Annotated in this window: 102 protein-coding genes, 1 tRNA gene and 1 pseudogene (1 of these 104 running past the window's edge); 43 read left to right on the plus strand and 61 right to left on the minus strand. The window is 67.2% G+C overall.

Annotation, left to right across the window (positions count from 1 at the left end):
* Positions 1 to 293: 293 nt before the first annotated feature.
* From EAH68_RS15110 to EAH68_RS02715, 3 genes are all read right to left on the minus strand, one after another.
* Positions 294 to 1,355: a helix-turn-helix domain-containing protein gene (locus EAH68_RS15110; RefSeq protein ID WP_126119794.1), complete on the minus strand. Its 1,062-nt coding sequence runs from the start codon at positions 1,353 to 1,355 to the stop codon at positions 294 to 296.
* Positions 1,327 to 1,950 (minus strand): hypothetical protein, encoded by a 624-nt coding sequence (locus tag EAH68_RS02710; RefSeq protein ID WP_126119795.1) that lies wholly within the window; start codon positions 1,948 to 1,950, stop codon positions 1,327 to 1,329. The genes EAH68_RS15110 and EAH68_RS02710 overlap by 29 nt, the downstream gene beginning before the upstream one ends.
* Positions 1,951 to 2,273: 323 nt before the next feature.
* Positions 2,274 to 2,346, minus strand: a tRNA-Thr gene (locus EAH68_RS02715).
* Between the two features lie 90 nt (positions 2,347 to 2,436).
* Here EAH68_RS02715 and thrE point away from each other — a divergent pair.
* The 6 genes and pseudogenes from thrE (at position 2,437) to EAH68_RS14880 (ending at position 7,739) form a co-directional block, all read left to right on the plus strand.
* Positions 2,437 to 3,942: a threonine/serine exporter ThrE gene (thrE, locus tag EAH68_RS02720; protein ID WP_126119895.1), complete on the plus strand. Its 1,506-nt coding sequence runs from the start codon at positions 2,437 to 2,439 to the stop codon at positions 3,940 to 3,942.
* Positions 3,943 to 3,994: 52 nt separating this feature from the next.
* Positions 3,995 to 4,333 carry a hypothetical protein gene (locus tag EAH68_RS02725; protein WP_126119796.1) on the plus strand — a complete coding sequence of 113 codons (339 nt, stop codon included), beginning with the start codon at positions 3,995 to 3,997 and terminating at the stop codon, positions 4,331 to 4,333.
* 10 nt (positions 4,334 to 4,343) lie between these two features.
* Positions 4,344 to 5,759 carry an alpha,alpha-trehalose-phosphate synthase (UDP-forming) gene (locus EAH68_RS02730; RefSeq protein WP_126119797.1) on the plus strand — a complete coding sequence of 472 codons (1,416 nt, stop codon included), beginning with the start codon at positions 4,344 to 4,346 and terminating at the stop codon, positions 5,757 to 5,759.
* Positions 5,756 to 6,223, plus strand: a complete 468-nt coding sequence (locus tag EAH68_RS02735) for an META domain-containing protein (protein ID WP_126119798.1) — start codon at positions 5,756 to 5,758, stop codon at positions 6,221 to 6,223. The genes EAH68_RS02730 and EAH68_RS02735 overlap by 4 nt, the downstream gene beginning before the upstream one ends.
* Positions 6,224 to 6,428: 205 nt before the next feature.
* Positions 6,429 to 7,166, plus strand: a pseudogene (gene otsB, locus EAH68_RS14875) (trehalose-phosphatase); the annotation flags it as partial.
* 78 nt (positions 7,167 to 7,244) lie between these two features.
* Positions 7,245 to 7,739 (plus strand): TIGR03086 family metal-binding protein, encoded by a 495-nt coding sequence (locus tag EAH68_RS14880; protein WP_241228269.1) that lies wholly within the window; start codon positions 7,245 to 7,247, stop codon positions 7,737 to 7,739.
* Here the strand turns inward: EAH68_RS14880 and EAH68_RS02745 are convergent.
* Both EAH68_RS02745 and EAH68_RS02750 read right to left on the minus strand, forming a co-directional pair.
* Positions 7,736 to 8,287: an HdeD family acid-resistance protein gene (locus tag EAH68_RS02745; protein ID WP_126119800.1), complete on the minus strand. Its 552-nt coding sequence runs from the start codon at positions 8,285 to 8,287 to the stop codon at positions 7,736 to 7,738. The two genes, EAH68_RS14880 and EAH68_RS02745, sit on opposite strands and share 4 nt — an antisense overlap.
* Positions 8,288 to 8,377: 90 nt before the next feature.
* On the minus strand, positions 8,378 to 9,478 hold the full coding sequence (locus EAH68_RS02750; RefSeq protein WP_126119801.1) for a LacI family DNA-binding transcriptional regulator: 1,101 nt from the start codon (positions 9,476 to 9,478) through the stop codon (positions 8,378 to 8,380).
* Positions 9,479 to 9,518: 40 nt separating this feature from the next.
* On the opposite strand from EAH68_RS02750, the gene EAH68_RS02755 reads away from it, so the two are divergent.
* Complete coding sequence (locus EAH68_RS02755) at positions 9,519 to 10,379, plus strand: CE1 family esterase (protein ID WP_241228259.1); 861 nt, start codon at positions 9,519 to 9,521, stop codon at positions 10,377 to 10,379.
* Between the two features lie 292 nt (positions 10,380 to 10,671).
* Here EAH68_RS02755 and rlmB read toward each other — a convergent pair whose 3' ends face one another.
* The 6 genes from rlmB to EAH68_RS02785 all read right to left on the minus strand — a co-directional run bounded on the left by rlmB (position 10,672) and on the right by EAH68_RS02785 (position 15,735).
* The gene (rlmB, locus tag EAH68_RS02760) at positions 10,672 to 11,628 is read right to left on the minus strand and encodes a 23S rRNA (guanosine(2251)-2'-O)-methyltransferase RlmB (protein WP_126119803.1); all 957 of its coding nucleotides are present in this window, start codon (positions 11,626 to 11,628) and stop codon (positions 10,672 to 10,674) included.
* Between the two features lie 10 nt (positions 11,629 to 11,638).
* Positions 11,639 to 13,030, minus strand: coding sequence for a cysteine--tRNA ligase (gene cysS, locus EAH68_RS02765; protein WP_126119804.1), 1,392 nt, complete (start codon positions 13,028 to 13,030; stop codon positions 11,639 to 11,641).
* A gap of 35 nt (positions 13,031 to 13,065) precedes the next feature.
* Positions 13,066 to 13,833, minus strand: a complete 768-nt coding sequence (gene nagB / locus EAH68_RS02770; protein WP_126119805.1) for a glucosamine-6-phosphate deaminase — start codon at positions 13,831 to 13,833, stop codon at positions 13,066 to 13,068.
* Between the two features lie 88 nt (positions 13,834 to 13,921).
* A complete protein-coding gene (gene ispF, locus EAH68_RS02775; RefSeq protein ID WP_126119806.1) occupies positions 13,922 to 14,410 on the minus strand; it encodes a 2-C-methyl-D-erythritol 2,4-cyclodiphosphate synthase in 489 nt (162 codons plus the stop codon).
* On the minus strand, positions 14,403 to 15,146 hold the full coding sequence (gene ispD, locus EAH68_RS02780) for a 2-C-methyl-D-erythritol 4-phosphate cytidylyltransferase (protein ID WP_126119807.1): 744 nt from the start codon (positions 15,144 to 15,146) through the stop codon (positions 14,403 to 14,405). Before ispD ends, ispF begins: the two co-directional genes overlap by 8 nt.
* Positions 15,147 to 15,156: 10 nt before the next feature.
* Complete coding sequence (locus EAH68_RS02785; RefSeq protein ID WP_126119808.1) at positions 15,157 to 15,735, minus strand: CarD family transcriptional regulator; 579 nt, start codon at positions 15,733 to 15,735, stop codon at positions 15,157 to 15,159.
* 191 nt (positions 15,736 to 15,926) lie between these two features.
* On the opposite strand from EAH68_RS02785, the gene EAH68_RS02790 reads away from it, so the two are divergent.
* From EAH68_RS02790 to disA, 3 genes are all read left to right on the plus strand, one after another.
* Positions 15,927 to 16,508, plus strand: coding sequence for a hypothetical protein (locus EAH68_RS02790; protein ID WP_126119809.1), 582 nt, complete (start codon positions 15,927 to 15,929; stop codon positions 16,506 to 16,508).
* Between the two features lie 69 nt (positions 16,509 to 16,577).
* On the plus strand, positions 16,578 to 17,996 hold the full coding sequence (gene radA, locus EAH68_RS02795; protein WP_126119810.1) for a DNA repair protein RadA: 1,419 nt from the start codon (positions 16,578 to 16,580) through the stop codon (positions 17,994 to 17,996).
* A gap of 82 nt (positions 17,997 to 18,078) precedes the next feature.
* Positions 18,079 to 19,146 (plus strand): DNA integrity scanning diadenylate cyclase DisA, encoded by a 1,068-nt coding sequence (gene disA, locus EAH68_RS02800; RefSeq protein ID WP_126119811.1) that lies wholly within the window; start codon positions 18,079 to 18,081, stop codon positions 19,144 to 19,146.
* Between the two features lie 10 nt (positions 19,147 to 19,156).
* Here disA and EAH68_RS02805 read toward each other — a convergent pair whose 3' ends face one another.
* Both EAH68_RS02805 and EAH68_RS02810 read right to left on the minus strand, forming a co-directional pair.
* Positions 19,157 to 19,846 (minus strand): hypothetical protein, encoded by a 690-nt coding sequence (locus EAH68_RS02805; protein ID WP_126119812.1) that lies wholly within the window; start codon positions 19,844 to 19,846, stop codon positions 19,157 to 19,159.
* Between the two features lie 65 nt (positions 19,847 to 19,911).
* On the minus strand, positions 19,912 to 20,535 hold the full coding sequence (locus EAH68_RS02810) for a carbonic anhydrase (RefSeq protein WP_126119813.1): 624 nt from the start codon (positions 20,533 to 20,535) through the stop codon (positions 19,912 to 19,914).
* A 64-nt stretch (positions 20,536 to 20,599) separates the two neighbouring features.
* Here EAH68_RS02810 and EAH68_RS02815 point away from each other — a divergent pair, with 64 nt between their 5' ends.
* The gene (locus EAH68_RS02815) at positions 20,600 to 21,466 is read left to right on the plus strand and encodes an iron-sulfur binding domain-containing protein (RefSeq protein ID WP_126119814.1); all 867 of its coding nucleotides are present in this window, start codon (positions 20,600 to 20,602) and stop codon (positions 21,464 to 21,466) included.
* On the opposite strand, the gene EAH68_RS02820 is transcribed toward EAH68_RS02815, so the two are convergent.
* The gene (locus tag EAH68_RS02820) at positions 21,445 to 21,615 is read right to left on the minus strand and encodes a DUF4236 domain-containing protein (RefSeq protein ID WP_126119815.1); all 171 of its coding nucleotides are present in this window, start codon (positions 21,613 to 21,615) and stop codon (positions 21,445 to 21,447) included. The genes EAH68_RS02815 and EAH68_RS02820 overlap by 22 nt on opposite strands.
* Before the next feature lie 150 nt (positions 21,616 to 21,765).
* Positions 21,766 to 24,480: an ATP-dependent Clp protease ATP-binding subunit gene (locus EAH68_RS02825; RefSeq protein WP_126119816.1), complete on the minus strand. Its 2,715-nt coding sequence runs from the start codon at positions 24,478 to 24,480 to the stop codon at positions 21,766 to 21,768.
* Positions 24,481 to 24,686: 206 nt separating this feature from the next.
* Here EAH68_RS02825 and EAH68_RS02830 point away from each other — a divergent pair, with 206 nt between their 5' ends.
* Positions 24,687 to 26,114 (plus strand): GuaB1 family IMP dehydrogenase-related protein, encoded by a 1,428-nt coding sequence (locus EAH68_RS02830; protein ID WP_126119817.1) that lies wholly within the window; start codon positions 24,687 to 24,689, stop codon positions 26,112 to 26,114.
* Between the two features lie 10 nt (positions 26,115 to 26,124).
* Here the strand turns inward: EAH68_RS02830 and EAH68_RS02835 are convergent, their stop codons facing one another.
* The 3 genes from EAH68_RS02835 to EAH68_RS02845 form a co-directional block, all read right to left on the minus strand.
* Positions 26,125 to 27,588 (minus strand): MDR family MFS transporter, encoded by a 1,464-nt coding sequence (locus EAH68_RS02835; RefSeq protein WP_439647603.1) that lies wholly within the window; start codon positions 27,586 to 27,588, stop codon positions 26,125 to 26,127.
* Positions 27,589 to 27,672: 84 nt separating this feature from the next.
* Positions 27,673 to 27,798 (minus strand): methionine/alanine import family NSS transporter small subunit, encoded by a 126-nt coding sequence (locus EAH68_RS02840; RefSeq protein WP_126119818.1) that lies wholly within the window; start codon positions 27,796 to 27,798, stop codon positions 27,673 to 27,675.
* A 3-nt stretch (positions 27,799 to 27,801) separates the two neighbouring features.
* Entirely contained in the window at positions 27,802 to 29,376 is a 1,575-nt protein-coding gene (locus EAH68_RS02845; protein ID WP_126119819.1) for a sodium-dependent transporter, read from the minus strand.
* 205 nt (positions 29,377 to 29,581) lie between these two features.
* Between EAH68_RS02845 and EAH68_RS02850 the strand changes: the two genes are divergently transcribed.
* Complete coding sequence (locus EAH68_RS02850; protein WP_126119820.1) at positions 29,582 to 31,582, plus strand: hypothetical protein; 2,001 nt, start codon at positions 29,582 to 29,584, stop codon at positions 31,580 to 31,582.
* 212 nt (positions 31,583 to 31,794) lie between these two features.
* Positions 31,795 to 33,711: an MFS transporter gene (locus EAH68_RS02855; RefSeq protein WP_241228260.1), complete on the plus strand. Its 1,917-nt coding sequence runs from the start codon at positions 31,795 to 31,797 to the stop codon at positions 33,709 to 33,711.
* An 81-nt stretch (positions 33,712 to 33,792) separates the two neighbouring features.
* Here EAH68_RS02855 and lysS read toward each other — a convergent pair whose 3' ends face one another.
* A complete protein-coding gene (lysS, locus tag EAH68_RS02860; RefSeq protein WP_126119821.1) occupies positions 33,793 to 35,385 on the minus strand; it encodes a lysine--tRNA ligase in 1,593 nt (530 codons plus the stop codon).
* A gap of 128 nt (positions 35,386 to 35,513) precedes the next feature.
* Here lysS and EAH68_RS02865 point away from each other — a divergent pair, with 128 nt between their 5' ends.
* Positions 35,514 to 36,287: an SPFH domain-containing protein gene (locus tag EAH68_RS02865; protein WP_126119822.1), complete on the plus strand. Its 774-nt coding sequence runs from the start codon at positions 35,514 to 35,516 to the stop codon at positions 36,285 to 36,287.
* Between the two features lie 587 nt (positions 36,288 to 36,874).
* Here EAH68_RS02865 and EAH68_RS02875 read toward each other — a convergent pair.
* The 14 genes from EAH68_RS02875 to dacB form a co-directional block, all read right to left on the minus strand.
* A complete protein-coding gene (locus tag EAH68_RS02875) occupies positions 36,875 to 38,056 on the minus strand; it encodes an NO-inducible flavohemoprotein (RefSeq protein WP_126119823.1) in 1,182 nt (393 codons plus the stop codon).
* Between the two features lie 189 nt (positions 38,057 to 38,245).
* Positions 38,246 to 38,617, minus strand: coding sequence for an ATP-binding cassette domain-containing protein (locus EAH68_RS02880; protein ID WP_241228261.1), 372 nt, complete (start codon positions 38,615 to 38,617; stop codon positions 38,246 to 38,248).
* A 269-nt stretch (positions 38,618 to 38,886) separates the two neighbouring features.
* Complete coding sequence (locus EAH68_RS02885; RefSeq protein WP_126119825.1) at positions 38,887 to 39,693, minus strand: pantoate--beta-alanine ligase; 807 nt, start codon at positions 39,691 to 39,693, stop codon at positions 38,887 to 38,889.
* Complete coding sequence (locus tag EAH68_RS02890) at positions 39,690 to 40,403, minus strand: 6PGD fold domain-containing protein (RefSeq protein WP_126119826.1); 714 nt, start codon at positions 40,401 to 40,403, stop codon at positions 39,690 to 39,692. Before EAH68_RS02890 ends, EAH68_RS02885 begins: the two co-directional genes overlap by 4 nt.
* Before the next feature lie 2 nt (positions 40,404 to 40,405).
* Complete coding sequence (locus EAH68_RS02895; RefSeq protein WP_126119827.1) at positions 40,406 to 41,344, minus strand: DUF6779 domain-containing protein; 939 nt, start codon at positions 41,342 to 41,344, stop codon at positions 40,406 to 40,408.
* Positions 41,345 to 41,354: 10 nt separating this feature from the next.
* Positions 41,355 to 41,822, minus strand: a complete 468-nt coding sequence (locus EAH68_RS02900) for a DUF3180 domain-containing protein (protein ID WP_126119828.1) — start codon at positions 41,820 to 41,822, stop codon at positions 41,355 to 41,357.
* 3 nt (positions 41,823 to 41,825) lie between these two features.
* Positions 41,826 to 42,311: a 2-amino-4-hydroxy-6-hydroxymethyldihydropteridine diphosphokinase gene (gene folK, locus EAH68_RS02905; RefSeq protein ID WP_126119829.1), complete on the minus strand. Its 486-nt coding sequence runs from the start codon at positions 42,309 to 42,311 to the stop codon at positions 41,826 to 41,828.
* Positions 42,311 to 42,700: a dihydroneopterin aldolase gene (gene folB / locus EAH68_RS02910; protein ID WP_126119830.1), complete on the minus strand. Its 390-nt coding sequence runs from the start codon at positions 42,698 to 42,700 to the stop codon at positions 42,311 to 42,313. Before folB ends, folK begins: the two co-directional genes overlap by 1 nt.
* Positions 42,693 to 43,544 (minus strand): dihydropteroate synthase, encoded by an 852-nt coding sequence (folP, locus tag EAH68_RS02915; protein ID WP_126119831.1) that lies wholly within the window; start codon positions 43,542 to 43,544, stop codon positions 42,693 to 42,695. The genes folB and folP overlap by 8 nt, the downstream gene beginning before the upstream one ends.
* Positions 43,545 to 43,554: 10 nt before the next feature.
* Positions 43,555 to 44,127 carry a GTP cyclohydrolase I FolE gene (gene folE / locus EAH68_RS02920; protein ID WP_206436340.1) on the minus strand — a complete coding sequence of 191 codons (573 nt, stop codon included), beginning with the start codon at positions 44,125 to 44,127 and terminating at the stop codon, positions 43,555 to 43,557.
* Position 44,128: 1 nt separating this feature from the next.
* Positions 44,129 to 46,591, minus strand: coding sequence for an ATP-dependent zinc metalloprotease FtsH (gene ftsH, locus EAH68_RS02925; RefSeq protein ID WP_206436341.1), 2,463 nt, complete (start codon positions 46,589 to 46,591; stop codon positions 44,129 to 44,131).
* 144 nt (positions 46,592 to 46,735) lie between these two features.
* Positions 46,736 to 47,332 carry a hypoxanthine phosphoribosyltransferase gene (gene hpt / locus EAH68_RS02930; protein WP_206436342.1) on the minus strand — a complete coding sequence of 199 codons (597 nt, stop codon included), beginning with the start codon at positions 47,330 to 47,332 and terminating at the stop codon, positions 46,736 to 46,738.
* A gap of 7 nt (positions 47,333 to 47,339) precedes the next feature.
* Positions 47,340 to 48,242 carry a tRNA lysidine(34) synthetase TilS gene (tilS, locus tag EAH68_RS02935; protein ID WP_241228262.1) on the minus strand — a complete coding sequence of 301 codons (903 nt, stop codon included), beginning with the start codon at positions 48,240 to 48,242 and terminating at the stop codon, positions 47,340 to 47,342.
* A gap of 4 nt (positions 48,243 to 48,246) precedes the next feature.
* On the minus strand, positions 48,247 to 49,524 hold the full coding sequence (dacB, locus tag EAH68_RS02940) for a D-alanyl-D-alanine carboxypeptidase/D-alanyl-D-alanine endopeptidase (protein ID WP_126119833.1): 1,278 nt from the start codon (positions 49,522 to 49,524) through the stop codon (positions 48,247 to 48,249).
* 70 nt (positions 49,525 to 49,594) lie between these two features.
* On the opposite strand from dacB, the gene EAH68_RS02945 reads away from it, so the two are divergent.
* From EAH68_RS02945 to EAH68_RS02955, 3 genes are all read left to right on the plus strand, one after another.
* Positions 49,595 to 50,149: an inorganic diphosphatase gene (locus EAH68_RS02945; protein ID WP_126119834.1), complete on the plus strand. Its 555-nt coding sequence runs from the start codon at positions 49,595 to 49,597 to the stop codon at positions 50,147 to 50,149.
* 136 nt (positions 50,150 to 50,285) lie between these two features.
* Positions 50,286 to 51,251, plus strand: a complete 966-nt coding sequence (locus EAH68_RS02950) for an AraC family transcriptional regulator (protein WP_241228263.1) — start codon at positions 50,286 to 50,288, stop codon at positions 51,249 to 51,251.
* Positions 51,252 to 51,381: 130 nt separating this feature from the next.
* Positions 51,382 to 53,235 carry an FAD-dependent oxidoreductase gene (locus tag EAH68_RS02955; RefSeq protein ID WP_126119835.1) on the plus strand — a complete coding sequence of 618 codons (1,854 nt, stop codon included), beginning with the start codon at positions 51,382 to 51,384 and terminating at the stop codon, positions 53,233 to 53,235.
* Positions 53,236 to 53,347: 112 nt separating this feature from the next.
* Here EAH68_RS02955 and EAH68_RS02960 read toward each other — a convergent pair whose 3' ends face one another.
* From EAH68_RS02960 to EAH68_RS02985, 6 genes are read right to left on the minus strand one after another with little or no spacing between them, the layout of a single operon-like run.
* A complete protein-coding gene (locus tag EAH68_RS02960) occupies positions 53,348 to 53,722 on the minus strand; it encodes a hypothetical protein (RefSeq protein WP_126119836.1) in 375 nt (124 codons plus the stop codon).
* Between the two features lie 53 nt (positions 53,723 to 53,775).
* A complete protein-coding gene (locus tag EAH68_RS02965) occupies positions 53,776 to 55,305 on the minus strand; it encodes a polyamine aminopropyltransferase (RefSeq protein ID WP_126119837.1) in 1,530 nt (509 codons plus the stop codon).
* Positions 55,302 to 55,727: a DUF350 domain-containing protein gene (locus EAH68_RS02970; RefSeq protein ID WP_126119838.1), complete on the minus strand. Its 426-nt coding sequence runs from the start codon at positions 55,725 to 55,727 to the stop codon at positions 55,302 to 55,304. The genes EAH68_RS02965 and EAH68_RS02970 overlap by 4 nt, the downstream gene beginning before the upstream one ends.
* A 52-nt stretch (positions 55,728 to 55,779) precedes the next feature.
* Complete coding sequence (locus EAH68_RS02975; protein ID WP_241228264.1) at positions 55,780 to 56,199, minus strand: DUF4247 domain-containing protein; 420 nt, start codon at positions 56,197 to 56,199, stop codon at positions 55,780 to 55,782.
* On the minus strand, positions 56,196 to 56,696 hold the full coding sequence (locus EAH68_RS02980; RefSeq protein ID WP_126119839.1) for a DUF2617 family protein: 501 nt from the start codon (positions 56,694 to 56,696) through the stop codon (positions 56,196 to 56,198). Before EAH68_RS02980 ends, EAH68_RS02975 begins: the two co-directional genes overlap by 4 nt.
* A complete protein-coding gene (locus EAH68_RS02985) occupies positions 56,693 to 57,313 on the minus strand; it encodes a DUF4178 domain-containing protein (protein WP_164546380.1) in 621 nt (206 codons plus the stop codon). The genes EAH68_RS02980 and EAH68_RS02985 overlap by 4 nt, the downstream gene beginning before the upstream one ends.
* Before the next feature lie 146 nt (positions 57,314 to 57,459).
* On the opposite strand from EAH68_RS02985, the gene EAH68_RS02990 reads away from it, so the two are divergent.
* Genes EAH68_RS02990 through EAH68_RS03000 form a run of 3 tightly spaced genes read left to right on the plus strand, consistent with a single transcriptional unit; the run spans position 57,460 to position 62,234 of the window.
* Positions 57,460 to 57,753: a rhodanese-like domain-containing protein gene (locus EAH68_RS02990; RefSeq protein WP_126119840.1), complete on the plus strand. Its 294-nt coding sequence runs from the start codon at positions 57,460 to 57,462 to the stop codon at positions 57,751 to 57,753.
* Positions 57,754 to 57,812: 59 nt separating this feature from the next.
* Positions 57,813 to 58,337 (plus strand): MarR family winged helix-turn-helix transcriptional regulator, encoded by a 525-nt coding sequence (locus EAH68_RS02995; protein ID WP_126119841.1) that lies wholly within the window; start codon positions 57,813 to 57,815, stop codon positions 58,335 to 58,337.
* A 3-nt stretch (positions 58,338 to 58,340) separates the two neighbouring features.
* Positions 58,341 to 62,234, plus strand: coding sequence for a Pls/PosA family non-ribosomal peptide synthetase (locus EAH68_RS03000; RefSeq protein WP_126119842.1), 3,894 nt, complete (start codon positions 58,341 to 58,343; stop codon positions 62,232 to 62,234).
* A 72-nt stretch (positions 62,235 to 62,306) separates the two neighbouring features.
* Here the strand turns inward: EAH68_RS03000 and ppk2 are convergent, their stop codons facing one another.
* The 13 genes from ppk2 to EAH68_RS03065 form a co-directional block, all read right to left on the minus strand.
* Positions 62,307 to 63,206: a polyphosphate kinase 2 gene (gene ppk2 / locus EAH68_RS03005; RefSeq protein WP_126119843.1), complete on the minus strand. Its 900-nt coding sequence runs from the start codon at positions 63,204 to 63,206 to the stop codon at positions 62,307 to 62,309.
* Positions 63,207 to 63,364: 158 nt separating this feature from the next.
* Entirely contained in the window at positions 63,365 to 63,529 is a 165-nt protein-coding gene (locus EAH68_RS03010) for a porin (RefSeq protein ID WP_126119844.1), read from the minus strand.
* A gap of 86 nt (positions 63,530 to 63,615) precedes the next feature.
* The gene (locus tag EAH68_RS03015; RefSeq protein ID WP_126119845.1) at positions 63,616 to 63,837 is read right to left on the minus strand and encodes a hypothetical protein; all 222 of its coding nucleotides are present in this window, start codon (positions 63,835 to 63,837) and stop codon (positions 63,616 to 63,618) included.
* Between the two features lie 846 nt (positions 63,838 to 64,683).
* A complete protein-coding gene (gene groL, locus EAH68_RS03020; RefSeq protein WP_126119846.1) occupies positions 64,684 to 66,327 on the minus strand; it encodes a chaperonin GroEL in 1,644 nt (547 codons plus the stop codon).
* 199 nt (positions 66,328 to 66,526) lie between these two features.
* Positions 66,527 to 66,838, minus strand: coding sequence for a hypothetical protein (locus EAH68_RS03025; protein WP_126119847.1), 312 nt, complete (start codon positions 66,836 to 66,838; stop codon positions 66,527 to 66,529).
* On the minus strand, positions 66,835 to 67,950 hold the full coding sequence (locus tag EAH68_RS03030; protein WP_126119848.1) for a TRAFAC clade GTPase domain-containing protein: 1,116 nt from the start codon (positions 67,948 to 67,950) through the stop codon (positions 66,835 to 66,837). The genes EAH68_RS03025 and EAH68_RS03030 overlap by 4 nt, the downstream gene beginning before the upstream one ends.
* Before the next feature lie 3 nt (positions 67,951 to 67,953).
* Positions 67,954 to 68,901, minus strand: a complete 948-nt coding sequence (locus EAH68_RS03035) for a hypothetical protein (RefSeq protein WP_126119849.1) — start codon at positions 68,899 to 68,901, stop codon at positions 67,954 to 67,956.
* Entirely contained in the window at positions 68,894 to 70,846 is a 1,953-nt protein-coding gene (locus EAH68_RS14815; RefSeq protein WP_206436343.1) for a GAP1-N2 domain-containing protein, read from the minus strand. The genes EAH68_RS03035 and EAH68_RS14815 overlap by 8 nt, the downstream gene beginning before the upstream one ends.
* Positions 70,843 to 72,996, minus strand: coding sequence for a SaeA-related protein (locus EAH68_RS03045; protein ID WP_126119850.1), 2,154 nt, complete (start codon positions 72,994 to 72,996; stop codon positions 70,843 to 70,845). Before EAH68_RS03045 ends, EAH68_RS14815 begins: the two co-directional genes overlap by 4 nt.
* Positions 72,997 to 75,783 carry a hypothetical protein gene (locus EAH68_RS03050; protein WP_126119851.1) on the minus strand — a complete coding sequence of 929 codons (2,787 nt, stop codon included), beginning with the start codon at positions 75,781 to 75,783 and terminating at the stop codon, positions 72,997 to 72,999.
* Complete coding sequence (locus EAH68_RS03055) at positions 75,783 to 79,391, minus strand: tubulin-like doman-containing protein (protein WP_126119852.1); 3,609 nt, start codon at positions 79,389 to 79,391, stop codon at positions 75,783 to 75,785. Before EAH68_RS03055 ends, EAH68_RS03050 begins: the two co-directional genes overlap by 1 nt.
* A 114-nt stretch (positions 79,392 to 79,505) precedes the next feature.
* Positions 79,506 to 82,214 carry a vWA domain-containing protein gene (locus tag EAH68_RS03060; protein WP_241228265.1) on the minus strand — a complete coding sequence of 903 codons (2,709 nt, stop codon included), beginning with the start codon at positions 82,212 to 82,214 and terminating at the stop codon, positions 79,506 to 79,508.
* 17 nt (positions 82,215 to 82,231) lie between these two features.
* Positions 82,232 to 82,678 carry a hypothetical protein gene (locus EAH68_RS03065; RefSeq protein WP_126119854.1) on the minus strand — a complete coding sequence of 149 codons (447 nt, stop codon included), beginning with the start codon at positions 82,676 to 82,678 and terminating at the stop codon, positions 82,232 to 82,234.
* A gap of 112 nt (positions 82,679 to 82,790) precedes the next feature.
* Here EAH68_RS03065 and EAH68_RS03070 point away from each other — a divergent pair, with 112 nt between their 5' ends.
* The 8 genes from EAH68_RS03070 (at position 82,791) to mnhG (ending at position 91,586) form a co-directional block, all read left to right on the plus strand.
* Positions 82,791 to 84,164: a dipeptidase gene (locus tag EAH68_RS03070; protein ID WP_126119855.1), complete on the plus strand. Its 1,374-nt coding sequence runs from the start codon at positions 82,791 to 82,793 to the stop codon at positions 84,162 to 84,164.
* 213 nt (positions 84,165 to 84,377) lie between these two features.
* Positions 84,378 to 84,896 (plus strand): acetyl-CoA acetyltransferase, encoded by a 519-nt coding sequence (locus tag EAH68_RS03075; RefSeq protein ID WP_241228266.1) that lies wholly within the window; start codon positions 84,378 to 84,380, stop codon positions 84,894 to 84,896.
* A 361-nt stretch (positions 84,897 to 85,257) separates the two neighbouring features.
* Positions 85,258 to 88,209, plus strand: a complete 2,952-nt coding sequence (locus EAH68_RS03080) for a Na+/H+ antiporter subunit A (protein ID WP_126119857.1) — start codon at positions 85,258 to 85,260, stop codon at positions 88,207 to 88,209.
* Positions 88,210 to 88,701: a Na(+)/H(+) antiporter subunit C gene (locus EAH68_RS03085; protein ID WP_126119858.1), complete on the plus strand. Its 492-nt coding sequence runs from the start codon at positions 88,210 to 88,212 to the stop codon at positions 88,699 to 88,701.
* 1 nt (position 88,702) lies between these two features.
* A complete protein-coding gene (locus tag EAH68_RS03090) occupies positions 88,703 to 90,421 on the plus strand; it encodes a Na+/H+ antiporter subunit D (RefSeq protein WP_439647604.1) in 1,719 nt (572 codons plus the stop codon).
* The gene (locus tag EAH68_RS03095) at positions 90,418 to 90,927 is read left to right on the plus strand and encodes a Na+/H+ antiporter subunit E (protein WP_126119859.1); all 510 of its coding nucleotides are present in this window, start codon (positions 90,418 to 90,420) and stop codon (positions 90,925 to 90,927) included. The genes EAH68_RS03090 and EAH68_RS03095 overlap by 4 nt, the downstream gene beginning before the upstream one ends.
* Before the next feature lies 1 nt (position 90,928).
* On the plus strand, positions 90,929 to 91,204 hold the full coding sequence (locus EAH68_RS03100; RefSeq protein WP_126119860.1) for a monovalent cation/H+ antiporter complex subunit F: 276 nt from the start codon (positions 90,929 to 90,931) through the stop codon (positions 91,202 to 91,204).
* 1 nt (position 91,205) lies between these two features.
* Entirely contained in the window at positions 91,206 to 91,586 is a 381-nt protein-coding gene (mnhG, locus tag EAH68_RS03105; protein WP_126119861.1) for a monovalent cation/H(+) antiporter subunit G, read from the plus strand.
* Here the strand turns inward: mnhG and EAH68_RS03110 are convergent.
* The 4 genes from EAH68_RS03110 to EAH68_RS03125 are packed head-to-tail and all read right to left on the minus strand — an operon-like array spanning position 91,583 to position 94,184.
* Positions 91,583 to 92,083, minus strand: coding sequence for an alpha/beta fold hydrolase (locus tag EAH68_RS03110; protein WP_126119862.1), 501 nt, complete (start codon positions 92,081 to 92,083; stop codon positions 91,583 to 91,585). The two genes, mnhG and EAH68_RS03110, sit on opposite strands and share 4 nt — an antisense overlap.
* Entirely contained in the window at positions 92,076 to 93,215 is a 1,140-nt protein-coding gene (locus EAH68_RS03115; RefSeq protein WP_126119863.1) for a glutamate--cysteine ligase, read from the minus strand. The genes EAH68_RS03110 and EAH68_RS03115 overlap by 8 nt, the downstream gene beginning before the upstream one ends.
* Entirely contained in the window at positions 93,215 to 93,901 is a 687-nt protein-coding gene (locus tag EAH68_RS03120) for a LytR C-terminal domain-containing protein (protein WP_241228267.1), read from the minus strand. Before EAH68_RS03120 ends, EAH68_RS03115 begins: the two co-directional genes overlap by 1 nt.
* A 10-nt stretch (positions 93,902 to 93,911) precedes the next feature.
* Positions 93,912 to 94,184, minus strand: a complete 273-nt coding sequence (locus EAH68_RS03125; protein WP_126119864.1) for a DUF3263 domain-containing protein — start codon at positions 94,182 to 94,184, stop codon at positions 93,912 to 93,914.
* Between EAH68_RS03125 and EAH68_RS03130 the strand changes: the two genes are divergently transcribed.
* From EAH68_RS03130 to EAH68_RS03155, 6 genes are all read left to right on the plus strand, one after another.
* Complete coding sequence (locus tag EAH68_RS03130; RefSeq protein WP_126119865.1) at positions 94,183 to 94,767, plus strand: peptide deformylase; 585 nt, start codon at positions 94,183 to 94,185, stop codon at positions 94,765 to 94,767. The two genes, EAH68_RS03125 and EAH68_RS03130, sit on opposite strands and share 2 nt — an antisense overlap.
* A complete protein-coding gene (locus EAH68_RS03135; protein ID WP_126119866.1) occupies positions 94,768 to 95,766 on the plus strand; it encodes an N-acetylglutamate synthase, CG3035 family in 999 nt (332 codons plus the stop codon).
* A 110-nt stretch (positions 95,767 to 95,876) separates the two neighbouring features.
* Positions 95,877 to 96,296: a VOC family protein gene (locus EAH68_RS03140; protein WP_126119867.1), complete on the plus strand. Its 420-nt coding sequence runs from the start codon at positions 95,877 to 95,879 to the stop codon at positions 96,294 to 96,296.
* A 52-nt stretch (positions 96,297 to 96,348) separates the two neighbouring features.
* Entirely contained in the window at positions 96,349 to 97,170 is an 822-nt protein-coding gene (locus EAH68_RS03145) for an exodeoxyribonuclease III (protein ID WP_126119868.1), read from the plus strand.
* Between the two features lie 5 nt (positions 97,171 to 97,175).
* Entirely contained in the window at positions 97,176 to 98,663 is a 1,488-nt protein-coding gene (gene cls, locus EAH68_RS03150) for a cardiolipin synthase (protein ID WP_126119869.1), read from the plus strand.
* An 87-nt stretch (positions 98,664 to 98,750) separates the two neighbouring features.
* Positions 98,751 to 99,974, plus strand: a complete 1,224-nt coding sequence (locus EAH68_RS03155) for a Na/Pi cotransporter family protein (protein WP_126119870.1) — start codon at positions 98,751 to 98,753, stop codon at positions 99,972 to 99,974.
* 25 nt (positions 99,975 to 99,999) lie between these two features.
* On the opposite strand, the gene EAH68_RS03160 is transcribed toward EAH68_RS03155, so the two are convergent.
* Genes EAH68_RS03160 through EAH68_RS03170 form a run of 3 tightly spaced genes read right to left on the minus strand, consistent with a single transcriptional unit; the run spans position 100,000 to position 102,214 of the window.
* Positions 100,000 to 100,761: a multidrug ABC transporter permease gene (locus EAH68_RS03160; protein WP_126119871.1), complete on the minus strand. Its 762-nt coding sequence runs from the start codon at positions 100,759 to 100,761 to the stop codon at positions 100,000 to 100,002.
* A gap of 3 nt (positions 100,762 to 100,764) precedes the next feature.
* Positions 100,765 to 101,685, minus strand: coding sequence for an ABC transporter ATP-binding protein (locus EAH68_RS03165; protein ID WP_126119872.1), 921 nt, complete (start codon positions 101,683 to 101,685; stop codon positions 100,765 to 100,767).
* A 22-nt stretch (positions 101,686 to 101,707) separates the two neighbouring features.
* Positions 101,708 to 102,214, minus strand: coding sequence for an NUDIX domain-containing protein (locus EAH68_RS03170; protein ID WP_126119873.1), 507 nt, complete (start codon positions 102,212 to 102,214; stop codon positions 101,708 to 101,710).
* A 100-nt stretch (positions 102,215 to 102,314) separates the two neighbouring features.
* On the opposite strand from EAH68_RS03170, the gene EAH68_RS03175 reads away from it, so the two are divergent.
* From EAH68_RS03175 to EAH68_RS03210, 8 genes are all read left to right on the plus strand, one after another.
* Positions 102,315 to 103,919: a GlnX family signal transduction membrane protein gene (locus tag EAH68_RS03175; protein WP_241228268.1), complete on the plus strand. Its 1,605-nt coding sequence runs from the start codon at positions 102,315 to 102,317 to the stop codon at positions 103,917 to 103,919.
* Complete coding sequence (locus EAH68_RS03180; protein ID WP_126119874.1) at positions 103,919 to 104,953, plus strand: transporter substrate-binding domain-containing protein; 1,035 nt, start codon at positions 103,919 to 103,921, stop codon at positions 104,951 to 104,953. Before EAH68_RS03175 ends, EAH68_RS03180 begins: the two co-directional genes overlap by 1 nt.
* Complete coding sequence (locus tag EAH68_RS03185; RefSeq protein ID WP_126119875.1) at positions 104,950 to 107,385, plus strand: serine/threonine protein kinase; 2,436 nt, start codon at positions 104,950 to 104,952, stop codon at positions 107,383 to 107,385. Before EAH68_RS03180 ends, EAH68_RS03185 begins: the two co-directional genes overlap by 4 nt.
* Before the next feature lie 178 nt (positions 107,386 to 107,563).
* The gene (locus tag EAH68_RS03190; protein ID WP_126119876.1) at positions 107,564 to 108,736 is read left to right on the plus strand and encodes an NAD(P)-dependent malic enzyme; all 1,173 of its coding nucleotides are present in this window, start codon (positions 107,564 to 107,566) and stop codon (positions 108,734 to 108,736) included.
* 207 nt (positions 108,737 to 108,943) lie between these two features.
* Positions 108,944 to 109,825, plus strand: coding sequence for an amidohydrolase family protein (locus EAH68_RS03195; protein WP_126119877.1), 882 nt, complete (start codon positions 108,944 to 108,946; stop codon positions 109,823 to 109,825).
* A gap of 21 nt (positions 109,826 to 109,846) precedes the next feature.
* Positions 109,847 to 110,647 (plus strand): IclR family transcriptional regulator, encoded by an 801-nt coding sequence (locus tag EAH68_RS03200; protein WP_126119878.1) that lies wholly within the window; start codon positions 109,847 to 109,849, stop codon positions 110,645 to 110,647.
* Between the two features lie 231 nt (positions 110,648 to 110,878).
* Positions 110,879 to 112,240 carry an MFS transporter gene (locus tag EAH68_RS03205; protein WP_126119879.1) on the plus strand — a complete coding sequence of 454 codons (1,362 nt, stop codon included), beginning with the start codon at positions 110,879 to 110,881 and terminating at the stop codon, positions 112,238 to 112,240.
* Positions 112,241 to 112,299: 59 nt separating this feature from the next.
* Positions 112,300 to 114,324: an acetoacetate--CoA ligase gene (locus EAH68_RS03210; protein ID WP_126119880.1), complete on the plus strand. Its 2,025-nt coding sequence runs from the start codon at positions 112,300 to 112,302 to the stop codon at positions 114,322 to 114,324.
* Between the two features lie 77 nt (positions 114,325 to 114,401).
* Here the strand turns inward: EAH68_RS03210 and EAH68_RS03215 are convergent, their stop codons facing one another.
* The gene (locus EAH68_RS03215) at positions 114,402 to 114,860 is read right to left on the minus strand and encodes a DUF4383 domain-containing protein (RefSeq protein WP_126119881.1); all 459 of its coding nucleotides are present in this window, start codon (positions 114,858 to 114,860) and stop codon (positions 114,402 to 114,404) included.
* A 196-nt stretch (positions 114,861 to 115,056) separates the two neighbouring features.
* On the minus strand, positions 115,057 to 115,343 hold the end of the coding sequence (locus tag EAH68_RS03220) for an acetate kinase (protein WP_126119882.1). 919 nt of this gene lie beyond the right edge of the window; 287 of the gene's 1,206 nt are visible here — the last part of the coding sequence; its start codon lies beyond the right edge, outside the window — the gene reads right to left on this strand; it ends in the stop codon at positions 115,057 to 115,059.

Below are 115,343 nucleotides of genomic sequence, written 5' to 3' on the forward strand. Positions count from 1 at the left end.
CATCTGAAGTTGCTAAAAAGCCGCCAAACGAAGCTGCGAGTCACAGAGGTGGAGATCACCCCTGGCCGTCATTTATCTCGTCACTCATTCTACGTATCGCAAACGCTCACAGAATCGTTACGTGACAAAAGTGAGGAGAGGATAAGTTCTACCGCCCGCGACCACCGCGGAATCCTAGACCAGTCGAAGAGCACAACGCCTGGCCAGCACACCCCAGCCCATCCTCGCTCTCCTCCATGGTTCTGCAACCGGAAGCCTCCCAGAAAGCTTCACCCTCAATAATCGAGCAGCGACTACTCGGCTCGACTGAATAGATCAATCACCTCAGACCCCAGGCCCTCCTCCCCTTTACGATCCGACGTCGGGATGGGCTGGTCCAGGCCCAGGTCAATAGACGGAACTAGTAGAATTTTCTCTACAGGCACCCGTACTGGCTCGTGACTCCTCCAACCCCGGGAACTTATTTGAATCATCAAACTTCGATACCGCTTCTGATCGATAATCCCAAGCTCTCGAGCCCGACGAACCAAAGCAGAGATTGACACCCCGTAACGAGCCTTGACTTGAGCATATCCGGCAGGCGTCAGCCCCGGACTGAGCTCACGAAAAGCATCCTCAGCCGGGAAAAGAAAAGCACCTGCGAACAAATTCGCTTCATCTTCCCTTATGCGCTCAACCCCTGGCCGAAGGTGCTGATGGAGGACAATGTGCCCCAACTCATGCGCCCGGGTAAACCGCACTCGATCTCCCGTCTCCTTCTCAGTAGTGGCGATAACTGGCCTGTCGCCCGAATAAGGAGATGACACGCCATCAACCGCGCTGAAATCTACAAGAGGGTTAGCAAGAGAGACCACTGGCACCCCCACCCTCTCTAAGGCGCGAGTCACGTTCGTAACGGGACCATTCTCTGCAATCCTCAACGTTCGCCTCGCCGTCCTGGCCGCGTCTTCAATCACCTCCCAGGGCAGGGGGTGTGCCCTATCTTCGAATCCGTCCAAGGACAGGTCAGCGAAAGGGGTCGGGCCGAGCAGATCCCTGACCGCTTGCTCCATCCACGAGAACGTAACTCGGACGGCCTCTTGCACCGCTACTGATGTCTTATTGGTCCGAAAATTCAGATCCCCCACCCTATAAGGCGAGGTTTCGGCCGCCAGAACTACGTCAGGGATGGAAAACTTGTACTTCAGTCGAGCCATCAGGAGGTCTGGGACAGGCTTTTTCTGACGCTCGATTTCAGAAAGGAAGGGTTGCGGAACACCCAACAGAGAAGCAAAATCTTTCTGCGTCATTCCACGGGAAAGACGTATCTCCCTAACCAGGGGCCCCTTATGCATTGTCCGCTTCATCCACTTCATATCGGTAGATAACGTCGTCAGCGTTCGGGTCGAACGCCTCCTCAGGAATAGCCAGGGTTGGGTCCGAGAGAGGGATTACAACATCCGCAAACCCATCCCTGAGCCTACGGCCAGCAGCTGCCCTGACTGCAGTAACCTCCAGCTCCTCGAGCGGGTATCCCTCGTCATCCAACTTCGGCCTCTCCCAGGAAAGGCCTACCACGCCGGGCAGCTGAGATTTTCGCTCCAGCCCAAATAGGGCACCGGAAGAATCAAGGAGAGAGTCCAGCTGAGGGATGCGGGGCGTCGACAAATCTCGAGCGATACTCCGAAGCTTAGTGAACCTCAACTCAAGACCCGACTTGTGCCTCAGAACCACCGACTGGTTCAGGCTATGGCACCCCTCATCCAGGACAAACCCCTCGATGTCATTCTCTCGCAAGTGGTCAAATATCCCACTGCGAACTACATGCGAGTAGAGGGCCCGCTTGTGAGGTTCCAGCAGGTGCGGCACCTTCGATCTGGCAGCAGAGGCGATACCTGCCCCGACAGCCTCGATAAGACGAGGTGACAGCGGAAGCAAAATGTCGGCAAGCTCTTCTGAGGTATGTCGCACTAGGGGACCCTACGCTTTCATTTCGGCCGATAATATAACCACACCAGCTATATTATAAGGACGATTGTAACACTGGAAGCAAATGCACTCGCACGGTCTGCGACATGCAGCCAAGCGGCCTCCTAGCCGCAAGACGGCGGGCAACTCCCGAAGTGAAATTAACCGCCACACACCCCGGCACAGCAGGGCCTCGCCACCTCAAAACGCCCAACCTCAAGCTCCAGAAACCTGACCGTCCGGATAGCAACGTCTATTACTTAGACACTTTTTAGACACTTGCCCCCGAAATAGAAAATCCCCAGGCCCATGACCTGGGGATAGAGAGCTGGAGACGAGACTCGAACTCGCAACCTACGCATTACAAGTGCGTTGCGCTACCAATTGCGCCACTCCAGCACAGGCAGGAACGGTGATCCCCACCTGTAGTGGATCGTACCCGAGGGGGCGTCCGTGTCAGAAACCACCCACCCCGCTATTGTGGCGGCAGTGTCCTCCCTGTTCGACCGACTGAAAACACGCCTGAGTGCGCCGGGGCGAATCGCCACGATTGACGCCGCGAAGGCAGCCCCGCCACCGTCCCCGCTCGCACCTGTTGACCTGACGAATCAGGCGCAGGTCGCGGCGGTGATGGACCTGGCTGCCCGGATCGGGGACATCCTGTTGTCCTCCGGTACGTCGAATTCGGATACCCGGACCCAGATCCACACGGTCACCTCCGCCTACGGCCTGCACTACTGCCATGTGGACATCACGATGAACACCATCACGATATTCACCACGATCGGCACGACCCACAAGACGCCGGTGAACGTGTTCCGGGTGGTGCGGCGGATGACCACGGACTTCTCCCGGCTCTCGGAGGTTGACCGGCTGATCCGGTCGATCCAGGCCGGTGCCACCCCGCCTGAGGTCGCGGAGAAGATCCTCGACGCCCTGGCAGCCAAGCCAGCGGCCTACGGCACCTGGACGGCAATCCTGGGCTGGGGTGTGCTGGGCGGTTCGGTCGCGGGCCTGCTGGGTGGTGGTCTCCTGGAGATCATCACGGCCTTCCTCACGGCCACGCTCATCATGAGCCTGAACACCTGGCTGGACCGGCACGGACTGCCCTACTTCTTCCAGAACATGTTCGGCGGGATCATCGCCACGCTGCCGGCCGCCGTCCTCTACACGGTGGCCGCCGATCTGGGTGTGCGGATCCCGCCGGGGCAGATCATCGCCTCAGGAATCATCGTCCTGCTGGCGGGCCTGACGCTGGTGCAGTCGCTGCAGGACGGGATCACGGGCGCCCCGGTGACGGCGTCGGCACGCTTCTTCGAGGCCCTGCTGTTCACCGGTGCGATCGTGGCGGGCGTGGGTGTCGGCATCCAGGTCTCCGTCCTGATCGGGATGCCGCTGCCACCCCTGGAGACCATGCCCACCACAGGTTTCGCATCCTCGACGGTGCGGGTGGTCTCCGGGGGGCTGGCGGCGGCGGGTTTCGCCGTGGCAAGCTACGCGGAGTGGTCCTCGGTGTTGATTTCCGGCCTGACCGCAGTGGCGGGTTCGGCCTTCTATTACCTCCTGCTCGGCCCCCTCGGGGTGGGACCGGTCATCGGCGCGTCGATGGCCGCGGTCGTCATCGGCCTGGCCGGCGGCCTGCTGGCCCGGCGTTTCCTCATCCCGCCGCTGATCACCGCGATCGCGGGCATCACACCGCTACTGCCTGGCCTGTCGGTCTACCGGGGCATGTACGCGATGATGCACGAGCAGACACTCATCGGTTTCACCAGCGTCGTCGTGGCCCTGTCCACCGCCGGCGGCCTGGCCGCGGGCGTAGTGTTGGGCGAGTGGGTGGCCCGTCGACTGCGTCGCCCGCCGCGGCTGAACCCGTACCGCTATTTCCGCACGGCCCGTTCCTTCACGTTCCAGCAGATGGCCCGGCAGAAGAATGCGGTCAGACGGCCCGATTCCGTGCGTCCCCGTGGGCGCTTACGCAAATACCCGGGGCAGTAGCGTAGAATGGACAACCTACTGTGCCCTGACCACCACTTTCACAGGAGGATACGTGCCGCCGAAGGTCACTGACACCCGCCCAACTCCCGAGGCTCTGCATGCTGTGGAGGAGGAGACCGCAGCCTCCGCCCGGCGCATCGTCGCCACATACTCGCAGGACTTCATGGACGGTGTGACCCTCATGTGCATGCTGGGTGTGGAGCCGAAGGGTCTGGTCTACAAGAAGGTCGCCGACGAGCTGGAGGAGGCTGCGCCCACCACGGCGAAGTCCACCCGCAAGGCCACGAAGAAGACGACCAAGAAGACCACGAAGAAGACGACGAAGAAAACCACCGCAAAGAAGGCCACGAAGAAGACCACCACCGCCAAGAAGACGACAAAGAAGGCCTAAGCGCCGGGTTATGAGCGGCGACAACAACTTCGTGGTCGTGGCCAACCGCCTGCCGGTTGATCTGGCCACCGCCCCCGACGGCACCCGCACATGGTCCCCCAGTCCCGGTGGGCTGGTCGCCGCGCTCTCCCCTGTCCTGGCCGGGCAGCAGGGCTGTTGGGTCGGGTGGCCCGGCATCGCCGATGAGACCCCCGAGTCTTTCCGGACGGATGCCGGGGTGCTTCTGCATCCCGTGCGTCTCACCGGGGCGGATTTCGAGGGTTTCTACGAGGGGTTCTCCAATGCATCGTTGTGGCCGCTCTACCATGACCTGATTGTCACGCCGGTCTACCACCGACAGTGGTGGGCCACCTACCGCGACGTCAACCTGCGTTTCGCCCAGGAGGTCGCCGAGGTCGCCGCCGAGGGGGCCACGGTCTGGGTGCAGGACTACCAGCTGCAGCTGGTGCCGGGCATTCTGCGGCAGTTGCGCCCCGACCTGCGAATCGGTTTCTTCCTGCACATCCCCTTCCCCGGGCCGGATCTGTTCCGCCAGCTGCCGTGGCGTGAGGAGATCATCCGCGGGTTGCTGGGTGCGGACCTCATCGGTTTCCACCTTGAGTCCAACGCCCGCAACTTCCTCGACCTGTGCGCCGTCACCGATGGCCTCACGGTGGAGGGTGCCGCGGCGACCAGGCGTATCGACGCCCACGTCACCGGCCACGACGGTCACCGCACCGCCGTGGGTGCCTTCCCCATCTCGATTGACATGGACTCGCTCGGCGAGGGGGCGGAAGGGGGCGTCGATAAGCTCCGTGCGGAGGTAGGGGACCCGGCGACGGTGATCCTCGGCGTCGACCGCCTGGACTACACCAAGGGCATCCTGCAGCGCCTGCTCGCCTTCGAGGAGCTGCTGGAATCAGCGGCGCTCGATCCGGCGACCACGGTGCTCATGCAGGTGGCCACCCCCTCACGGGAACGCATCGAGCAGTACCGGGTGGCGCGTTCCCAGGTGGAGGAGGCCGTGGGCCGGATCAACGGCCGTTTCGGCTCGATGGGCCGGCCGGTGGTCCACTACCTGCACCAGTCGTTGCCGAAGAACGAGCTGCGCACCTACTACGAAGCAGCCGACGTCATGCTGGTCACGCCTTTCAAGGACGGGATGAACCTGGTGGCCAAGGAGTACGTCGCCTGCCACGGCGACGGTTCAGGAGCGCTGGTGCTCTCTGAATTCGCCGGTGCGGCGGTGGAACTCCACGAGGCGAACCTGTGCAACCCCTTCGACCTGGAGTCCATCAAACGCGCGCTGCTCACCGCGGTGCAGGGACTGTCGACGAATCCGGACATGATGAAGGAGAAGATGCTGGCCATGCACCGTCAGGTGGCCGAATACGACGTCAACCGGTGGGCGGGAGCCTTCCTCAGCTCCCTGGAGGAGGTCCGGTGAAACGCCTGCTGATGACGACCACCGCGGCGGCCGTGCTGGCCCTGTCGGCGTGTGCCACGGAACCCACCGCCGAGGTCACGGGCACCTCCTGGCTGGTCACCGACATCTGGACGGTGCCTGGCGAACCCTCCACACTGCCTCCCGAGGCGGCCGGGCGGGCGCGGCTGGCTTTCGGTGAGCGCTCCATGACCGGACACACCGGCTGCGCCCCGATGCAGGGCACCGTCAGTCTCACCCGCGAGGGCGAGGACACCGATGTGGAGAGCGCCCGCACCTTCACCGTCGAACGCCTTGAGGTGGAGGAACCGGCGGAGGACTGCCCGTCTGCCGCGGTACATGAGCAGCTGACCGGGCTGATCCAACCCGGCGCGGTCTTCGACGTGCGTCATGAGGACCGCGCCCTGGTGCTGACGTTGCGCACGGATGCCGTCGACCGGCCGGCGATCGGGCTCGCTGCGATCTGAGGCCGAGGGGGATTCAGGACGGGTTTTTGCTGATGTGTCATGTTGGATCGGGCGGGTGTACGTCATGACGCGCACCGGTCTCTTCCCTCATCAGCCCTGAGCTGCACCTATAGAAATACAGACATGCGTCCGATGTGACATCAGACGCTGCTGTGTATTTTTCGACATCACCCGGCACCCGGTTTCCGTCATCTACAGTAGGCCCATGAACCTGGACCCCACCATCGCCCGCCTGGCTGAGGCCGAGAGCCTGCTCGTCGTCTCTGATTTCGACGGCACCCTGGCCGGTTTCTCCACCGACATCTACGCGGTGCCCGTCAACCGGGATTCGCTGGCCGCGCTCACCCGGCTCGCAGGGATGCCGGCGACCCACGTCGCGCTGCTGACCGGCCGGCACCTGGCCGGCCTGGCGCAGGTGTGTGCCCTGCAGCCCCCGGTGGTGCTGGCCGGTTCGCACGGTTCCGAGTCCGCGGAGCACGCCGTGGCCCTGACCGATGAGATGCGGGGGCAGCTGCGGGAGGTCGAGGAGGCGCTGGCCGGTTTCGCCGCGCAGCCGGGTGCCGTCATCGAGGCCAAGCCCTTTCAGCGGGTGGCGCACGTCGCGGAGCTGGCGGCCACGGATCAGGCGGCGGCGGAGCGGTTGCTCGACGAGGTGGCCGCCATCGAGGTTCCGGGGGTGCGGGTGACCCGCGGGCACAACATCGTGGAATTCTCCGTCAGTACCGCAACGAAGGGCACGTGGCTGGCCGCGGAGATCGAGCGTGTCCAACCGGCCGTGACCGTGTTCATCGGTGACGACACCACCGACGAGGACGGCTTCCGGGTGCTGCGCCCGAATGATGTCGGCATCAAGGTCGGCGCCGGGGACACCGCCGCCACCGAACGGTTAGCCGACATCCCCGCGGTGGCGGAGTGGCTCACCTCGCTTGCCGACGCCCGCGCCACCCGCCTCGGACTCCCCCGCCCTGTCGCCGAGCGTTTCGAGGCCGTCGCCGCAGGGTTCTCCGCGGAGGTCCACCGCGTGCATGACTGGTCCGCCGCCACCCCGTGTGCAGGATGGTCGGCCCGGGACATCGTCAACCACCTGGTCACCTGGTATCCGGCGAATCTGCGCAACGCCGGTATCGACCTGAGCTTCACCCACGACCTGCAGGCCGACCCCGCCGGCACCTGGTTCGCCTTCGTCGAGGCGGTCCGCGGGCTGCTGGCTGATCCGGAGCGTGCCGACGCCGTCTTCACCGCCGGCCCCGACGAAGGCGGCACCGTGGCGCGGGCCACCGCTGGTTTCCTGCTGCCGGACATCTTCATGCACACCTGGGACCTGGCCCGCTCACAGGGCAACGACGTGCGCCTCGATGAGGACTACGCCGCCCGCAATCTCGCCGGGTTGGAATCCCTCGGGGACGCGCTCCGCGAGACGGGACAGTTCGGTCCACCGGTGTCAGTGTCTCCTGCGGAACCAGCCGGGGTACGTCTGATGTCCTATGTGGGCCGGGACCCCGGTTTCGGACTTTAGGCGGTCGCCTCCTCCCGTTCCCTGGCCATCCAGCGCCGGGCCACGCCCGCGCCGAGGATGAACACGCCCCACAGGACCGCCAGGATCCCCAGCCACCTGCTCAGGGCGAGGGCCGCCCCGCCGGGGTTGTTGATGAAGATGATGCCCGCCAGGATGAAGCAGACACCGCCGAGCACGAGCAGCCAGCGGGAGGTCTGCCCCTTCTGGGAGAAGGCAGAGACAAACTCGGAGATACCGCGGGCGAGCAGCCAGATCCCCAGGATCCAGGCCAGAGCCACGCCGCTGTCCAGAGGCCGGAAGACGGCCATGAGGCCGGCCACCACCCCGATCACGCCGATGATCCCGAGGAAGATCCGCGAGCTGCGGTTCTCCGGGCGGAAGGCCGCGGCGAGGGAGAGGATGCCATCGACCAGCGCGTACCACCCCCAGATGAGCACGAGGGTGAGCACCGTCAGGCCGGGCCAGGCAACAGCGATGATGCCCACGATGACGGCGAGTACACCGGAGACGATGAGGATGAGGGAGGAACGCCGGGCGAAATCGAGCATGATCTCTGTCCTTGCTGGTCACGGGGGAGGGTGATGGAGCTACGGCATATGATTCTCATGCTACTCCGGCCTCCCCTGCCCACCCGGGAATCAGCCCCGCGGCGGTGCGACGGTCCGGCCGGCGTGGAAGGTGGTGGGCAGGATCTGCCTGGGGGGCGGGTCGGGGGCCGGTTGATCGGCCAGGTGAGCGTCAATGAGCGAGAGCAGCATCCGTCCTGCGGCGGTGCCCTTCTCCTTGTTCGGCTGGATGACGGTGGTCAGGTCGAGGATCAGCGCGTTGCGGATGCCGTCAAAACCGGTCACCGAGAGCTCCTTCGGTACCGATATACCGTGGTCGCGGGCGTATTCCAGCACGCCGAGCGCCATGGAGTCGGTGGTGCACAGCACGGCAGTGAGGTCCGGGTGCGCCGTCAGCAGCTCGCGGGCGGCGGAGAGGCAGTTGGCGTGGTCGTTGATATGGCGGGTGATCACCGGGACCTGGTCCGGGTCGATACCGGCGGCGGCGAATTCATCCAGGGCACCCAGCACCCGGTCGCGCTGCACGTGCAGGGCGGCCTGCGGGAGGGAGGCGTGGTCGACGGGGCCGTCGTGGTGTTCCCGCTGCAGCCGGATCGCCAGGATTCCGACACGCCGGTGACCGGCCTCGACCAGTGCGCGGGCTGCGGGGCGGATGGCCGCGCGGTCGTCGATACCCACGAAGGGGAGGGTGTCGATGCCGGTCGGCTGGTCACAGACCACCAGCGGCAGGTGCCGCGCGCAGGCGGCCGAGAGGTGCGGGTCCCCCTCCGCCACCGAGTACACCACCACCCCGTCGACCACGGCGCGGCCCACCAGGGCGGAGGCGTCGGTCTCCGAGGGGCCCGCGGGGATGAGCGTCAGGGAGGAATCCGAGCCGTGGGTCGCCGCCGCCATGCCGGCCAGGAAATCCACGGAGGCGGCATCCTCGAAGGCGTACGTCAGGTCCTCGGTGAGCAGCACCCCGATCGAACCGACCCGGCGTGTACGCAGAGACCTGGCCATGGGATCGGGTCCGGGGTAACCGCGGGCGTGGGCTGCAGCCAGGATCCGCTGGCGCAGCTCCACGGAGAGCTGGTCCGGATTGTTGTAGGCGTTCGACACCGTCGTCCGCGAAACCCCCAGTTCAGCGGCGAGCGAGGCGAGAGTCCCGCGGCTGCGGGCACGTTTGACCATGCCCCCAACCTAGCAGGGGTGTGCGACTAGACTGTGCGTCGTGAGGATCCAGGAGCCGTACACCACCGAACGCGTCATCATCCGGCACCAGGGACGTGACCGGCGTTTCGTCGTGGTCACGCCTGATGCGCTGCCCGTCGATCCACCGGTGCTGCTCTATTTCCACGGTTCCCTGCAGAACGGCAATGTCGCCCGCAACTTCACCGGCCGCATCTTCGACGACATGGCGGCCCGGGTCGGGGCGGTGCTGGTCTACCCCGACGGTGTCGACCGACATTTCAACGACACCCGCCTGCGCCTGCGGGAGACCACCCGCGAGCTGAACATCGACGATGTCGGTTTCACCCGCGCGATCGTGGACTGGTTGGTGGAGCACCGGGGTGTGGACAGGCAGCAGGTCCACGCCTGCGGTTACTCCAACGGCGGACAGATGGTCATGCGCCTGCTCCACGACGCCCCCGGTCTCCTCGCCGGCGCCGCCACCTTCGCCGCCACCATGCCCGCCGCCGACAACCGGGTACCCGGTCTCCACGAGATCAGCGTGCCCACGCCCTACCTGGCGATGCACGGGACCGCCGACCGCATCGTGCACTACGACGGCGGGATCGCCGGACTCGATCCGGCCCACTCCCGCGGTGTGCTCATCTCCGCCCGGGAATCAGCGGAGTACTTCGCCACCGCCAACGGCCTGGGTCCGGCGGACCATGAGACGGTCACCGGCCCGGCGGGTGTGACCATCGACAGGTGGGCACGCGAGGGTGCACCCACGGTTGAGCTGTGGAGCATCGAGGGCATGGGCCATGTCGTGCCCACCCCGAAGCAGCTGCCTGAGAGCATCGGGCAAGGCACCGACGCGGTCGTCGCCTCCGAGGTGCTGGCCCGCTTCTTCGGCTGGGCCTGAGGGACAGGTCCGGCAGGGGCGGTGCGCAACGTCGCGCAGTGCCGGAACCCGCGAACCTTGCGCGCCGGGGAACCACAGGGCGGTCAGATGTTGTGCAGCGGCATGGCTGCGCCTGAGATTTTCAGGTCAGATATTCAGGCACCTGAAAATCCCGCATCACGCCTTTCTCCGAGCAGGGGTGTTCAGGTGCCGGTCAGATATTCAGGCGGGGTTTTCAGGCCGGCCCCGTGACACGACAACGCCCGGCCCCATCACTGTGGATGAGTCAGGGCGCATGTCCCGAAAACAGGACCTATTTGGTCGTGGCTCCTCCGGTCGCCCGGCGCTGGCGGGCGAACTCAGAGAGCACCACACCGGCGGCCACGGAGGCGTTGAGCGACTCAACCCAGTCGGTCATGGGCACGGACATGATGACATCGCAGTTCTCCCGCACCAGGCGCGAGATGCCCTTGCCCTCGGAGCCGACGACGATGACCACCGGATCGGTGCCGCCGTCGTAGGTGTCGAGGGTGTGTTCACCGCCGGCGTCGAGGCCGACGACCTGGTAGCCGTTGCGCTGGAATTCCTGCAGCGTGCGGGTGAGGTTGGTTTCACGTGCAACAGGCAGGCGCGCGGCGGTGCCGGCGGAGGTCCGCCACGTCACGCCGGTCACGGAGGCGGAACGCCGCTCGGGGATGACCACGCCGTGGCCACCGAAGGCGGCGACGGAGCGGATGACGGCGCCGAGGTTACGGGTGTCGGTGATGTTGTCCAGCACGACGAACATGCCCGGCTCCCCGGTGTCGGCGACATTCGAGATCAGGGTGTGCACGTCGGTGTACTTGAACGGCGGGATCTGCAGGCCGATGCCCTGGTGCAGGCCGTTGCCGGTCATCTTGTCCAGCTCGAAGCGCGGGACCTCGGTGATGGAGATACCCCGGCTGGTGGCCATCTGGACGGCCTCGGAGAGGCGGTCATCGGCGCCCGTGCCCTCGGCGACGTAGAGGGTGGTGGCGGGCACCTTGGCGTGGAGGCACTCGATGACGGGGTTGCGGCCCACGACCAGCTCGAAGGTGTTCTCCTTCACGTGCCGGCCGGAGGCACGGCGCTCTGCGGTCCGCTTGCGCTTGTAGGCGGCGTGGTATTCACGGTCCTCCGCCCTGGGGGTGGGGCCCTTGCCCTTCAGTCCGCGGCGGACCTGCCCGCCGGAGCCCTTCTGGGCACCCTTCTTGTTGGTGCGTCGTGCCCCGGGTCGTCCCTGGTTGGCCATATGTTTCCTTCTAGTTCTTCAGCGACCACGAGGGGCCGTCGGGGGTGTCGGTGACGTCGATGCCGGCGGCGATCAGTCGATCGCGGACGGCGTCGGCGGTGGCCCAGTCCTTCTCGGTCCGGGCGGTGGTGCGTCTTTCGAGTTCGGCGGCGACGAGCACGTCGAGAGCCTGCAGGGGGGCGTCGCTGGTCTGCGTTCCCCCGGCCCAGCGCTCATCCTGCGGATCGACGCCGAGCACTGCAGTCATGGCACGGACCCCGGCGGCGATGCCGGCGGCGTCGTCCGTGCGGCCCTCCGCGAGGGCGGTGTTGCCCGCACGGACAGCGTTGTGGATCTCGGCGAGGGCGCGGGGTACGGAGATGTCATCGTCCATGGCCTCGGCGAAAGCTTCGGTCCAGGTGCCCACCTCGACAGGGCCGACGCGGTCGAGGAAGTCCTCGATGCGCCGGTAGGCGGTGGCCGACTCCTGCAGGGCAGCCTCAGAGTACTCCAGCACGCTGCGGTAGTGCGCGGAGCCCAGGTAGTAGCGCAGTTCGACGGGACGGACGAGTTCGAGCAGGTTCGGGACGGAGAGGACGTTGCCCAACGATTTGGACATCTTCTCACCCGCCATGGTGACCCAGTGGTTGTGCATCCAGTAGTTGGCGAAGTCGTCACCCGCGGCATGCGCCTGGGCGATCTCATTCTCGTGGTGCGGGAACTGCAGGTCCAGACCGCCGCCGTGGATGTCGAAGGTGTCGCCGAGGTACCAGGTCGCCATGGCGGAGCACTCCAGGTGCCAGCCGGGGCGGCCCTCGCCCCAGGGGGTGGGCCAGGAGGGCTCGCCAGGCTTGGCGGCCTTCCACAGGGCGAAGTCCTGCGGGGAACGCTTGCCCTGGTTGTCGGTCTCCCCCTGCTCCATCTCCTCCACGCGGTTGCCCGAGAGCGAACCGTAGTCGGAGCCTTCGGCGGCCACCCAGGCGGCGACGTCGAAGTAGACGGAGCCGGCGGCCTCGTAGGCGAAGCCACGGTCCATGAGGCGCTGCATGTAGGTGATCATCTGGGTGACGTGCCCGGTGGCGCGGGGTTCCACGGAGGGCGGCAGCACATTCAGCTGGTCATAGGCCCAGGTGAAGGCCCGCTCGTGCGTGGACACCCACTCCCACCAGGGACGGCCGTGCTCGGCGGCCTTGGTGAGGATCTTGTCGTCGATGTCGGTGACATTACGGACGAATGCGACGTCCAGCCCCTTCACCACCAGCCACCGGCGCAGGATGTCGAAGGCCACGCCGGAACGGACGTGACCGATGTGTGGCTGGGACTGCGGGGTGGCACCACACAGGTAGATCGAGGCATGTCCTTCCCTGACGGGGACGAAGTCACGCAGCGACCGGGTGGCGGTGTCGAAGATACGGAGAGTCACACCTACATATCCTAGACGAGCCCCTCTGGAGCGCATCAGACCTTCAGGGGGTTAGCCTCAGCGAAGCGGTAGTACTCCAGGTTCTTCAGCCCGCTGGCGGCGGCCTCGTCGACGATGACGGTGACGTTGTTGTGCAGCTGCAGCACCGAGGCGGGGCACATCGTGGTCAGCGGGCCCTCGGCCAGGCAGGCCACGGCAGCGGCCTTGTGCTGGCCGGTGGCCAACAGCACCAGGTGGCCGGCACGGCGGATGGTGCCCAGGCCCTGGGTGAGGACGTGGACCGGCACGTCTTCGGCGGTGTCGAAGAAGCGGGCGTTGTCGGCGATGGTCTGCGGATGCAGGGTGGTCACGTGGGTGGGCATTGTCAGGGCGGTACCCGGCTCGTTGAAACCTATGTGGCCGTTGGTGCCCACGCCGAGAAGCTGGACACCGATGCCGCCGGCATTCACGATCGCATGCTCATAGGTGTCGGCCGCGGCGTGAGGGTCAGCAGCCATGCCGTCGGGGCTGGCGACCAGGGCATCATCGATGTCGATGTGAGCGGTGAACTCATGGCGGATGGTGTGGTGGTAGCTCTGCTCGTGCTCCGGGGCCAGACCGATGTACTCGTCGAGGAGAAACGCCCGGCAGTCAGCGAAGCTGACCTCACCGGCATCATGGCGACGGATGAGTTCCTGGTACGTGGCCACGGGGGTGGAGCCGGTGGCCAGACCCAGCGTGGCGCCTCGACGGATATGAGGCACAACGATGTCTGCCGCGGCTACCGCGACCTCGTCTGCGGTGGGACGGATGATGATGTGCATGTGGCGGGGGATCCTTCAGGTGCCGAAAATCTCTGATCCTGCTAGATAATACGGCGCGGAACCTGATCCGCCCGATAGCCCACCCGCCCTAACCCCGCCTGTGCCACACGAGGGCGGTGGCGACGGCGGCCCGCCCCTCCCCCCGACCGGTGAAACCCATGTGGTCGGTGGTCGTGGCAGAGACGGACACCGGGGCGCCGAGGATCCCGGAGAGGACCCCCTCGGCCTCCCTCCGGCGCGGGCCCAGCTTCGGGCTCTGCCCCACCAGTTGGGCGGCGGCGTTGCCGATGACGAAACCGGCAGCCTCAACGGCCTCCCGGGCCTCCCGCAGCAGCTGGGCGCCGGAGACACCGTCGTACTCCTTCCGGCCCACCCCGACGAGAGCACCCAGGTCACCGAGGCCCGCCGCGGAGAGCAGGGCGTCGACGATCGCGTGGGCGACGACGTCACCGTCGGAGTGTCCCTCGCAGCCGTCGGTGTCCTCGAAGAGCAGGCCGGCGATCCAGCAGGGTTTGCCCGCCTCGATCTGGTGGGCGTCGGTGGCCACCCCGACGCGGGGGATGATCATGTCAGTCACTGGGTACCTCGAAAATCGTGGGCTCGGCCTCATCGGTGATGGTGCGCGCGAGGGTCATGTCGATGGGGGTGGTCACCTTGAAGGCCATGGGGTCGCCCTGGACGGTGACCACTGGCACGCTGTGCCACTCCATGAGGGAGGCGTCGTCGGTGGCCACGAAACCGGGGTCGGCGGAGGCGAAATAGGCTTCGTTGGCGGCCCGCAGGTTGCTGAGCAGGAAACCCTGCGGGGTCTGCACCGCGCGTAGTCCCGCACGGTCCGGGGTGCCCACCACCACGCCGGCACCGTCGACCTGCTTGATGGTGTCGGTCACCGGCAGGACGGGCACCACGGCGGGTGCGCCCTCGAGCACACGGCGGGCGACGCGGGCGATCATGCCGGGCGGGGTCAGGGCACGGGCGGCATCATGGATGAGCACCACGGCCTCCCCGGCGCTGATGGTCCGCAGGCCCGCCCAGACGCTGTCGGCACGTTCCCCACCGCCGTGGGTGAGGTGGACGGGGACGCCGGTGGCGGCGGCGTCGAGAAGCCCCGCCTGGTCGAGCAGCTCCTCGGCGTAATCCTCCATGTCGGGGCTGACCAGCACGATGATCTCATCGACCACCGCGGAGTTGATCATCGCCGCCACCGAGCGTTCCACCAGGGAACGACCACGCAGACGCACGAAGGCCTTGGGGATGGCCGCTCCCAGCCGGGTCCCCCGACCGGCGGCGGCGACGAGCGCGATGACCCTCACGGACGGGTTCCTACTTGTCGTCGTCTTCGTCGTCGAAGGTCAGGTCGTCCAGGTCGACGTCGATGTCGCCGTCCCCGGCATCCGCGGCGTCCTCCGGATCCACCTCGACGTGGGCCTCGACCCTGGTGAGGAACTCGTCGGCCTTCTTCTCGTCGACGGTGTCCGCCAGGGCCAGCTCACCGACGAGGATCTGGCGGGCCTTGGCCAGCATGCGCTTCTCGCCGGCGGACAGCCCACGGTCCTGGTCGCGGCGCCACAGATCGCGCACGACCTCGGCGACCTTGTTCACATCGCCGGAGGCCAGACGCTCCTGGTTTGCCTTGTAGCGGCGGGACCAGTTGCCGGCCTCCTCCACGTCCGTCTCGCGCAGCACGCCGAAGACCTTCTGCAGGCCCTCCTCGCCGACGACATCACGGACGCCGACGAGCTCTGCGTTCTTGGTCGGCACACGGACGATCAGGTCAGACTGGTTGATCTGCAGAACCAGATACTCCAGCTCCTCCCCTCCCATCACACGCTTCTCGATGTCAGCAATCACGGCTGCGCCGTGGTGCGGATAGACAACGACATCCCCGACCTTGAAATCCATTCCCACTCCTCTGGTGCGGTAGACGGCACACTAGACCACGCATTCTACCACGCTCTCCACCAGCACTTATCGACACCCCGCCCCCACCCCCGACTCCCCCCGCCACCACGAACGTGTTCGACGGGAACTGTGTGCCGGGGGTCCGGAGAGACTAAGGTAGGCTGCTGAAACAGCATCACGAACTTGAACTGATGGAGGACACCCCCGTGAAGTCCCTGAAGTCGGCCGCCCGTCGCGGCGGCATCATCTCCGCCGCCGCCCTGTCCGCGCTGGCACTGGCCTCCTGCTCTGCAGGCCAGGTAACCCAGACCGCCTCGCAGGTCGCTGCAGTCAACGGCGCGGAGGGCAACTCCGAGGACGGCACCGTGGTTGTCCGAGACGTCACCATCATGGTGGATCATGAGGGCGAGGCCGCCCTGAAGTTCACCGCCGTGAACCAGGACACGACCATGACCGAGCACACCCTCGAGTCCGTCGAGGTCGACGGCACCCCCGTCGACATTGAGTCCACCACCCTCGCCCGCGACTGCGTCCTCGTGGCGGATTCCGCCGCCGGCCTGGAGGCCACTCCGCAGGCTGAGGGCATCGGCTGCATCGAGTACGTCGAGACCTCCCTGCCGAACGACAACTTCGCCTACGCCGGCAATGTCCCCGTCGTCTTCACCTTCGACTCCGGTGAGATCGCCGTGGATGCCACCGTGTCCGCCCCGCAGCTGCCGGCCGGCAGCTTCGACCGCGAGCCGGGTGCAGAGTCCGACTACAGCCTGAACTAGTCGCCATGATCACCAACGCCCGGACTCCCGACAGGGAGTCCGGGCGTTGTGCGCTCTAAGGTGGTGTCCATGGCGCGTAAACCCCGGTCCGTCCACACCTGCTCCGAATGCGGCTACTCCTCCCCCAAATGGCTGGGGCGGTGCCCGGAGTGCGGATCCTGGGGCACCCTCGTGGAATCCGCAGTGGCACCGAAGAGCGGTTCCGCCGGTGCCGCCGCCGTGGCCGCGGTCTCCGGCGCTGTTCCGCAGGGTCTGACCCCCACCACCCCGGCCACCCCCATCACCCGGATCAGCGGCACCGCCGCGAGTTCCGTGACCTCCGGTATCGGTGAGCTCGACCGTGTCCTCGGTTCCGGTGTGGTGCCCGGTTCCGTGGTGCTCATGGCCGGCGAACCCGGCGTCGGCAAGTCCACCCTCCTGCTGGAGGTGGCCAGCCGCTGGGCCTCCCAGCCCGCCGCCGACGGGCAGGGCACCCGCAAGGCGCTGTACGTCACCGCGGAGGAATCCGCCGGTCAGGTCCGGGTGCGCGCGGAACGCACCAACGCGCTCAAGGACACCCTGTACCTGGCGGCCGAATCCAACCTGGACATCGTCTTCGGGCACGTGGAACAGCTCAAACCCTCCCTCCTTATCGTCGACTCGGTGCAGACCATGCACGCCTCCGGGGTGGAGGGGGTCGCTGGCGGAGTGGCCCAGTCCCGCGCCGTCACCGCTGCGCTGACCACCCTCGCCAAAACCTCCGGGATTCCCATCCTGCTGGTGGGGCATGTGACCAAGGACGGCAACGTCGCCGGACCGCGGGTGCTCGAGCACCTGGTGGACGTGGTCCTGAACTTCGAGGGCGACCGGCAGTCCTCCCTGCGCATGCTGCGCGGCATCAAGAACCGTTTCGGCGCCACCGACGAGGTCGGCTGCTTCGAGCAGACCGCTGACGGCATCCGGGAGGTCCCCGACCCCTCCGGGCTCTTCCTCTCCCACCGCGGCCACACCCCCGACGGTTCTGCGGTGACCGTGGCCATGGACGGGGTGCGCCCGCTGCTGGCCGAGGTGCAGGCCCTGACTGTGGACCCCGTGGCCAAGAATCCCCGCCGGGTGGTCACCGGTCTGGACACCAACCGCGTGCCCATGGTGCTGGCCGTGCTGCAGGCCCGGGCAGGCGAGCGCACCAACGAGAAGGACGCCTACGTGGCCACCGTCGGCGGGGTGCGGATCACCGAGACCGCCACCGACCTCGCCGTCGCCCTGGCCACCTGGTCCTCGCTGCATGAGCAGCCGCTGCCGGAGAAGACCGTCGTCATCGGTGAGGTGGGTCTGGCCGGGGAGCTGCGGCGGGTGCCCAACCTGGGCCGCCGTCTCGCGGAGGCCGCCCGCCTGGGATACGAGTACGCCGTCGTGCCTGCCGGGGAGGAACTCAGCGTCAAGGGCCTGCGCATCGCGGAAGCCACCACTCTGCGGGAGGCGATCAACCTGGTCTCCCCACGCAGGTGAGCGGCCGTCGCCCAGGCCGCCGTGAGCTCACCCCGGCAGGCTGATCCGGGACCGGTGCAGCGCAGCGCTAGAATTATCCCCCATGACGCCTGCCTCCAGCACCCCCGCGCCCGCCACCCTGCGGGAGACCCTCCAGCACCTGGCCCCCGGAACCGGGCTGCGTGACGGACTCGACCGGATCGTACGCGGCCGCACCGGTGCCCTCATCGTCATCGGCGACGGACCCGAGGTCATAGACCTGTGTGACGGCGGCATCGAATTCGACGTGCCCTTCGCCCCGACGCTGCTGCGCGAACTGTCGAAGATGGACGGCGCGGTGATCCTCTCCGATGACGGTTCCCGGATCCGGCGGGCCAATGTGCAGGTCGTGCCCTCCCCGAGTTTCCCTACCTCGGAGAGCGGCACCCGCCACCGTTCCGCCGAGCGCACCGCGCTGCAGTCGGGACGTCCGGTCATCGCGGTGAGCCAGTCGATGAACGTGATCACCCTCTACGTCGAGGGGGCGCGTTATGTCCTGGACAGCCCGGAGACGATCCTCACCCGCGCCAATCAGGCGATCGGCACGCTCGAGCGTTACCGCACCCGGCTGGACCATGCGAACCAGCGTCTGTTCGTCTCCGAGATCAACAACTACGCCACAGTGTCCGATGTCGTGTCGGTGATGCAGCGGGAGCTGCTGGTCAAACGCGTCGGCATCGAGCTGGACCAGAACGTCCTCGAACTGGGCACCGACGGTCGACAGCTCAACCTCCAGCTGACGGAGCTGCGCGGCGACAATGACCGGCAGATAGACCTGCTCATCCGTGACTACCTGGTGGCGGAGGGCCCGCCGTCGGACGAGGCCGTGGGTGAGGCGACCCGGGCACTGGATGAGCTGGGCGACGCCGACCTGCTCAAGCCCACCAACGTGGCCCGGATCCTGGGTCTGCCGGCCACGGAGGAGTCACTGACGCAGTGGATCGTGCCGCGCGGCTACCGGGTGCTCAGCCGGGTGCCGCGGGTGCAGATGTTCCTCAAGCACAAGATCATCACCGTGCTCGGTGACGTCAAGGCGCTGCTGGCCGCTTCCGAGGAGGAGCTCGCCGGGATCGACAACGTGGGTACCCTGTGGGCCCGTCACGTGCATGAGGGCCTCAACCGCCTGGTCTGAGCCGGCGGACCTAGCCCAGGTTGAAGGTGTGGGCATCGGAGGGGTTGTCCCCGATGACGGCGTGCAGGAAGAAGGCGCCGGTGCCCACGTTCTGCCGGTTGCTGCACTGTCCGGGCTGGGAACCCAGCCGTGACCACACGGCCTGGAAGCGGCGTTCGTCGCCGGCGGGGAAGGTCTCCTCACCGGTGAGGATGGAGGGGAAGCAGTCGGTGTCGGCCCACACGCGCGCGTTGGACTCGAGGTCGTAGACCTCGAAGCGCAGCTCATCGTCGTCGAGGTTGATCTCGCAGTCGGCGTCGGTGGGGTTGGTCACCGTCATGTAGAAGGTGGGCTGGACGTCCTGCCCGTAGGAGGGCCGGTCGGAGGAGGCCGCGATCCGCAGGTCGGGCAGCTCGCAGGTGTCCTTGCCCTCGGCGCTGGGCTCCTCGCTTGCCGACGCCCGCGTGCTCTCGCTCTCCTCCGCCCCCTCTTCTTCCGAGGTGGTCTCCGAGGTCTCCGAGACCTCGGTCGTGTCGGTGGCGGCGGCCGCTGCAGCGGTCGTCTCCGTCGGGGAGGCCGGGGCGGGGTCGTCGGAGCCGCGGTTGGCGAAGGACACCAGGCCCCAGACCAGCAGCGCGACGAGGACCAGGATGATCGCGGCCGCGGCGACGCGACGGCGGACGTAGATCTCTTCGGGGAGTCGGGGGCTGCTGTTGCTCACGCCCACCACTCTAATTCCCGGGGTCCGCGGAAGGGGTACCGACGTCCCCCGCGTGTCCTGCCCGCCTACTGCACGCCGTCGGCGATGACGAGTTCGGTGGAGCCGTCGGAGAGCAGGTAACGCAGGCCGACGATGCCCGCCCGGCCGTCGGCGATCCGCTTCTGCAGCGGCGCGAGCCGGTGTTTGATCTGCATGACCACCTCGATGACGTGCTGGCGTTCGAAACCCGGCAGGGTGTTCATGCCGCGGGCCCGGGCCTCAAGGATGGAGGGGGCGACCTTCTCGATGAGGATGCGCTCCAGCCCGTTGGGGATGTTCCCGCCGGACAGGGCCTCAGCGGTGGCGGCAACCGCACCGCAGGATTCGTGCCCCATGACCACGACGAGTTCCACGCCGAGACTCTTGATGGCGTACTCGATCGAGGCGAGCACGGCGGGGTCGAGGATCTCCCCGGCGGTGCGGACCACGAACAGGTCGCCGAGGCCGACGTCGAAGATCAACTCGACGGGGACACGCGAATCGGAACAGGAGAGGACCACGGCGCGGGGGTTCTGGCCGCGGCGCAGCTCCGTCCGGCGGAGAATATCCTGGTTGGGACGTTCCTGCTGCTGGAGGACGAAGCGCTGGTTTCCGGCCTGCAGCGCTTCCCAGACGGCCTGGGGGTTGTTGGCGACATCTTTCATTGGCATGAGCGCAATTGTTCCAGACTCCGCCGCCCGGGTGCACGCATGACCTGTCCTAGACTGGTCGATCATGTCTGTTTCTTCTGTGCTCGCCTGGTTTGACCGCAATGAACGCCCCCTCGCGTGGCGGGAACCGGACACCGGCGCATGGGGGATCCTGCTCAGCGAGGTGATGAGCCAGCAGACCCCCGTCGCCCGGGTGGAGCCGGTGTGGCGGGAGTGGATGGCCCGGTGGCCGGATCCGGCGGCCTTCGCGCAGGCCTCCCCCGCGGAGGTGCTGCGTGCCTGGGGCAAGCTGGGCTACCCGCGCCGGGTGCTGCGCCTGCTGGAGTGCGCGCAGCAGATCGTGGAGCTTCACGACGGCCACGTCCCCGACGACGTCGATCAGCTCCTCGCCCTGCCGGGCATCGGTGACTACACCGCCCGCGCCGTGGCGTGCTTCGCCTACGGGCAGAACGTACCGGTCGTGGACACCAACGTGCGCCGGGTGCACCGCAGGGCGGTGGAGGGGTGCTATCTGGCGGGGGCGGCGTCGAAAAGCGAGCTGGCGGCGGTCGCTGCCTGGCTGCCGCAGGATGGGCGGGGACCGCGCTTTTCTGCGGCGCTGATGGAGCTCGGTGCGCTGGTGTGCACCGCCGGTAATCCGGAGTGTGGGGTGTGCCCGCTGCGCAGCCGCTGCGCGTGGGTCGCGGCCGGCAGTCCGCCGCCCAGCGCGGAGGAACTGGCGAAGAAGAAGGTGCAGAAGTTCATCGGCACCGACCGGCAGGTCCGCGGGAAGATCATGGACGTGCTGCGCGGGGCGGACACGGCGGTGCCGCAGTCCGCGATCGACGTCGTCTGGCCCGATGCGGCGCAACGCTCACGCGCCCTGTACTCCCTGCTTGAGGACGGCCTGGCGGAACAGGACGAGCGCGGCTACTTCCACCTGCCGCGGTAGTTCAGCCCACCGGGCAGCCTCACCCAGATCCCGCCGCGGCTGTTGACGGTCACCGGCCCGATCCGGGTGGAGGCGGAGGCGCCGGAGCCCGAGAGATTCAGCCAGCTGTTCTTCCCCAGCTTCTTTTTCCTGCGGAAGGTGATGCCCACGATGTCCACGCTCCTCGACTGTTCACGGCCCGGTACCTTGCCCTCGATTAGAGGATATCTCTGCACGCAGAAAAGAGCCCGCCCTCCCTTGCTCCCGGGGTCGCGGGGAAAGGGAGGGCGGGCTCTACGGTGCCCTGTCGGCGGGTGAACCTATGACTGGGTCTGTGCGCCACCTGCGCCGGCCGGGCCCTCATCGGTGCCGGCGGTGGACAGGTCGTCGGTGATCTCCGGGACGTCCGGGATCACGGTGTCCTCCTCGACATCGCGGATCGCCTCCGCGGCCTCCGGGGACATCTCCGAGAAGGTGCCCTCCGGCAGCGGCTTCGGGCGCGGTGTGAAGGTGAACTTCGCGGCGTCGGTGTTCTTGTCCTCGCCGTCCCAGCCGTCGACGTCGACGGTGACGATCTCGCCGGCACCGAGCTCGCCGAAGAGGATCTTCTCACTCATCACGTCCTCGATCTCACGCTGGATGGTGCGGCGCAGCGGACGGGCGCCGAGGACCGGGTCGAAGCCACGTCGGGCCAGGAGTGCCTTGGCCTTGTCGGTGAGCTCGATGCCCATGTCCTTGGCGGCCAGGGCCTTCGCGACGCGGCCGATGAGCAGCTCCACCATCTGGACGATCTGCTCACGGGTGAGCTGGTGGAAGACCACGATCTCGTCGATACGGTTGAGGAACTCGGGGCGGAAGTGCTTCTTCAGCTCATCGTTGACCTTGTTCTTCATGCGCTCGTACTGGGCGTCGGAGTCCGTCTCCGAGGAGCCGGTGAAGCCCATGCCCACGGCCTTCGAGATGTCCTGGGTGCCCAGGTTCGAGGTGAAGATGAGCACCGTGTTCTTGAAGTCAACGACACGTCCCTGGCCGTCGGTGAGACGACCGTCCTCGAGGACCTGCAGGAGGGTGTTGTAGATCTCCTTGTGGGCCTTCTCGATCTCATCGAAGAGCACGACGGAGAAGGGCTTGCGGCGGACCTTCTCGGTGAGCTGGCCGCCCTCCTCGTAGCCGACGTACCCGGGGGGAGCACCGAACAGTCGCGAGGCGGTGAAGCGGTCGTGGAACTCACCCATGTCGATCTGGATGAGGGAGTCGTCGTCGCCGAAGAGGAATGCGGCGAGCGCCTTGGACAGCTCCGTCTTACCCACACCGGAGGGGCCGGCGAAGATGAAGGAACCGGAGGGACGCTTCGGGTCCTTCAGACCGGCACGGGTACGGCGGATCGCACGGGAGACAGCCTGGACGGCCTCGTCCTGGCCGATGATGCGCTTGTGCAGCTCATCCTCCATGCGCAGCAGGCGGGAGGACTCCTCCTCGGTCAGCTTGAACACCGGGATACCGGTCCAGGCACCGAGAACCTCGGCGATCTGCTCCTCGCCGACCTCGGCGATCTCCTCGAGATCACCCGAACGCCACTGCTTCTCCTTCTCGGAGCGCTCCTCACCCAGTTTGCGTTCCTTATCGCGCAGACCGGCGGCCTTCTCGAAGTCCTGGGCGTCGATCGCCGCCTCCTTCTCGCGGCGGACATCGGCGATGCGCTCGTCGATCTCGCGCAGGCCCTCCGGGGCGGTCATGCGCTTGATGCGCATGCGGGCGCCGGCCTCATCGATGAGGTCGACGGCCTTGTCCGGCAGGAAACGGTCGTTGATGTAGCGGTCCGAGAGGTTCGCCGCGGCGACCAGGGCGCCGTCGGTGATGGAGACACGGTGGTGTGCCTCGTAGCGGTCGCGCAGACCCTTGAGGATCTCGATGGTCAGCTCGACGGAGGGCTCCGGGACCTGGACCGGCTGGAAACGACGCTCCAGGGCGGCGTCCTTCTCGATGTGCTTGCGGTACTCGTCGAGCGTGGTGGCGCCGATGGTCTGCAGCTCACCGCGGGCCAGCTTCGGCTTGAGCAGGGAAGCTGCGTCGATCGCACCCTCGGCGGCACCCGCACCCACCAGGGTGTGGATCTCATCGATGAACAGGATGATGTCGCCGCGCTGGTTGATCTCCTTGAGCACCTTCTTCAGGCGCTCCTCGAAGTCACCGCGGTAACGGGAACCGGCGACCAGGGAACCCAGGTCCAGGGAGTAGACCTGCTTGTCCTTGAGGGTCTCCGGCACCTTGCCGTTGACGATGTCCAGGGCCAGGCCCTCGACCACCGCGGTCTTACCCACACCGGGCTCGCCGATGAGGACCGGGTTGTTCTTCGTACGGCGGGAGAGCACCTGCATAATGCGCTCGATCTCCTTGCCGCGGCCGACCACCGGATCCAGCTTGCCCTCCCGGGCGGCCTGGGTGAGGTTGCGGCCGAACTGGTCGAGCACGAGGGAGCTGGAACGCTCACCCGGCCCGCCCTGGCCCTGCTGCCCGCCACGGGCGGCGCCGGTGCCGGCGCCGACCGGGCCGGAGCCCGCCTCGGGGGTGGCCTCCGGGTTCGCACCCTGGCCGCCTTCGTAACCGGAGAGCAGCTGGATGACCTGCTGCCGCACGCGCGGCAGGTCGGCGCCCAGCTTCACCAGCACCTGGGCTGCCACGCCCTCGCCCTCACGGATGAGGCCGAGCAGCAGGAACTCGGTACCGATGTACTTGTGCCCCATCTGCAGCCCCTCGCGGAGGGAGAGCTCCAGGACCTTCTTGGCGCGGGGAGTGAAGGGGATGTGGCCGGTGTGCGGCTGGGTGCCGTGGCCGATGATCTCCTCGACCTCCTGACGCACGGCATCCAGCGAGATGCCCATGGATTCCAGGGCCTTCGCCGCCACCCCCTCGCCCTCATGGATGAGGCCGAGCAGGATGTGCTCGGTGCCGATGTAATTGTGGTTGAGCAGCCGCGCTTCTTCCTGCGCCAGAACAATGACGCGCCGCGCCCGGTCGGTGAACCGTTCAAACATGTCGTTACCCCTAACCTTTGTGCCTAACTTGTCATCCACTCTAACGCGCGGGCGGGCCAAACTATTTGCACTCGAATTCCTCAAGTGCCAACTTATGCATATACCCGCTGGTCAAAGGCGTGTACGCCTTTAGCGAACAGGCCGGAAACCACCCAGGCTGACAGCTCCGGGCGACGAAAATCAGCCGGACTTGTAACCTCGGCCACATGCGCTTCCTCAACGACTCCACCCCACACCAGGAGCTGACCTACGCGGACATGTTCATGGTTCCCTCCCGCTCCGAGGTCCGCTCCCGCCTTTCGGTCGACCTCTCCACCGATGACGGTTCCGGGACGACAATCCCGGTCGTCGTCGCCAACATGACGGCCGTCTCCGGTCGGCGGATGGCGGAGACCATCGCCCGCCGCGGTGGCCTGGCGGTCCTCCCGCAGGACGTGCCCGCCGAAATCGCCGCGGAGACGATCAGGCGGGTCAAACAGTCGCATCTGGTCTATGACACCCCGATCACCGTGAAACCGCATCACACCGTCGGCTACGCCCGGAACCTGCTGCACAAACGCGCCCACGGGGCCGCGGTGGTGGTGGATGAGGAACGCCCGGTCGGGTTGATCACCGAGCGGGACCTGCTCGACTCCGACAACTTCACCCAGGTGCGGACGCTGATGTCCACCACCCTGCTCACCCTGCCTGAGGGCATCTCCCCGCAGGACGGTTTCAACGCGCTGGTGACCGCCAGCCGGAAACTCGCCCCGGTGGTCGACGCCGGAGGCCGCCTGGTGGGGATCTTCACCCGGTCCGGGGCCCTGCGGTCCGCGGTCTACCACCCCGCCGCCGACGACGCGGGCCGACTGCGGGTGGGTGCGGCGATCGGAATCAACTCGGACATCGAGGACGACGTCGCCACGCTTGTCGACGCCGGCGTCGACGTCCTCGTCGTCGACACCGCGCACGGCCACCAGGAGTCCATGATGGAGGCACTGCGGCGGGTGCGCACGTGCGACATCGGTGTGCCGGTGGTGGCCGGCAACGTGGTCACCGCCCAGGGAGTGCGGGATCTCGTGGAGGCCGGGGCGGACATCATCAAGGTGGGTGTCGGCCCGGGCGCGATGTGCACCACCCGGATGCAAACCGGGGTCGGCCGACCGCAGTTCTCGGCGGTGCTGGAGTGTGCCGCGGCGGCCCGGGAGACTGGTGCACACGTGTGGGCCGACGGCGGGGTGCGTGATCCCCGGGACGTGGCCCTGGCGCTGGCGGCCGGCGCCTCGAACGTGATGATCGGCTCCTGGTTCGCAGGCACCTTCGAGTCCCCCGGTGACCTGCACACCGACAGCCGGGGCCGGATGTACAAGGAGTCCTTCGGCATGGCCTCCCGGCGTGCGGTGGAGCGCCGCAACGTGGATGCCAGGGCCTTCGAGCTGGCGAAGCGGGCGATGTTCGAGGAGGGGATCTCCAGCGGGCAGATCCACCTCGACCCGCGCGACGGCGGCGTCGAGCACCTCATCGACCGCATCACCTCGGGGGTGCGTTCGGCCTTCGCCTACGCCGGGGCGGCGGACCTGGAGTCCTTCCGGGCCCGTGCGGTCGTCGGGGTGCAGTCGGCCGCGGGCTTCGCGGAGGGCATGCCGCGGGGCTGATCAGGCCGGATCAGGCGGCCTGGCCCTCCTCCTGCTGCTCCTCGGCGACCTTGGTCACGAAGGGGCTGGCCACCAGGACCAGGACGGCGAAGATGCCGGCGAGGAGGAAGGAGGTGTGGGCACCGTCGGCGGTGGCCTGCGACACGCCCGCACCGCGGTCCAGGGAGGCCTGCGTACCGGCGGTCAGCGCGGCGATGAGCACCGCGGTGCCCGCCGCACCCGCCAGCTGCTGCAGGGTGTTGAGGATCGCCGAGCCATGGCCGTAGAGCCGGGAGGGCAGGGAGCCCAGAGCAGTGGTCATCAGCGGGGTCATCATCAGCGCCAGCGCCGCGGAGAAGACCAGGTGCATGGAGATGACCAGGGTGATGGAGGAGGACTCGTCGAGAAGCGTCATCCACCACGTGGCGGCGGTGAGCAGGACCGCGCCCGGGATGAGCAGCGGACGGGGGCCGACCGAATCGTAGAGCCGGCCGATGAAGGGGGCGACCAGGCCGGAGAGGAGTCCACCGGGCATGACCAGCAGGCCGGTGACCAGCGGTGAGACGCCCAGGGAGTTCTGCAGGTAGATCGGCAGGACCATGACCACGCCCAGGAGGGTGCCCATCACCAGCAGCGCGGTGACCACGGAGACGGTGTAGTTGCGGATGGTGAAGGGGCGCAGGTCCAGCAGCGGGGCCTCAAGGCGCAGCTGGCGCCACACGAACAACGCCAGCGCGAACACGCCGACCACGGCGAGGATGACCGCCGTGCGGGGCTGGGACGCCAGGGAGCTCAGGGCGTAGACGAGGCCGCCGAAGGCGAGGGTGGCCAGGACAACGGAGAGCGGGTCGAAGGGCGCGCGGGAGGTCTCGCCGATGTTGCGTATGAACACCGCACCCACGATCAGCGCGATGACCACCAGCGGCACGACGAGCCAGAACAGCCAGTGCCAGGTGAGGCGGTTGAGGATGAAACCGGAGACCGTCGGGCCCAGCGCCGGGGCGACGGACATGACGATGGAGATCACGCCCATCACCGAACCGCGGCGGTTGGCGGGCACCACGGTCAGCGCCACCGTCATCAGCAGCGGCATGATCAGCGCGGTACCGGTGGCCTGGATGATGCGGCCGGTCAGCAGCACGGCGAAGGTCGGGGCCGCGGCAGCCACGATGGTGCCGATGAGGAAGCTGACGATCGCGGCCAGGAAGACCTGGCGGGTGGTGAAGCGCTGCATCACCCAGCCGGTGGCCGGGATGACCACGGCCATGGTGAGCATGTAGCCGGTGGTCAGCCACTGCGCGGTGGTGGCCGGGACGTCGAAGTCCGTCATGATCGCCGGCAGGGCGACCGACAGGATCGTCTCGTTGAGGAACATCACCAGCGCTGAGCCGACCAGCACGGTGAGGATGATCTTCACCTCGGCGGGCAGGCCCGGCGCGGGGTGCTGCGCCGGGTTCTCCGAGGTGCTCGGCGCAGGGTTGTGGGTGGTACTCACTGGGGGAAGCCTTCCGGAACGTCCTTGAGGAAAGACGTTCACTGTAGCCCTCAGAAGCGTCTCAGGCCACCCGGCCCCCGGGGATCACTCGTCGATGGGGGAATCCTGCAGGTTGTCGGGGTATTTGCGCAGGCGGATGATGCTCCAGGCCAGCCCTCCCCAGAGGACGCCGGCGGAAAGGACGAACACGGTGATGGCGATGGGGGTCATGGTCTAGTCTCCCTTGGCGTGGTGGTAGCTCGTGTCGGTGAGGTCGAACTGGGTCTCCGGGTCGTAGTCCTCGGCGAAGGGACGGCGGTAGCGGGAGAAGCTCAGCAGCAGCGAGGCCGCCGCGACCACCCCCAGCATGGCCCAGCCGGCGACCATGATGAACCAGGTCGGGTAACCGCCGTAGCCGTCGACGATGTAGCTCCAGGTACCGGTGACGAAGATGACAATGAGGATGGCCGGGGTGACCACCTTGATCATCAGGCTCCACAGGCGGCCGACGTGCAGGGAGCTGACCGCGTTGAGGTGGGCGGCCAGCGTCGGCAGGATCTTCGTACCCCAGCCGAGGGCGAGGATCATCGCGATGGCGGAGGCCACCACGCCGACATTGTTGATGAATGCGTCGACGACGTCGAGGATGCTCAGGCCCGCGGAGGTGGAGTAGAGCACCAGGGACAGCGCGCCGGTGATCAGGCCGGAGAAGATGGCGCTGCGGGCGGTGGACCAGCCGGTTTTGTCGGCCACGGAACCGATGACCACCTGCATCAACGAGAGCAGGGAGGTGAAGCCGGCGAAGACCAGGCTGAGGAAGAACAGCACACCGACGATCTGGCCGCCCGGCATCTCCGAGAGCAGCGTCGGGAAAGTGATGAAGGCCAGGCCCACGCCGGTGATGCCCTCCAGCTCCGCGACGGTGGTTGCCTGGCGGTTGGCCAAAAAGCCCAGGGCGGCGAAGACGCCGACGCCGGCGAGCAGCTCGAAGCTGGTGTTGGAGAAGGCCACCACCACGCCGGAACCGGTCAGGTCACTGCGCTTCTTCAGGTAGGAGGAGTAGGTGAGCATGATGCCGAAGGCGATGGAGAAGGAGAAGAAGATGTGGCCGTAGGCCGCGATCCACACCGTCGGATCCGCCAGCGCCTCCCAGCTCGGGGTGAAGAAGGTGTTCAGGCCGTCCGCCGCGCCCGGCAGGGTCACGCCGTAGATCACGATGAGGAGGAAGAGGACCACCAGGGCGGGCAGGGTGATCCGGTTCGCCAGCTGCAGGCCCTTGCGCAGGCCGAGGGCCGCGAAGATGATGATGCCCGCCCAGATGACCGCCAGGCAGATGAAGATGGCAGGCACGACGGTGGGGGTCACGCCCGGGTCGGTCGCCTTGAGGAAGTCCACCGCAAAGAAGGTGGCGGCATCATCGCCCCAGGACTGGCGCAGCGAGAACCAGACGTAGCACAGCGCCCAGGCCAGGATCGCGGCGTAGTAGGAGGAGATGATGAAGCAGATGATCGCCTGCCACCAGCCCAGCGGCTCCAGCTTCTTAGTGATGCGTCGCAACGCCAGCGGCGGTGCCGCACGGAAGCGGTGGCCGACCGCGAAGTCGAGGAACAGGATCGGCAGTCCGGCGGTGAACAGGGCGATGAGGTAGGGGATGAGGAAGGCCCCGCCGCCGTTCTCGTAGGCCACACCGGGGAAACGCCAGATGTTACCCAGGCCGATCGCGGAACTGATGGCCGCGATGATGAACGCCGGTCGGCTGCTCCAGCTCTCCCGGGTCTTCGGCCGGGCGGATTGGGTCTGACTTGTCATTGCCCGTGGGTCTCCTCACGCCGGTGAACGGCTGTCTACTGGCTGCCGACGCTCCGGTTCGTGGCGCCCGCTCGGTTGCGGGACGCTTCAGCCATGGAGGTAGCTTAAATCACCTTGTCCTCAGCTTGTCAGTCCGGTGGTGCCTGTCCGGCGGTCTGAACAGTGTTCGGGGGCGGGATGCAGGCCACTGACCTACCCTGAGCCAATGGAGTCCGTACCCGAACTACTGTCCCTCATCCGCCAGGGCGCCGGGACGCCCGTGTCCCTGACGCTGTCGGTGCCCCACGCAGAGGAACTCACCGGCCGCTACGGCTGGGTGATGGAACCGAAGCTCTTCGCGCTTATCGACGCCGCCGGCCTCACCGTCCACCGCTCCCCTGCAGGTGTGCACGTGCTGCGGGGTGGGGCGGATGTCCTCCGTGGGGTGGGACAGGACCGGTGGCTCTTCGAGGGCCGGGAGGTCCCCGCCCACGCGCAGGTAGGCGACCTGGCGGTGTTCAGTCCGACCGGTTGTTTCCTCGACCAGGAGCGGCTCATCCGGGAGATGAACCTCATTGATGCGCAACCCGACCGGATCACTTCCGGTGAGATCGCGGGACGGGAGACCTGGGTCGTGCCCAGTGCAGCCCACAGCCGCTTCGTCGAGGAGGATCACCCCCGGTTGATCGAGCTCGACCGGGAGTACGGGACGCTGTTGGCGGTGGAGACCGCCCGGGAACGGGTGGAGGTCACCACCGTCTCCTTTCCCACCGGATTTTCCGGTTCCCGGTGGGACGGGCCGATCACCGACTGGCGGGCAGAGTGGGAGGGGCAGCGCTCCGCCCTGGAGGAACCGGTCCAGTTCCCGCCCGCGGAGGAGGTCCCGGGGCTGCTGGCGCAGTTGCCCGCCCACCCCACTGACCCGCGCAGGCTCCGGATATACATCGGCGACGGATCCCTCGAGGGCGCCTACCCGCGGTACCGGGTGGGTCGGTCCGAACGCCTGCCCCTGGCTTTCCGGCTCAGCTCCCCTCCCCTGCCGGAGTTGCGGAGCACCCGCCGGGGCTGGGTACGACACGTCGGGGAACCAACGTCCGACCCACAGTGGCCCGTGATCTTCAGCGGTGACGGCTGGTCGAGCTACGCGAACCTGTCTGTGCCGGTCCAGCAGGAAGCGGAGCTGGAGGGGTGGTTCGACTATTCCGCCTGGGATCCGGAATCGGTCTGGAATGACGTCAAGGTGGAACGCATCTACGTATCCCTGGGCACATATTCCGATCCACAGCGGGTGTGGCAGGAAGTCGAGGACACCGCCGATGCCTACGGCAGTGACGACATCGGGGTGCGGGATGTGATTCTCGACGTCACCCTCGACGGGGCGGTGCCCCCACCACTGACGCCCGAACTGTTCCGTCCCGGCGCGAAGCATGTCGAGGGGTCCCACCTGTGGATCAGGGACTGGGCCGGCCCGGTGCTGCGCTGCTGGGACCTGCGCACCGGCCGCTACCTCGGACAGAGCCTGGTGCCGGTCTCACTCCGGGACGCCCATTTCCTGCAGTTCGGGGAGGGGGTCATTCAGGGTGCGCAGCGTGCCTGGCGCCTGTCCCCCGGTTCCACCGTGACGGCCGAGGTCGCGGACTGGATTCCCCCGGACGAGGAGGCGGAGGTGGCGGCCGCCCCGCTCGTCCCCGAGCCGTGGGAGATCGACCATCATTTGTCGGAGGGTCTGTATTCGCTGGTCATGCTGACAGAGGAGGGTTCCCGTACCGCGCTGGGCCGGCGGGGTGGGGGCGGGGAGATGGAGATCTGCCCCATCGACACCGGCGGTTTCACCATCAGCCGGGCCACCCGCGTCGGGGAGCGGTATTTCGTCGACTGCTGGCAGCTCCACCTGGTCATCGGCCCCGATTTCCGGGTCGAGTCCGTGGAGCACAGCACGATGGATCACATCCCCTGGCGGTGGTCCGCCGAACAGGGGATCGCCGTGCAGAGCGCGGGGCCGGAGCTGAGTTTCATAGGCCAGGACACCGGCCGGGAGATCACCCGGTGGGCTGTGCCTGAAGGGCATTTTGTGGACGTCCGGATCGACTCCCCCACCCGTTTCGTGGTGCTCATCCACCCGGAGGGGGCCGAACGCTGGGAGCGGCCGGCACCCACCGGGGTGGCCGAATTCGACGGGGAGAGCTGGGCAACTGTCGAGCTGGAGGAGGCCCCGCGGGAGATCTGATCACCATCCCGGAAAACCGCCCGGCCCTGGTTCCACGTGGAACCAGGGCCGGGCGCAGTATTTGACACCTCAACAAGTCAGGTGCCATTATGTTGAGCTCCGTGGCCCGAATGGGCCGCGAATCGATGACACGACACGTAGGGGCTCTCTCCAGGACCTTCTGACACGGCACGATCGATCACTTCCCGCCAGCCGAAATGTCAGAAGGACCCATGACGCATACCCAGACACCCCCTGCGCAGTCACCGAAACGTATTCCCTGGATGATTGCGGTCGCGGCAGCAGCCGCCTTCCTCGCCACCTTCAACGAGACCTTCCTCAACGTGGCCTTCACCCCGATCATGCAGGACTTCCGGGTCGACGTGAACACCGTCCAGTGGTTGACCACCGGTTACCTGCTGGTCGCCGCGGTATTCGTGCCGGTCGCCAACGTCCTCTACCACCGTTTCCCCACCCGCCAGCTGTTCGTGGCGGTCGTGGCGATCATGGTTCTCGGTTCAGTGATCGGCGCACTCGCCCCGTCATTCGAGGTGCTGCTCATCGCCCGACTGCTGCAGGCTGTCGGTACAGGTCTGCTCACCCCGATAGGCATGAACATCACCCTGGCGGTCCCCCCGCGTGAGAAGCTGGGCCAGAACATGGGCATCATGGCCGCGATGACCACCCTGGGTCCGTCCCTGGCCATCGTCCTGTCCGGCGTCCTGCTGACCGTCTCACCGTGGCAGACCCTGATGTGGGTCTTCGGTGGACTGACCCTCCTCGTCCTGATCGCCGGTGCCGTCATCCTGCGCAACGTCGCGGCACTCGGCCGACCTGTCCTGGACGTCCTGTCCTTCCTCCTCGTCGCAGTGGGCCTGGTCGGCATCCTCTACGGCGTATCCTCCGCATTCGGCGGCTCCGCCATGTATGCGGGAATCTCGATCATCCTCGGACTCGTCGCCCTGTGGCTGTTCGTCCTCCGCCAGCGCCGTATCGAGAACCCGTTGATCGATCTGCGCCCTTTCTCCAGCGCCCCCTTCGTCATCGGTGTCCTCATGACCATGCTGGGCCTGGCCTTCGTCTTCGCCATGAACGTCACCATTCCGCTGTTCCTGCAGGGGGCACGGGACATGGACCCGCTCGGCGCCGCCCTGACCCTGGCACCGGGCATCCTGCTCACCGTCGTCCTGGGACCGATCGCGGGCAAGCTGTTCGACCGCCACGGCGGCCGCTGGTCCATCCCGCTGGGCTTTACCGTCATGGCTGTCTTCGTCACCCTCGTCGGTGTCGCCGCAGGTCAGGATTCCGTCCTGCTGTTCGGTGTCCTCTACATCCCTGCCGTCCTGTCCACCGCCTTCGTCATCGGCCCCTCCCAGACCTTCGCCCTGTCCAGTCTGGACCGTGAGACCAGCCCGCACGGTGTCACCGTCGTCTCCACCAGTTTCCAGGTCGCAGGTAGTGTCGGCACCTCCCTGGCCACCGGTATCTACGGTGCCGTCGCGGCCTCCCGGGCACCCGGGGGCCACGTGGAATCCCTGCTCTCCGGTTTCCGCGGTTCCGTCGTGCTGGTCGTGGTCACCTCTGCCATCGGTATCGCGCTGGCAGTCCTGGCCTACCGCAGGAAGGCCACGGCCCGGAGTGTCGATTCCACCGCGCCGCGCATGAACGCCATCGAGGCCATCATGAAGAATGATGTCTACGCTCTGTCGTCCGACCAGACCGTGCTCAGCGCACTGCAGACCTTCGCGGAGCGGGGCATCTCCGGCGCGCCGATCATGCACCGGGACGGCTCCCTGGCGGGCTTCATCTCCGACGGCGACGTCATGCGGTACCTCTCCGCCACCCACCCGTCGTCGACCTCGATCTACTCCTTCGCCATCGGCGCAGAAGATGATCTCGAGCAGGCAATGACCGACCTGGGCAGCCTCAACGTGTTGAAACTGGCCACCCGCGATGTCCTGACCATCGACGCCGACGCCTCCATCGCCGACGCCGTGGCTGCGCTTTCCGACGCCCACATCAAGAAGGTTCCCGTCCTGCGCGGCAACGAGGTCGTCGGCATCGTCAGCCGTTCCGCCATCAACCGCATGGCCATCGCCAGCTACCTGAATTCCCGTGGGGAGAACCTGCAGACAGCAACCGCCGGCTGATCCCCCCGAAATCGAAGAAACCCTGTGAGCATCAGCTCACAGGGTTTCTTTTCGCGGTCCAGGGCCCCGGTTCCCCGGAACCTACTTCTGCTCGGGCTTGACCAGCGGGAACAGCACGGTCTCCCGGATGCCCAGGCCGGTCAGGGCCATGAGCAGGCGGTCCAGCCCCATGCCGCAGCCGGCGGTGGGCGGCATGCCCTGCTCCATGGCGGCGAGGAACTCCTCGTCGAGCACCATGGCCTCCTCGTCGCCGCCGGCGGCCAGACGAGCCTGGTCCTCGAAACGCTCGCGCTGGATGATCGGGTCCACCAGCTCGGAGTATCCGGTGGCCAGCTCAAAGCCACGGACGTAGAGGTCCCACTTCTCGGTCACGCCCGGCTTGGAGCGGTGCTGACGGGTCAGCGGGGAGGTCTCCACCGGGAAATCCTTGACGAAGATCGGGCCCTGCAGCTGGTCCTCGCAGAGGACCTCCCAGATCTCCTCGACGAGCTTGCCGTGGCCCCAGCCACCGGCCTTGGGCACATCGAGGCCGACGACGTCGGCAAGCTTCTTGAGCTCCTCGACGGTGCTGTCGATGGTGACCTCGGGCTGGCCCGGGTGCTGGCGCTGCAGCGCCTCGTTGAGGGAGGGATACATCTCGATGACCGGCCACTCGCCACCCAGATCGAATTCCGTGCCGTCGACCCAGGTCACCGTGGTGGAGCCGAAGACCTCGAGGGCGACCGACTGGACCAGTCCCTGGATCATGCGGGCGCCGTCGGTGTAGTCACCCCAGGCCTGGTAGGTCTCCAGCATGGCGAACTCGGGGCTGTGGGTGGAGTCGATGCCCTCGTTGCGGAAGTTGCGGTTGACTTCGAAGACGCGCTCGAGACCACCGACGACGGCCCGCTTGAGGAAGAGCTCCGGGGCGATACGCAGGTAGAGGTCGATGTCCAGGGCATTGGAGTGGGTGACGAAGGGGCGGGCCGCGGCACCACCGTGCAGGGTCTGGAGCATCGGGGTCTCGATCTCGTGGAAACCCTCGGACTCGAGGTGGTGGCGCAGGGCACGCATCACCTTGATGCGGGTCATCGCGTTCGTGCGTGCCTGCTCCCGCATGATCAGGTCGGTGTAGCGGTGGCGGACGCGCGTGTCCTCGCTCATGTCGGCGAAGGCGACGGGCAGCGGGCGCAGTGCCTTCGCCGCCATCTGCCAGGAGGAGGCCATGACGGAAAGCTCACCGCGGCGGGAGGCGATGACCCGGCCCCGCACGGAGATGAAGTCACCCAGGTCGACGTCGGACTTCCAGGAATCGAGGGACTCCTGGCCGACCTCGGCGAGGGAGAGCATGGCCTGGACCTGGGTGCCGTCACCGGCCTGCAGGGTGGCGAAGCAGAGCTTGCCGGTGTTGCGCATGAAGATCAGACGACCGACGACCGCGACCTCGGTGTCGGTCTCCTCGCCTGGGGCGAGGTAGGTGACCCCCTCGCTGCCCTCAGCGGTCTCCCCCTCCGGCACGACCACGAACTTCTCCCGCAGATCATGCAGGGAGATGGTGCGGTCGACGGTCACGGGATAGGGCTCGACGCCGGACTCGAGCAGACGGGCACGCTTTTCTCGGCGGATGCGCAGCTGCTCGGGAAGATCGGTGCCGGAATCGGCTTTGATTGCCTGGGAATTCTTCTGCTCGCTCACGCTCACCAAGGTTAGTCCATGGGGTCACCTGCTGCGGAAACGGGCACCCGGTGCGCGCAGGTGTGGAAATCCGATTCCGGCCGACTTAATCTGAAACGAGATTTTCCCGCCCCCGAGAGGTTTCCGCCATGCCCACCACCACAACCACCACCGAGGCTGCCGGAACCCACGGGAGCGAGGCAGCTTTCGCGGAACGCCCCGCCCGGACGGCAGGCCCCCGACGGGCGGGCATCGTTCTCGTGCTCACTGCTCTCGTCCTGCTCGGCAGCATCGGGCGGATCGTCTGGGGACTCCAGCTCGGGGACACCATCCGCATTGTCTACGGCCTGTTCGGACTCCTCCTCACAGCGGTGCTGGCGGCCACGGTGCGCGTCACCTCCCCCGGTGACGCCCAGGTGGTCCGGTTCTTCGGCCACTACCTGGGGACCAGTCGACGCACCGGGATGTCACTGCTCCCGCCGCTGACCTGGTCCACGAAGGTCAGTGTGCGCGAACGGGAGCTGACGACCGGCCAGGTCGAGATCAATGACATCGACGGCGATGTGGTGCGGGCCCGGGCGGACATCACCTGGCGGGTCGCCGACACCGCCCGGGCCACCTTCGTGGTCGATGATGCCGAGGGTTTCCTCCGTTCCCGGGCGGAGACCGCACTGCGTCAGGTCGTCGCCGGACTCCCCCGCGAGGAGCTCTCCCGCGGGCTTGCTGACGCGCTCTCCGCCCGCGTCGCCACTGCCGGCCTGGAGGTTCTCAGCGCCGAGGTCTCCTTACTCTCCCCCGTTCCGGGGACCGCCCGGGTCGTGGCGGCCACGCTGGACCGGCTGGCGGCGGAGCAGCTGCTGGAGCTGGCGCCGGGGCGTCGCGAAGCACTGGTCGCCGAAGTTGTGGCGGAGCTGCGCCAGTGATCCAGTAGTGCAGGTCCACGGTCGCTAATGGCGATCTGGACACTTACCCTGAAGCAGGCGGTGAGTCCTCCGCCAGCCGGCCCCCGGCCCAGCAGGAGTACATGGTGTGCTGCGTCCCCTACGGTTGCAGGGTCAGATCAAGCTCCACTGGACAGACGAACGTAGCTCTCGGCGCCGGAAAATCGTCGAGACGTTCTCCGCCATCGACTCCATGCAGGCGATCATCACGCACCGCAGCGAGGCCAGCAGGAAGACAGAGCGATACCGCAGAAAATGCCTGGAGCAGCTGTACTTCAAGCTCTCACAGATGCAGGTGCACCATTCTCTTCAGGGATAAGCGAAGACCCTGGGTCCAACCGTCCGGCTGGGGTCCCAGGGTCTTCTTCCGATCCTGTCGTAACAGGTGGCGATGTCTTGAGGCTAGCACTGTTTCGTGCTATTTCGAGGTGTTCACCACCCGGGGGTCAGGTCCATCCTTCAAGCCTGCAACCCCGACCGCCGTATGGTCAACCACTTTCCTTCCTGCCCGAACATGAACAAGCCCCGTGGGTCTTCAACCCACGGGGCAAAAGTTCACAGCCGTGGTGCTAGCCCAGCAGCCAGTCGTTCGGGGAGAAGAGCTCGAAGCGGACGGACTTCGGTGCCTTGTCGTCGGGCAGCTTCGCCAGGTCATCGCGGACGGCCTGGAGGAAGGCGTTACCGCCGCAGAGGTAGACATCGGCGCCGGAGAGGTCGTGCTGCGCGACGTCGACAAGCACGCCTTCGGTGCGGTAGCAGGCCTCGGCCTTCACGTTCGGCAGGCGCTCCAGCAGGGTGGAGGTGTGCGAACGTTGGGCGTGCAGCTCCTCGGAGTCGTCGGCGTGCAGGTACAGGGTCGGGCGGTCGGAACCGGTGCGGGCCAGGTAGCTGAGCATGCCGACCATCGGGGTGGAGCCGATGCCGGAGGAGACCAGGACCAGCGGATCCGGGCCCTCGCCGCTGTCGAGCACGAGGTCGCCGGCGGCCAGGGTGGCCTGGATGGTGTCGCCGACCTGGACCTTCTCACGCAGGTGGGTCGAGACCTCACCCTCGGTCTCCACGGCGATGGTGTAGCTGCCCGGACGCTGGGCGATGATGGAGTACTGGCGCAGCTGGCGGGCACCATCCGGCAGGACGACACCGATGGAGGTGTACTGGCCCGGCAGCGGCTTGGTCAGGTCGCCCTCAATGACGTAGACGGTGACCTTGTCGGAGATCTCGTCCTTCTCCACGACCTTGACCTCACGGAATACATCACCCGGCTTGACGCCATCGGAGGCGTAGAGCTCCTTCTCGTAGGTGATCAGGACGTCCGCCATGATCCAGTAGACCTCGCTCCAGGCGGCAGCGACGTCCTCGGTCACGACATCCGCGCCGAGCACCTCGACGATCGCAGCGAAGAGGTTCTCGTAGACGACCTGGTACTGGTCCTCGGTGATGCCGAGCGAGACGTGCTTGTGGCCGATGCGCTTGAGCAGGTCGAGCGGGTCCGGGGCATCCGGGTTGACCAGCATGGAGGCGAAGGTCGCGACAGAGGCGGCCAGGGCCTTCTGCTGCTCGCCGGACTTCTGGTTGCCGCGGTTGAAGGTGTTGGCCAGCAGCTCCGGGTGATTGCCGAACATGGTCCGGTAGAAGGTCTTCGCGATGGTCCCGATGTTCTCGCCGACAGCCGGCAGGGTGGCCTTGATGATCGCCTCGTTCTCAGGCTTCAGCTTGCGGTCGCGGGAGGTGGGCTCAGTGGTGACGAACAAGGGTGTCTCACTCCTATGTGGGTGGTCAGCAATCAACTGGATCCGATTTTAAACAGGTTTTCCCGTGTTTAATAGTCAGATCAGTGAGATTTACCTCACATCCGCGGCCAGAAGGTGGGCCACGTTCCACATTCATGCAGCTCAGCGTATGTACTGAGCCCTGCTTATCGACGCCCTCCTTTCCCCGGATCAGACGTCGATCGGGATGACGATGGGCCGCTCATTGACCGGATCTGTCAGCAGCTGGCACGGCAGGTCATAGACCTCCCCGATCAGTTCCGTGGTGACCACCTCCGATACCGGCCCCTGTGCGACGATCGCCCCCTCCCGGTGCAGCTGCCGGGCCAGGTTGAGCACCTCGACCTGGTGGGTGATGTCGAGGTAGGTGGTGGGTTCATCCAGAAGCAGGATCGGGGTCTCCTGCGCCAGGACCATCGCCAGCCACACCCGCTGACGCTGTCCCCCGGACAGATCCGTGATCCGTCGGCCGACCGTCAGGTCCCGGCCCACGAGGCGGGGCGGTTGCAGGTTGATTTCCATTGCCTCACGGATGGTCATCATCGAGCTCTCCATTCACGGGCGAGGAGCCCGATAACCCCCACGTAACGCCAACCCACATATTGGTGAGAGCTGCCAATATTCAGTAAATTGTGCAGGCAAGGCCGCCCAAACGTGATAACACTCACTTGGAGTGCTTTTACCCCCACCCATCACCAATGAAGCATGCGATTTCGTCCTTGTGTCCGCTTCCCGAACCCCGGCGTCCTACCCCTCGGGAGAAGAAAAAAGGGGCACCCGACGGGGCCCCTCCCCACAGTCCGCAACCGCGGTCAGCCCTCGATGTTGCGGAAGCCGATCCCCAACGGCAGGCCGACGTTATCCGTCAGGCGCACGCCCCCGATCAGGGCCGACACCAGGAGGCGGGCATCGCCGGTCTCGGGTGCATCACCCAGGTCCAGACCGCGGACCTCCAGGTAGTCCACCGCCACCCCGGCGGTGTCCAGCACCCCGCGGGCCACCTCCAGGACGGTTTCGGCACCGTGTTCGGCGGTGTGGGCACCGGCAGTCAGGGCAGCCGATAAAGCGAGTGCCTGCTCCCGTGCGGATTCCGCCACCGCAGAATTGCGCAGGGAGACGGCGAGCCCGTCCGGCATGCGGACGGTGGGGACCCCGTGGAGTTTCACCGGCAGGTGCAGGTCGGTGATCGCCGCCTGCAGAGCCCGCATCTGTTCGTAGTCCTTCTCGCCGACCACCACGTCAGAGGGGCCGACAACGTTGATCAGGCTCAACTCAAGCGTCAGCTGTCGTGCCACCTCTTCCACGGGCTCAAGATCAAGGTCAACGGGCTGGACGAGGGTGCGCAGACCACGCGGCCACAGGGCGTCCTGGGTATAGCGGAAGACGGCGTCGACGCCTTCTTCCGCGAAAGTCGACGGCACCTCCTCACCGGACCAGGCAACGAGGACCACGGCGCGCGGCAACCGACGGGCGGCACGCACCAGCGCAATATGGCCGGCGTGCAGGCCGGCACCCAAGGGGATGAGCACCACCGGGCGGCCGCTCCTGCGCATGGCGCGCGCCAACACGGAAATCTGCTCAAGCCCGAATTCGGTGGCCTGACCTGGTGTGAAGCTCACAGTTTCTCCTCCTGAATCGCCCATAATTCGGCGTCCTGGTTGTGCTGGGTCTCCGCGACACGGCGGGCTGACTGCCGGAAGGCGCGAGCCTGGCCGGGGTTGTCCACCGACTCCCACCGCGCACGCAGACCAACGGGTCCGGCCACCTCGGGAAGCCTACGCAGAGGCCCCAGAGCATCGGCGATGTCCTGGGCCTCCTGGGCGTCGCCGAGGACATCGGCGAGCAGCCGCACCGCGTCCCCGCGGAGGGTGTGCACCACCTCAACATAGGTGACGGCGGCCCCCAGCCGGAGCCGATCGACGTCGTTGAAATGGAAGGCGCTGGCGCCGAGCTCCCCGATGAGGAGATCAGCGATGGTCTCGCCGATCTCGTCGACGGCAGTCACGGCCCACCGGTCCGGACTGAGCTGCCCCAGCGCGATGACCACTGACCCGGTGACCTCCAGCGGGTCCATGATCTGCACGCCATGGGCCAGTGCGGTGTGCACGAAGATCTGGCCACGGCGGGAACGTTCAGCAAGCTTCTCCACGGCCGCCTCCAGCAGTGGTTCACGCACCTCCAGAATGACCATGTCGAGTTCCTCAACGGGCGGCGGTTCGGGGTCGTAGTCGAGGAAGCTGACGTCGTGGCCGACACGGGCCAGCTGGTCGGGCAGGGTGGAGATCCGGCTGTCGCCGTAGACCCCCACCCGCATGCGCGGTGCCTGCACCCCTACTCCTGGTTCTCCCGGGAACGGGCCAGCAGCTCAGCGACGGAGACTCCCCTGGTGTTCTCGTCGCGACGCCGCCGACCACGGCGATCCTCCTCCGACTCCGCTGCCGCGGTGTCCTGCTCCACGACGGGCCCCTGGGTGGGTTCTGCGGTGTGCTTCTTCGTGCTGCCCTGCTCCCAGTCGACGGTCTGGAAGGAACCGGTGTCGAAGATCCGGGTCTCCTCGATGTCCGCCCGGTCCTCCGACTGGGCGTCAGTCTTCTGCTGCTGCTTCTCTTCCTCCCGGCGCTGGTTCTCCGCTATCAGCTCGGCCAGGGGATTGACCTCCGGTCGGCTCGGCTGCTGGCCGATCCGGCCGGCGACGGCGTCCAGGGAGGGCGCACCGCTGATCCGGCCTTCAACCTCCGGGGAGCTCATCGGCTCGGGGACCTCGGATTCCTCCGCCTCGTCCTCCTCCCTGAGGTCACCGAGGGTGACCCGTTCCAGCTCCATGATGCGGCGGGCCTCAGCACGCAGGGCGGCGGGCTCGTAGCCGAATTCCCGTCCCGCGAGGGCCTCGAGCTGTGCGCGGATGCCGGCGAGCTCGCGTTTGATGTCCTCGAGAACCTCGGATTCCCGGTCATGCTGCTCCTGCCGCAACTCCAGGGCACGGCTCTCCACCTCGGCGGTCTGCTCCGCGACGGCCCGGGCCACTTCGACGTCATGGAGCTCGGCGTTGTGGAAGAGCTCGCGGCGCGCGGCCTCCGCGTCGCGGCGGTAGCGGAACACCAGGAAGAAGCCGATGACCGCAGCCCACAGCGCGGCCAGCAGGGCGATCTTCAGGGCCCCGTCGCTGTCGGTGAAGAGCATGACGATGCTCGCGATGAAGGCAAGGACGACCAGCACGACCAGCATCACCTGGCCGCGGTCCACCCCACCTGACGTCTTCGCCTCATTCATAGCATCCACCTTAACCAACCGGCTCCCCATCAGCGGGCGGCGGTGTCTCGCAGTGTCGTTCGAGATACACCCCGGCCGCGGCGAGGGCGATCCCGCCGACTGCGCTCGCCGCCACACCCGGCAGGTCATCCGAGGCCGCGGCCAGCTCCCCGAGCCGGGGAACGATGAAGCTGCCGACACCCACGTACGCCCCGCCCATGATCGCACCTGTCCACGCCGAGGCCTTGCCGATGACCAGGAACAGTGCCGCCGTCAGCGGGTTGAGCTGGCTGCGGTCCTGGCCGATGCGGCCGCCGGCCACCCGGTCACGGACCTTCCAGGCCAGGTACACGCACACCGCCGCCATCGCCCACAGAAAAACGGACACGGTGACGGGCACGGTCATCATCGAGCCGTAGAACCGCCAGGTGAGGATCGCGGCGACGGCCGCGGTGAAACCTCCGGCGGCGATCAGCCCGGTGATCGGTGTGCGCTGCATGCCCTACAGTCTCCCAGCCTCGACGATTCCCGCCACCTCAGCCGGATCGAGCCCGGCGAGCAGCTCGGCGACGGGTGTTCCGCCCAGCGTGGCGTGCGGGTCGGCAGCCAGCCAGGGCACCAGCACGAAGGCCCGTTCGTGGGCGTGGGGGTGCGGGAGGGTGAGCACCGGGTCCGGGGAACTCAGCTCCCCCGGGTCGAGGACGGTGACCACATCGACGTCGAGGGTGCGTGGCCCCCAGTGCCGCTCGCGGACGCGGTCGGCGGCCTCCTCCAGGCGCTGGCCGCGGCGCAGCAGTTCCAGCGGGGTGGAGTCCACGTCGACGATGAGCACGGCGTTGAGGAACTCACCCTGGTCCGTCACACCCCAGGGCGGGGTGGCGTAGACGGGTGAGGCGGCGACGGTCTCCGTGCGAAACTCCGCCGCCACCCCGCGCAGCAGGGCCCACCGGTCGGCGAGGTTGGAACCGATGGACAGGACCGCCCGCATCAGGCCTTCCTGAACTGGGCCTGGGTGCGGCGCGAGCGGCGCGCCACCACCGCCACGTCCGCGAAGGTGTGCGGGATGGGGGCCTCCGGCTTGTGGATGGTCACCTCGACGGCGTGCAGCATCCCGAAGGTGGCCATGGCGCGGTCGGCGATCTCGACGGCGACGGTCTCGATGAGGTCGCGGGCCTCGCCCTGCACGATCTCCACGGCCAGCTCAGCGAGCTCCCCGTAGTTGACGGTCCGGTTCAGATCGTCGGTGGCCGCCGCCTCGGCGACGTCGAGCCAGCAGGTGATGTCGACGATGAAACTCTGGCCGTCACGCTTCTCCTCCGGGTAGACCCCGTGGTGGCCGAAGCACTCCAGGCCGCGCAGCTCAATCCGGTCAGCCACGGGAACCTCCCGCATTCCAGGCCGCGGCGACGTCGACGGCGTCTCGGGAGACGGGCACATTGTGCACGCGGACCCCCCAGGCACCCATCTGCGCGGAGATGGCGGTGACGGCGGCGGTGGCCGGATCCGCGTCGGCGGGCACAACCTCGAGGCCGCGGTCCGCCCGCACGGAGGACAGGAAACGCTTGCGTGACGCACCGACGAGGACCGGGAAATCACCGCTCAGGAAGGTGGGCAGCGCGTTGAGCAGCGCCCAGTTGTCCACCCGTGTCTTGGCGAAGCCCAGCCCCGGGTCGAGCACGATGTTCTCCCGCACCACACCGGCAGCCAGGGCATTGTCCACCAGCCGGGCGAGGGTCTCGTGGACGTCGCGGACGACGTCCCCGCCGTGATCGGAGGCCCCGGCAGCGTCCCCGAACTGGACGGTGCGCCAGTGCATGAGGCACACGGGCAGGTCAGCGTCGGCCATGACACGGTACATATCGGGATCGGCCAGACCACCGGAGACGTCGTTGATCATCGCCACACCCGCCTCAGCGGCGGCGGCCGCCACGGAGGCCCGCATGGTGTCCACCGAGGTCGGGATCCCCTCCTGTGCCAGGGCGGTGATGACGGGGGCGACGCGGGCGGCCTCCACGGCGGCGTCGACACGCGTGGCACCGGGCCGGGTGGATTCGCCACCGACGTCGATCATGTCGGCGCCCTGAGCCACCAGCTCACGGCCGTGGGCTATGGCGGCATCGATGTCCAGCCACCGCCCCCCGTCGGAGAAGGAGTCCTCCGTGACATTCACGATGCCCATCACCAGGCACCTGCCCGGCACCGTCAGATCTCTCACCCGCATGACCACTCCCCTATCCCCGGATCAGGCTGAGGACCTCGGCACGCGAGGCGGCACTGGTCTTGAAGCCGCCGCGCACCGCGGACGTGGTCGTGGTTGCGCCGGGCTTACGGATACCGCGCATCGCCATGCACAGGTGCTCGCACTCGATGACCACGATCACGGCCTGGGCACCGAGCCGGTCCACCAGGGCATCGGCGATCTGTGAGGTCAGCCGTTCCTGTACCTGCGGGCGCCTGGCGTACATGTCGGCCAGGCGAGCCAGCTTGGACAGACCCGTGACGTGCCCCTCCTTGCCGGGGATGTAACCGATGTGGGCCGTGCCGTAGAAGGGCACCAGGTGGTGTTCGCAGGTGGAGTAGATCGGGATGTCGCGCACCAGCACCAGTTCCTGGTGGTCCTCCGCGAAGGTGCGTTCCAGCACGTCGGTCGGGTCACAGTGCAGGCCCGCGAAGACCTCCTCGTAGGCCCGGGCCACACGAGCCGGGGTGTCCTGCAGCCCCTCACGGTCCGGGTCCTCGCCCACCGCAATGAGCAGCTCACGTACGGCAGCCTCGGCACGTTCCCGGTCAAACGATCTGGTCAATTTACTGTTCCTTCTTCGGCAGCTGGGTGGTGTCGGTGTCGCTTGGCGGGACCACGTCGGGTGCACCGGTCTCCGGCCGCCCGCTCTGCTCCTCTGCCTCCGGCTCAGCCGCGCGGTCCGTGTTCTCCGGCTGCTCATGGTCCGGCAGGCGGAAACCGATGATCTCGGTGGGCGGGTCCTGCCTGGCCGGGGCCTCGGGGGTCTCGGCCGGGGCCGGGCCGGCCGGGTCACCGTAGTTCTTCATGCCGGGGTGTTCGCCCTGCGGGGTACCCCCGGCGTAGGGGTTGTCCTTCGGCGACCAGCCGGGTACCGCCCAGTCCGCCGGTGGCGGGGTACCGCCGTAGCGCGGGGTGGTACCGGCGGCCGGGGCCGTGCCCGCCGTCCCGGCGGCTCCGCCGGATGCCGGCACAGCAGCCGGGGTGTCGGCGGCGGACTGGTCCAGGGAGACGCCGGCCGCGGCGAGTTCCGTCTGCCGCTTCTCACGGGCCCTACGGGTCGCCTCGAGCAGGGAGAAGCGCTTCGGCGGCTCCTCACCGCGCTCGATGGCCAGCTCGACGGGGGTCTTCACCGGTTCGCGGCCGGCCTGGCGCGGGAAACGGTCGTCCTGGCCCGGGAAGATCTCGGGCGCCTCACGCGGCTCGATGTCCTCGAAGAGGACCTCCAGGTCGGGGCGGCGCAGGGTCTCCTTCTCCAGGAGCTTCTCTGCCAGGCGGTCGAGGTGGTCGCGGTGCTCGGCGAGGATGTCGTAGGCGTGGCGGTGCGCGGCGTCGAGAAGCATGTGCAGCTCCTCGTCGATCTTCGCGGCGACCGCCGGGGAGTAATCGAGGGTGCCGCCACCCGGCCGACCGGAGAAGGGGTCGCCCTGTTCCTCCCCGTATTTGACCATGCCCAGGCTCGGCGACATGCCGTACTCGGTGAGCATCGCGCGGGCGATTTTGGTGGCCTGCTCGATGTCGGCGGAGGCGCCGGTGGTCTGCTCACCGAAGACGAGTTCCTCGGCGGCACGGCCACCCATGGCGAAGACCAGGCGGGCGAAGAGCTCGTCACGGTTGTACATACCGCGGTCGTCCTCCTGCGCAGTCATCGCGTGGCCGCCGGTGCGGCCGCGGGCGAGGATGGTCACCTTGTACACGCGCTCGATGTCCTTGAGCGCCCAGGCCGCCAGGGTGTGGCCGCCCTCGTGGTAGGCGGTGACCTTCTTCTCCTTCTCGGAGATGATCTTGCCCTCGCGGCGCGGGCCGCCGATGACCCGGTCGGTGGCCTCCTCCAGGGCGTCTGCGGTGATGGCGTTGCCGCCGATGCGGGCGGTGAGCAGCGCCGCCTCGTTGAGGACGTTGGCCAGGTCCGCACCCGACATGCCGGCGGTGCGCTTGGCCAGGGACTTCAGGTCAGCGTCAGGGGCGAACGGCTTGCCCTTCCCGTGGACCTCGAGGATCATCTCGCGGCCCTTGAGGTCCGGGTTGGTCACCGGGATCTGACGGTCGAAACGGCCCGGGCGCAGCAACGCCGGGTCCAGGATGTCAGGGCGGTTGGTGGCGGCCATGAGGATGACACCCTCGCGGTCGCCGAAGCCGTCCATCTCCACCAGCAGCTGGTTCAGGGTCTGCTCGCGCTCGTCATGGCCGCCGCCCATACCGGAACCGCGCTGGCGCCCGACGGCGTCGATCTCGTCGACGAAGATGATGCAGGGACTGTTCTCCTTGGCCTGCTTGAACAGGTCACGCACACGCGAGGCGCCGACACCGACGAACATCTCCACGAAATCGGAACCGGAGATGGAGTAGAAGGGCACGCCGGCCTCGCCGGCCACGGCGCGCGCCAGCAGGGTCTTGCCGGTGCCCGGCGGGCCGTAGAGCAGCACGCCGCGCGGGATCTTCGCGCCGAGGGCATGGTAGCGGCTCGGGTCCTGGAGGAAGTCCTTGATCTCCTCCAGTTCGCTGACGGCCTCGTCCGCGCCGGCGACATCCGCGAAGGTGTTCGTCGGCATGTCCTTGGTCAGTTCCTTGGCCTTGGAGCCACCGAAACCGAACATTCCGCCGCCGCCCTGCATGCGGGTGAGGAAGAAGAAGAGGAGGCCGAAGAGCAGCAGCATGGGCAGCAGAAAGCTGAACATGCCCATCAGGAAGCTATCCTGGGTCACCTTCGTGTTGTACTCATCGGCACCGGAGGCCCGGACGGCGTCGAAGACCTGGGGAGCGGTGCGGGCGGGGTACTGGGCGATGATCTCCTCGACGCCCTCACGCTCCTCGTAGGTGATCGGCTCGCGCAGCTCGACGCGGATCCGCTGCTCGCGGTCGTCGATCTGCACCTCCCTGGCGTTCTGCTCGTCGAGCTGCTGCATGACGACGGAGGTGTCCACGTCCTGGTAGCCGCGGGTGTCATCGGTGAGCAGGGTGAACGCGAACAGGGACACCAGTGCCACCGTGGCGATGAGGCCGATCTGGAGGATTCTCTTGTTGCTCATGAGTGCGGACGCCGAAGGGGTCGGCTCGTCAGCCTACCTTCGCGACCAGTGCCTTTCGTGTTCGTTTTCAACCGCCGGGGTGGTATCACGTACTTGGGTAAACGCGCCGGACGCGGAATTCGTTCCCGCGCCCGGGCGCGGCCATCAGTTGGAGCTGTAGACGCGCGGGTGCAGGGTGCCCACGTAGGGCAGGTCGCGGTAGCGCTCCGAGTAGTCCAGGCCGTAGCCGATGACGAACTCGTTGGGGATGTCGAAACCGACGTCGAAGAGCTCCACGTCGGCCTTGACCACCTCGGGCTTGCGCAGGAGGGTGATCACCTCGAGCGACTTCGGGTTCCGGGCCCGCAGGTTGCGCATCAGCCAGGACAGGGTCAGACCCGAGTCGATGATGTCCTCGACGATGAGGACGTCGCGGCCCTCGATCTCGCGGTCGAGATCCTTGAGGATGCGCACCACTCCGGAGGAGGTGGTGGAGTTGCCGTAGGAGGAGACGGCCATGAACTCCATCTCCGAGGGAATCGACAGCGCGCGGGTGAAATCCGTGAGGAAGTACACGGCGCCCTTGAGGACGCACACCAGGATCAGATCATCCTCAGCGTCGCGGTAGGTCTCCGAGACCCTGTCCGCGAGTTCCTGGATGCGCGCTGCCAGGACTTCCTCGCTGATCAGCACCGCCTCAACATCGTCGCCGTAGCGGTTTTCGGGAACGTTGAGGTCTTTGTCATCGTGCACGGTTGTCATGCCTTTCCTAGCCGGCCGGGAATAAGGTCAGTCTGCCATCTACACGGCGGACTTCCAACCTCCCGGTACCGGTCCGGCCGACCGCGACCCCGCCCTGTCCCCGCCACCGGGTGCACAGGGCCTCGACCGCGCTTATCGACGCCCCCGTCACCCCCAGCCCCCGCTCCCGCAGCCACGCCGCGATGCGGCGGCGCCGCAGGGGCCCCGGTTGGGCGGCCAGCTCCGCGCAGTCATCCGTCGGCGGGCCTGCCAGCTCCGCGAGCAGGGCGTTGTCCGCGGCGATCCGGTCGGCCGCCTGGGCCAGGGGTTCCACGGCGTCCCCGCCGATGAGTTCACCCAGCCCGGGGATGTGAGTCTGCCGCAGGGCGACGCGCCGGAAGACCGGGTCCTCGTTGTGCGGGTCCTGCCAGGGTTCCAGCCCCAGTTCGGTGCAGGCCCCGGCGGTGTCCGCCCGACGCACGGTCAGCAGCGGCCGGATCAGCCTTCCCGATCGTGGCACCATGCCGGCGGGGTTGCCGCGCAGGGCACCCAGCAGCAGCGTCTCTGCCTGGTCGTCCCGGGTGTGGCCGACCCACACCTCTCGGCCCTCGGAGAACAGTGCCCCGTAGCGGGCCTCCCGTGCCCTGGCCTCGAGGTTGCCCGGCGCGACGGTGACGGCACGTACCTGCGCACTCGCACCCAGTTCCTCCGCCTGGCGGCGGGCTGTGTCCGCCACCTGTGCGGACCCCACCTGCAGCTGGTGGTCGACGATCACAGCGTGCACGTCCTGGCCTTCCGCGAGGGCGGCGGCGAGCAGGGCCAGGGAATCCGCCCCACCCGAGAGTCCGACGGTGACCGGTTCGGACGTGAGGAAGGGGCGCACCGCCACCCGGCAGGCCAGGAAATGCGGGCTGGAACGCGGGTACCGCACCGGCTCAGGAATCCCGGATGGCGGAGGCGAAGCGGTCCAGGGCGGCGCGGGCGGAGAGGATGTCCGAGCCGTTGGACAGCAGCGCAAACGAGTAGACGCGCCCGGATTCGGCGGTGACCACGCCCGCCAGGGCTGAGGTGTCGGTCAGGGTGCCGGTCTTGGCGCGCACCCAGCCACGCCCCGAGAGGTCTCCGTAGCGGTCGGTGAGGGTGCCGGAGCCGCCGGCTACGGGCAGCGTGGCCAGCAGGTGGCGCAGGCGGGTGTCGGCGGCGGCGTCGAGAAGCAGGTCGCCGAGCAGGCGCGGCGGGATGAGGTTGTCGATGGACAGTCCCGAGTTGTCCGCCAGGGTGACACCCGTGGTGTCGAAACCGTGCTCGCGCAGCACCTCGAGGGTGGTGCGGGTGGCGGCAGCCGCGGAACCCGGCTGACCGCGGTGGACCGCGATCTCGTGCCCGATGGCCTCGGCCATGACGTTGTCGGACCAGACCATCATCTCGTCGATACGCTCGATCAACGGCGGGGAATCGGTACTGGCCAGCACCTGCGCGTCGGCGGGAGCGGTGCCGGTACCCGTGTCCGTGGCCCCGACCCGCTCCGCCAGGGCGCGGGCGACGTCGAGGGCCGGGGTGTGCGAACGCGGGACATCGCCCTCGGTCTCCCCTATCCGGGCACCGTAGAGCATGGCCGGTTCCAGGGGCGCGATGTAGCCGGCGTCGACGTCCACCGGGTCCCAGCCCGGCATGAAGGGATCACCGTCCCAGACGGAGAGGTCAATGAGCACCTGCTCCGCCTGGCCGACCTGCTCCGCGAGCTCATCCATCTGCTCCGTGGTCAGCCACACATCACCCGCGGCGCGGATGACCACGGTGCCCGGCTGATCCCCGGCCACCACCTCAGTGGTGAGCACATCGTCCGGACCCAGCTCCAGGATCGCGGCGGCTGCAGTGAGGACCTTGGTGGAACTGGCCGGCTGCAGTGGGCTGCCGGAGTTGAGGTCCCAGACCGTCTCCCCCGTGACGGTGTCGGTGACCCGGCCGTGGACCGTACCCAGGGCGGGGTCGGCGCCGAGTTCTGTCAGCCGGGCGGCCAGCGCGGCGTTGTCCACCCCGGCCTCGGCCTCGGCCGGCACGAGCAACGGGACAGGGGCCTCCACGGCATAGGCCGGACCGTGGGTGAGATCGCCGTAATACTGCTGCACGAGTACGCCGAAACCCGCCACCCCGGCCACGGCCACGCCGACCACGCCGGCAGTCACCGACCACCACAGCTTCTTTCCACTCATCGCGTACAGCCTAACCGCTGCCGCTAGGATGACAGGCGATCCCCCCAAACTGCTACAAGGAGTCTGACGCATGGGCGTTGAAGTCATCATCGAGATCCCGAAGGGTTCGCGCAACAAGTACGAGGTCGACCACGAGACCGGCCGGGTATTCCTCGACCGTTACCTGTTCACCCCGATGGCGTACCCCGCGGACTACGGCTTCATCGAGCACACCCTCGGTGAGGACGGCGACCCGATGGACGCCCTGGTCATCCTCCCGGAGCCGGTTTTCCCGGGCGTGGTCGTCATGGCACGTGTCATCGGTGTGTTCAAGATGACCGACGAGGCCGGCGGCGACGACAAGCTGCTCTGCGTCCTCGATGACCCGCGCTTCGACAACTTCAAGGAGATCGAGGACATCTCCCAGTTCACCCTGGACGAGATCGAGCACTTCTTCGTCCACTACAAGGACCTCGAGCCCGGCAAGCACGTCGAGGGCTCCGGCTGGGGCCACCGCGAGGAGGCCGAGCGCATCCTCCAGGAGTCCATCGACCGCTACAAGGAGGTCGGCGACAACACCCGCGAGGGTCTGGAGGCTGAGAAGGACAAGGAGAACATCGTCGAGCAGCAGCTGGACGAGGCCTAAAACTCCCGCCGCACCCCACTGGTCCTCCGAGGCCGGTGGGGTTCGTCGATTCCGGGATGTTGCGCGCCGGGGACTTCCCCGGGTTCCCCCTGGGGCCTACTGTTCGGGTGACTGGAATCACTAAGGTGGATCCATCATGTCCACCATGCCCACTGCACCCCGGAACCCGGCTCAGCTGCTCCGCTTCACCACGGAGGGGATCACACCTGAAGCCCGGGTCCAGCTGTGGGAAGGGCACAACGCACGGGCACTGATTCCGCTGGACATCCGCACCATTGACGCCCAGCCGATGCGTTCGCGCCAGACGAACCTGCACCTGCCGGCAATCCGGGTGGCGGACGTCTCGGGGACATCGCAGATCGTGGAACGCTCGGAATCCTTCATCAGCGAACACCCCACCGGCATGATCGCGGTCTTCTTCGCCATCGAGGGCGAGGCCTTCTTCTTCCACCGCGGCGGGCAACTGTCGCTGCGCCCCGGCCAGGCCGTGGTCTATGACGCCGACCGCCCCTTCGTCCGGGGTTTCGCCCGCGGCCTGCGCGAGGTCGTCGTGACAATCCCCCGCACCCGCTTCCTGGAGCTGGGCAACGTCCGCCAGACGCCCCTGCCACTGGTCTTCGACTTCGGACCCGGCGCCGGCACCCACGAACAGGCACTGGCGCGGCTGCTGCGGCAGACACTCACGCAGGTCGAGGGGCCCAGCCCTGCGTTGGATCCCGCCCTCACGGAGCAGAACGCCCTGTCCCTGCTGGGCCTGATAATCGGCGGGCAGGACAGCGCCCGGGGCATCCTCGCCTCGGCGAAGGACTACATCACCCGGCACCTGACGGACCCGGACCTCGGTCCGGGTCGCATCGCCGCGGCGGTGGGGCTCAGTGAGCGGCAGCTGGGCAGGTACTTCGGGGGGGAGGGGACGTCGACAAGCAGATACGTCCTGGCACAGCGGGTGGAGCTTGCCCAACAGCTGCTGCGCGACCCCGGTCAGGGCGGGTTGAGCATCAGGGAGATCGCCGCACGCTGCGGTTTCGCCTCACAGAGTCACTTCGGCAGGATTTTCCGCGAACGCGTAGGCATGACCCCGCTGCAGTGGCGGAAGCAGTGATTTAGTCCACACCCGACATCTTTTATTCCGTCCCGGACGTGATCCGTGACACATCTTCCGGTGGTGGGCGCGCCGCCATAGATTGACTCCCAACAGTTCAGACCAGCTCAGAGACAAGGGAGAAGATCCAATGCCTGTTTTCCATGACGGTATCGCCGACACCGAAATCCCGGAGGACGTCGTCACCACCGATGTGCTCATCGTCGGTTCCGGCCCCGCCGGCAGCTCCGCCGCCCTGTTCCTGTCCACCCACGGCATCGACAACATCATGATCACCAAATACCGCTGGACCGCGAACACCCCGCGGGCCCACATCACCAACCAGCGCACCATGGAGATCCTCCGCGACGTCGGACTGGAGGCCGAGGTCCTGGAGAAGGCCGTCCCCCACGAGCAGATGGGTGACACCGTCTACGCCGAGTCCGTCGCAGGCGAGGAGATCGGCCGCCGTCCCACCTGGGGCTGGCGCCCGGACCGCCGCGCCGACTACGAGCTCGCCTCCCCCGCCATGCCGTGTGACATCCCGCAGACCATGCTCGAGCCGATCCTGCTGGAGAACGCCACCAAACGCGGCACCCAGACCCAGTTCTCCACCGAATACCTCTCTCACACCCAGGACGATGAGGGCGTGAGCGTCCTGGTGCGCAACCGCCTGACCGGGCACGAGTACACCATCCGCGCGAAGTACCTCATCGGCGCGGACGGTGCCCGCTCCCAGATCGCGGAGGACATCGACATCCCCTTCGAGGGCGCGATGGACATCGGCGGCTCCATGAACCTGCAGTTCAAGGCGGACCTGAGCAAGTGGGTCGCCCACCGGCCCTCCATCCTCTACTGGGTCTTCCCGCCCGGTTCCAACATCGGCGGCCTCGGCGCCGGCCTGGTCCGCTGCGTGCGGCCGTGGAACGAGTGGCTGGCGGTGTGGGGCTATGACATAACCAAGGAGCCGCCGAAGCTGGACGAGGAGGAGGCCAAGCGCATCGTCCGCACGCTCGTCGGCATCCCCGACCTCGAGCTGGAGATCACCGGATACTCCCTGTGGGGCAACAACGAGCAGTGGGCCACCCACATGCAGACCGGTCGCGTGTTCATCGCCGGCGACGCCGCCCACCGCCACCCGCCGAGCCACGGCCTTGGCTCCAACACCTCCATCCAGGACTCCTACAACCTGGCCTGGAAGCTGGCAGCCGTACTCAAGGGCCAGGCGGAACCGGAGCTGCTGGAAACCTACTCGGTGGAGCGCGCCCCGGTGGCCAAGCAGATCGTCACCCGCGCCAACAACTCCTCCCGCGAATACCAGCCCATCTTCGACGCCCTCGGCGTCGCGGACGCGAAGACGGACGAGGAGTTCACCGAGAAGCTGAAGCTGCGCAAGGAGGCCAGCCCGGAGGGTGCGGCACGCCGCAAGGCACTGCGTGCGGCACTGGACAACAAGGACTACGAGTTCAACGCACAGGGCACCGAGATCGGCCAGTTCTACCGGTCCACCGCCGTGGTCTGTGACGGACTGGGCCGCCCCGAGGTGACCGAGGACCCGCTGCTGCACCACCAGAAGTCCACCTACCCGGGACTGCGCCTGCCGCACGCGTGGATCGGTGACACGCTGAACAAGCACTCCACCCACGACATCGCCACCGGCACCGGCTTCACCCTCTTCACCGGCATCAACGGCCAGGCCTGGGCAGACGCCTCCGTCGCGGTGGCCGAGGCCCTGGGCCTCGAGCTCAAGGCCGTGGTCATCGGAGAGGGCCGCGAACACCAGGACCTCTACGGTGACTGGCTGCGCCAGCGTGAAGTCGAGGAAGACGGCGTCATCCTGGTCCGCCCCGACAAGCACATCGCCTGGCGCTCCCACCACATGGTCGAGGACCCGCAGCATGCCCTGCATGCGGTACTCTCCTCCATCCTCTCCCGGCGCACGGACGAGGCTGCGACGGAGATCTCCCGCCTCATGGCCGAGGCCCGGGTGGCACTGCAGAAATAACTGCCGGCCGTCCGGCAGGGACGTTACGCAAGGCCCCTGGTGGGCCGCGCGACGTCCCACTTCGTTTTCCGGGCCGGACAGGAATAATGTGCGCCGGGTCTGCCCCGACCGGTCAGCTGCTGCGCATCCGGCCGAACACCGCCTGAGCGATCAGTCCCACGACCAGCAGCCACACCCCCACGGCCAGCACGAGAATGGCCGGTACCTCCCCCGGCGAGATCAGCAACCACACCAGACCCGCCGCGGAACCCACCCCGCCGAGCCAGGTCAGCCACCGGGGCACGGCGGCAGCCGGTCGGCGGAGGAACCAGGCGCATGTGGTCACGGCGGCCACCGGCACCAGCAGGACGCCCATGGTCACCAATGCCAGGCCGAGGCGGACCCCGAGCAGTACCAGCCCTCCGCCGAGTGCGCCGGTGACCAGCGCCGCCGCCCACAGGCGGAGGGTGATCATGCCTGTCAGCCGTACCAGCAGATCACGTTCCACAGATCCTCCTCCCTCCCGCATATCCATCCCAATCTAATGTGACCCGGGTCGGGCTACTCCCCCGCCCGGCGGTACCCACGGCGCAGGTCCTCGACGATATAGGGCCGGTCGAGGGTGGAGGGTTCCAGATCACGGGGCTGGTTGTCCCGGCCGAAGACGGCCGCCGCCGCGAGCACCTCCTCGTCGAGGAAACGCAGCTCCGGTACCGCCGCCGGAAGGGACAGTTCCGTTCCCGCGGGCGCGCAGAGGTGAAAACCCCAGTCGCCGAAGGTGGGGACATGGACGTGATAGGGCAGTATCTGTCCGCAACCGGCCGCCCGCAGTGTGGCCCCCACCCGCCAGAAGACATCCGGGGTGGTGAAGGCCGAGGAGGACTGGACGACCATGCGCCCGCCGGGAGCGAGGGCACGGTGGGCCAGGGTGTAGAACTCCGCGGAGTACAGCCTGGCCATCGTCTCGTTGTCCGGGTCCGGCAGATCAATGATGACGGTGTCGTAGGCGGTGCCGTCACCGCCCGCCCGCAGCCAGGTGAAGGCATCCTCCACGATGATGTTCACCCGCGGGTCCGTCAGCGAACCGTGATTGTCCTCGACCAACACGGTGTTGGCCACCTCAATGACGGCCGGGTCGAGTTCAACCTGGGTGACCGACAGATCCATGCGCAGCAGCTCCCGGGCCACCAGTCCGTCACCGCCGCCGATGACGAGGACATGGCGGGCGCTGTCTGACAGCGCCGGGTAGACCAGCGACTCGGTGTAGCGGTACTCATCGCGGGTGGAGTACTGGAGTCCGCCGTTGAGGTAGAGGCGGCGGTCGTCGCCGCGCTGGGTGACCACAATGTCCTGGTAGTCGGACTGGTGGGCGTGGATGACCGGGTCGCTGTAGAGCGACTGGCGGGCGGTGGTGACGATGCCCTCCGACCGGATGAAAAATACGGTCAGCACAGCGAGGGCCGCCACCAGCGCGAGCATGGAGGCCACGAACTGCCGGAACGGGATCCAGCGGCGCAGCAGCACAGCCGCGAGGAACAGCGCCGCCACGAGGTTGACCAGGCCGGCGGCCAGGGTGCCGCGCATGAGTCCCAGTCCGGGGAGCAGGAGGAAGGGCCAGGCCAGTCCACCGATCAGGGCGCCGGCGTAGTCGGCGAAGTTGAGGGTGGCCAGCAGGGAGCCCACGGTGCGGGCATCCGACAGTCGGCCGCGCTGCACCAGCGTCATCAGCAGCGGCACCTCGGCGCCGACGAGCATGCCGATGAGCGCGGTGGCGATGACGAGCACGGCAGTGGACTGGCCGATGGTGGCGAAGGTGACGTAGAGGATGATCGCCGAGGTGCCGCCGATCAGGCCGAGCAGGGTCTCAACCGCCAGGAAGGTCTGGGCCGGCCAGCGCAGGAAAGGCTTGGCGCACAGCGCGCCGACGCCCAGCGCCGCGACATAACCCGCCACGATGAGCGAGGTCTCGACGATCCCGCCCCCGTTGAGGGAGGTCGACAGGGAGAGCAGCGCCAGCTCGTACACGAGTCCGGAGGCCGCGCACACCGCTACCGCGACGAGCAGCAGCCAACGCCACAGTCTGCCACTCACGACATGCTGGCTGCGTTGATCGCGGCGATGACCACCAGGGTCACGGACACGACGACCGTCCCCGAACGCAGCCGGGGATCGGCCACCAGGTCGCGGAAACGGCCCGGGACCAGCAACTCCACGACGACCAGGGCCACGCACTGCAGCACCAGCGCGATCACGGCATAGAAGGCGGTCTCCGCCAACCCGGTCAGCAGATCATCCGAGGAGTGCAGGATGGCGCTGACGATGATGATGCCGAGCGCGACCTGCTGCGCGGCGGCGAGCATCCCGGCGTTGGGTTTGTGGTCGACGAAGACCAGTTCATGCAGTCTGCCGGGTGTGAGCAGGTCGAGGATGATGAAGCCCACGAGGAGGATGACCGCTGAGAGCGTGAAGTAGGCGATCGTGCCCAGCGAATCAGTCAGCAGGGTGTCGAACATGGGGGTGAGGCTCCTTGGTGCCGAGGGGATGGTGGGGAGATGAGGGAGCGGACTATTTCACACCCGAGCCGGAGCCTGAGGAGCCGCCGCTCGAGCCGCTGGGTGAACCTGGAGAGAAACCGGTGCCCAGGTAGACGAAGGTTCCGTTGTTGACCCGCCCCAGGTCCTCGACCCGGATGGAGCAGGAACCGTTGGCGTCCTGTGTCACGGAGATGAGGTTGCGGCGGTAGCGCAGGTACTCGCTGCCGTCAGCCGGGTCGGTGGCCCGCGACTGCGCCCGGCCCACCTCCTCCTCGATCCGGTCGGCGGTCTCCGCCGGGGTGCCCGCGCACTGGTAGGTGGTGGCGCTGGTGGCCGCGAAGCTCTGGCCCATGCGGTCGTCCAGGTCGCCGGAACCGACCGCGATCAGCGCGGCCAGCACGGCAATGCCCGCAGCGACAGCGGCGGCCACGAAATATCTGGTGGAGGTCACGGTCGGTAGGTGCTCCTCGTACTCACGATGGTGGATTCCTCCGGGTAGAGATGGCGGGTGTCCCAGCTCCAGCCACCGTCCGTGGCTGTGCCGCGCAGTGCGGTGAGGTGGTGGCGGCCGGGCCCGGGGAAACGGACGATGAACCAGCCCGCAGTATCGAGCAGGGCGTCCGCCTGCTCCCGGAAGTCGTCCCCGTTCAACCGCCGAGTGCGGGTGTCCAGCCGGTAACCGTGGTGCTCTGTCAGCGCGGGCAGGGGGTGCACCGCCTCCTGCGCGGTGCAGGAGATCTCCTCCCGGAAGACGACTGAGCCGTCAGCGTGGTGGACGGTGACGACGTGGGAGCCCCCGATGACCGCCAGGTGGAGGTGTCCCCCACCAGCCGGTGCCGGGATCACGGTGTCCGCCAGGATCTGCGGGAGGGGTCCGTTCCAGCTCACGCCGAGGGCGGCTGCACTGACATCGGCCGGGGTGCAGCGCAGTTCGACGGCGGCCGTCACGGCTTCGGTGCCGGGTAGACGGACAACTCTCCGGGCAGCACGGTGTGTCCGAGGGAGGCCTCCCACCTACCACCGCCGAAGCTCTCCAGACCGAGGAGGCCTCCGCCGCGCCCGATGGCGGCCATGTCGTGGTACCGCACTTCACCCTGGGGTGGAAGGCCGGCCTCCCCCTCCGTGCGGAATTCGGCGCGGCCGCGCTCCACCAGGTGATAGTCCGTACCCTCGACGCTGAGCTGCTGGACGGGCTCCAGATGCAGGTCGGGACGGGAGATCCACCAGGAGAGCTTGAGCTGGCCCTCGTCGACCTCCACAGAGAGCCACTCCGAACCCCGCCCGCCCTCCAGCATGTGCTCGTACCAGGTGTAGTAGCCCTCGGTGACGGTCACGCTGCCGCGGACGACGTAGTCGATGCCGCCGTAGGTGATGATCGCCCCTGGGGCGAGAACATCGGGGCCGAAATCCCGCGCGCCGGTGACGTCCGCGAAGGGATCCTTCCGGCTCCGGTGCTCCGTCCCACCGTCCCCGGCCCGACGGGCCCGCATTCCCAGCAACAGGAAAATCACTGCCGCGGCTGCTGCAAGGAGGGCCACCAGCCACCAGATCGTCCCTGCGTCCATTCGGTTCTCCCGGATTCATCGTGGGTTTCAGCTGGCCGGTACCGGGGTCTTCCCCAGCCCCGCGAGCATAAGTACCTTGGTGAGGATAGCGGACAGTTTCCATCCATGTCCGTTGCCCTATAGGTCCCCAAGAAAGGTGCTCCTCCATGAAGACCGTGACCGTCAACCAGGTTCCCTTCGACGCCCAGCTCATCGACGTCCGCGAGGCCGACGAGTACGCGGAGGGCCACGCCGCCAACGCCGTGCACATCCCGCTCTCTGAGTTTGTCTCCCGCGTGGATGAGATCGACACCAGCCGTGACATCTACATGATCTGCCTGGCGGGCGGCCGTTCCGCCCAGGCCTGTGAGTACCTGCAGCAGGCCCACGACGTCGAGGCGATCAACGTGGAGGGTGGCACCAGGGCCTGGCGCGAGGCAGAACTCCCGATGGAGAAGTAATTAGTGGGGAACTTCCCATGATTTAACCAAACCACGGTGGGGCATCTACTATTGCAGGTATGCCACATAAAAAGGATTCACCCATCGTGGAGACCGCCGAGCAGACCGGCCTGCCGCTGCCCCTGCTTGAATCGCCCAGCTTCCAGCTGGAACGCCTACGCCGCCGCACCCGCGACGGCGTCGAGGCAGCCCTGTCCACCCACGACACCACCATGCGCGAATACTGGGTGCTCACCTGCCTCATCGAGGGCGACGCCGCCTCCCAGTCCGCGCTCTCCGAGGCCCTGGCCATCGACGCCTCAGACATGGTCCGCCTCATTGACGCCCTGGAGACGAAGGGCTGGGCCCGCCGCGAGCGGGACCCGAAGGACCGCCGCCGGCAGATCGTCACATCGACGAAGGCCGGGGCGAAGGCCCAGGCCGAACTCGCCGTACTCGTCGCGCAGGCCGAGAAGGCCGCGCTGGACGATTCCACCGGAAAACAGCGTAAACACCTGCGGAAGCTGACCCAGGTGGTGCTGACCACGGAATCAGCCGAGGCCCACCCCGAGGGGCCTGACGATCCCGTGGCGAAGGGGGCCTGACGTATGTCGATCCACCAGGTTCCGCGCCAGTTCCTGCGTGCCGGCGCAGCCCCGGCCAAGCGCACGCTCTATGACATCCTGGCCACCACCGCCGCCGAGAATCCTGAGGCCGCAGCCATCGATGACGGTGAGATTCTCACCTACGCCGAACTCATGGACGAGGTCCACACCCTGGCTGCCGAGCTGCACGCCAACGGCATCCGTCGCGGCGACCGCATCGGCATCCGGATGACCTCCGGCAGCCGCGACCTCTACATCGCCATCCTGGCCACCATCGCGGCCGGCGCCGCCTATGTGCCGGTGGATGCCGATGATCCCGAGGAACGCGCGGAGATGGTCTTCTCCGAGGGGAAGATCAACGGTGTGTTCACCGACGAAGGCTTCCGCATGCTCTCCCCGCGTGCGGGCGGCGACAGACACCGGCCGCAGCTGGGTGACACCGCCTGGATCATCTTTACCTCCGGCTCCACCGGCAAACCGAAGGGCGTGGCAGTCTCCCACCGCAGCGCCGCCGCCTTCGTCGACGCCGAGGCCGAGCTCTTCCTGGTCAACTCCCCCGGCGGTCCCCTGGGTCCGGAGGACCGCGTCCTGGCCGGCCTGTCCGTGGCCTTCGACGCCTCGTGTGAGGAGATGTGGCTGGCCTGGCGCCACGGCGCCTGCCTGGTGCCCGCCCCGCGTTCCCTGGTGCGTTCCGGCATGGATCTGGGCCCCTGGCTGATCCGCCGCGACATCACGGTGGTCTCCACCGTGCCCACCCTGGCCGGACTGTGGCCGGCCGAGGCGCTGGACAACATCCGCCTGCTCATCGTCGGTGGCGAGGCCTGCTCCCAGGAACTGGTGGAGCGTCTGGCAACCGAGGACCGCGAGATGTGGAACACCTACGGCCCCACCGAGGCCACCGTCGTGGCCTCCGCAACCCAGCTGCATCCGGGCCACCCGGTGGGTATCGGACTGCCCCTGGCCGGCTGGGACCTGCTCGTCGTCGACGAGCAGGAGCAGCCGGTCAGCGTCGGCGAAGTCGGTGAACTGGTCATCGGCGGTGTGGGCCTGGCCCGCTACCTCGATCCGGAGAAGGACGCCGAGAAATACGCCCCCATGCCCTCGGTCGGCTGGCCGCGGGCCTACCGCTCCGGCGACCATGTCCGCCTGGAGGAGGACGGCCTGTACTTCATCGGCCGGGTCGACGACCAGGTCAAGATCGGCGGCCGGCGCATCGAGCTCGGCGAGGTGGAGGCCAACGTCGCCGCCCTGCCGAACGTCTACAACTCCGCCGTGGCCGTGCAGAAGACCGGCGCCAACCAGTCCGTGCTGGTCGGTTATGTCTCCCTCGATGATCCCGAGGCCGGTTTCGACCACGAGGCCGCGCACGAACGTCTCGCGGAGACCATGCCGGCCGCCCTCGTCCCGCGCATCTGCGTCATGGAGGAGCTGCCGATCCGCACCTCCGGCAAGGTGGACAAGAAGGCCCTGCCCTGGCCGCTGCCGGGCGTGGGTGTGGAGGCCACCGACCTCAACCCGACGGAGGCCTGGCTCGCGGAACTGTGGGTCGACGTCCTGGGTACCTCCGTCGCCGATGCGGACGCCGATTTCTTCTCCCTCGGCGGCACCTCCCTGGCCGCCGCGACGCTGGTGGGGCGTATCCGCGATCAGGTCCCCACCGTGGCCGTCCGTGACCTCTACGACCACCCACGCCTGGGTTCGCTGGCCGAGGCTGTGGAGGCCATCGCCGAGAAGTCCGGTGTCTCGCTTATCGACGCCGCGCCCGTCACCCCCCGTGACGTCACCCCGGTGGGCCTGGGCACGCGCCTGGCACAGCTGCTCATCCAGGTTCCCATGATGACGCTGCAGGCGACCACCTGGCTGGGCTGGATCCTGCTGGGCGGCAACCTCGCCCATCTCGCGGGCGTGGACTGGGCCGTGCACAGCTCCTGGTGGCTGGTGGCCGTCCTGCTCATCGTCTTCGGTTCCCCGCTCGGCCGACTGCCGCTGGGCGGGTTGGGTGCCCGCCTGATCACCCGGGGCATCACACCGGGCGAGTACCGCCGCGGTGGACCGACCCACCTGCGGATCTGGGCCGCCGAACGCTGGGTGGACGCCTCCGGCGCCCACTCGATCTCAGGCGCGACGTGGGTGATCTACTTCGCCCGCTCCCTCGGCGTGAAGATCGGCCGGGGCGTGGATCTGCACTCCCTGCCGCCGGTCACCGGCCTACTCACTCTCGGCGACCACTGCGCCATCGAGCCGGAGGTGGACCTGTCCGGCTACTGGGTCGACGGCGACATCCTGCGCGTCGGCACCATCGAGGTCGGCCCCGAGGCCCGCGTCGGCGCCCGCTCCACCCTGCTGCCCGGCGCCGTCATCGGTGCCGACGCACACGTGGAGGCCGGTTCCACCGTCACCGGTGACCGTCCCATCAAACCCGGCGCCCGCTGGTCGGGTTCCCCGGCGGAGAAGGTCGGCCGTTCCAAGCACCGCTTCCCCGACGAGTACCCGCCGCGGCGTTCCCGCTGGGTGCCCGTCTACGGCCTGACCTCCGTGATGCTCAGCCTGCAGCCGCTCGTGGCCATCGCGCTCGGCGCCCTCGTGGTCATCGCCCTGGTGCAGACCACCAACGGCAACCCGCTGCTCGGCGGGGTGCTCTTCGCCCCACTGGGGGCTCTGGTCGCCTTCGTCTTCTACATGGTCGCCACCTGGCTGGGCGTGCGTGCGCTCTCCCTCGGACTTAAGCCCGGTGTCACCCCGGTGCGTTCCTTCCGTGGCTGGCAGCTGTGGACCATCGAACGCCTCATGGACGATGCCCGCACCTACCTCTTCCCCCTCTACGCCGGCCAGCTCACCCCGATGTGGCTGCGCAGTCTGGGTGCGAAGATCGGCCAGGACGTGGAGATCTCCACCGCGGTGATGGTGCCCGCACTCACCGAGATCCGCGACGGTGCCTTCCTTGCCGACGACACCCTCATCGGCGGCTACGAGCTCGGCGGCGGCTGGATGCTCACCGGTGAGACCCGCGTGGGCAAACGCAGCTTCGTCGGCAACTCCGGCATCACCGGACCGGGCCGCAAGCTCCCGAAGAACTCCCTGGTGGCCGTGCTCTCCTCGACCCCGAAGAAGGCCAAGGCCAACACCAACTGGTGGGGTTCCCCGCCGGAACGCATGCGCCGTGTCCAGGTCGGCGCCGACGGCGGTGAGGCCCTGACCTACAACCCCGGTCTGAAGGTGAAGATCTTCCGCGGTTTCATCGAGACGATGCGGTTGCTCGCGCCCACGGTCTCGGCGATGCTGCTGGCCGCGGTCGTCGGCACGCTCTACTGGCTGACCGTCACCGTCGGTGTATGGGCCGCGTGGTTGGCCGGTGGTGTCACGCTCATGGCCGCCGGACTGCTGGCCATCATCATCACGGTGCTGGTGAAGTGGTTCTGCGTCGGTAAACACCGACCCGGCGACCACCCGCTGTGGAGCGAATTCGTCTGGCTCAATGAGCTGCAGGACGCCTTCGTCGAGTCCGTCGCCGCCCCATGGTTCCTCGTACCCGGCCTCGGCACCGCGGAACTCAACCTGGCCCTGCGGGCCCTGGGTGCGCGCATCGGCCGCGGCGCGTGGATCGAGTCCTACTGGTTCCCCGAGACTGACCTCTGTGTCGTCGGCAGGGGCGCCACGGTCGGGCCGGGAACAGTCGTGCAGACGCACCTGTTCCAGGACCGCGTCATGAGCCTCGATCAGGTAACCATCGCCGACGGCGCCACCCTGGCCGCCCACTCGGTGATGCTGCCGGCCGCCACCCTCGGCGCAGGAGCCACCGTCGGACCCGGTTCCCTGGTCATGCGCGGCGACCAGGTGCCCGCCAACACCGTCTGGCAGGGCAACCCGATCGAACCGTGGGGGAGCCTGTCCTCCTGAGAGCAACGCAAAGGCCCGCCCTCCCCGTTTGCACCGGGATGAGCGGGCCTTCGTGCTGACATGGCTGGGTGGCTAATCGCCGATCTGGTCGCGACCACGTTTGACGATGAGCGGGTCCGGATGCCCGACGACCTCGTGGTCCTTGTTGGTGTACTCGAACTTCGACAGGATGTAGCGCATGGCGTTGATGCGGGCGCGTTTCTTGTCATTCGACTTGATGGTCACCCACGGGGACTCGTCCGTGTCGGTGTAGCGGAACTGCTCCTCCTTGGCGCGGGTGTAGTCGTCCCACTTGTCCAGGGAGGCGAGGTCCATCGGGGAGAGCTTCCACTGGCGCACCGGATCGACCTGGCGGATGGCGAAGCGGGTGCGCTGTTCCTTCTGGGTCACGGAGAACCAGAACTTGGTCAGGGAGATCCCGGAGCCGAGGAGCATGTTCTCCAGCATGGGCACCTCGCGGAGGAATTCCGCGTGCTGCGACTCGGTGCAGAAGCCCATGACCCGCTCGACACCTGAACGGTTGTACCAGGAGCGGTCGAAGAATACGATGTCCCCGGCTGCAGGGAAATGCGCGATATAGCGCTGGAAATACCACGAGGTGGACTCCTTGGGGGAGGGCTTCTCCAGGGCGATGGTACGGGCACCACGGGGGTTGAGGTGTTCGTTGAAGCGCTTGATCGTGCCACCCTTACCGGCGGCGTCACGGCCCTCGAAGATGATGATATGGCGCTGGCCGGTCTCCTTGGTCCAGTTCTGCCACTTCAGCAGCTCAATCTGGAGGGCGCGCTTGATCTTCTCGTATTCGTCGCGTGACATGCGCTCGTCGTAGGGATAATTCTCCCGCCACGTCTCGATGGGGGTGCCGTCCGGGCGCAGCAGCACCGGATCATCTTCATCGGAATCGTCGACGATGTACCCGTCAGTCTTCGCCAGGTCAATGACGGGGAGTTCGTCGTCCTTGTGGTCAGCCATGCGCCACAGTCTAGTCATGGAACACCCTAGCGTCGCGGCGAACCTGGCCGTGAGCCGGAAGTTCAGGGAACCGTCAACTTATGTTGGGAGAGGAAGAGCAGCAGGCCCCAGCCGTACGGCTGGGGCCTGCTGCTTAGTCCGGTATTCCGACGTTGAATCTAGTCGTCGCCGGCCATCTTGGAGGACAGACCATCCAGCTTGTTGAGCGCATCGAGCCAGTCTGCCGTCTCCTTGAGGATCCGGAAGAGCTCGCCGAAGACGCCAGTCGAAGACAGGTTGGCCCATGCCTCAGAGGAGGCGATAACGTTGGAAGAGAAATCCATGGTAAATCTCCTTGAAGAATCTAGAAAGTAGACAGAGAATTTGACACCCTCAGAATGCTCTGGCACATCCCTGAGGAATAACTGCCTTAACCGAAGAGAGAGGAAGTAGTAGCCACGACGCTGTCCCATGCCTGAGCGGTCTCTGCAGCCAGGCCCGGGTAGTTCGAAGAGAATCCGACAGTGTTCGTGACGAAGTTCGGGAAACCGGTGATGGCGGCCCCGATGTTCTTGCCGAAGGTGACAAAGTCACCAATCTCCCAGATCGGGCTTGTCTCAGTTCCCCAAGGGCCCCAGAAAGGATTGCGCATGCGATTTCTCCTCAACCAATACCAGCCCGTGGGCTGGTCAAAATTCCAGTGGAGTGACACATTGAGGCGTCACAGGTGGATATTTTGTCACAATTTTCAGCTCTAGCAACCCCTAAGAAGAAGTTTCCTTAAAGAGCTTTCGCTCCCCCTCTCTCTCTGGGCCAATTTGCTGTCATGGACTCAAGACCCCCGCACCGTCCCGACCTGCAGAAAGGTCGATATTGCATAATGCACCCCAGCAAAGCGGGGACTGATGTCCGGTTTAAAATTTCCCGAGCGAATTTGTACTCACGATAAGAATTCAGGCAAGGCTTCCCTCAGTTGGGGGTGCTTTCTGCGGACACCTTCTCCCCCTCGACCCTGGAATTCCTCAGACAGGGAAAGCGTGAACGGGTGAAAACTCAGCGCCTAACATTCATTATCGGCGGAAGGCAGAGAACACCCCTCAGGCGGGTGATCAGCAGAACCAAGCAGCTTCCCACTGCCGCACCCCGCACTGGTACCGGTGACGAATCAGAGCGCACCCGCATTCTGTCCAACAGAGTTCAACTGCACCGCAACCCTCAGACACCAGAGACATGCGCTGTAGACAGGGCACCGCAGGTGGCGGAATAGTGCCACCCCTGGGGTCGCCATGACTTAACGGCGCTACAGGTGGGCACCGCACGTCGTGACAGAAGCATCAGAGATTACCTGCCTGACGAACCCGACCATCCCCACCCCGCCGACCCATCGGGCGAACCAGTCGCCTTTCCCCACCCTGGAAAGAAAACTATCCGGGAATCTGCCTGAGATTCCCGGATAGCGTCAGAGTCGGCATGGAGGACCAATGCCGGCAGCTTGAGACTAGAAGCCCATGCCACCCATGCCGTCAACATCCGGGGCGGCACCTGCACCGGCCGGGGCCGGCTTGTCGGCGACGACAGCCTCGGTGGTGAGGAACAGTGCGGCGATGGACGCAGCATTCTGCAGGGCGGAGCGGGTGACCTTGACCGGGTCATTGATGCCCTCGGCCATGAGGTCGACGTACTCGCCGGTGGCGGCGTTGAGGCCCTGGCCAGCCGGGAGGCCGGAGACCTTATCGGCCACGACACCAGCCTCCAGGCCGGCGTTGAGGGCGATCTGCTTCAGCGGGGCGGACAGCGCCTGGCGGACGATCTTGACGCCGGTCGCCTCGTCGCCGGTCAGGCCCAGCTCGTCAACGAGCACCTCAGCAGCCTGCAGCAGGGCGACGCCACCGCCGGCGACGATACCCTCGTCCACAGCAGCCTTCGCGTTGCGGACGGCATCCTCGATGCGGTGCTTGCGCTCCTTGAGCTCAACCTCGGTGGCGGCACCGACCTTGAGCACTGCGACACCGCCGGCCAGCTTGGCCAGGCGCTCCTGCAGCTTCTCGCGGTCGTAGTCGGAGTCGGAGTTGTCGATCTCGGCGCGGATCTGCTTGACGCGACCCTCGATCTGCTCCGGGGAACCTGCACCCTGGACGATGGTGGTGTCATCCTTGGTGATGACGACCTTGCGGGCGGTGCCCAGCAGCGGCAGGTCGGCGGTCTCCAGGGAGAGGCCGACCTCCTCGGCGATGACCTGGCCACCGGTGAGGATGGCGATATCCTGCAGCTGGGCCTTGCGGCGGTCGCCGAAGCCCGGGGCCTTGACGGCGACGGACTTGAAGGTGCCGCGGATCTTGTTCACCACGAGGGTGGACAGGGCCTCGCCCTCGATGTCCTCGGCGATGATCAGCAGCGGCTTACCGGACTGCATGACCTTCTCCAGCAGCGGCAGCAGGTCCTTGATGTTGGAGATCTTGGAGGAGACCAGGAGGATGTACGGATCCTCCAGGACAGCCTCGCCACGCTCCAGGTCGGTGGCCATGTAGCCGGAGATGTAGCCCTTGTCGAAGCGCATGCCCTCGGTGACCTCGAGCTCGACACCGAAGGTGTTGGACTCCTCAACGGTGATGACGGAGTCCTTGTTCACCTGGCCGTTGCCCACGGCGTACATGGCCTTGGCGATCTGGGCGCCGATGGCCGGGTCAGCGGCGGAGATACCGGCGGTGGCAGCGATCTCCTCCTCGGTCTCGACCTCCTTGGCGGATGCCAGCAGAGCCTCGGTGACCTTCTGGGTGGCGGCCTCGATGCCTCGCTTGATGCCCATCGGGTTGGAACCGGCGGCTACGTTGCGCAGCCCCTCGCGGACGAGTGCCTGGGCCAGGACGGTGGCGGTGGTGGTGCCGTCGCCGGCGACATCGTCGGTCTTCTTGGCGACCTCCTTGACGAGCTCCGCGCCGATCTTCTCGTACGGATCCTCCAGCTCGATCTCCTTGGCGATGGACACACCGTCGTTGGTGATGACCGGGGCGCCCCAGCCGCGCTCGAGAACGACGTTGCGACCCTTGGGGCCGAGGGTGACCTTGACGGCGTCGGCCAGGGTGTTCAGGCCACGCTCAAGACCACGGCGTGCTTCCTCGTCAAAGGCGATGATCTTTGCCATGTGTTTGTGCTCCTCAATTAGTTATCAGGACGACACTCGGCGTCTGCGCTCCAGCGGGCGCCCGCGACGGCACGGTCGGTGAGTGTGAACCAACCTCACCCGCTGAAGTCATCGTTTCTGGCACTCGAATGAATCAAGTGCTAAGTCCCTTTTCTAGCACTCACCGGCCTGGAGTGCAATGTCAGGGTCCGGGTCCGTGTCAGATACCGGTGGCACCGAGGGAATAGGGGTCGGCGATCCAGAACCACAGCACGAGGGCGACGATCAGCGCCATGGCTGCAACTGCGGTGGCCGCGGCGATGAGGAACCTGTAGCGGCGACGCCGGTTGCCCTCCAGGTGCTCCCCGTGGAGGGTCTGCTCCCGGCGGACGATCTCCTCCCGGGTCCCGTCCATCGAGGCGATGTGCGCCTCCACGCGGGGGCCCTCACCGCTGATCCCCGGGCCGGCGGTGAATTCGGGGCGGGCAAAGCCCCCCGGCATGCCCGGGTGCGGGTTGTTGAGGTTGCTCACTGAAACTCTCCTGTCCTGGCGGAGCCGTCGAAAAGCCCATGTGCGGAGAAGACCTGCCGCAGCGGGTCCATGCATCGGAAGGGGGCGATGCCGGCGCGGCTGACGCGGTCCCCCTCCGGGGAGGCACCCAACGCGGAGACCGCGAAGCACTGGTACCGGTAGGCCTCGGTGCCGAACAGTGGGGTCTGCAGCTGGTTGATCATCTGGGTCGCGTCCAGGCACTGCAGCAGGCTGCTCACCTCCAGGTGGAGGAGATAGCTGTTGTCCCCGTCGAAGGGCTCATCCAGTGCGGCACTCTCCCGGCGGAAGGAGGCGCCGTAGTTACCCATGACCCGCTGCCAGTTCACCGCGTTCGGCCCGTCGGCGAAGTGGTGGGCCTGGTTGACCTCGGCCAGCCGCTGCATGACGTCGAATTTGGACAGGCACAGCGCGATGTCGGTGCGGTGCTCGGAGCCCAGCACGCGGAGGACGTTCTGCAGCACGACCGTCGGGTCATCTGCCCCGACCTCGTGAATGGGGACGGATCCCTCGAGCAGCTGGCGGATACGCGGCACCGCCATCGGGTCGAAGAGGAAGAGAATCCGGTCCGCGAAACGGAAGAAACTCAGATCCTCCTGCCTCTCATCGAAGTTCTCCTCCTTGAGGTCCTCACCCGCGACGTCGCGGATGACCACGAAGATCTTCTGCAGTTCACCGTCCCGGCGATGCATGCCGACGTCGAAGATCAGCGGTCGGTCCTGGTGTGCATCCGCGGAAGCCGCCGGCGGGGTCGGCGGCAGCAGCCCCATCTTCTCGAAGAGCGGCTTCTCGTAGCGCTCCGTGTAGGTGCGGCGGGTGTGTTCATCCGCATAGCGGAAGGTGCCGTGGTTGGTGATGACCAGCCGTTCCAGCAGCTTGACCACCACCGCGATGTACAGGCTCTTGCCGGAGGTGCGTGCACCGGCCATGGCGAAGGTGAGCGTCCCCGAACCCTGCCACCCTTCCGGGAGCAGGTAATCCTCCCGCTGGGAGGGCGTGAGGAAGGGGGATGCCGGCGCCATGGGATCCGGCATCTCCTGGAAGGTGTAGGGGCAGCGGGTGGGAAGCTTGCCCGGGTAGGTATCTGTCGCCATCTTCTATTTCTCCCCCTGGGTGAGGGTGTCGAACATCGTTCGGGTCGGCACCGCCAGTTCCATGGAGTTCTGCTCCAGCACGGCGGTGATCAGGGATTCATCAAAAACAGTGGAGGTGTGTCCCGCGGAGGCGGCGGGTCGGCGTGGGGTGAGCAGATGCACCACACCGCCACGGGCCGTGACCTCCGCCGGCAGATCGTCCGAGATGACCACGAGGGCGAACTCGGGGTCGAGGCTGCCCAGGTCCCGACTCCAGCCGACCTCCTTGAAGAGGAAGTCCCGGGCGGCCAGCTGGCGGACGGCCTCCGGTCCAGGGAGTACCTCCAGGGGGTCCGCGGCGCTGCTGGTGGCCAGGTGCAGGACCCGGTCACCGCTGTTGGTGGACAGGACTCCTGCCGCGAAGGTGCACATCGCCTCGAAGGTCCGCCTGTCCATGCTCAGGGGCATGGAGGAGGAGACGTCGACGATCACGACCACGTCCCGCCGTTTCCCCTCCGGGAGACTGTCCCGCTCGATGGAGCGGCGCAACGCAGAACGCACACCTGCAGAATATTCATCGAGGGTGGTGTCGCTCGTGGTCTCCGCCACGATAAGCCGGACCTGGTCCTCCGTGGGCAGGATCACCGCGACGGGGAAGGAGCGCAGTCCCCCGACCTCGAAGGTGGGGAACTCGATACGGGTCCCCTCCCCCTGCTCCGGCGTGACATGCAGGGTCACGAACAGTTTCGTGCCGGTGGGGAAATAGGAGTGCCCGTAACCCGGGCTGACCGTGACCTCAGTGGTTTCCCGCGGATTGCGGATCGCCACCTTCGAGCCCCGGCGCTTGGATTCCATGTGCGGGACATCCACCTCGAAATCGAGTCCGCCGCTCAGCTCAACCTGGAGCTGGCCGGTGAAGGTGGGCCCCTCCAGGTCGTGGGCCTGTCCCGCGCTCAGACGGATACTATGCATCGGTTCCTGCTCTTTCAGTTCTGTCCATCTCGTTGACTATTCCCCTGGCCACAGTGGCGAGGATCTGGCGTACGGCCGGGTCCACGTTGCGCATCTCCTGCGGGTCCAGGTGTCTGCGGACCTCATTCATCACCACCATGAGCGTCCCGGAGCTGAATTCTGCGCTGAGGATATCCTGCTGTGCGATACGCCTGCCGTGCTTCTCCAGGCCGGGGTGGTCGATACTGCCCTGCGTGACATACTTATCCACTGCCTCCAGGGTCAGATCGGCGAGGTGTCCCCGGAGGGCACGGTCCCGGTCCCGGTCCCCGGTGATAACCGGTCGGGCGCTGATGAACATGTTCACCGTGTAGTACACACGGAGCAGATCGAGGGTGTAGTTCCGGCTGCTGTCGGAGACGAACCTGTCCTCGACCAGACCCTGCAGAATCCCCGGCACCTGCGGTTTTGCCAGCCAGTCCATCATGTCCCTGATGTTCTGCGAGGACCCCAGCTGCAGGAAGGCACGTTCACCGCGCCGTTGAATGGCGTAGAGCTTCTCCTTCCGGTCCTGTCCGGCAAGATCCAGCAGAGTCTGCAGTTCCGCATGCGCGTTGAAAGGTAGGGATGCCTTGTGCCCGCCCCGGAAGGAATCGGTCATGTTGAACAGGTCCCGGAACCCGCGGTCCCGGACGGTCTCAGGTTCCACTAGGCCGGTGGCCAACAGGAAGTTCAGGTAACCGATCAGGACCTCGGTCGGCTGTGTGCCCAGTTCCCGGATGCCCGCCTGGGCTGCATCCGCCAGGCGGTAATAATCGTGTTCGGCAAGGTCAGCCCGCCCCAGCACCGGCCAGGCGTGGTTCTCCAGTACAAGCTGCGGTCGCTTGATCACCTGCTGGACCAGCTCCACATCCAGATTCCGCGCAGCCCCGGCAGCGGCGTCACCTGAGTCCAGGTGCTGCTTTGCGACGTCCGCCAGTCCCTCCGCGAACAGCCCCGGTCGACGCTTCACCAGCCCTGCCAGCCCATCGCCGAATCTGGGCTCGGCAGGGTTGCCTGCAGCGGGCTCCCCGGCGAGAAACTCCACCACCTGCAACGGCGAGAGGCCGACGGTGAACACCCCCCTGGTCAGTTCCGACCAGAGGGATCCGGGTTGCGCCTCCCGGGTCCGGGGATCGGCCGGATCAATGACGGTGATGCCTTCCAGACGTTTCAGCGCATCCTTGTCGGTGGCGGGCACCACAACCACCGGATGTTCCTGTCCCGGCAGCGGGGCAGGCAGCGCCGCGGCGCGTTCGAAGGTGGTGAAGCGGAGGAGCCGACGGGCCTCATCCGGGGACAGCGTCGACGACAGCGCCTGCAGCCAGTAGACGGCCTCGTTGGCGTTCTTGACCATCAGCACCGGTGTCGTCGTGCCCCCGCTGAGGACATCCTGGAGGCGGTAGAGCGCCCCGGTCCGGTCACCGAGCATGGTGGTGACCATCATCCACGCCACCGCGAGGTCCGTCAGCGGACCCGGCCGGGGCTCCTGCAGGTCCCGGGGCAGGGTGACCGCGTTGACTGACGCGATGCGAAAAGGGGTGAGCAGGTCCTCGGAACGGTACAGGTTGATGGGGTAGGTGGCCGCGAGCGGGCGGCTCAGATCGTGGTCGATGAACGCGTGGGTGAAGACATTGCCCGGTCGACCGGTCGCGTCCTTGCCGGCCGGGACCGACTGCATGCACAGCCCCCTGTCCCCCAGCGGGAGATATTCGAAGCGGCGGGGCAGCTCCGCGATCTCAGCTGCCCCGATGAAATCATCGAAGGACTGCGTCGGGACCATGCTGGTCGGGGCGTGCTCGGCCACCACCTGTTCATCGGGCAGGTCGGCGTTGATCGAGGGACCGGTGGTCCAGCCGCCGCCACCTGCCTGATTGCGGAAGGAGGCGTAGGTGACGTGCGACCAGCGTCGCCGTGGAGCTGTCACTGCGCTCCACCACTCAGGTAGCGGTGCCACTCGTCAACGAACAGGGTCGCCGGGTTAGGGTCCAGCAGAGCGCTGACGGGGGTACCCGCCCGATGGTCCTCGCGGACGAACAGGCGGAAGTATGCCCCCGGCGGGTTCTGCAGGTCAGCCGGATTCAGCTCCCAGAACTCCTCGTAGCGGTCCGGGTAGAGGGCGGATGAGTTGATGCCGGGCAGGAAATCACTTCCATCCTGCATGTTTCCGACGATCCGGCGCGCCTTGACCTCCAGTCCGTCGTTCGGCTCCAGCGGCAGTCGGCCCTGCTGGAGCCGCAGGGTGAACTGGCGGTGGGTGTGGTCCTCCCGGTCGCTGTGGATGATCAGGAACAACCGTCCGTCCTGGGCCGTGAACTCGTAACCGAACTGGCGCAGGCCGTCATAGTGCAGCACCTCGGGGTCGCCCCAGATCTGCCGCCCCTCGTAGACCCGGGAGGGGAAGAGCGCGACGTCACCGGCTGCGGGCAGGTGCAGGCGCATGCCGCCGTCCTGTTCGTAGGCCTGCCGATGGATCGACGCGATATTGGAACCCGGGTCCTCGGGCCGCGGGGAGATCTGGTGTCCGGTCCCGGGTTCCCCGTAGACGGCGGTCACCTCATGCGCCTCCTCCGGCCACCCGAAGGTGAGGAACTGGTTGTTCACACGTTCATGCAGGGTCGGATTGCCCACCTCACCGACGCGTACCCGGGAGTGGGAACGGCCCACCTTCGCCTGGTTGCCCACCACGCTCACAGGCGTGATGAAGACCGAGTACCAGTCCTCCGGCCAGTCGACGGAGCAGCTGCTCATGCCACGTTCCAGGTCGTTGGCCCAGTCGCGCTGCGCCAGCCCGAAGGACTCCAGCTGGTCGACCTCGACGACCCGGTCCTGGAGGCCGTCCACCGGGGCCTCCTGTGTGCGGTAGATCCACACCTCACCGGAATCCGGGTTCTCCCAGTTGACGTTGAACCTGGTCTCGAAGCCGTCGGAGGATTCCGCCACCTGGATCGGCACGTCCACGACCTCTGCGTTGACGTAGATGGTGAATTCCTCGGACGGGGCGGAGGAGAGTTGCGCGCCGTGGATGCGGACGTAGCGCTGGGCGACGAATTTGTATTCCTCACCCTTGTACTGGGGTGTGTACCGGAAGCCCTGCAGGTTCTGGGTGTCCACGGCGATCTCGTTGCGACGGCTGGTGGTGCGACGTTCCGAGGCCTTCGCCGCGAAGACCGCCACGCGGTGGGTGTGGTCCTCCGGGGCCCACTGCCCCTTGACCACGGAGCCGGCGACAGACAGTTCAATGTTGTCGATGGGCCGGATGTAGGCCTGCTCCCCCACCAGGGTGGGCTCACCGCGCAGGGCGGAGGTCTCCGAGGTGCCCTCGTACATCCACACCTGGTAGAGACGGTAGGCGGTGGTCAGAGGCTCATGGTCGACCCACCGCTGCGCCACCGTCACAGCCCGGAGTTCACCGGCATCGGGGTCCTTGTCGAACTCCTCCTCGTCACTGACGATGCGGAAGAGGCGGCTCTCGAAGCTGGCGGTGTTCTGGGCCCAGCCGGGCAGGGACCATTCCAGTTCCAGGGCGCCGTCACCGGTGGGCAGGACCCGCAGATCTGCACCGGGCATCTCCTCGATGTCCCGGAAACCGTCGAGCATCCGGAACTCGTGGGCCTCATAGGGGCGGAGATCCGGGTCGACGGGGACAGGCTGGGGCTCCGGGATCGGCTCCGGCTCCGGTTCGAACTCCGGCTCCGGTCCGCGGGCGGCGTGCCGCCCGGGTGCGGAGTCGACGATGTCCTCAGGAGTGATGTCCTCGAACTCCGCGTACTCGTACTCCGGTTCTGTTTCCACCGGGGTGACGGGCTCCACCTCCTCGGTGAGGGTGGGCCGGTAGAGCTCCTCGATGTCCGGGATGACCTCAGTGTTCTCTGTCAGGGCCAGGGCACGGACATGCTTCAGGGCCTCCGCCCACACCTGCAGCGCCGGGTAGCTGCCACCGGCGTCGAGTTCCGTGTGGTCACGGGCCGCGGCCACGAGTTCCTCACCGGTCGGCAGCGCCTCATCGGGATAGATCTCGCGGGCGATGCCACGCCACGTCTCGAAGGCACCGAGAATTTGCAGTTCGATCGACATCTAGAATTCTCCTGTTCCTGGCAGGTGATGCTTCGGCTGGGGCATCGTCATCACCCGTGGCTCCCTCACCTGGAAATCCTCACTGTCCGGCATGGCGCCGACCAGACCAGGGTCGAGTGGCTGGTGGTCGGGGCGTCGGAAAGCGACATCCCCCTCGTGCGCCGGTTGCCCGATCTGGACCAGCACCTCGCTGACCCCGATGGCGTCGAAGGTGTTGATGTTGCGGTCATGGGTGCAGTATCGGGGATCCACTTCGAGGATCCCGTCCACCCGGCCGCGTTCCGTGGCGATCTCGCCGTTGAAGGAGCCCAGGGCGACGGCCTCGTCGAGCGGCAGACGCGAGGGTGCCGTCTCCCGTCGGCCGTCACGGTAGACCTGCTGCGGGGAGAGGATGCCGGTGTCATCCCGCTCGGTGTCCTGCCGGAGGTCGGCGGTGACGCGGCGCCACACGTCCTTCGACCGGTCCCGGGTGCGGAACCCGGTGGCCGTGACCGCACCGGCGAGGCGGGCCAGCTGCCCTCCGGTCCCCTCACCGGAGGTGGAGAAGACATCGTTGACCGCGAATTTGCCGTTGGTGCGTTCCTCGAAGTTCCGGGCGGCCTCGGCCAGTCCGCCCATGACGTAGTCCCCGAGCCAGCCTTCGCGGTAGATCTCGCGACGGAAGGTGTTGGCCAGGCGCTCCACCTCCCCGGAAGCGGGGTCGGCCTCGGCGAAGACCACCGATTCCGGCATGGTGTTCACCGGGATGGTCGATTCGACGCGGGGGTGCCGGATGTATCCGAAAGGCTCGTTGATGAGGGCGCCGATCATCCGGGATGTCGAGAGGAACTGGCGGTAACCGACGTCGATGCGCACCAGGGCCTTCCGCGTCACCTCCAGGTTCGCCCGGGCGGCATCCAGTTTGTTCACGATGTCGCGTCGACGGTTCAGGAAACGCATCTCATCACGCGTCTCCACGGCCACCTGCAGGATCCAGAACAGCAGCCACAGGCCCACCCAGATGCTGAACATCCACACCTTGATGTCCGTGGGGGCGGCGTTGAGGGTGTCCACCCAGCCCGCGCGCGGTGCGTCGAGAAGGGTGGGGCGGAGGTGGCCGAAACCCCAGATCAGGGCGAAGATCATCACTGATCCCATGAAAACCCAGCCCAGCCAGCGGAGAACCCCCGCCAGTGCACCGGTGCCCGCCGCCCTGGCCTGACGGTCCTCTAGGTCGGCGATCTGCCCGGTCAGCTGTTCCTTCCGTTGGTGGAGCTGCCCCCGCCGCTCCACCAGTCCACGGCCGACGTGGCAGGCGAAACTACCGGAGTTCTCCTCCTGCCACTGCTTGAAGTCACCGATCACCCGGCCGACCCCGCGCTGCCGACCGTGCCGCTGGGAGGCGAGACTGCGTTCGTATGCGGCGATCCCGGCGATGTCATAGGGGGCGATGTCCCCGCCACCGATCGTCGACTTCACCTCCACCGGCAGGTCATGGCCGAAGTTGGCGTCGGGCCCCGGGATGACGTCTGCGGCACTGCGGGCCACCCATACGGGACGCTCCGGGTGTTCCTGCATCACGCGGGGATAGGAGGACTGCCCGGCGTTCTCCGTGATGAACCGCGGCGAGGCGTCGAGCATGGTCAGAGCGGTGTTGGCGTAGGAACTCCACAGCGGGCCCAGTTCCCGGGTGGCCTCCACCTGCAGATTCTCGCGGCGGGCCTGCCGGGTTCCGCTGTCGTCGGCAGGGTCAGGTTCCGCGTCACCTCCACCGCCGACGCGGATGCGGGAATCCTCCCCGTAGAGCCCCACCTGCACGGTGTCATCGACGAATGTCCGGGCCTCACCCCGCAGGTCCCGGAAGAACCTGGCAGGGGTGGTGACCATTCGTTTCCCCCAGATACGGAGGAACTCCCCCAGCGCGCGGCCGGAGGTGGTGCGGCGGGTCTGCTGCGCCAGGGCGTGGGTGGGCTTGCCTTCGATCCGCTGGTTGAACTCGCTGAGGAGATCCTCCGCGGCGGTCTCGGCGAAAGCCCGCGGGTTCTCGGTGTACTGGGCCGAGACCTCCTGGCCCGGCCGGTTGAGGCGGGGCAGGGGGTTGAGTTCGGTGTCGAAGATGCGGGCCTTCAACCGGGCCTGCACGTCCTGGCCGTCGATGCGACGGTAATAGGCCCGCACCAGACGGAAGCTCACGCCGCTGGCCGGATCGAGTCGGGCGACAGGGGCGTGGGTGCTGCCCTCCCACAGGCCGAACAGGCTCGCGATCCCCGCCACGCAGTGCAGGGTGAAGCGGTTGTCCAGGTGGTCGAAGTGGAAGGGTACGGTGGCCGACTCCGGCCCCGGGGAATCCTCAGGGGCGAGGAACAGGTTGGTGAATCCCTTGAGCACCGGCAGGTCGGTTTCCAGGGGCGCACCCACCGCGGAGATGATCAGGTTGGTGCGCTGGATGCTCCGGCCGGTGAGGATGCTGTCAATGGCATCGGTGAGCGCCATCAGTTCGGCGCTGCGGATCTCTCCGCCACCGAATCCGACGACGTTGATCACCCCGAGATGCAGTCGGGTGATGCGGGAACGGGCGACCAGTGCGTTGAAGGGCTCCCGGGTGATCTCCGGGCTCCCCTCCTCGCTCAGCCGCAGGTAGGTCACCTCCGAGGAGGAGGACCTGAAGGAGTCGGCATCCACCCACGCCAGGTCCCGGACGAGACCCGTGGCGGTGAAGTCCTCCAGGGTCTGCCGGATGCCGTGTGAGAGTCCTCCCCGACCCAGGAATACCGTCAGGGTCGAGTCACTGTTCAGTGCGGACTCCATCAGAATTCACCCTGGCCGGGCAGGGTCGGGCGGGCCGTCGACGGCGTGCCGCCGGCGAAGGGGGTCGTGGGCATCCGCACGTCGGTGGCCTGCGGCGGGCCCTGACGTAGGCAGTCCTCGAGGATCGCGGCGATCCGGGCGGTGGCCTCCGCGATGTCCGGAGCCAGATCCGCGAAGACCGGCACCTGGGAGGCCAGCTCTCGGTCCGTGATGTCGGCGTAGGGACGGTCGGTCCGGGTGAACAGCTGCCCGGCACCGAGGCGGGAGCTGGGGATGTAGGCCTGCGCGATGGCGTTCTGATTCTCCAGCCACGCCTTCGCCGCCTCGAGCCGGGCCTGCGGGGCAACACCGGGGGCAGTGCCGTCGATCATGTGGATCTCACCGGACTGTCGCTCGCCGTCGTAGAGCCACTGGTGCAGCAGCCGCTGGCCGCGGATGGTGCGGCCAGGCAGGGAGGGGGTGGGTTCCGCGTCCCACAGCTCCCGGAGGAGGATGTAGGGCTTCACCGATTCGAACAGGGGCTGCTCGCCCACCCGCGACCAGGCCAGGGCCGCGAATTCCAGCAGGTTCGGCAGCCAGTCCAGGGTGGCCCGGAAACGGGAGACCGGTGTGAGCATCGGGGTGTCGAAGTTGATCCAGTGCCCGACCTTCTCGTCGTAGATCTGCACGGGGGTCATGTCGCTGGTGTCCAGGGTGCCCGGGAAGTAGACCTGGCCGGCCAGGCGGCCGACGTACCAGCCGTTGACCAGGGCCTTGCGCTCGGCATCGGTCATCGGCAGGGCGGCGGGCAGGGAACGTGCGCGGCGGCCGTGCCAGAATTCGGCGCGGGTGCCGGTGGTCTGCCGCCACTGCTTCTCAATCGGGGGCAGCAGCGAGTCGAAGACGATCGGCGCGTAGTTCGGGTAGGAACCGAAGATGTCGATGGAGCGTTCCTCACCCTGGTTGACCAGGGCCTTGCCCAGCGGGCGGGTCATGTCGGAGGGGCGGTGGTTCGGGTAGTCGCGGACCGCCTGCTCCAGCATCTTGCCCACCTCATCACCGCCGAAGGGGATGCGGGAGAAGTTGAAGTTGTAGGCGACCTCGTTGCCGTAGATCGACTGGACCAGCTGGGTGTTGATCTGGGCCAGCGGCAGCGCGTAGGTCATGGCCTCACTGAACTTGCCCAGCACCGTCTGGCGGCGTTCGCGCCGCTCGTGCTCGGTGAGATTCGGGGCAGTGACGAACTCCCGCAGCGAGCTGGAGATGAACTGCTGGAAGGAGAAACCGGGCCTGCGGATGTACTGGCGGGAACGGTCGAGGATGGCGCTGGTGCTGATGTTGAACTCGAAGCGGGCGGGACGCGGGTCCCGCGTGGTACCCGGGTTGGCCGGGTCGCGGCTGAGTTCGCGGGAGACCCACACGTCGAGCAGGCGCAGCAGGTCACCCGGTGCCTTCTCTGAGCCCGAGAGCGACTCCCAGTCGCCGCTGACCACACGTTCGGCGGAGATCTCCAGGGCCCGCGCGTAGTCGTGGTCCTGGCTCTCCTCGGTCTTCGCGGACTGGATGATGTCCGCGATGAACTGGTCAATGAAGGAATCAACCTCGGTGAGGAAGACCTCGTTGGCGGCCTGGCTGAAACGCTTGGACACCTCCTGCTGGGATTCATCGGGCCACAGTGCCGGGACGTCGGTCTTCAGCTGGGCGACACCGAGGTTGACGTCGCTGGTCAGCTCATTGTGCTTCTCCAGGTCGGCGTGGGCGTCGTTGATCTGCTTCTGCAGCGGCTCGATGAAGTTCCGCACGAAATCCGCCAGCGCGGACTCCAGACGGTGCGCGATGTAGCCGACTGCGCGGTTCCGGATCTGGCCGGCGGTGTTGTTGACGATCTCCTGGGAGATCGCCGAGGAGTCGTCGATACGCCCGCGGGAGTTCTCCAGGTCGATGCGCTGCTGGTCGTTCATCACCACCGCCTGCGCCGGCAGCCCATCAAAGAGGGCGTGCAGTTCCTGCAGGTTGGTGTTGGTGATGGAACTGCGGATCCGCTGCAGCAGCGCGGATCCGTAGGGCACACCGTACTTCGCGATCTCCGCCTTGAGCAGGTTGAGCAGGAACAGCTGGATCCCGTCCTTGCCCGCCCAGGCGTTGACCCCGGCGTAGAGGTCCTTCTTCGGGTCGTTGTCGATCTGCTGGCTGCAGGACTGCAGGGTCCGGATGACCTCCGGGACCCACTCGCTGCCCCGCTTGTTCTGCCCCAGCGGCATCTGGCTGTTGACCAGCTGCATCATGTCGCGGGTCCAGTTCTCGATGACGCCGCCGAAGTTCTCGTAGATCCAGTTCCCGGCGTCGCCCTGACGGGGCAGGAAGGCATTGAGCTTGTCGACGAGCGCGCCCTGGTTGTTGTCCAGTCGCTTCTGGATCTGGATGTCCGCCGGCGAATCATCGGTCGGATCGTAGTGACCGTGCAGCAGGCGTTCGACTGCCTGACGTGCCAGACGCTGCGCGGCGTATTCCGCGTACCGGTCGCGTCCCATGGACAGCTGCGCATAACCGAAGGTGCCCCACGGCACGTTCTTCGACTCGGCCGCACCCCAGGCATAACGGCTCTGGTCGGCGCCGACACCGCCCTTGTTGCCCAGGGTGAACTGCTTGTAGTTGTCCATCGAGCCCTCATCGGACATCAGGGCTGCCAGGCCACGGCCCAGCGCCCGGTAGACGGTGTCCGGCTTGCCGTCGCCGAGCAGCGCACCGTTCTCACCGGAGCGGATGCCGACCGGGAAGATGCGCCCCACCGGGATGTCGTCGTCACCGACGGGCACGCCGAGGGCGTTGAACAGGCGTTTGTCGTCATCGGTGGCAGAACCCAGCTGTGCTGCGACCAGCTCCGAGAACATCGCCAGGGCGTTGGGGTTGGCACCGGCCACCGCATCGGCGGAGAGCTGGGAGAAGATGTCGGGGGTCACCATGAACAAGGAGTTCAGGGAGACGGCGTTGCCCTCCAGTCCGGTGAGCAGACGGCAGATGTCGATGGCCATGGAGGCACCGGCGCCACCGGCCATGGAGGACACCACGAAGACCAGCGGCTGTTCCTTGGAGCTCTCCCCGCTGTAGACCGTGCGGCCGTAGAGCGCGGCACGGAGCTCCGCAAGCTCGCGGTCGGTCTCACCGCCGTAGAGCACGTCCCACGACTTCTTCAGTTCCTGCTGGATCTCCTGCAGCCGGCTCAGGATGAGCATGCGGCCGATCGAGCGGTACTGGCCCGCACCCGCGGAGATCGGGGTGGTCTCCGAGCCCGGGTTCGTCAACGCCCAGCTGGAGATCGTGCCCAGCTCGCGGCGACCGGCCAGCTGGTTGGATACCGCGGTGTCCACCGTGGCATAGCGGTCGGAGGAACCGCAGGAGATGTAGCGGCCACCCGCCTCGGGGACGTTGGGCAGGTTCGGGCCGGGACGTTCCGGGACGGTGGGCACATCGACGGAGACGAACTGCCAGGCACGGGGCAGCTCGACATCCTTGGGGCTGTCGTAACGGTCGGGCAGACGCTCAGCCAGCGTGGTCTTGAGCTGGTCCATCATGTAGGCGAGGGTCTTTGCTCCGGAACCGCCACAGCCGACGACGAGGACTTTATGCATGATGCTCTTTCCTTAGGTGATATCCGCAGACAGTGAATGTCAGGTTAAACGCGCTAATTCATTGAGGGGTAGTTGAGGGCAACCGGACCACACACCCGGCTGCCCCTGATTGTGTCAGCTGCCGAAGCCACCGGAACCGGGTTGTCCGCCGGAACCGAAACCTCCGGAGCCACCCGAGCCGAAGCCGCCGCTCCCGCCGGTGTTACCCGGCCCTCCGGAACCGAAGCCGCCGGAACCGAAGCCACCGCTCCCGCCGGCGCTACCGGGACCGGCCTGACCGCTACCGCCGAAGCCACCGAACCCGCCGCTGCCGGAAGCAGAACCGGTGTTCCCGGTCCTGGTTCCGAAGGAGCCGCCGGCCGGAGTGGTGGGCGGCTCCGGTTCCGCCAGCTGCTCGGCGAGGACGCCGGCCTGGGTCGGGGCATTCTGAATGATGTCGTTGGCCAGTCCGGCGCTGTCCTCGACGGGGGTCCGGGCGAGCACCACCAGGTCCATCCGGCCGGGATCATCGGGACGGGCTGCGAGGAACCAGTTGTTCTGGACCGCGACCGGGAGGCGGGCGTGGCCCTTCTCCTGCTTGCCCTCGCCACTGATGGAGGGAGTCTGGGAAACCAGTGCCACTGGCGCCGCGAAGGGGTTGAGCTGGAAGCTCTTGACCTTCACGGTGTAACTGTCGGCGTTGAACTGCCGGCCGTTGTTGACGATCTGGCTCTGGCCGGCGGTGACCGGGTCGATCTCCGGGCGGGTCCGGCCTTGGTAGGTGAGTACCCCGTTCTCGTACTCCACGGGGATCCGGATGGCCCCCATGCTGTCCTTCGGGATCTTCGCGGTGAACCAGCGGACCGCATAGAGGATCAGCAGCGGGATCAGCAGGGAGAGCACCAGGGCAAGGACGAAGGCCGCCGCGAAGGTTCCCCGGTCGATGGGGACAGACAGGTCGCCCTCAGTCGGGACGTCGGCGACGGTCTCGTTGGCACCCTCGAGGTTGGAGACAGCGATCGGCAGGGTGCCGGAGACGAACCCGTCCCGCAGCGAGTCGGTGCTCAGCTCCACCGGTAGCGTCGCCTGCTCATCCATCTGGAGGACCAGAGCGTTATCGGGGCTGTTGTACGTGCTGGCCACGGCGATATCCGAGACACCGTCCGGGAGGGTGGACGCGGCGACCCGGCTGTCGGCGGGGATCCAGACCCGGCCCGGCCCGGTGACGGGCACGTCCACGGTGATGTTCTCCGCTTCGGCACGGAAGCGAACCTGACCGGGCAGCTGCGGCATGTCCCGCTGGGTGACGGTCAGCTGGGTGGTGTTGAGGATGGGGCTGAGCAGGGTGCCCGGCGCGCCACCCTCTCCACGGGTGGTGATGGTGGTCCGGGCCTGCAGTGTGCCGATGGCGGGCAGCTGTCCGATGGCGTCGAGGGGGATCTCGAGTTCGCCGCCGGAGAAGTCGACGCCCTCGGCGAGGAGTACCTCGCCGGTGTCCGGGCCGGTGAAGCTGAGGTCGAGCAGCGCCTGGCCCTCCAGCGGGCGGGTCTGTCCATCGCGGTCGATGAGCCGCAGGGTGAGGGGGTCATCGTTACGCAGGTTGAGGCCACCGGTGGCCTCCCCGCCGGTGGAGGAGAAGACGACCTGCAGGTCGGGCTGGATCTCCACGGAGTTGAAGACCCGGCCGTCGGCGGCCGCTTCGTCGAAACCCTGGAACTGCAGGGACCAGGTGCCGGCCCAGTCGCCGCCCTGTTTCAGGGTGAGGGTGCCGTCGGCCTGCTGCACCGGGTCGGTGGCCGCGTCCCAGCTGACTTCGCTGGAGGGGAGTTCCCCGGTGCCGGTGTCGGCCAGGGTGATCGTCTCCCCGCCGGGGGCGGTCAGCACGAGGTGGGCGTCGGGGCCGAGGTCGTCCTTGGCGATGGCGGTGAACCGCACCGTGGAGATCGAGTTGTCCAGGGAGAACCGGAAGGGGTCGCCCGCGCGGGTCTCGCCGGTGGCCTCACTACCGGTGGCCAGGGCCTCGCGGAAGGCGGCGAAGAGTCCGCCGACGTTGTCCGCGGTGAAGAACGCACCGTTGGGCGGGAGCTGGCCGCACGGGCTGCCCGTGCCCTGGGTGATGCCCTGGAAGAGGGTGAAGTCGGAGGGGTTGTGCGGGGCGGACAGGCCGATGCCGATGTTGGTGATGTTGGCGCCGCGCAGCCGGTCCGCGACGCCACCCGGGGTGCACAGTGCCGCCTCAGCGACACCCGCGCCTTCGGCCGCGGTCAGGGCACCGTCGGTGAAGGTGACCACCATGCGGCAGGGGTCCTCGCTACCGGAGCGGGCGAAGTCCTGGTAGGCACCGTCCAGGGCCCGGGCGTAGTTGGTGTACTGCTCCCGGGTGCGGTCGGCGAAGGCGGCGACGAGTTCCCTGGTCTCCCCGGCGGAACCCTCGTCGAGGACGGTCCACTCCCCGTAGTTCTCCGGGTCGGTGGCCCCGGACTTGTACTCCTGGCCGAAGCCCGCGACCCGGACGCGGGTCTCCAGGTCCCCGTCGCGCTGCTTGGCCACCAGTTCATCGATGAAGCTCTGGGCGGCCGGAACGCGGTGGTGTTCGACATCCGCGCCGGGGGCGTCCGGGTTGACGGAACCGTCGCGGGCCTCGTGGATGAGGCTCTCGGTCTCGTCGATCATGATGATGACGTCGAGGGCCCCCTTGTCGGCGATGCACGCCCCGACATGGTTGAGGGAGGCCTGCCCGCCCACCGGCAGCGCTTCCTGCGCCAGTCCGGTCGAGGTGCCCAGCACACCGCTCAGACCGGCGACCAGGCCGGCGACCAGCATCCGCAGGGTGTTCCTCTTCATGCTGCTCTTCATCCGGTTCACAGCTTTCCCGCCCACTGGGCGATGTCGATGGCGGACCACAGCACGGCGACCGCCAGGACGGCGAAGGTCAGGACGGCGACCACCCTCTTCCAGCCCACGCGGGTGAAGAAACCGGCACCCTTCCGCCTGTTCACCTCCGTGAAGTACCAGCCCAGCAGCGAGATACCGAGGACCCCGGCCAGGAACCAGGCGAGGAAGGACCACAGCGCCCAGGCGGAGTCGGTGGCCACGAAACCACCGAAGGTGAGCATGACGTTCAGGCCGATGCCCACCAGTCCGAGAAGGAGGCTGGGGAGCAGATGGAGGACGGGCTCCGAGCTCGCCTTCGTCGACCGGGAAGGGGTGGGTGCGGCGGAGAACTGACCTCCCGGGCCGGGGCCGGTGGAACCTCCCGGGGGGCCTCCGAACGAGCCTCCGGAATACGGAGTGAATCCTTGCGCCATTGCTGCTCCAGCGTCATCTTGAGAGTGGGGGTGTTCTGATATCAGAGAGACTTTAGTTGGTCCACCTGGGGTCAGCACGATTCCGGCGGCACCGGAACTAGACTTTCACCCCATGAGTCTCTCCCCGAACGCCTCTGATATCAATCGTCTGCATGACCATGTGGAAGGCCAGCGCGACCGGATCTTCGCCGATCTCGCCGCGCTCGTCTCCTTCAACTCCGTCCACGCCGAACCCGGTTGCGAGGCCGACAACGCCGCCGCGGCCACCTGGGTGGAGGGCGCACTCACGGAGCTGGGACTGACGGTGCACACCCACCCCACGGTGGACGGCTCCACCGCCGTCATCGGCCGTCAGGAACCCGCGGAGGGGATGCCCACCGTCCTCCTCTACTCCCACTACGATGTCGTGCCCGCCGGCGACCCGGCGCGCTGGACCGCCGATCCTTTCACCCTCACTGAACGGGAGGGACGCTGGTACGGCCGCGGCGCCGCCGACTGCAAAGGCAATCTGGCGATGCACCTGGCGGCCCTGCGCGCCGTCGAGGCGGCCGGCGGTACCGGACTGGGGTTGATCGTCCTGGTCGAGGGCTCCGAGGAGCGCGGCGGGGCAGGCCTGGAGGCCCTGCTTGCCGACGACCCCGAACTCTTCCGCGCCGACGCCATCCTCATCGCCGACTCCGGCAACGTGGCCGTGGGTGTGCCCACCCTGACCACGATGCTGCGCGGCGGCGCGCAGCTGACCGTCACGGTGGACACGCTCCGGGCCCCGCAGCACTCGGGGCTGTTCGGCGGTGCGGCCCCTGATGCCGTCGCCGCCCTGGTCCGCATCCTCGACTCCCTGCGCGATGAGCACGGCCGCACCGTCATCGACGGTGTGGACTGCACCGGCACCTGGGTCGGTGAGCCCTATGACCGCGCGGACTTCCGCCGGGACGCCGGCATTCTCGACGGTGTGGAGATCATGGGCACCGATGCGGATGAGGCCGCCGACATGGTCTGGGCCCGCCCCGCGGTGACCATCACAGGTTTCACCTCCACCCCGGTGGCGGAGGCCGTCAACGCGGTGCCGGCCACGGCCGCCGCGCAGCTCAACCTGCGCGTGCCCCCGGGGATGGACGCCGCGGATGTCGCAAAGCGGCTGGAGGGGCACCTGAAGGCCCACACCCCCTGGGGTGCACGCCTCACCGTCGAGACCGGGGACGTGAACAACCCCTTTGCCACGGACATCAGCGGTCCCGCCCTCGCCACGCTGCGCGACTGTCTTGCCGCCGCCTACGGGACGGAGCACACCACCACCGTGGGCTCCGGTGGCTCCATCCCGCTCACCCTCGCGCTGCGTGAGCAGTTCCCGGACGCCGAGATCGCACTGTTCGGGGTCGAGGAACCACAGACCACCATCCACTCCCCCGATGAGTCCGTCTCCCCGGAGGAGATCGTCCGCATCGCCACGGCCGAGGCGGCATTCCTGCAGGTCTGGGGCCGATGACAGATTCGGCTTGTGCATCTGCCGCAATCAGGGTTACCCTGTCGGTGTGACGTACAACATTGCTCTTCAGCGAGTAGCCGAGGCTACGAACCCCAGTGCGGGATAGGGACTGACTCCCCGCACCTGGGGTAGTAGTCGTTAAATCCTTCCCGTCGCTGAAGAGTCGGTCCACTCAACTCCACCTTCTTTCTGAAGAACCCGAGGACCGTCATCATGTTCCAGAACACCGCTTCCCTGCCCGTCACCACCCACACCAGCACTGACACCGATCAGGACCCCTTCAGCACCCGTTTCGGCAGCGATCACCGCCTGCCCCGTGGTCTGCGGGAAGAGTCCGCCGGCATGTCCTGGCCACTGTTCACCGCCACCTACGCCCCCGCAGCCGATATCCGCGTCACCCGTCTGGATGCCATCCGCGGCCGTGGTGGCCAGCAGCACTACAGCGTCGAGCTGACCCGCACCTCCAAGACCACCCAGCCTGTCACCGAGACCCGCAACATCACCGCCATGGGCCCGGCCTCCGCCGTCACCCACCTGCTGGCTGAAGCTGGCCGGCACGTCGAGATCCTCTCCTTCCACCAGGCCGAGCTTTTCGAGGCGACCGTCACCTTCGTCAAGGTCGCCCACCAGCACAACGAGAACCGTCAGTGCTGGGCCATCGGTTTCGGACCGACCCCGGATGCCTCCATCGCCTCCGCCCTGGCCTCCGGCGCCCAGCGCATCTACGGGTGATGACTGCCCCGGTCCCCCCTTCCCCTCACGCGGAACCTGTCCCCGGGTTCCGCGTTCTTTTTCTACCCGGTGGAAGAAGTGCAGGAGAGCGAATACATAACCGAGTGCCCCCGCAGGGGAACGCAACGGCCCCATATATACAGTGATCGGTTAGACTGGTTTTTCGTTGGCCGCGCCGTTTTCGACGCCGCCTTAATCTTGGGTGTTTCTCAGTGCTCTCGTCTGCCCGCCATCGCACCCGGTGGGGATTCGCGGAGATCTTACTGCCGCTGGGGGCAGCACGCACGTTGGCGACGACAACATCGGACCGCGGTTCTCGCTCTGTCCTGTCCGCCCACATGCGAAGGGGAACAACGCAGACGTGCTGTTACTTCTTGCCGCCCTGACCATCACCGCACTGGTCGCACCTCTGCTCATCCGGACCATCGGACGGGCCGCCTTCGGGCTGCTCGCGATCGTGCCGGCTGCCGGCTTCTTCTGGGTGCTCTCCCTGTTCATCGGGGGCAGATTCACTGACGGCGGAGTACTATCGTCCACCACGGAATGGATGCCGGCCGCCCACCTCAACCTGGAGTTCCGGCTTGATTCCCTGGCAGGCCTGTTCAGCCTGATCATCCTGGGCGTCGGAGCCCTGGTGCTCTTCTACTGCTGGGGCTACTTCGACTCCAACCCCCGTCGCCTGTCACTCTTCGGGGCACAGATGGTGGCCTTCGCCATGGCGATGTTCGGGCTGGTGATCTCCGACAACTTCCTGTTGATGTACATCTTCTGGGAAATCACTTCGGTGCTGTCCTTCCTGCTGGTGGGCTACTACGGCGAGCGCGCGTCGTCGAGACGCTCCGCCGGGCAGGCGCTCATGGTCACCACCCTCGGTGGCCTGGCAATGCTGGTGGGCATCATCCTCCTGGGCCGGCAGACCGGCATCTGGCGGTTGTCGGAGATCGCCACCTTCACCGAGGTGGCCACCACCCCGCACATCACCGCCGCGATCGTGCTCATCCTCGCCGGTGCCCTGTCGAAGTCCGCCATCGCCCCGGGCCATTTCTGGCTGCCGGGTGCGATGGCGGCCCCCACCCCCGTCTCCGCATACCTGCACTCCGCGGCGATGGTCAAGGCCGGCATCTACCTGGTTGCCCGCCTCGCCCCGGACTTCAACGTGATGAACACCTGGCACCTGGTGGTGATCCCGCTGGGTCTGCTGACCATGCTCATGGGTGGCTGGATGGCCCTGCGCCAGAAGGACCTCAAGCTGGTCCTGGCCTACGGCACGGTCTCCCAGCTGGGTTTCATCACGGCGACGGTCGCGGTGGGTTCCCGGGAAGCCATGATCGCCGGCCTGGCGCTGACCTTCGCGCACTCACTGTTCAAGGCGACGCTGTTCATGATCGTCGGCGCCATCGACCACACCACCGGCACCCGGGATATCCGGGAACTCAGCGGCCTCGGCCGCCGCCAGCCGCTCATCGCGGGCCTGGCGGTCATCTCGGCGGCCTCCATGGCCGGCGTGCCCCCGCTGCTGGGTTTCGTGGCCAAGGAGAGCGTCTTCGCCGCCATCCTCGACGAGCAGCTGCTGGTGGGCATGCCCCGCAACCTCATGCTGGTGGGCATGGTGCTCGGCTCTGTGCTCACCGTGGCGTACTCACTACGTTTCCTGCACGGTGCCTTCGCCACCAAGCGCGAGAAGCACGAGACCGGCGGCGGCACCTCGGAAACCGTCACGGAGATGGCCCCCATCGGCCCGCGCCTGTGGCTGGCCCCGGCGGTGCTCACCGCCCTGACCGTGTACTTCGGTTTCTACCCCGCCCAGCTCTCGGGCGCGATCGTCGTCCACATGGACAACGTCCTGCCCCTCGGCCCGGGCGAGGCGGGGACCTACCTGGCGCTGTGGCACGGCTTCAACCTGCCACTGCTGCTGTCGGTGCTGATCATCCTCACCGGTTGTGCCATGCACTGGCAGCGTGACCTGGTGGCGAAGGCCCAGTTCGAGCAGCCCGCCCTGGGCAGCGCGGACTCCGCCTACGACTCGGTCCTGGATTTCCTGCGCACCCTCTCCCTGCGCCTGACCGCCTCCACCCAGCGTGGTTCCCTCGCCGTGAACCTGGGCATCATCTTCAGTGTGCTCATCGCGCTGCCGAGCGTGGCCCTGATCCTGGGCGAGCGGACGGACGTGCGGATGGTGCTGTGGGACTCCCCCTGGCAGGCGCTGGCTGCCGCGGTGATCATCGCCGCAGCGATCGCCGCCACCCAGATGGACAACCGTCTCTCCGGCGTCATTCTCGTCGGTGTCACCGGCTACGCCCTGGCAGTGATCTTCGCGCTGCAGGGCGCCCCGGACCTGGCGCTGACCCAGACCCTGGTGGAGACGGTGCTCATGGTCATCTTCATGCTGGTGCTGCGCAAGCTGCCCACCAGCACGGAGTGGACGCAGTCGCCGAAGACGAACCGGGTACGGGCCTGGCTGTCCGTGGCGGTGGGTCTGTCGGTGACGGTGGTGACGATGTTCGCCATCAACGCCCGTTCCCAGGACCCGATCTCGCAGTACATGCCGGATCTGGCCTACGAGATCGGCCACGGCGCCAACGCCGTGAACGTGCTGCTGGTGGACCTGCGCGCCTGGGACACCTTCGGTGAGGTCTCGGTGCTGGTCATCGCGGCGACCGGTGTCGCCTCGCTGATCTACCGCACCCGCCCCTTCAGCCGCACATCCCGACGCCCCACGCTGGCCGTCACCGGCCGCCGCTGGCTGGCCGCGGGCGTGGAGACCGAGCGTGCCCAGAACCGTTCCCTCATGGTCGACGTGGCCACGCGTATCCTCTTCCCCTCGATGATGGCGCTGTCACTGTTCTTCTTCTTCGCCGGCCACAACGCCCCCGGCGGTGGTTTCGCCGGTGGTCTGGTCGCGGCCCTGGCCTTCACGCTGCGCTACATCGCCGGTGGTCGCGCCGAGCTGGAGGAGGCACTGCCGGTCGATGCCGGCCGCATCCTCGGCACCGGCCTCGGCCTGGCGGCGCTCGCCGCAATCTGGCCGATGTTCCTGGGCCATCCCCCGCTGACCTCGGCCTACACCTCTGTGGATCTGCCGCTGATCGGCGGCATGTCACTGCCCAGCGCCCTGCTCTTCGACGCCGGCGTCTACCTCATCGTCGTCGGTCTCATGATGCACATCCTCTCCTCGCTGGGTGGCCAGCTCGACCTGGAGGAGGAGATGCGCAAGCAGCGGGCCCGCGACCGAGCCCGTTCCATGGCACGCGCAGCGGAACGCCGCCAGATGATGACGGCCTCAACAAGCACCAACCCGGAAGGAGACGAGTAGATGGTGGCGAACCTCGTCCTGCTGCTGGCAGCGGGCACCCTGATTTCCACGGGCGTGTACCTGGTACTTGACCGCGCTATGACGAAGATGATGCTGGGGCTGATGCTCATCGGCAACGGAGCGAACCTGCTCATCCTGCAGGCCGGCGGTTCCGCCGGCTCCCCGCCGATCATGGGCCGCGAATCGCTGCTCTACGGCGAGAAGATCGCCGACCCGTTGGCACAGGCGATGATCCTCACCGCGATCGTCATCTCGATGGCGATGACGGCCTTCATCCTCACCCTGGCCTACCGCCAGTACCGCTACCGCACCGCGGACGTCATCGAGGACGACATCGAGGACGCCGCCATCGCGGCGCGCCCCGCCACGGCAAGTGCCGCCCCCGACCACGATGCCTCCGACGACCCCTCCACCGGCCGGATGACCAGCGAAGGTGACGCCTTCGGACCCCGCTCCTTCGAGGCGCCCGTGAAGGGGGAAGAGGATGCCTGAGATGTACCCCTTCGTGGACGCGCTCCTGCCGTACATGCCCTTCCTCATACCACTGCCGGTGATCCTGCCCGCGGTGGCCGCCGCCCTGGCGCTGCTCGCCGGCCGCCACCCGGCTCTCCAGCGCACCATCGCGCTGGGCACACTGACCGCGCTCATCGTCCTCACGGCCGCCATGGTGCTGGTCGTGGACCTGGAGGGCATCCAGACTGTCCAGCTCGGCGGCTGGGACGCACCCATCGGCATCACCCTGGTGGCCGACCGGTTGTCCACGGTGATGCTCACCGTCTCCTCCATCGTGTTGTTCTGCGTCATGTGGTACGCCATCAGCCAGGGTGTGCGCGACGGCGGCAAGGACGAGCCGGTCGCGGTGTTCCTGCCCACCTACATGCTGCTGAGCATGGGTGTGAACATGTCCTTCCTGGCCGGTGACCTGTTCAACCTCTACGTAGGCTTCGAGGTCTTCCTCGTCGCCTCCTACGTGCTGCTGACCCTCGGCGCCTCACCCTCCCGCGTGCGCGCCGGTGTCTCCTACGTCATGGTCTCGATGGTCTCCTCCATGATCTTCCTCTTCGGCCTGGCCATGGTCTACGCCGCAGTGGGCACAGTGAACATGGCACAGATCGGCATGCGCATGGACGAGGTGCCCACCGGCACCCGGGCCGCCATCTTCGGTGTCCTGCTCGTGGCCTTCGGCATCAAAGCTGCGGTCTTCCCGCTGGACGCCTGGCTACCGGACTCCTACCCCACCGCTCCCTCCCTGGTCACAGCCGTCTTTGCGGGTCTGCTGACCAAGGTCGGCGTGTACTCCATCATCCGGATGCGTTCGGTGGTCTTCACCGACGGTGCACTCGACGGGCTGCTCATGTGGGTGGCGCTGGCGACGATGCTCGTGGGCATCCTGGGTGCAATGGCGCAGAACGACATCAAGAGACTTCTGTCATTCACACTGGTCAGCCACATCGGCTACATGATCTTCGGCATCGCGCTGGGCTCCGCCCAGGGCTTGTCCGGTGCCATCTTCTACGCCGTCCACCACATTCTCGTGCAGACCGCCCTGTTCCTGGTCGTCGGGCTCATCGAGCGGCAGGCGGGCACCTCCTCCCTGCGCCGACTCGGCTCCCTGGCCTACACCGCCCCGGTCATCGCGCTGCTGTACTTCATCCCGGCGATCAACCTGGGTGGTATCCCCCCGTTCTCCGGCTTCCTGGGCAAGATCATCCTGTTGGAGGCCGGTGCCAACGAGGGTGGTTTCCTGGCGTGGCTGCTCATCTGCGGCGCCGTGGTCACCTCCCTGCTCACCCTCTATGTGATGGTGCTGGTCTGGTCCAAGGGTTTCTGGCGCGACCGCAAGGACGCCCCCGAGGGCAACGTCGCCATGGCGCGCCCCGCCCCGTTGGCCGATGTCACCGACGAGGTCGAGTTCGTCGAGCGTGACGACGTCGGCCGCATGCCCGTCGGGATGGTCGCCTCCACCGCAACCCTCATCGCCGCCTCCCTGGCGGTGACGGTGCTGGCCGGGCCGATCGCCGGAATCACCGGCCGCGCGGCGGAATCCGCCCAGGACGTGAACATCTACCGCACCGCGGTGCTGGGCACCAACGCCGACAACCCCGGCCGCACCGTCGACCAGCAGCGCCTGGACGACGGCGCCGACCGCCTGCGCAACCGTGACCACCAGCTGCCCGAGCCGCAGCCCGCCATCGAGGAGGCCCAGCAGTGATCGCCGGAATCCGCCGCCGTTTCCGCCCCTGGTTCATCGTGTGGATCACCATCATGTGGTGCATGCTCATGGGCGAGGTCACGTGGGCCAACATCATCAGCGGCCTGCTCGTGGGTGCCCTGGTCGTCTTCGGGCTGCCGTTGCCCGCCATGCCGATCGCCGGGCTCCACGTGAAGTGGGGTCAGCTGATCCTGTACATGCTCGGCTGGCTGCGCGACCTCATGGTCGCCTCCGTGAAGGTCGCCTGGCTGGCGTTGCGGCCGGCCGACCCGCCGAGGTCGGCCATCGTCCGGGTGCCCATGCGGGTGTCCAACGAACTGGTGCTGTCGTTCGCCACCGTGCTCTACAACCTGCAGCCGGGTGGTTCGGTCAGTGACATCGACATCGCCAACCGCATGTGGACGGTGCACCTGCTCTCCGCTGACGACGAAGAGGCCCTGGCCCACGAAATCGAGAACGTCGCCCGACTGGAACGCAGCATGATCCGCATCTTCGAGAGGAGCTGACATGGACGCCGCACTCTATAATTCACTGCTGCTGGTCCCGGCGGGTTTCTTCGCCCTGTCCTTCATCATCATCATCTGGGGCATCCTGAAGGGACCCAACTCCATGGACCGGATGCTCAGCTTCGACGGTTTCGTCGCCATGCTGCAGTGTGCCCTGGCCACCTACATCGTCTGGACGCTGGACACCACCGTCGCCAACGCGATGCTGGTCATCGCGCTGCTCGGCTTCATCGCCTCGGTGTCCGTCGCCCGCTTCCGCAAGAGGGACGGTTCCTAGATTGACCTACCAACTGTTCGCCGACGTCACCTCCCTGGTGCTCATCCTCGTCGGAGCCTTCCTGGTGTTCTCGGCCGCCGTCGGCGTGGTGCGTTTCAAGGACACGATGTCGCGCATCCACGCCATCACCAAGCCCCAGACCACCGGCCTGATCCTGACGATCCTCGGTGCCCTGCTCAAGGTCACCGGCTCCCCGTCCTTCGGCCTCGACGAACGCGCGGACCTCGGGGTACTTGTCCTGCTGGTCGTATTCGCGGGCATCACCTCACCCGTCACCGCCCAGCGGCTGGGACGTGTCTCGCGCCGTGAGGGTCTCTACGGCGCGGCCGAGGACATGTCGCGTAACGACGCCCCCACCGAACGCTCCCTGCGCCGCCGCTAGGCGGGGTGTTCCGCCAGGAAGGCGGCGATCCGGGAGACAAAGCCGGCGGGGTCGGTGCGGTGGTCGGTGTCGTCGAGAAGCAGCGTCGGTGCGGTGATCGCGGCGACGTCGAGGTCACGGGCCTGCGCCACCGATTCGACGAGCGCGTCCTTGTCCACACCGCGGCGGCGCAGCAGGAAACGCGGCAGGAGTTTCACTGCCCTGACATGCGTCTCGTCCGGCCGGGGCAGGCCGGCGAGCACGACGTGGCTGATGCGGTGGGGCTGCTCTTTCGCGATGCCAGCCGCCACCAGCGCCCCCGTGCCCTGGCCGACCAGCACCACCTTCCGCAGCTCCTGCCGGTCGAGGTACTGCTCGGCAGCGAGACGCTGCTCGACCGGGGAACCGTCCCCCAGGTTGGGCAGCCAGGCTTTCCAGTCCGAGGGCAGGGCGCGCACCACACCGGTCCAGGTGTCCGGCATCAGCCCGGCTGGATGCAGCAGAACGATGTCAGGCATCGGGGGTCAGTTCCTCCATCTCGTCGCAGGTGGCGTCGATGACGGCCTTCCAGTCGCCGGTCTGCTGGAATACCCGGCGCTGACGCTGGTAACCGGCTCCGCGTTCCAGGATCTCCGGGACGAGGTTGAGTTCCTCCAGGCAGCCGAGTTCCTCGGCCAGGGGGGCGAGCTCGTCAATGAGTTCCGCGAGTTCCTGGGTCACCCAGCGCTCGTCGGTGGCGCGGGAGGTGATCACCAGGGCCTCCAGACCGTAGCGGGCGGCACGCCACTTGTTCTCGGCCACGTGCCAGGGCTGCAGGATGGGCAGCTCCTCACCGCGGTCGATCATCCGGTCGTAGTGGACGACCAGGCAGTGCGTCAGCGCGACCACCGCCGCCAGTTCCCGCAGGTTGGAGGTGGCGTCGGAGACACGCACCTCGATGGTGCCCCAGCGGGAGGCCGGTCGGATGTCGAAGTGCATCGACCCGGTGTGGTTGATCACGCCGGAGATGCCCTGGTCGTGCATGTAGGACTCCCAGTCCGCCCAGGAGGTGAACTGGTACGGCATGCCGGCGGTGGGCAGCTGCTGGTAGAGCATGGTGCGGTTGGAGGCGTAGCCGGTGTCCAGCCCGTCCCAACCCGGTGAGGAGGCGGTCAACGCCAGCAGGTGGGGGTATTTCGTCATCAGGGCGTTGATGATGGGCCACACCCGGTCCTCGTGTCGGATACCCACGTGGACGTGGATGCCCCAGATGAGCATCTGCTGGCCCCAGTAGCGGGTGCGGTTGATGATCTCCGCGTAGGTCATCTTCGCGGAGACGGGGTTCTTCCGGAAATCCGAGAAGGGGTGCGAGCCGGAGGCCCACAGGCGCAGGCCCAGCTTGTCGGCGGCCTCCTTCACGCAGGCCAGATCATGGGAGAGCTCGGTGATGGCCGCCGGGACCGTCTCGTGCACGCCGGTGACCAGCTCAACGGTGTTCTGGAGGAATTCCTTCTCCAGGTGCACCTCAGGGTGTGCGGCCTTGACCAGGTCGATGATCTCCTCGGCTTTTGGTGCGAGGTCACGGGTCTCCGGGTCGACCAGCGCGATCTCCCACTCAACGCCGAGGGTGGGCCTCGGGGAGCGCGCGAACGGGATCGGCTCGACGGCCATCAGAGTGCCACCTGGTCGACGAGGACGAGCGTGAGGTCATTGCGGCCGTCGGTGCCGTCCGGCAGGGATTCGTCGTATTCGCGGGCGACACCGCTGACCCGGTCGGCCAGCTCGCGGGCGCGTTTCTCCGTGTCCGCATTGCCGGGCTGGAAGAAGACGGTGGTCTCCGGGAGGATCAGATCCGACAGGTTGCCCACTTCGCCGAGGCGGTAGCCCTCGCCGTCGAGGGTGTCGGCAACATCGGCGGCCAGGTTGGGCACCAGTGAGTTGTTGAGCACATGGAGGCGCTGCGGCTCAGCCGCCACGCCCCCACCGCGCGGGGCCGGCGGGGTCCGTTCCCCGCGCTCCTCCTCATCGCGTGTGTCCTCGGCAGCCGCCTCCTCATCGGTGGCCCCCTCCTCCGCTGTCCCCTGCTCCGGGTCCTCCCCGGCCGCGGTTCCCTCTTCCTCTGGGGTGGTCGCCGTCGCGGTGGCGGGCGCTTCGGTGGTGACCTGGGCGGCGGTGTCGGTGGAGTCGTTGCCCTGAGTGGTGGCGTACAGGCCCCACATCGCCAGGAGGGCAGCCACGGCGATGAGGACCATGGCCAGGCCACGCAGGGGCAGTCTCGAGGCGGTGCCCTCGGTGCCTTCGGTACCCGGCTCCGATTCGGTGGCGGCGGGCTGATTCTCCGGATTCACATTCGTCACAGTAGTCACTCTAGCTTTCTTCTTCACCGTCAGCGCGCTGACGTTCCTCCGCTCGCCTGTCGCGGATGCGCCGCAGACGCGCGGTCAGGACAGGATGGGAGGCCATGGCCGCGGGGACATCGATGAGCAGATTGAGGCGTTGGTAATAACGCACCGGGCTCATCCTCAGCTCCCGGCGGATCAGCTCCTCCTTCACGCCGGCGGAGCGGGGCGCCTGCTCCTCGAAAGCGAGGAGGCGGGCGTCGGCGTCGCTGAGTTCGGGCATGCCTAAACTGTATGCCATGACGATCCGCCCGATTGTGATCCACGGCGACCCCGTGCTGCACAACCCCACCCGCCCCGTCGACCCCGCCGACATCCCCAGCGAAGAGATCCAGACCCTCATCGCGGACATGTACGAGACGATGGACGCCGCCAACGGCGTCGGCCTGGCCGCCAACCAGATCGGCGTCGATCTGCGCCTCTTCGTCTACGACTGCCCCGACGACGAGGGCGTCCGCCACCGGGGCTGCGTGATCAACCCCGCCCTGGAGACCTCCGAGGTCCCGGAGACCATGCCCTCCGACGACGGTTCCGAGGACGAGGGCTGCCTCTCCGTCCCCGGCGAGGGCTGGCCCACCCCCCGCGCTGACTGGGCGAAGGTCACCGGCCTCGACTCCGAAGGCAACCAGATCGAGGTCGAGGGCACCGGCTTCTTCGCCCGCTGTCTCCAGCACGAGGTCGGCCACCTCGACGGCTTCCTCTACACCGACGTGCTCATCGGCCGCTTCCGCCGCCAGGCGAAGAAGACCATCAAGGCCAACGGTTGGACCGCCCCCGGCCTGACGTGGCTGCCCGGCGAGGACGAGGATCCCTTCGGGCACTAAATGGGTATCTTCCGATCCGACGAGGTGGGCGTCGGCGACCGCGTGGTCGTCCGGCGGCGGCTCCCCGACACCCCAGGCCACTACACCGACGTCATCGGCCACATCCTGTCCACCGACCCCCTGACCGTCCGCCCCCAGTCCGTCGGCGGCCTGCCCTCCTCGGCGCCCGCGGTGGAGATCCCCGCCGAGCTGGTACAGGTGGTCAAGCGGCTCTCGCCACGGACCATCCGCAACTCGGACATCCGCGCCGTCGAGGTCGCCACGGCCAAGGCCTTCCCCGGCATCGAACACACCTGGACCGCCGACGGCCAGTGGCTCATGCGGGCCGGTGACGGCATCACGGAGCGTTCCAACTCCGCGGCACCCCTGGGCCGTTCCGCTGGTTTCGCCCCCCTGCCCCTCGAGGAGATCGCCGCTTTCTACCGGCGCCACGGCCTGCCGGTGAAGGTGCTCATCCCGGAACGTATCGGACGCCCGGCGGAGAAGCTCGTGGAGGCCGGGGGTTGGGAACTCGGTCCGGAGATCATCGTGATGACCCGTTCCCTCGGGGATCTGCCCGCCCCGGAACAGGAGCCGGGACTGATATTCTCCGTCGACGACCAGCCTGATGAGGACTGGCTCGCGCTCTACAACTTCCGCGGCCACCCCCTGCCCGTCCATGCGCTGGAGCTGCTGCGCGGCCAGATAGACGGCCGCATGGGCTTCGGCCGCCTGAGCACCCCGACCGGGGAGACGGTGGCCATCACCCGTGCCACACTGACCTCCTCGGAGGACGACCGGCTGTGGCTGGGCTATTCCGCCGTCGAGGTCGCCGCCGCCTATCGACGCCGCGGTCTGGGCACCCGACTCGGGGCCGAGATGCTCAGTTGGGGTGCCGCCAACGAGGCGACCGACGCCTACCTGCAGGTCATCGCCACCAACACCGCGGGCCGCGCCCTCTATGCCAAGCTCGGTTTCATCGAGCACCACCGGCACCGCTACGCGCGAATGCCGGAATAGGGACCGGCAGGGGACTTTCCAGGCCGACCGTTGGCACCTCAAGCCGGGACCCGTAAACTGTGACGTGGAACACCAACTGCCCCGCCGCCCCCCACTCCCGGGAGTCCCACATGACCATGCAGTTCAGCCCCAACATCAGTTTCCCCGGCAACGCCACCGAAGCCCTCCGCTTCTACCACGAGGTATTCGGCGGTGAACTCGACATCATGACCTACGATGACATGCCGGACATGAACTTCCCCTTCGAACCCCCGGCCGGCACCGTCGCCCACGCCACCCTCAACTCCGGGACCGTGTACATCGCCGGCGGGGACGCCATGGGCCCGGACTCCCCTGGCCTGGCCTCCGAGGCGTACTCCTTCCTCCTCCAGTTCGACAATGTCGTCGAGGCCAGGGATTACATCGTCCGTCTCACCGCTGGCGGCGGCGAGGTCACCATGGCCTTCGAGAAGGCCCCGTGGGGCGACTACTACGGCCAGGTGACCGACCAGTTCGGTGTCGTCTGGATGCTCAACGCCGCCGACAACTGACCCTGCCCCTGCCCATCCCCCGCATCCGTGCAGTACAGGTAGTGTGTACGGCATGCGGATCGTCAACTGGAACGTCAACTCTGTGCGCACCCGCGCGGACCGGATCGTGGATTTCCTCACCCGCCACGATGTGGATGTTCTGGCGGTCCAGGAGACGAAATGCTCGGATGCGCAGTTTCCCTACGAACGCTTCCACGCCGCCGGCTACGAGGTCGCCCATGAGGGCAGCAGCCAGTGGAACGGTGTGGCGATCATCTCCCGGGTGGGGATCACTGACGTCGAGAAGCAGTTTCCCGGACAGCCCGGCTTCGACAAGGACCCGAACAATCCGCAGGTCGTGGAATCCCGCGCCATCGGGGCGACCTGCGGCGGGGTGCGCGTCTGGAGTCTCTACGTGCCCAACGGCCGGGAGATCGCCGACCCGCATTACGACTACAAGCTGCGCTGGCTGTACAACCTCGGCTTCCATGCCGAGAACTCCCTGCGCCGTGACCCCCACCAGAAGACCGTTTACCTGGGCGACTTCAACATCGCCCCGCTGGACGAGGACGTGTGGGACATCTCCTTCTTCGACGGCAGGACCCACGTGACGGAGGCCGAACGGGTCGTCTTCGAGGGTCTGCTCGACACCGGACTCGTCGAGGTCACCCGACCGCTCGCCCGCGAGCGCTTCACATACTGGGACTACAAGGGCCTGCGCTTCCAGCGGGGCCAGGGCATGCGCATCGACTTCCAGCTGGCCACCCCGACACTGGCGAAACTCGCGCAGCGGGCCTTCGTGGACATCGAGGAGCGCGCCGGCAAGGGCGCCTCCGACCATGCCCCGGTAGTCGTCGACTACGTGGGTAAGCCGAACTTCGACGAGGTCCGTTAGCCGCCGTGAGCCTGGCCCTCGACCTCAGCGGCTGGCAGCTCGTCGGCCTGATCATCGACTACACGATCAAGATCCTCGCCATCGGCCTCGTACCGGAGGGCAGGAGGCCGAGTTCCTCGACGGCGTGGCTGCTGGCGATTCTCCTGCTGCCCTTCGTCGGCCTGCCACTGTTCCTGCTCATGGGTTCGCCCTACATCAACCGGCGCCGCCACCGCATCCAGCAGGAGGCGAACGTCATGGTCGAGGACGTCCAGTCAGAGGTCCCGGACTGGCCGGCGGGGGCGGACCTGCGGCCGGCGGTCCAGTCGATCACCCGACTCAACCGGCGCCTGACCAACCTGCCGGCCGTCACCGGATATAACCACGGCGTCCTCGGCGACTACGACGAAACCATCCGGCGGATGGCGCAGGCGGTGGACGAGGCCGAGAGCCACGTCCACGTGGAGATCTACATCACCGCCTGGGATGACACGACGGATGTGTTCTTCCGCGCGTTGGAACGCGCGGTGCAGCGCGGGGTGAAGGTCCGGTACCTCTTCGACCAGATCGGTTCGATGAAGTACCCCGGCTACCTCAGGTTGGGCCGCCGCCTCACCGAGATCGGGGTGGACTGGCGGCTGATGCTGCCCGTGAAGCCGTGGCGGCTGCGCTTCCGCCGGCCGGACCTGCGCAACCACCGGAAACTGCTCATCATCGACGAGCGGGTGGCGTTCATGGGGTCGATCAACATGATCGACCGCTCCTACCTGGTCAGGGGCAATATCAGGGCCGGCCGGAAATGGGTCGACGTGATGGTCGAGCTGACCGGCCCGGTGGTCGCATCGATGGCCTTCGTGTTCGCGGTGGACTGGTACACGGAGACCAACGAGATGCTTGAGGTCTCCCCATCCCTGGAGGGGCCGGACAGCGCCGGCCCAGGGGACAACCTCAACATCGTGCAGCTGGTCCCCTCCGGCCCGGGATACACCACCGAACCCAACCTGCGGATGTTCAACTCCATCCTGCACCTGGCCAGACACCGCCTGGTCCTGTGCTCGCCCTATTTCATCCCGGACGAGTCCCTGCTGGAGGCGGTGACCTCCGCCTGCTACCGCGGGGTGCAGGTGGATCTGCTGGTCTCCGAACAGTCGGATCAGTTCATGGTCCACCATGCGCAGTCCTCCTACTACCAGACCCTGCTGGAGGCGGGCGTGCGCATCCACTTCTTCCCCGCCCCCTACGTGCTGCACTCGAAGTTCATCCTCGCCGATCCGGGGATGGAGGGCAGCTCCATCGGCACCGTCGGATCCTCGAACATGGACATGCGCAGCTTCGGCCTCAACTACGAGTCGACACTGATGATCACGGAGGGCAACCTGCTCGTGCAGCTCGATGAACTCGCCCGGGCCTACCTGGCCGTCTCCCGGCAGCTGTCGCTGGAGGAGTGGAACGACCGGAGCTTCGCCCGGCGGTACCTGGACAACGTCATGAAACTGACATCCGCCCTCCAATGACGGCCAATCGTGGAAAGCGACCACTGGTGATAGATTCAGGTGTACGTGAGCTGTCCTGAAGATGTCCGGAAAGTTAAGGGGTGAGGCATGACCGCTGGACGTACCCGTCCCGTCCCCCTGCCCGGTACGCAACACTTCATCAACCCCCGGAAGATCCCCGCTGAGCGGGACTTCGTCGCACTCTCCACCTTCGGCGCCACCGTGCGCTGGATGGGGGTCGCCGGTGCTGTCCTGATGATGATCACGGCGATCTACCTCATCCTCGACGGCGCCCAGGGACTGGGCACCGGCACCGTGGCCAGGCTCTTCGAACTGGCCACCAACCCCTTCATCGGTCTGCTCATCGGCATCCTCGCCACCGCCGCCATCCAGTCCTCGACAACCGTGACCACGCTGACCGTCGCGGCCGTAGGCACCGGTGCCGTCTCGGTCCCCGTGGCGATCCCGATCATCCTGGGCGCGAACGTCGGCACAACGGTCACCGCCTCTCTGGTTGCCTTCAGTTACGTCGGCGACCGCGCCAACTTCCGCCGGGCCTTCACCTCCGCCTCGCTGCACACGTGGTTCAACCTCACCTTCGTCTGCCTCATCTTTCCCCTGGAGCTGCTCTTCCAGCCGCTGCAGCGCTTCACGAACCTGGTGGCCGATTCCCTGCTCGCCGAGGGCACCACCGGAACCAGCCGGGGCCTGTTCACCCTCTTCTCCCCGCTGATCGGCGCCATCGGCACCGATGGTCTCCTCGGCTCCCTCCTCTCCCCCCACATCGCAGCGATGGCCGGCATCGTGCTCGGCGTGGTGCTGGTTCTCACGGCGGTGCGCATCCTCAACGCCCAGCTGTCCGTCCTCACCGCCGCCGCCACCCGCACCCTGCTGGAACGCTCCTCCGGTGCCTCCGATGCGCTCGGGGTGTTCTCCGGGACGGTGGGCACGGCAGCCGTCCAGGCCTCCTCGATCACCGTGTCCTCGTTACTGCCCTTCGCGGTGTCGAAATCGCTGAAGCTGCGCGAGATCCTCGCCCTCACCCTCGGCGCCAACGTGGGCACCACCCTCATGGCACTGATCACCGCCCTCGCTGTCCCGGGTTCCCTGGGTCCCTATGCAGTCCAGGCCGGCCTGGTGCACGTCACGTTCAACACCACGGGCACACTGCTTGTCCTGCTCATCCGACCCCTGCGCGAATGGCTCATCCGGCTGGCCGAACTCTCCGGCCGACTGGCCGCGCGCGGCTACTCCTACGCCGCCACCGCCATGCTCCTGGGTTACTTCCTCATCCCGGCAGTGGTCATCCTGATCTACACGCTCCTGAGCTGACCACCGGCCCCCACACCGGCAGGATCTAAGCGTCGCGGCGCTGCAGCACCACCACACCCGCCACCCAGGTCACCACCGCCCAGGCCAGGAAGAAGGCACCGGAACCCTTGACGTCCCACGCCACCCCGTCCAGCGCGAAGTCGTTGACGAAGGCGTTGAGGTTCTCAAAAGGCAGGTAGCGGACGATATCGTGACCCACCTTGGGCACGAGACGGAAGATCTGCTCCAGGCCCATGAACCAGATGAGCATGAGCGCCACCGTGCCGGCGGTCTGCCGCAGGAGCAGGGCCATCCCCTGGCTGAACATGACGATCATCGCCGCCGCCGCGGGGTAGACCCACATGATCTCCTGCGCTGCGGGGTCCTGCAGCGGCTCGAACATCGCCGCCGCTGACGGCGGGGCGAGGGTCTTCGCGATGAAGAATGCCGCGACCACCACGAGGAATGTCAGGGCCGCCGCAAAAGCCGCGTACAGCAGCAGCTTCGCCAGGGCCACGGTCCACCGGCGGGGTGTGGCCAGGAAGGTCGCAGACTGCAGCTGGTAGCGGTATTCGGTGGTCACCAGCATGATCGACTGGATCATGAGTACGGGGAAGCCGATGAGGTACACCGCCGCCACGGTGGAGGAGGCCCACAGGGTGGGGAAACCGCCGTCGGCCTCCATGGTCGTGGAACCGGTCAGCGCCGCCCAGCCGAGGGCCAGGCCGATGAACAGTGCGGTGGTCCACCAGAAGGAGGCCGTCGTGCGCAGTTTGGTGAACTCCGCCGCCAGCGTGTTGAGGAACATCGTCTACTTCGCCGACCTCTCCGGTCCCCGGGCCTGGTACTGCACGGCAGTTCCCGTGGAATCCATGAACGCCTCCTCCAGCGACGCCTGTCGCATCGACAACTCATACAGCCGGAAACCCCCGGTGAAGGCCAGCTCGCCGACCTGCTCGGTCGTGGCGTCCGGCACCTCCAGCGCCGGCCCCGCGGGTGCCGGCTCCAACCCGGCGCGGGTGAGGTGCGCGGCGAATTCATCGAGCCGTTCGCTACGTACCACCACTGTGGAGGCCGAGTGCTCGCGGATGAATTCCGCCGTCGTCGTGTCCGCCACCAGGCGACCCCGCCCGATGACGATGAGCCGGTCCGCGGTCAGCGCCATCTCGGAGAGCAGGTGGGAGGAGATGAGCACCGTGCGTCCCTCGGCGGCCAGGGCCTTGAGCAGGTCACGGACCCAACGGATGCCCTCAGGGTCGAGGCCGTTGACAGGTTCGTCCAGCACCAGGATCCTCGGGTCGCCCAGCAGTGCCCCCGCCAGGCCGAGACGCTGTCCCATGCCGAGGGAGAAACCACCCGTCCGCTTCCGGGCCACCCCGGCCAGGCCGACGAGTCCGAGGACCTCGTCGACGCGCTTCTGGGGGATACCGTTGGACTGCGCGAGCCACCTCAGGTGGTTCGCGGCGCTGCGGTTGGGGTGGACCGCTTTCGCGTCGAGAAGCGAGCCGACGACGGTCAGGGGGCGGGGCAGCTCGCGGTAGGGACGGGAATTGACGAGCGCGGTACCGGAGGTCGGTGTGTCGAGGCCGACAATCATCCGCATCGTCGTCGATTTACCAGCGCCGTTGGGGCCGAGGAAGCCGGTGACGATGCCCGGTTGCACCCTGAAGGTGAGGTCCTCGACCGCACGGACCGGACCGTAGTCCTTGGTCAGACCTGCAACGTGGATCATGACGTCCACCCTGCCACAGGATTCAGGAGTGCAGCCTGTGAATTGCCTGAGCGAGTCCGGGGAGTGCCTTCGCGAAAGCGGGCATCAGGGGCAGCTCCCCCACCCGGGACAGGGGCACCCACTGCAGCTCGAGGGATTCCTCGTTGCCGAAGGTCTTCAACGGTGCCCCGGTGGTGGTGCGGGCGATGACGGTCGTGTACGTCCAGCCGGAGGCCAGCTCCGGCTGCTGCGGATCCCCGGGGTAGGGACCGGCGGTGACGTGTTCCTCCAGCACCTCGACCAGGGAGGATTCAATGGAGCACTCCTCCACCGTCTCGCGCACCGCGGCCTCCGCGATCGACTCGTGGGAGTCCCGCGCCCCACCCGGCAACGCCCAGGTGCCGCCATTGTTCGTCCACAGCGCGCGGTGCTGCATGAGCACCAGCGGATCGTCGTCGCCGGCCAGCAGCATCAGGCCGGCGGCGCCGTGACGTCCCCACACCCGAACTCCGCCGGGACCTGCAGCCCAGCCGTTTCCGTCACCGTTCATACCTGTAGAGCGTAGTCGGACTGAGGGACACCGTCCGGGAGATGGCGCACGGGGTGCAGGCTCATGGCGCAGGACACACCAGGCGGGTTATCATGTGGTAATGACCGGCGCGACGGAGACCCCCGATCCAGAGCAGCCAGACAGAGGGGTCGGATCTGAGCGTGCCACGGGGGGAGTTCTCTCTGGCCCGGCGGGCACGTTGCTGCACTACCGTCGAACACGCCTGCGCGAGCGCGTCGCCGGGGCCTCCCGTTCCGACCGGAAGGCCGTCGTCGAGGATGACGGGGCGGACGTCCCCGAGGACACCCGGGACCACTGGCTGGACGAGGTCACCTCCGGCGATGAGCAGCACCGCCGCGGTATGACCTCCCGCGTCATGGACACCTTCACGGTGCCCTACCTGTGGTTCCGCCGTGTCTTCGCCTTCCTGGTCACCACCCCCGGCAAGCTGGTGGGCATCACCGTCGTGCTCTCGATGGCGATCTTCGCGGCCGGCTACTCGATGTCCCAGTCCTCCTCGCAACGCCAGTCGGAGCTTGACGTCCTGCTCACCACCACGGAGCCCATGAGCTACGCGGCGCACAACCTCTACACCTCGCTGTCGCTGGCGGACACGATCGCCACCACCGGTTTCGTGCAGGCAGGCGTGGAGTCCGCCGGCACCCGGGCCCGCTACAACGCCGCCATCGACCGGGCGATGCTCTCCGCGACGGAGACAGCCGCCGGCATCTCCTTCTCCGACCGCAACACCCTCCAGCTCATCGCGGACATCGAACGGCAGATCCCCGTATACACCGGTCTGGTGGAGACGGCGCGGACCAACAACCGTCTGGGCAATCCGGTCGCCGTGGCATACATGGCAGAGGCCTCCTCCCTGATGCGCGATGAGATCCTGCCGGCCGCCGCCCGCCTGTTCACGCTCACCTCCAGTGAGGTCCGCAACCAGCAGAGCGACCTCACCCGGCCGCAGTGGGTGCCCCTGTCCGGTCTGCTCGCGGCCGTATTCTTCCTCGTCATCGCCCAGTGGCTGCTGTGGCGGATGACCCGGCGCAGACTCAACCGGGGCTTCCTCACCGCGACGGCGCTCATGCTGGTAGCGATCGTGTGGGTCTCCGCCTCCAACTTCGGTACCTGGCAGGCGGGTACCCGCGGCTTCGAGGAGGCTTCCATGCCCTGGGATTCGTTGACCGCCTCCCGGATCCAGGCGCAGCAGGCCCGCACCTCCGAGACCCTGGCGCTGGTGCGCCGCCAGTCGGTGGAGGACTCCAACGTCTCCTTCGGAGCCACCGTCGAGGCCGTCACCGTCGCCCTCGACGATTTCGAGCAGGCGGAGGGGCACAACCCCAACGCCTCGGGAGCCAACCGGGCCCAGATCGTCGAGGCCCGGACGGCGCTGGCGGACTGGTCAGAGGCCCATGAGCGGTTCACCCACGCGATGAACAACGGCAACTACCCCGAGGCGGTGCGGCTGGCCACCGCAACAACGCTCGTGCCGGGTTCCCCCGCCACCTCCGCGGCAGCCTACGACCGGCTCGACGGGGCGCTCTCCCGTCTGATCGCCGATGCCCGTTCCTCCATGCGCGCCTTCATCAACGACGGCCTAGCCGCCACCCAGCTCGTCTCCACCGCAGTGCTGCTGCTGTCCGTCCTGGCCATCGTCGCGGTGTGGATCGGCGTGCGTCCCCGACTGCAGGAGTACCTGTGATGCGCCGCCTCCTCCCCGCGCTCATGGCCACGCTCGCGCTGGCCGGCTGTTCCCTGCCCACGCTGGATCTGTCGGATACCTCCGCCACCTCGGAGCCGGCGCAGGCGCCGCGGCCCATTGCGCACGCCTACGGTCCGCCGCTGCCGGCCGGCGTGCTGGTGGAGGAGCCCGGAGAGGAGGAACCGCGCGAGATCAACACCTGGGATGTGGTCGGTTCCCTGCGTCCCCTCGAGGGGGAGGTCGACCTCGAGGAGACCATCCCCCGGATCATGGAGCGTGGCCGCATCATCGTGGGCGTCGACCAGTCCCAGAACCTGCTGAGCTACCGGGACGGGGTCAGCGGTGAGCTGCAGGGTTTCGAGGTGGACCTCGCCCGGGAGATCGCCCGCGACATCTTCGGTGACCCCGACCGGGTTGACTTCCGCTTCGTGGAGTCCTCCTCGAGCGTCCACTCGGTGCAGAACCACGAGGTCGACATGATCATCCGCACGACCACCATCACCCGCACGCGGCAGCAGGAGGTGGCCTTCTCCTCCCCCTACCTGACCACCGACTCCCGGCTGCTGGTGATGCACAATTCCGACATCGAGGGCGTGGCCCAGCTGCCGGGCCGCACCGTGTGCGTCACCCGGGACTCCACCGCCCTGGAGAAGGTGCGGATGTATGCCCCACAGTCCCGGATCCTCAAGACCCGCAGCTGGGCGGACTGCCTCGTGGCGCTCCAGCAGTACCAGGCCGACGCGATCCTCTCGGACGACACCGTCCTGTCGGGCATCGCCGCCCAGGACCCGTACACGAACATCGTCGGAGAGTCCCTGGCCTCCGAGTCCTATGCGGTGGCCATGCCCATCCCGGACCAGGACTACGACTCCTCCGGCCTGATCCGCCAGGTCAACTCCACCATCGAGAGGATCCGCTCCGACGGCACGTGGTGGCGGCTCTACGACCGGTGGTTCGCCGTCTACCTCGCCACCTCCGGGCCCCCGCCCCTGTCCTACCGCCCCGAACCGGCCTCCCAGGAGACGACACCGTGAACAACCCCGACCTCGAATTCCCGGAGGGCCTGCCGGAGCCTGAGGAGCCCGCCGGCACCCAGGCGGTACACTTCGATCCTTTCGCCGACGAGGATGACGACATCGATCCCGGCATCTCCGCCCTGCTGGAGGACCTGGGCCACCTCCGGGAACAGCACGAGGCACACACCCAGGCAACGGTCACGGGGCCGGCCGCGCCGATCGGCACCGTCGGCACGGCCGCGGCGGCCGGGCCGGGGACGGAACCGACCGCGGGACAGAAGCGGGACGACACCTCCGCCCGGGCCCGCCAGCTGGCGTTGTCGACCTTCCGGCAGCGGCGCGGTGCCGAGCGGGGCGACCGTACCGTCGCCGACGGCATGGTCGACCTGCCCTTTGTCGTACCCACCCGCCCCGAGGACGCGCTGCGCGATCCAGCCGAGGCGGAGGCCCAGGGGGTGCCCGCCCCGCAGCTGAGAACCGGTGACATGGTGGCAGGTCAGTACGAGATTCTCGGGGTCATCGCCCACGGCGGCATGGGGTGGATCTACCTGGCCAACGACCACTTCGTCTCCGGCAGGCTCGTCGTGCTCAAGGGCCTGCAGTCGGAGAAGTCCTCCGATGAGCAGGGGGCCGCGGTAGCCGAACGCGACTTCCTCTCGGACATCACCCACCCCGGCATCGTGAAGATCTACAACTTCATCGACGACCCCCGTGTCCCCGGTGGCTTCATCGTCATGGAATACGTGGGCGGGCCCTCGCTGCGGGCCCGCCGCAACGAGCAGGAGAACGGCGTCCTGCCGCTCGACCTGGCGATGGCCTACATCATCGAGATCCTGCCCGCCCTCGACTACCTCCACTCCCGCGGGGTGGTCTACAACGACCTCAAGCCGGACAACATCGTCGTTACCGAGGACCAGGTCAAGCTCATCGACCTGGGCGCGGTCTCCGGCATCGGGGCCTACGGTTTCATCTACGGCACGAAGGGTTTCCAGGCCCCGGAGGTCGGGGCGCAGGGTCCGTCGGTGGCCAGTGACATCTACACCGTCGGCCGTGCCCTCGCCTCACTGACGGTGCACCTGCCGAAGGATGCTTCCGGGGTGTACCTGCCTGGCCTCCCCGACCCGGGTGAGGAGCCGCTGTTCCGCAAGCACCTGAGTTTCTACCGGCTGCTGCAGCGCTGCACCGCCGCGGACCCGGCCCAGCGCTTCCGGAACATCGACGAGCTGTCCACCCAGCTTCACGGCGTCCTGCGGGAGGTCATCGCCGTGCGTTCCGGCATGCAGTACCCGGCGCAGCACTCCCTGTTCTCCCCGCAGCGCACCACCTTCGGCACCAAGCACCTTGTCTTCCGCACCGACCAGCTCATCGACGGCATTGACCGCACGGTGCGCATCACCGCCCCTGAGGTGGTCTCGGCGCTGCCGGCCCCGTTGATCGACCGCACCGACGTCGGTGCCCCCATGCTCTCAGGTTCCTCCTACACGGAGCCCCAGGAGGCACTAGAGACCCTGCGCCAGGCGATGAAAACCAGTGAGTACGAGCACTCGGCCGAGATCCCCCTGGGTGTGGTGCGTGCCATGCTCGACCTGGGTTTCACCGGCCAGGCCCGCACGTGGCTGAGTTCCCTGGAGGACGCTCTCGGCCATGACTGGCGTTTCCAATGGTACTCGGGCGTGACCGCCCTGCTTCTCGACGACTACGCCCCCGCCCAGCAGCACTTCGCCGAGGTCCTGAACATCCTGCCCGGCGAGGCCGCCCCCAAGCTGGCGTTGGCCGCCGTCGACGAGCTGATCCTCCAGCATCTGGGCCACCACCACGCCGCCCTGCTGCCCGACAAGGTCTCCCGCTCTGCCTCCCTGCTGAGCACCAACCTGGAGGCCGTCGACGCCGAGGTCTTCGCAGAGTTCAATCCGGAGTGGACCCACATCACCCAGGATCCGGCTGTCCTGCGTTTCAACACCATCGGCCTCTACGGTCTGGTGTGGGCGACGAACCCGACGACGGTGTCCTCGGCCTTCGGTCTGGCCCGGCAGTTGATGGCGGAGGGGCAGATCGAGATGGCCGTCGCCGCACTCGACCGGGTTCCGCAGGCCTCACGACACCACCGTATGGCCCAGCTGACCACGATCCTCCAGCTGATCTCCGGCACCCTCACCGAGTCCCGGATCCGGCGGGCGGCACGCCGTCTGGAGGAGATCCCCACCAACGAGCCCCGTTTCCTGCAGATCAAGATCGCCGTGATGTCCGCGGGACTGAACTTCCTCCGGGATGCCGGGGTGGAGTCAGCGGCCTCCCCCAATGACCTGTTCGAGTACCCCTTCACTCAGCGGGGGCTGCGTTACGGCCTGGCCTACACACTGCGGCAGCAGGCCCGCCAGGCCCCTTTCGCCCGACACCGTTATGCACTGGTGGATCTGGCCAACCAGGTCCGCCCGGTGACCTGGTTCTGAGAATCCATGAGTGTGATGGCGCACATATATTCACTGTGAATGCTTCCTTAGCAAAATTATCTTTCCTGTTCATCAAAATCGAAACGTCTTTGCAGAATTTGCAGAATAAACAATCTGATTAACACATGTACGCTATCTGCTTATTCTGCACCGACGATGAAAGTTCAAGGCGAACCACATGACCTCAGTCAAGCCCTCCACTGTCCAGACCCTCAGTCATGAGGAGATCTTCGCGGCCCACGAGGGGGGAAAGCTCTCCATCAACTCCACCCGCCCCCTCAAGGACATGCGGGACCTCTCCCTGGCCTACACCCCGGGCGTGGCCACCGTCTGCGAGGCCATCGCCGCGGACCCGGCCGTCGCCCGCACCCACACCGGGGTGGGCAACACCGTCGCCGTCATCTCCGACGGCACCGCCGTGCTCGGCCTGGGCAACATCGGCCCGCAGGCCTCCCTGCCGGTGATGGAGGGCAAGGCCCAGCTCTTCAACGCCTTCGCCGGCCTCAAGGCCGTGCCGCTGGTGCTGGACATCCACGGTGTCGACGAGCTGGTCGACACCATCGCCGCCCTGGCCCCGTCCTTCGGCGGCATCAACCTCGAGGACATCTCCGCCCCGCGGTGCTTCGAGATCGAGCGCAGGCTCATCGAACGCCTGGACATCCCGGTCATGCACGATGACCAGCACGGCACCGCCGTGGTCCTGCTCGCTGCGCTGCGCAACGCCACACGTCTCCTCGGTCGCGAGCTGGCTGACCTGCGCCTGGTCGTCTCCGGGGCCGGCGCCGCCGGTGTCGCCTCCGTGAACATGCTTCTCGACGCCGGCGTGCGCGACATCATCGTCCTCGACTCCCGCGGCATCATCCACGCCGACCGCACCGACCTCACCCCGGTCAAGCAGGAGCTGGCGGCCAAGACGAACCCGCGCGGTGTCAGCGGCGGCATCAACGAGGCCTTCACCGGTGCCGACACCTTCATCGGACTGTCCGGCGGCAACATCGGCGAGGAGGCCCTGCAGCTGATGGCTGAGGAGCCGATCCTGTTCACGCTGGCCAACCCGACCCCGGAGATCGATCCGGAACTCTCCCGCCGTTACGGCGCCGTCGTCGCCACCGGCCGCAGTGACCTGCCGAACCAGATCAACAACGTCCTGGCCTTCCCCGGCATCTTCCACGGAGCGCTGGCCGCCAACGCCACCGCCATCACCATGGAGATGAAGCTGGCCGCCTCCCGCGCCATCGCGGAGATCGCCGCCGACGACCTCGAAGCCGGTTACATCGTCCCCTCCCCGCTCGACCCGCGCGTGGCCCCGGCTGTCAGTGCCGCGGTCCAGGCGGCGGCGCAGGGCCGGTAACCCCCACCTTCCGGTGGGGACGGTTGTGGGCTCCCTCCCGTTTATCTAGTGTCTTAGATAGTTGGACAGGAGCAGGGACAACCGGCCCCACCGACACCGGCCGACGCGGAAGACGCAGGGCTCATGGAGGGGAGCACAGGCCCGTCACCACATCAGCCCCCCAACCGCGGCCCCGGACACATCCACGACACCGAAAGAGCCGTCACCATGCGTTATGAGTCCGCGATCGATTTCGCCGCCGTCGAGGCGATCGACATGCACGTCCACTACGAGACCGACACCTGCGGGCACCACTCCATGCCCCAGGAGTACATCGACGCCTCCGCCGCCTATTTCAAGGGTGCGGACCGCATGCCCTCGGCCGACGCCATCGCCGAGCTCTACCGGGGCCTGAACATGGCTGCGGTGATGTTCACCGTCGACGCCCGCACCCAGCTCGGCCACCTGCCCAACTCCATCGATGATCTTGTCGCTGCAGCAGCCAGGAACAACGATGTGCTCATCCCCTTCGGCAGCGTCGACCCGCGTACCGGTGGGGATGCGATCACCGAGGCAGTGCGCCAGGTCGAGGAGCTGGGGGTGTGGGGCATGAAGTTCCACCCCTCACTGCAGGGTTTCGACCCCTCCGACGAGCAGTACATGCCCCTGTGGGAGAAGATCTCCGAGCTCGGGGTGCCGGCCCTGTTCCACACCGGGCAGAACGGCATCGGCGCCGGGATGCCCGGGGGTGGCGGGATCAAGCTGCGCTACTCCAATCCCCTGCTGCTCGATGACATCGCCGCTGAGCTGCCTGAGCTGAAGATCATCATGGCGCACCCGTCGGTGCCGTGGCAGGACGAGGCGAACTCGATCGCGGTGCACAAGCCGAATGTGTTCATCGACCTGTCGGGGTGGCGGCCGAAGTACTTCCCGGAGTCGCTGGTGCGCTTCGCGTCGAACATGCTGTCCGAGAAGCTGCTGTTCGCCACGGACTATCCGCTGCTGGCACCGGAGCGGTGGTTGGCGGATTTCGCGGAGCTGCCCATCAAGGATGAGGTCCGCCCGAAGATCTTCAAGGGCAACGCCCTGCGCGTCCTCGGCGTGAACTAGGGGACGAGGGACCTACCGACCATGTCCGCGCAGAACGGGCCCGCACGGGACCCCCTGCCCGCCCCCGTCGAATCCGTCGACCGCGCACTGCAGCTCCTGCTGTACCTGCGCGACCACGACTCGATCTCGGTGAAGGAGGCCGCCGAGTTCCTCGGCAGCGCCGCCTCGACGGCGCACCGGTTGCTGTCCACGCTGACCCGGCGCGGCTTCACCGTCCAGGACTTCGAGCGGCGCTACCGGATGGGCGCGGTACTCTCGGGCACCGATCAGGGCCGGGTGACCGAGTCCGTGCTGCGCGATGTGGCCCTCCGTCCGCTGACCGCGCTGCAGGCGAAGGTGCAGGAGACCGTGCAGATCATGGTGTTGCGCGGCGGCAACATCCGCTTCATAGAGGGGGTGGAGCCGAACACCCTCCTCCGGGTGGTGCGGCGGGTCGACGACGAGATGCCCGCCTTCGTCTCCGCCGGGGGCAAGGCGATCCTCGCCCGGATGTCCAACCAGGAGGTGGAGGAAGTGTACCGGAGGGGACTGGTGGAATGGCCGACCCGTCGGGTGCAGACGATGAGGATGCTCAAGCGGATGCTCACGCAGGTCCGCCGCGAGGGTTACGCCCTGAGTGTGGAGGAAACCGAACAGGGAGTGGTCGGCGTGGGGGTCGCGGTGCTAGGGCCGGACGCCCGACCGGTGGCAGCAGTGACCATTGCCATCCCCAGCGTGCGCTTCCAGAAGGAGCTCATCCCGGACTATGTGGCCGCCCTGCAGCAGGCAGCCGAGGAGATCCACGGGGAAGTGTTCGGACCCCATCATGTCGCAGATTCCTGATTAAGGAATGCAGGACAGTAGCAGCGATAAAGGCCAGCTCAACTACGCTAAACCGGACCAGTTTCAGCCCCGCAAACAGGCCCGGACACCCCCTTTTCCCGGTTGTGCATTCCCTTAGGCGGAACCTGAATCCGATGTACTGACAGAGTGATCTGCACTACATATGCTTCCGATCACACCATAGGCACTGGGCGGAATGGATCACATTCGGCCCGCAACGGAAGGGTTCCCATGACCATCACCACGCAGCGTCCCGTCCGGGGAGCGGAAGAGGTTCTCGCCGAAGTCCGGCAGGGCCGGATGTCCGGTTTCCAGATCGCCGCGGTCTCCATCGCTCTCGCGCTCATCATCCTCGACGGCTTCGAGGTCGGCATCATGGCCTTCGCCGCCCCGCAGATCCAGGAGCAGCTCGGCCTGAGCCCCGAGATCCTCGGTTACGTCCTCAGCGGCAGCCTCTTCGGCATGGCGATCGGCTCCATCGTCCTCACCCCCCTGGCCGACCGCATGGGCCGCCGCCCGCTGACCCTGGCCATGCTCGTGCTCATCGTCATCGGCATGGCGCTGACCATCACCGCACCGACGGCGGGCATGCTCATTCTCTGGCGTGTGGTCACCGGCCTCGGTATCGGCGGCATGATGGCCAACCTCAACGCACTGGTGGCGGAGTACTCATCTGATGCCCGCCGCACCACCGCCATCGCCATCTATGCCGCGGGCTACCCGATCGGTGCCACCATCGCCGGTTTCCTTGCCCGTCCGCTGATGCCCGAGTACGGCTGGCGCTCCATGTTCATCGCCGGCACCGTCCTCGCCGTCATGGCACTGGTCGCCAGCTGGCGTTTCCTTCCGGAATCTCTCGACTACCTGCTGGTCCGCCGCCCGAAGAACGCCCTGGAGCGTGTCAACCGCATCCTGGCCAAGATGCACCGCGAGCCCCTGGCCGAGCTGCCCGCACCGTCCGCGACCGAGCAGGACGACGCTGAGAAGCAGGGCACCTTCCGCGAGGTCCTCACCCCGCCCGCACTGCGCCTGACCCTGGCACTGTGGATCGGTTACGGCCTGCTCGTCGCCTCCTACTACTTCGCCAACACCTGGATCCCGACGATCCTGACCACCGTCTCCGGTGACCCGCAGCTGGGCACCACCATGGGCATCGGGGCCAACCTCGGCGGCGTACTGGGCTGCTTCATCTTCGCCGGCCTGGCCACCCGCTTCAGCGGTCGCCGCCTGCTCTTCCTCACCCTGTTCGCCGCTGCCGGAACCTACGTCCTCTTCGGCGTGATCTTCAATATCGTCACGGTCGCCATCGGTGTCGGCTTCCTACTGGGCATGCTGACCACCGCCGCGATCGCCGGTTTCTACGCGGTCGCCCCCACCGTCTACTCCGCCCGCTCCCGTGCCACCGGCATCGGCTGGATGATCGGCCTGGGCCGCCTGGTCTCGGTCGCCGCCCCGATCATCGTCGGCTACATCCTGGCCACCGGCATCGCCCCCGAACGCGTCTTCATCGCCTTCGCCGTGCCGCTCGCCATCGCCGGCCTGGCCGCCCTCTCCCTGTTGCTGGGTCGCGGCACCGCCACCATGGCCGACTGATCCTGATCCCGCACCACCCAGCCCCACCCCGAGTACAGAACCACCCCGGAGGAGAAACCATGTCCACCGCCATCATCACCGCGCCGACCACCCAGCCCCCAGCCCCCGTCACGTGGCGCCCCACCCAGGAGCAGCTTGACAACTGCCGCATGGGCCACTTCGCCCGGTGGTCAGAGCAGCGCTTCAACCGCCAGCTCCCGGACTTCCGTGCCCTGTGGGACTGGTCGGTCACGGAGACCGCGGAATTCTGGCGGGCCATCCCGGAGTTCTTCGACGTCCTCGGCGACGGCCTCGACACCAGTCCGGTGATCACGGACGACACGATGCCCTCCGCCACCTGGTACCCGGGGGCACAGCTCAACTTCGCGGAGAACGTCCTGCGCCACGCCGCTGACCCGGCTCTGCGCGATGTGGCCGCCATCCTGCGGGTCGAGGAGGACGGCAGCCGCACGGAGATCACCTGGGCACAGCTGGAGTCACAGGTCTCCGCTCTGGCCCAGACTCTGCGGGAACTCGGCGTCGGCCGCGGCGACCGGGTGGCCGCGGTCCTGCCCAACATCCCGGAGGCGGTGATCGGCCTGTTGGCCGCAGCCTCCATCGGCGCGGTGTGGACCATCAACTCCCCTGACCTGTCGGCCGAGGCGAGCGTGCGCCGGGTCCGGCAGCTGGAGCCGAAGGTGCTCTTCGCCTGCGACGGCTACGTCTTCGGTGGGAAGGAAATCGAGCGGGGCAGCCACACCGTCGAGATCGAGGAGAACCTCCCTTCCCTCACCGCCACCGTCCTCGTGCGCACCCTGGATCCGCAGGCACCCGCCGGAGAAGGACGCGGGGGGCGTGCGCGCGTGGCCTTTGACACGGCCGTCGATAAGCAGGTGCCGGCCACCTACGACCGGGTGCCCTTCGCGGCCCCGCTGTGGATCCTGTTCTCCTCCGGCACCACCGGCGACCCCAAGGGCATCATCCACGGCCATGGCGGCATGGTCCTCGACGGACTCAAGGGCATCGCGCTCCACCAGGACATGGGTCCGGGTGACGTCTACTACGTCGCGGCGAACACCTCCTGGATGGTGTGGAACACGCTCAGCCAGAACCTGCTGGCGGGCGCGAGCATCGTCACCTACGCGGGTTCGCCGAAGGTGACGGGCAAGGACCACCACTTCCAGATCCTCTCCGACCTGAAGGTCACCCAGTTCGCCACCGGCGCGGCTTACCTGTCCATGGTGGAGAAGTCGGGGCTGGACCCCCGCCACGGCCGCGACCTGTCCGCCCTGCGGGCGATCCTGTCCACCGGCTCCCCGCTGCCGCCGAGCACCTGGCTGTGGGTGCACGAGGCCGTCAAGGAGGATCTCCACCTCGGCTCCGACTCCGGCGGCACCGACATCTGCGGCGGCTTCCTCGGCTCCAACCCCATGGAACCGGTGCACCTGGGCTACCTGCAGGGCCCACTGCTCGGCGTGGCTGCCGAGGCCCACGACGACAACGGTCAGCCGCTGATCAACGAGGTCGGCGAGATGGCCGTGACCCGCCCCCTGCCCTCCATGCCGTTGTTCCTCTGGGGCGACGAGACCGGTGAGCGCTACCACTCCTCCTATTTCACCGCCGCCCCCGGCGTGTGGATGCACGGTGACTGGATCACCCGCACCCCGGAAGGCCGCTACATGGTCCACGGCCGCGCCGACGCCACCCTGAACCGCCAGGGCGTGCGCATCGGCCCCTCTGACATCTACGACGCCCTGCAGGACATCCCCCAGCTGGAGGACTGCCTGGTCCTCGGCCTCGAGCAGGAGGGCGGCGGCTACTGGATGCCGCTGTTCGTCGTCCTCGCCGAGGGTGCCGTGCTTGACGACGCCCTGCGCGACCACATCTGCGCGACCCTGCGCAGCCGTGCCAGCGCCCGCCACGTCCCCGACGAGATCATCGAGGCCCCGGCCATCCCGGTGACCCATACGATGAAGCGCCTGGAGGTCCCGCTCAAGCGGATGTTCAGCACCCGCCCCGGTGGAAAGCCCGTCAACCGGGACTCGGTGCGCAACCCCGAGGCCCTGGACTGGTTCCGGGATTTCGCGGCCGCCCGCAGGTCCTGACCTACCTGACCGACCAGGCAACCGGCCTCCCGGATCCATGCGGATCCGGGAGGCCGGTGTCGTTGTCGGGGCAGGGTTCAGACCCTCACCTCCCCATCCACCGTAGGGCGGGGCAGGAAGGACAGGGCCACCATCGTTAAGCCCAGCCCCAGGTGCAGCCAGTTGTTGGCGTCACTGAGCGGGACGAAGTTGGCGGCCGAGTCGTAGTCGATGAACACGCCGTAGAGGGCAAGGAGGAGATAAACCACGCCACCCCACAGCAGGTACTGGCGGGCGGAGCCCGGCGTGCGGGCCAGGGCGACGCCGGCGACACCGTAGAGCAGGTGGACGACGTTGTGCAGGATGGAGACGTGGAAGATACCCAGCAGCATCGCATGGCCCTCGTGGCCCGCGAGCTGCAGATCCCCCACGTTCTGGGTCAGGCCGGGGATGAACCCCGCGACACCGACGAGGAGGAATACCGCTCCGTAGAGCAGTGCGACGATCTGGACTGGTGTGCGCCCGGTGCGTGTGGTGGACCGGTCTGTGGTTGTCATTGCGGCACCTTTCTTCTCGGCCGTCCGCGGAGTCGAACTCTCTCGCGCGCCTCCAGCGTCACTACCGCGGTACCTTCAGGCTAACAACACATCAGGTGTCACAACAGCCACTCAGGTCCCATAAGCATCACAGGAACGATGCAATTTGCCCCGAATCCGCAGGGGATCCGGGGCATTCCGGGTCACGCCGGGACAACTAGACCTGGGCGACAGCGAGGGCCGTGGCCTTCTGCGCGATGGCCAACTCCTCATTGGTGGGCACGACGAAGACCTTGACCGCGGAATCCTCCGTGGAGATCTCCCGCGGACCGTCGTTGGGCAGGTCGTTGCGCTCCGGGTCGATCCGGATGCCGTACATCTCCAGACCGGCCAGGGCGTCCTCGCGGACGAACTTGGCGTTCTCGCCGACACCAGCGGTGAAGGTGATCGCGTCAACGCGGCCGAGGGCGATCATGTAGGAGCCGATGTAGCGGCGCAGCTGGT

Origin of the sequence: Corynebacterium hylobatis (genome assembly GCF_003955685.1) — a bacterium.
Taxonomy (GTDB): domain Bacteria; phylum Actinomycetota; class Actinomycetes; order Mycobacteriales; family Mycobacteriaceae; genus Corynebacterium; species Corynebacterium hylobatis.

Excerpts from the sequence above, each read along its gene's own strand:
- EAH68_RS03010 (WP_126119844.1), bottom strand. The coding sequence starts at position 63,529 with ATGGATTTCTCTTCCAACGTTATCGCCTCCTCTGAGGCATGGGCCAAC.
- groL (WP_126119846.1), bottom strand. The coding sequence starts at position 66,327 with ATGGCAAAGATCATCGCCTTTGACGAGGAAGCACGCCGTGGTCTTGAG.
- EAH68_RS03015 (WP_126119845.1), bottom strand. The coding sequence starts at position 63,837 with ATGCGCAATCCTTTCTGGGGCCCTTGGGGAACTGAGACAAGCCCGATC.
- EAH68_RS03090 (WP_439647604.1), top strand. The coding sequence starts at position 88,703 with ATGTACCCCTTCGTGGACGCGCTCCTGCCGTACATGCCCTTCCTCATA.
- EAH68_RS03065 (WP_126119854.1), bottom strand. The coding sequence starts at position 82,678 with ATGGCGCAAGGATTCACTCCGTATTCCGGAGGCTCGTTCGGAGGCCCC.
- EAH68_RS02945 (WP_126119834.1), top strand. The coding sequence starts at position 49,595 with ATGGGCGTTGAAGTCATCATCGAGATCCCGAAGGGTTCGCGCAACAAG.
- EAH68_RS02840 (WP_126119818.1), bottom strand. The coding sequence starts at position 27,798 with ATGACCCCCATCGCCATCACCGTGTTCGTCCTTTCCGCCGGCGTCCTC.
- EAH68_RS03115 (WP_126119863.1), bottom strand. The coding sequence starts at position 93,215 with ATGGCCGTCGAGCCGATCCCGTTCGCGCGCTCCCCGAGGCCCACCCTC.
- EAH68_RS03170 (WP_126119873.1), bottom strand. The coding sequence starts at position 102,214 with ATGAACGGTGACGGAAACGGCTGGGCTGCAGGTCCCGGCGGAGTTCGG.
- EAH68_RS03205 (WP_126119879.1), top strand. The coding sequence starts at position 110,879 with ATGACCATCACCACGCAGCGTCCCGTCCGGGGAGCGGAAGAGGTTCTC.
- EAH68_RS02990 (WP_126119840.1), top strand. The coding sequence starts at position 57,460 with ATGAAGACCGTGACCGTCAACCAGGTTCCCTTCGACGCCCAGCTCATC.
- EAH68_RS03055 (WP_126119852.1), bottom strand. The coding sequence starts at position 79,391 with ATGCATAAAGTCCTCGTCGTCGGCTGTGGCGGTTCCGGAGCAAAGACC.
- EAH68_RS03100 (WP_126119860.1), top strand. The coding sequence starts at position 90,929 with ATGGACGCCGCACTCTATAATTCACTGCTGCTGGTCCCGGCGGGTTTC.
- EAH68_RS03000 (WP_126119842.1), top strand. The coding sequence starts at position 58,341 with ATGTCGATCCACCAGGTTCCGCGCCAGTTCCTGCGTGCCGGCGCAGCC.
- EAH68_RS03190 (WP_126119876.1), top strand. The coding sequence starts at position 107,564 with ATGACCTCAGTCAAGCCCTCCACTGTCCAGACCCTCAGTCATGAGGAG.
- EAH68_RS03060 (WP_241228265.1), bottom strand. The coding sequence starts at position 82,214 with ATGAAGAGGAACACCCTGCGGATGCTGGTCGCCGGCCTGGTCGCCGGT.
- folP (WP_126119831.1), bottom strand. The coding sequence starts at position 43,544 with ATGCGGGTGAGAGATCTGACGGTGCCGGGCAGGTGCCTGGTGATGGGC.
- dacB (WP_126119833.1), bottom strand. The coding sequence starts at position 49,524 with ATGAGTGGAAAGAAGCTGTGGTGGTCGGTGACTGCCGGCGTGGTCGGC.
- EAH68_RS02855 (WP_241228260.1), top strand. The coding sequence starts at position 31,795 with ATGACGCATACCCAGACACCCCCTGCGCAGTCACCGAAACGTATTCCC.
- EAH68_RS03125 (WP_126119864.1), bottom strand. The coding sequence starts at position 94,184 with ATGGCATACAGTTTAGGCATGCCCGAACTCAGCGACGCCGACGCCCGC.
- EAH68_RS03070 (WP_126119855.1), top strand. The coding sequence starts at position 82,791 with ATGAGTCTCTCCCCGAACGCCTCTGATATCAATCGTCTGCATGACCAT.
- EAH68_RS03140 (WP_126119867.1), top strand. The coding sequence starts at position 95,877 with ATGACCATGCAGTTCAGCCCCAACATCAGTTTCCCCGGCAACGCCACC.
- EAH68_RS03175 (WP_241228268.1), top strand. The coding sequence starts at position 102,315 with ATGACCGGCGCGACGGAGACCCCCGATCCAGAGCAGCCAGACAGAGGG.
- EAH68_RS02810 (WP_126119813.1), bottom strand. The coding sequence starts at position 20,535 with ATGCCAATGAAAGATGTCGCCAACAACCCCCAGGCCGTCTGGGAAGCG.
- hpt (WP_206436342.1), bottom strand. The coding sequence starts at position 47,332 with ATGACAACCGTGCACGATGACAAAGACCTCAACGTTCCCGAAAACCGC.
- EAH68_RS03195 (WP_126119877.1), top strand. The coding sequence starts at position 108,944 with ATGCGTTATGAGTCCGCGATCGATTTCGCCGCCGTCGAGGCGATCGAC.
- EAH68_RS03085 (WP_126119858.1), top strand. The coding sequence starts at position 88,210 with ATGGTGGCGAACCTCGTCCTGCTGCTGGCAGCGGGCACCCTGATTTCC.
- EAH68_RS03075 (WP_241228266.1), top strand. The coding sequence starts at position 84,378 with ATGTTCCAGAACACCGCTTCCCTGCCCGTCACCACCCACACCAGCACT.
- EAH68_RS03135 (WP_126119866.1), top strand. The coding sequence starts at position 94,768 with ATGGGTATCTTCCGATCCGACGAGGTGGGCGTCGGCGACCGCGTGGTC.
- EAH68_RS03215 (WP_126119881.1), bottom strand. The coding sequence starts at position 114,860 with ATGACAACCACAGACCGGTCCACCACACGCACCGGGCGCACACCAGTC.
- EAH68_RS02815 (WP_126119814.1), top strand. The coding sequence starts at position 20,600 with ATGTCTGTTTCTTCTGTGCTCGCCTGGTTTGACCGCAATGAACGCCCC.
- EAH68_RS02865 (WP_126119822.1), top strand. The coding sequence starts at position 35,514 with ATGCCCACCACCACAACCACCACCGAGGCTGCCGGAACCCACGGGAGC.
- EAH68_RS03160 (WP_126119871.1), bottom strand. The coding sequence starts at position 100,761 with ATGTTCCTCAACACGCTGGCGGCGGAGTTCACCAAACTGCGCACGACG.
- radA (WP_126119810.1), top strand. The coding sequence starts at position 16,578 with ATGGCGCGTAAACCCCGGTCCGTCCACACCTGCTCCGAATGCGGCTAC.
- EAH68_RS02730 (WP_126119797.1), top strand. The coding sequence starts at position 4,344 with ATGAGCGGCGACAACAACTTCGTGGTCGTGGCCAACCGCCTGCCGGTT.
- EAH68_RS02955 (WP_126119835.1), top strand. The coding sequence starts at position 51,382 with ATGCCTGTTTTCCATGACGGTATCGCCGACACCGAAATCCCGGAGGAC.
- EAH68_RS03035 (WP_126119849.1), bottom strand. The coding sequence starts at position 68,901 with ATGCATAGTATCCGTCTGAGCGCGGGACAGGCCCACGACCTGGAGGGG.
- EAH68_RS02745 (WP_126119800.1), bottom strand. The coding sequence starts at position 8,287 with ATGCTCGATTTCGCCCGGCGTTCCTCCCTCATCCTCATCGTCTCCGGT.
- EAH68_RS03145 (WP_126119868.1), top strand. The coding sequence starts at position 96,349 with ATGCGGATCGTCAACTGGAACGTCAACTCTGTGCGCACCCGCGCGGAC.
- EAH68_RS02985 (WP_164546380.1), bottom strand. The coding sequence starts at position 57,313 with ATGGACGCAGGGACGATCTGGTGGCTGGTGGCCCTCCTTGCAGCAGCC.
- EAH68_RS03210 (WP_126119880.1), top strand. The coding sequence starts at position 112,300 with ATGTCCACCGCCATCATCACCGCGCCGACCACCCAGCCCCCAGCCCCC.
- EAH68_RS02950 (WP_241228263.1), top strand. The coding sequence starts at position 50,286 with ATGTCCACCATGCCCACTGCACCCCGGAACCCGGCTCAGCTGCTCCGC.
- EAH68_RS02785 (WP_126119808.1), bottom strand. The coding sequence starts at position 15,735 with ATGGATTTCAAGGTCGGGGATGTCGTTGTCTATCCGCACCACGGCGCA.
- disA (WP_126119811.1), top strand. The coding sequence starts at position 18,079 with ATGACGCCTGCCTCCAGCACCCCCGCGCCCGCCACCCTGCGGGAGACC.
- EAH68_RS02970 (WP_126119838.1), bottom strand. The coding sequence starts at position 55,727 with ATGTTCGACACCCTGCTGACTGATTCGCTGGGCACGATCGCCTACTTC.
- EAH68_RS02995 (WP_126119841.1), top strand. The coding sequence starts at position 57,813 with ATGCCACATAAAAAGGATTCACCCATCGTGGAGACCGCCGAGCAGACC.
- EAH68_RS02900 (WP_126119828.1), bottom strand. The coding sequence starts at position 41,822 with ATGCAGCGCACACCGATCACCGGGCTGATCGCCGCCGGAGGTTTCACC.
- nagB (WP_126119805.1), bottom strand. The coding sequence starts at position 13,833 with ATGCACATCATCATCCGTCCCACCGCAGACGAGGTCGCGGTAGCCGCG.
- EAH68_RS03045 (WP_126119850.1), bottom strand. The coding sequence starts at position 72,996 with ATGTCGATCGAACTGCAAATTCTCGGTGCCTTCGAGACGTGGCGTGGC.
- EAH68_RS02825 (WP_126119816.1), bottom strand. The coding sequence starts at position 24,480 with ATGTTTGAACGGTTCACCGACCGGGCGCGGCGCGTCATTGTTCTGGCG.
- EAH68_RS02895 (WP_126119827.1), bottom strand. The coding sequence starts at position 41,344 with ATGAATGAGGCGAAGACGTCAGGTGGGGTGGACCGCGGCCAGGTGATG.
- rlmB (WP_126119803.1), bottom strand. The coding sequence starts at position 11,628 with ATGGCCAACCAGGGACGACCCGGGGCACGACGCACCAACAAGAAGGGT.
- EAH68_RS02850 (WP_126119820.1), top strand. The coding sequence starts at position 29,582 with ATGGAGTCCGTACCCGAACTACTGTCCCTCATCCGCCAGGGCGCCGGG.
- folK (WP_126119829.1), bottom strand. The coding sequence starts at position 42,311 with ATGCGGGCGGTCCTGTCCATCGGTTCCAACCTCGCCGACCGGTGGGCC.
- EAH68_RS03200 (WP_126119878.1), top strand. The coding sequence starts at position 109,847 with ATGTCCGCGCAGAACGGGCCCGCACGGGACCCCCTGCCCGCCCCCGTC.
- EAH68_RS15110 (WP_126119794.1), bottom strand. The coding sequence starts at position 1,355 with ATGAAGTGGATGAAGCGGACAATGCATAAGGGGCCCCTGGTTAGGGAG.
- EAH68_RS02830 (WP_126119817.1), top strand. The coding sequence starts at position 24,687 with ATGCGCTTCCTCAACGACTCCACCCCACACCAGGAGCTGACCTACGCG.
- EAH68_RS02880 (WP_241228261.1), bottom strand. The coding sequence starts at position 38,617 with ATGATGACCATCCGTGAGGCAATGGAAATCAACCTGCAACCGCCCCGC.
- EAH68_RS03110 (WP_126119862.1), bottom strand. The coding sequence starts at position 92,083 with ATGCCTGACATCGTTCTGCTGCATCCAGCCGGGCTGATGCCGGACACC.
- EAH68_RS02750 (WP_126119801.1), bottom strand. The coding sequence starts at position 9,478 with ATGGTCAAACGTGCCCGCAGCCGCGGGACTCTCGCCTCGCTCGCCGCT.
- EAH68_RS03050 (WP_126119851.1), bottom strand. The coding sequence starts at position 75,783 with ATGGAGTCCGCACTGAACAGTGACTCGACCCTGACGGTATTCCTGGGT.
- EAH68_RS03155 (WP_126119870.1), top strand. The coding sequence starts at position 98,751 with ATGACCGCTGGACGTACCCGTCCCGTCCCCCTGCCCGGTACGCAACAC.
- EAH68_RS02845 (WP_126119819.1), bottom strand. The coding sequence starts at position 29,376 with ATGACAAGTCAGACCCAATCCGCCCGGCCGAAGACCCGGGAGAGCTGG.
- EAH68_RS03130 (WP_126119865.1), top strand. The coding sequence starts at position 94,183 with ATGACGATCCGCCCGATTGTGATCCACGGCGACCCCGTGCTGCACAAC.
- EAH68_RS03165 (WP_126119872.1), bottom strand. The coding sequence starts at position 101,685 with ATGATCCACGTTGCAGGTCTGACCAAGGACTACGGTCCGGTCCGTGCG.
- ftsH (WP_206436341.1), bottom strand. The coding sequence starts at position 46,591 with ATGAGCAACAAGAGAATCCTCCAGATCGGCCTCATCGCCACGGTGGCA.
- EAH68_RS03030 (WP_126119848.1), bottom strand. The coding sequence starts at position 67,950 with ATGGCGACAGATACCTACCCGGGCAAGCTTCCCACCCGCTGCCCCTAC.
- EAH68_RS02790 (WP_126119809.1), top strand. The coding sequence starts at position 15,927 with ATGGAGGACACCCCCGTGAAGTCCCTGAAGTCGGCCGCCCGTCGCGGC.
- EAH68_RS03180 (WP_126119874.1), top strand. The coding sequence starts at position 103,919 with ATGCGCCGCCTCCTCCCCGCGCTCATGGCCACGCTCGCGCTGGCCGGC.
- ppk2 (WP_126119843.1), bottom strand. The coding sequence starts at position 63,206 with ATGGCTGACCACAAGGACGACGAACTCCCCGTCATTGACCTGGCGAAG.